Source organism: Kutzneria viridogrisea DSM 43870 (assembly GCF_000525635.1).
In the GTDB taxonomy this organism is placed as follows: Bacteria; Actinomycetota; Actinomycetes; order Mycobacteriales; family Pseudonocardiaceae; genus Kutzneria; species Kutzneria viridogrisea.
The window spans coordinates 4,814,686-4,927,526 of sequence record NZ_CP007155.1 but is presented as its reverse complement, the minus strand read 5'-3'; the positions used below and the strand labels follow the sequence as shown (position 1 = coordinate 4,927,526).

The 112,841-nt window shown below is 71.2% G+C and carries 108 protein-coding genes and 3 pseudogenes (2 of these 111 only partly in view); 57 read left to right on the top strand and 54 right to left on the bottom strand.

All coding sequences use genetic code 11. The features are described 5' to 3' along the window. Window positions 1-734, top strand: the 3' portion of a protein-coding gene (locus KALB_RS21665; protein ID WP_042220646.1) for a chitosanase. Its footprint begins 145 nt before the window's first position; the window shows 734 of its 879 coding nt (coding positions 146-879); the start codon falls outside the window, past its left edge; the stop codon is at window positions 732-734. 57 nt (window positions 735-791) lie between these two features. On the opposite strand, the gene KALB_RS21660 is transcribed toward KALB_RS21665, so the two are convergent. Beyond that, window positions 792-1,220: a VOC family protein gene (locus KALB_RS21660; protein ID WP_025357810.1), complete on the bottom strand. Its 429-nt coding sequence runs from the start codon at window positions 1,218-1,220 to the stop codon at window positions 792-794. A 71-nt stretch (window positions 1,221-1,291) separates the two neighbouring features. On the opposite strand from KALB_RS21660, the gene KALB_RS21655 reads away from it, so the two are divergent. The 5 genes from KALB_RS21655 to KALB_RS21635 all read left to right on the top strand — a co-directional run bounded on the left by KALB_RS21655 (window position 1,292) and on the right by KALB_RS21635 (window position 6,645). Next, window positions 1,292-2,191, top strand: coding sequence for a LysR family transcriptional regulator (locus KALB_RS21655; protein ID WP_025357809.1), 900 nt, complete (start codon window positions 1,292-1,294; stop codon window positions 2,189-2,191). A 93-nt stretch (window positions 2,192-2,284) separates the two neighbouring features. Beyond that, complete coding sequence (locus KALB_RS21650; RefSeq protein ID WP_148309563.1) at window positions 2,285-3,316, top strand: hypothetical protein; 1,032 nt, start codon at window positions 2,285-2,287, stop codon at window positions 3,314-3,316. 148 nt (window positions 3,317-3,464) lie between these two features. After that, entirely contained in the window at window positions 3,465-4,274 is an 810-nt protein-coding gene (locus tag KALB_RS21645) for a DUF3097 domain-containing protein (protein WP_025357807.1), read from the top strand. 447 nt (window positions 4,275-4,721) lie between these two features. Continuing rightward, window positions 4,722-5,939 (top strand): FAD-dependent oxidoreductase, encoded by a 1,218-nt coding sequence (locus tag KALB_RS21640; protein WP_025357806.1) that lies wholly within the window; start codon window positions 4,722-4,724, stop codon window positions 5,937-5,939. Window positions 5,940-6,000: 61 nt separating this feature from the next. After that, window positions 6,001-6,645, top strand: coding sequence for a TetR/AcrR family transcriptional regulator (locus KALB_RS21635; protein WP_158510782.1), 645 nt, complete (start codon window positions 6,001-6,003; stop codon window positions 6,643-6,645). A 121-nt stretch (window positions 6,646-6,766) separates the two neighbouring features. Here the strand turns inward: KALB_RS21635 and KALB_RS21630 are convergent, their stop codons facing one another. Beyond that, window positions 6,767-7,897 carry an FAD-dependent oxidoreductase gene (locus KALB_RS21630; RefSeq protein ID WP_025357804.1) on the bottom strand — a complete coding sequence of 377 codons (1,131 nt, stop codon included), beginning with the start codon at window positions 7,895-7,897 and terminating at the stop codon, window positions 6,767-6,769. A gap of 87 nt (window positions 7,898-7,984) precedes the next feature. Between KALB_RS21630 and KALB_RS21625 the strand changes: the two genes are divergently transcribed. After that, window positions 7,985-8,659, top strand: a complete 675-nt coding sequence (locus tag KALB_RS21625) for a TetR/AcrR family transcriptional regulator (protein WP_030108020.1) — start codon at window positions 7,985-7,987, stop codon at window positions 8,657-8,659. A gap of 64 nt (window positions 8,660-8,723) precedes the next feature. Here the strand turns inward: KALB_RS21625 and KALB_RS21620 are convergent, their stop codons facing one another. Then, entirely contained in the window at window positions 8,724-9,245 is a 522-nt protein-coding gene (locus KALB_RS21620; RefSeq protein WP_042222339.1) for a TetR/AcrR family transcriptional regulator, read from the bottom strand. 158 nt (window positions 9,246-9,403) lie between these two features. Between KALB_RS21620 and KALB_RS21615 the strand changes: the two genes are divergently transcribed. The 3 genes from KALB_RS21615 (at window position 9,404) to KALB_RS21605 (ending at window position 12,062) form a co-directional block, all read left to right on the top strand. After that, a complete protein-coding gene (locus KALB_RS21615; protein WP_025357801.1) occupies window positions 9,404-10,348 on the top strand; it encodes an aldo/keto reductase in 945 nt (314 codons plus the stop codon). A gap of 98 nt (window positions 10,349-10,446) precedes the next feature. Continuing rightward, window positions 10,447-10,878, top strand: coding sequence for an NfeD family protein (locus tag KALB_RS21610; protein ID WP_025357800.1), 432 nt, complete (start codon window positions 10,447-10,449; stop codon window positions 10,876-10,878). Further along, on the top strand, window positions 10,878-12,062 hold the full coding sequence (locus tag KALB_RS21605) for an SPFH domain-containing protein (RefSeq protein ID WP_030108021.1): 1,185 nt from the start codon (window positions 10,878-10,880) through the stop codon (window positions 12,060-12,062). Before KALB_RS21610 ends, KALB_RS21605 begins: the two co-directional genes overlap by 1 nt. A 122-nt stretch (window positions 12,063-12,184) precedes the next feature. Here the strand turns inward: KALB_RS21605 and KALB_RS21600 are convergent, their stop codons facing one another. Further along, window positions 12,185-12,961 (bottom strand): class I SAM-dependent methyltransferase, encoded by a 777-nt coding sequence (locus KALB_RS21600; RefSeq protein ID WP_025357798.1) that lies wholly within the window; start codon window positions 12,959-12,961, stop codon window positions 12,185-12,187. A gap of 352 nt (window positions 12,962-13,313) precedes the next feature. Between KALB_RS21600 and KALB_RS44080 the strand changes: the two genes are divergently transcribed. From KALB_RS44080 to KALB_RS21575, 5 genes are all read left to right on the top strand, one after another. Then, on the top strand, window positions 13,314-14,564 hold the full coding sequence (locus KALB_RS44080; RefSeq protein ID WP_025357797.1) for a hypothetical protein: 1,251 nt from the start codon (window positions 13,314-13,316) through the stop codon (window positions 14,562-14,564). 61 nt (window positions 14,565-14,625) lie between these two features. Continuing rightward, entirely contained in the window at window positions 14,626-15,051 is a 426-nt protein-coding gene (locus KALB_RS21590; protein ID WP_025357796.1) for an OsmC family protein, read from the top strand. Window positions 15,052-15,104: 53 nt separating this feature from the next. Further along, entirely contained in the window at window positions 15,105-16,517 is a 1,413-nt protein-coding gene (locus tag KALB_RS21585) for an amidase (protein WP_042220641.1), read from the top strand. 52 nt (window positions 16,518-16,569) lie between these two features. Beyond that, window positions 16,570-17,250: a YoaK family protein gene (locus KALB_RS21580; protein ID WP_025357794.1), complete on the top strand. Its 681-nt coding sequence runs from the start codon at window positions 16,570-16,572 to the stop codon at window positions 17,248-17,250. Window positions 17,251-17,337: 87 nt separating this feature from the next. Next, complete coding sequence (locus tag KALB_RS21575) at window positions 17,338-18,027, top strand: GTP pyrophosphokinase (RefSeq protein ID WP_025357793.1); 690 nt, start codon at window positions 17,338-17,340, stop codon at window positions 18,025-18,027. Between the two features lie 8 nt (window positions 18,028-18,035). Here KALB_RS21575 and KALB_RS21570 read toward each other — a convergent pair whose 3' ends face one another. Next, entirely contained in the window at window positions 18,036-18,773 is a 738-nt protein-coding gene (locus KALB_RS21570) for a CPBP family intramembrane glutamic endopeptidase (protein ID WP_025357792.1), read from the bottom strand. Window positions 18,774-18,874: 101 nt separating this feature from the next. On the opposite strand from KALB_RS21570, the gene KALB_RS21565 reads away from it, so the two are divergent. Further along, entirely contained in the window at window positions 18,875-19,915 is a 1,041-nt protein-coding gene (locus KALB_RS21565; protein WP_025357791.1) for an NAD(P)/FAD-dependent oxidoreductase, read from the top strand. Here KALB_RS21565 and KALB_RS21560 read toward each other — a convergent pair. Then, on the bottom strand, window positions 19,891-20,385 hold the full coding sequence (locus KALB_RS21560; RefSeq protein WP_025357790.1) for a CGNR zinc finger domain-containing protein: 495 nt from the start codon (window positions 20,383-20,385) through the stop codon (window positions 19,891-19,893). The two genes, KALB_RS21565 and KALB_RS21560, sit on opposite strands and share 25 nt — an antisense overlap. 109 nt (window positions 20,386-20,494) lie before the next feature. On the opposite strand from KALB_RS21560, the gene KALB_RS21555 reads away from it, so the two are divergent. Both KALB_RS21555 and KALB_RS21550 read left to right on the top strand, forming a co-directional pair. Then, on the top strand, window positions 20,495-21,088 hold the full coding sequence (locus KALB_RS21555; protein WP_236650307.1) for a TetR/AcrR family transcriptional regulator: 594 nt from the start codon (window positions 20,495-20,497) through the stop codon (window positions 21,086-21,088). Between the two features lie 66 nt (window positions 21,089-21,154). After that, the gene (locus KALB_RS21550) at window positions 21,155-22,195 is read left to right on the top strand and encodes a cytochrome P450 family protein (protein WP_025357788.1); all 1,041 of its coding nucleotides are present in this window, start codon (window positions 21,155-21,157) and stop codon (window positions 22,193-22,195) included. On the opposite strand, the gene KALB_RS21545 is transcribed toward KALB_RS21550, so the two are convergent. Beyond that, window positions 22,179-22,988, bottom strand: a complete 810-nt coding sequence (locus KALB_RS21545) for a class I SAM-dependent methyltransferase (protein ID WP_025357787.1) — start codon at window positions 22,986-22,988, stop codon at window positions 22,179-22,181. The two genes, KALB_RS21550 and KALB_RS21545, sit on opposite strands and share 17 nt — an antisense overlap. Before the next feature lie 37 nt (window positions 22,989-23,025). Further along, the gene (locus tag KALB_RS21540; RefSeq protein ID WP_025357786.1) at window positions 23,026-23,646 is read right to left on the bottom strand and encodes a TetR/AcrR family transcriptional regulator; all 621 of its coding nucleotides are present in this window, start codon (window positions 23,644-23,646) and stop codon (window positions 23,026-23,028) included. A gap of 67 nt (window positions 23,647-23,713) precedes the next feature. On the opposite strand from KALB_RS21540, the gene KALB_RS21535 reads away from it, so the two are divergent. Then, window positions 23,714-25,102, top strand: coding sequence for an FAD-dependent monooxygenase (locus KALB_RS21535; RefSeq protein WP_025357785.1), 1,389 nt, complete (start codon window positions 23,714-23,716; stop codon window positions 25,100-25,102). Window positions 25,103-25,164: 62 nt separating this feature from the next. Further along, window positions 25,165-25,455 (top strand): hypothetical protein, encoded by a 291-nt coding sequence (locus tag KALB_RS21530; protein WP_025357784.1) that lies wholly within the window; start codon window positions 25,165-25,167, stop codon window positions 25,453-25,455. Here the strand turns inward: KALB_RS21530 and KALB_RS21525 are convergent, their stop codons facing one another. Both KALB_RS21525 and KALB_RS21520 read right to left on the bottom strand, forming a co-directional pair. Then, on the bottom strand, window positions 25,456-26,340 hold the full coding sequence (locus KALB_RS21525) for a ferredoxin family protein (protein ID WP_025357783.1): 885 nt from the start codon (window positions 26,338-26,340) through the stop codon (window positions 25,456-25,458). A gap of 112 nt (window positions 26,341-26,452) precedes the next feature. Beyond that, on the bottom strand, window positions 26,453-27,649 hold the full coding sequence (locus KALB_RS21520; protein WP_025357782.1) for a cysteine desulfurase-like protein: 1,197 nt from the start codon (window positions 27,647-27,649) through the stop codon (window positions 26,453-26,455). A 17-nt stretch (window positions 27,650-27,666) separates the two neighbouring features. On the opposite strand from KALB_RS21520, the gene KALB_RS21515 reads away from it, so the two are divergent. The 3 genes from KALB_RS21515 (at window position 27,667) to KALB_RS21505 (ending at window position 33,653) form a co-directional block, all read left to right on the top strand. After that, the gene (locus KALB_RS21515) at window positions 27,667-29,223 is read left to right on the top strand and encodes an acyl-CoA carboxylase subunit beta (protein WP_025357781.1); all 1,557 of its coding nucleotides are present in this window, start codon (window positions 27,667-27,669) and stop codon (window positions 29,221-29,223) included. Between the two features lie 15 nt (window positions 29,224-29,238). Further along, window positions 29,239-32,250, top strand: a complete 3,012-nt coding sequence (locus KALB_RS21510) for a UvrD-helicase domain-containing protein (protein WP_025357780.1) — start codon at window positions 29,239-29,241, stop codon at window positions 32,248-32,250. Window positions 32,251-32,570: 320 nt separating this feature from the next. After that, window positions 32,571-33,653 carry an IS110 family RNA-guided transposase gene (locus KALB_RS21505; RefSeq protein ID WP_025354812.1) on the top strand — a complete coding sequence of 361 codons (1,083 nt, stop codon included), beginning with the start codon at window positions 32,571-32,573 and terminating at the stop codon, window positions 33,651-33,653. A gap of 103 nt (window positions 33,654-33,756) precedes the next feature. Here the strand turns inward: KALB_RS21505 and KALB_RS21500 are convergent, their stop codons facing one another. Beyond that, window positions 33,757-34,569, bottom strand: a complete 813-nt coding sequence (locus tag KALB_RS21500) for a putative protein N(5)-glutamine methyltransferase (RefSeq protein WP_025357779.1) — start codon at window positions 34,567-34,569, stop codon at window positions 33,757-33,759. Window positions 34,570-34,724: 155 nt separating this feature from the next. Here KALB_RS21500 and KALB_RS21495 point away from each other — a divergent pair, with 155 nt between their 5' ends. From KALB_RS21495 to KALB_RS21480, 4 genes are read left to right on the top strand one after another with little or no spacing between them, the layout of a single operon-like run. Next, window positions 34,725-35,864 carry a glycosyltransferase gene (locus KALB_RS21495; RefSeq protein ID WP_025357778.1) on the top strand — a complete coding sequence of 380 codons (1,140 nt, stop codon included), beginning with the start codon at window positions 34,725-34,727 and terminating at the stop codon, window positions 35,862-35,864. Next, window positions 35,861-36,349 carry a GNAT family N-acetyltransferase gene (locus KALB_RS21490; RefSeq protein ID WP_025357777.1) on the top strand — a complete coding sequence of 163 codons (489 nt, stop codon included), beginning with the start codon at window positions 35,861-35,863 and terminating at the stop codon, window positions 36,347-36,349. Before KALB_RS21495 ends, KALB_RS21490 begins: the two co-directional genes overlap by 4 nt. Continuing rightward, entirely contained in the window at window positions 36,346-37,272 is a 927-nt protein-coding gene (locus KALB_RS21485) for a phosphotransferase family protein (RefSeq protein WP_025357776.1), read from the top strand. The genes KALB_RS21490 and KALB_RS21485 overlap by 4 nt, the downstream gene beginning before the upstream one ends. A 32-nt stretch (window positions 37,273-37,304) precedes the next feature. Then, complete coding sequence (locus tag KALB_RS21480) at window positions 37,305-38,654, top strand: protein kinase domain-containing protein (protein ID WP_025357775.1); 1,350 nt, start codon at window positions 37,305-37,307, stop codon at window positions 38,652-38,654. A gap of 42 nt (window positions 38,655-38,696) precedes the next feature. On the opposite strand, the gene KALB_RS21475 is transcribed toward KALB_RS21480, so the two are convergent. From KALB_RS21475 to KALB_RS21465, 3 genes are all read right to left on the bottom strand, one after another. Continuing rightward, window positions 38,697-39,779: an IS110 family RNA-guided transposase gene (locus tag KALB_RS21475; protein ID WP_025354812.1), complete on the bottom strand. Its 1,083-nt coding sequence runs from the start codon at window positions 39,777-39,779 to the stop codon at window positions 38,697-38,699. A 477-nt stretch (window positions 39,780-40,256) separates the two neighbouring features. Beyond that, window positions 40,257-42,854, bottom strand: coding sequence for a M56 family metallopeptidase (locus tag KALB_RS21470; protein WP_025357774.1), 2,598 nt, complete (start codon window positions 42,852-42,854; stop codon window positions 40,257-40,259). Window positions 42,855-42,858: 4 nt separating this feature from the next. Beyond that, on the bottom strand, window positions 42,859-43,323 hold the full coding sequence (locus KALB_RS21465) for a hypothetical protein (RefSeq protein ID WP_025357773.1): 465 nt from the start codon (window positions 43,321-43,323) through the stop codon (window positions 42,859-42,861). Between the two features lie 101 nt (window positions 43,324-43,424). Between KALB_RS21465 and KALB_RS21460 the strand changes: the two genes are divergently transcribed. Beyond that, the gene (locus tag KALB_RS21460) at window positions 43,425-44,819 is read left to right on the top strand and encodes an amidase (protein WP_025357772.1); all 1,395 of its coding nucleotides are present in this window, start codon (window positions 43,425-43,427) and stop codon (window positions 44,817-44,819) included. A gap of 12 nt (window positions 44,820-44,831) precedes the next feature. After that, a complete protein-coding gene (locus KALB_RS21455) occupies window positions 44,832-45,830 on the top strand; it encodes a tyrosine-type recombinase/integrase (protein ID WP_025357771.1) in 999 nt (332 codons plus the stop codon). Here the strand turns inward: KALB_RS21455 and KALB_RS21450 are convergent, their stop codons facing one another. The 3 genes from KALB_RS21450 to KALB_RS21440 all read right to left on the bottom strand — a co-directional run bounded on the left by KALB_RS21450 (window position 45,831) and on the right by KALB_RS21440 (window position 47,930). Further along, complete coding sequence (locus KALB_RS21450; RefSeq protein ID WP_025357770.1) at window positions 45,831-46,700, bottom strand: DMT family transporter; 870 nt, start codon at window positions 46,698-46,700, stop codon at window positions 45,831-45,833. Between the two features lie 154 nt (window positions 46,701-46,854). Beyond that, window positions 46,855-47,331 carry a GNAT family N-acetyltransferase gene (locus KALB_RS21445; protein ID WP_025357769.1) on the bottom strand — a complete coding sequence of 159 codons (477 nt, stop codon included), beginning with the start codon at window positions 47,329-47,331 and terminating at the stop codon, window positions 46,855-46,857. Then, window positions 47,328-47,930: a TetR/AcrR family transcriptional regulator gene (locus tag KALB_RS21440; protein ID WP_025357768.1), complete on the bottom strand. Its 603-nt coding sequence runs from the start codon at window positions 47,928-47,930 to the stop codon at window positions 47,328-47,330. Before KALB_RS21440 ends, KALB_RS21445 begins: the two co-directional genes overlap by 4 nt. A gap of 44 nt (window positions 47,931-47,974) precedes the next feature. On the opposite strand from KALB_RS21440, the gene KALB_RS21435 reads away from it, so the two are divergent. Further along, complete coding sequence (locus KALB_RS21435; RefSeq protein ID WP_025357767.1) at window positions 47,975-48,604, top strand: class I SAM-dependent methyltransferase; 630 nt, start codon at window positions 47,975-47,977, stop codon at window positions 48,602-48,604. Between the two features lie 47 nt (window positions 48,605-48,651). On the opposite strand, the gene KALB_RS21430 is transcribed toward KALB_RS21435, so the two are convergent. Next, window positions 48,652-49,434, bottom strand: coding sequence for an alpha/beta fold hydrolase (locus KALB_RS21430; RefSeq protein WP_025357766.1), 783 nt, complete (start codon window positions 49,432-49,434; stop codon window positions 48,652-48,654). A 72-nt stretch (window positions 49,435-49,506) separates the two neighbouring features. Here KALB_RS21430 and KALB_RS21425 point away from each other — a divergent pair, with 72 nt between their 5' ends. Continuing rightward, window positions 49,507-49,965: a PPOX class F420-dependent oxidoreductase gene (locus KALB_RS21425; protein ID WP_025357765.1), complete on the top strand. Its 459-nt coding sequence runs from the start codon at window positions 49,507-49,509 to the stop codon at window positions 49,963-49,965. 6 nt (window positions 49,966-49,971) lie between these two features. Here the strand turns inward: KALB_RS21425 and KALB_RS21420 are convergent, their stop codons facing one another. The 3 genes from KALB_RS21420 to KALB_RS21410 form a co-directional block, all read right to left on the bottom strand. Beyond that, window positions 49,972-50,661, bottom strand: a complete 690-nt coding sequence (locus tag KALB_RS21420; protein ID WP_052360476.1) for a VOC family protein — start codon at window positions 50,659-50,661, stop codon at window positions 49,972-49,974. Window positions 50,662-50,739: 78 nt separating this feature from the next. Next, window positions 50,740-52,770: a putative bifunctional diguanylate cyclase/phosphodiesterase gene (locus KALB_RS21415; RefSeq protein ID WP_236650306.1), complete on the bottom strand. Its 2,031-nt coding sequence runs from the start codon at window positions 52,768-52,770 to the stop codon at window positions 50,740-50,742. Window positions 52,771-52,836: 66 nt separating this feature from the next. Further along, window positions 52,837-53,184 carry a hypothetical protein gene (locus tag KALB_RS21410; protein WP_025357762.1) on the bottom strand — a complete coding sequence of 116 codons (348 nt, stop codon included), beginning with the start codon at window positions 53,182-53,184 and terminating at the stop codon, window positions 52,837-52,839. A gap of 67 nt (window positions 53,185-53,251) precedes the next feature. Between KALB_RS21410 and KALB_RS21405 the strand changes: the two genes are divergently transcribed. Genes KALB_RS21405 through KALB_RS21395 form a run of 3 tightly spaced genes read left to right on the top strand, consistent with a single transcriptional unit; the run spans window position 53,252 to window position 55,315 of the window. Then, window positions 53,252-54,031 carry a glycerophosphodiester phosphodiesterase family protein gene (locus KALB_RS21405; RefSeq protein ID WP_025357761.1) on the top strand — a complete coding sequence of 260 codons (780 nt, stop codon included), beginning with the start codon at window positions 53,252-53,254 and terminating at the stop codon, window positions 54,029-54,031. Window positions 54,032-54,074: 43 nt separating this feature from the next. Then, window positions 54,075-54,407, top strand: coding sequence for a PadR family transcriptional regulator (locus KALB_RS21400; protein ID WP_236650305.1), 333 nt, complete (start codon window positions 54,075-54,077; stop codon window positions 54,405-54,407). Continuing rightward, window positions 54,404-55,315, top strand: coding sequence for a hypothetical protein (locus KALB_RS21395; RefSeq protein WP_025357759.1), 912 nt, complete (start codon window positions 54,404-54,406; stop codon window positions 55,313-55,315). Before KALB_RS21400 ends, KALB_RS21395 begins: the two co-directional genes overlap by 4 nt. Here KALB_RS21395 and KALB_RS21390 read toward each other — a convergent pair whose 3' ends face one another. Continuing rightward, a complete protein-coding gene (locus KALB_RS21390) occupies window positions 55,316-56,158 on the bottom strand; it encodes a class I SAM-dependent methyltransferase (protein WP_025357758.1) in 843 nt (280 codons plus the stop codon). Window positions 56,159-56,307: 149 nt separating this feature from the next. On the opposite strand from KALB_RS21390, the gene KALB_RS21385 reads away from it, so the two are divergent. Continuing rightward, window positions 56,308-56,817: a hypothetical protein gene (locus KALB_RS21385; protein WP_025357757.1), complete on the top strand. Its 510-nt coding sequence runs from the start codon at window positions 56,308-56,310 to the stop codon at window positions 56,815-56,817. 13 nt (window positions 56,818-56,830) lie between these two features. Here the strand turns inward: KALB_RS21385 and KALB_RS21380 are convergent, their stop codons facing one another. Further along, entirely contained in the window at window positions 56,831-57,454 is a 624-nt protein-coding gene (locus tag KALB_RS21380) for a TetR/AcrR family transcriptional regulator (protein WP_025357756.1), read from the bottom strand. Window positions 57,455-57,524: 70 nt separating this feature from the next. On the opposite strand from KALB_RS21380, the gene KALB_RS21375 reads away from it, so the two are divergent. Together KALB_RS21375 and KALB_RS21370 are read left to right on the top strand one after the other, a co-directional pair. Continuing rightward, window positions 57,525-58,163 (top strand): MSMEG_1061 family FMN-dependent PPOX-type flavoprotein, encoded by a 639-nt coding sequence (locus KALB_RS21375; protein WP_030109042.1) that lies wholly within the window; start codon window positions 57,525-57,527, stop codon window positions 58,161-58,163. Between the two features lie 10 nt (window positions 58,164-58,173). Further along, a complete protein-coding gene (locus KALB_RS21370; RefSeq protein WP_030109041.1) occupies window positions 58,174-59,091 on the top strand; it encodes a PDR/VanB family oxidoreductase in 918 nt (305 codons plus the stop codon). A gap of 21 nt (window positions 59,092-59,112) precedes the next feature. Here the strand turns inward: KALB_RS21370 and KALB_RS21365 are convergent, their stop codons facing one another. After that, on the bottom strand, window positions 59,113-60,324 hold the full coding sequence (locus KALB_RS21365; RefSeq protein WP_025357753.1) for an erythromycin esterase family protein: 1,212 nt from the start codon (window positions 60,322-60,324) through the stop codon (window positions 59,113-59,115). Window positions 60,325-60,386: 62 nt separating this feature from the next. Between KALB_RS21365 and KALB_RS21360 the strand changes: the two genes are divergently transcribed. After that, entirely contained in the window at window positions 60,387-61,352 is a 966-nt protein-coding gene (locus tag KALB_RS21360; protein WP_025357752.1) for a helix-turn-helix transcriptional regulator, read from the top strand. Window positions 61,353-61,684: 332 nt separating this feature from the next. Here KALB_RS21360 and KALB_RS21350 read toward each other — a convergent pair whose 3' ends face one another. Further along, window positions 61,685-63,136 carry an amidase gene (locus KALB_RS21350; protein WP_025357751.1) on the bottom strand — a complete coding sequence of 484 codons (1,452 nt, stop codon included), beginning with the start codon at window positions 63,134-63,136 and terminating at the stop codon, window positions 61,685-61,687. A gap of 371 nt (window positions 63,137-63,507) precedes the next feature. Here KALB_RS21350 and KALB_RS49280 point away from each other — a divergent pair. Next, a pseudogene (locus KALB_RS49280) lies at window positions 63,508-63,912 on the top strand (zinc finger domain-containing protein); the annotation flags it as partial. A gap of 153 nt (window positions 63,913-64,065) precedes the next feature. On the opposite strand, the pseudogene KALB_RS49275 reads toward KALB_RS49280, so the two are convergent. The 5 genes and pseudogenes from KALB_RS49275 to KALB_RS21320 all read right to left on the bottom strand — a co-directional run. Continuing rightward, window positions 64,066-64,218: pseudogene (locus tag KALB_RS49275) on the bottom strand (hypothetical protein); the annotation flags it as partial. Between the two features lie 540 nt (window positions 64,219-64,758). After that, a pseudogene (locus KALB_RS50210) lies at window positions 64,759-66,494 on the bottom strand (dipeptide ABC transporter ATP-binding protein); the annotation flags it as partial. Window positions 66,495-66,570: 76 nt separating this feature from the next. After that, window positions 66,571-67,467 carry an ABC transporter permease gene (locus KALB_RS21330; RefSeq protein WP_025357747.1) on the bottom strand — a complete coding sequence of 299 codons (897 nt, stop codon included), beginning with the start codon at window positions 67,465-67,467 and terminating at the stop codon, window positions 66,571-66,573. After that, window positions 67,464-68,477 (bottom strand): ABC transporter permease, encoded by a 1,014-nt coding sequence (locus tag KALB_RS21325; protein ID WP_025357746.1) that lies wholly within the window; start codon window positions 68,475-68,477, stop codon window positions 67,464-67,466. The genes KALB_RS21330 and KALB_RS21325 overlap by 4 nt, the downstream gene beginning before the upstream one ends. A 7-nt stretch (window positions 68,478-68,484) precedes the next feature. Continuing rightward, the gene (locus KALB_RS21320; protein WP_030111412.1) at window positions 68,485-70,284 is read right to left on the bottom strand and encodes an ABC transporter substrate-binding protein; all 1,800 of its coding nucleotides are present in this window, start codon (window positions 70,282-70,284) and stop codon (window positions 68,485-68,487) included. Between the two features lie 100 nt (window positions 70,285-70,384). Between KALB_RS21320 and KALB_RS21315 the strand changes: the two genes are divergently transcribed. The 3 genes from KALB_RS21315 to KALB_RS21305 all read left to right on the top strand — a co-directional run bounded on the left by KALB_RS21315 (window position 70,385) and on the right by KALB_RS21305 (window position 73,810). After that, window positions 70,385-71,212, top strand: a complete 828-nt coding sequence (locus tag KALB_RS21315; protein ID WP_025357744.1) for a M55 family metallopeptidase — start codon at window positions 70,385-70,387, stop codon at window positions 71,210-71,212. Further along, a complete protein-coding gene (locus KALB_RS21310; RefSeq protein ID WP_025357743.1) occupies window positions 71,209-72,495 on the top strand; it encodes a M20/M25/M40 family metallo-hydrolase in 1,287 nt (428 codons plus the stop codon). The genes KALB_RS21315 and KALB_RS21310 overlap by 4 nt, the downstream gene beginning before the upstream one ends. A 289-nt stretch (window positions 72,496-72,784) precedes the next feature. Then, a complete protein-coding gene (locus tag KALB_RS21305; RefSeq protein WP_025357742.1) occupies window positions 72,785-73,810 on the top strand; it encodes a cobalamin B12-binding domain-containing protein in 1,026 nt (341 codons plus the stop codon). Between the two features lie 82 nt (window positions 73,811-73,892). Here the strand turns inward: KALB_RS21305 and KALB_RS21300 are convergent, their stop codons facing one another. The 15 genes from KALB_RS21300 to KALB_RS21230 form a co-directional block, all read right to left on the bottom strand. After that, entirely contained in the window at window positions 73,893-74,366 is a 474-nt protein-coding gene (locus KALB_RS21300) for a nitroreductase family deazaflavin-dependent oxidoreductase (RefSeq protein ID WP_025357741.1), read from the bottom strand. 166 nt (window positions 74,367-74,532) lie between these two features. After that, window positions 74,533-75,945 carry a serine hydrolase gene (locus KALB_RS21295; protein ID WP_025357740.1) on the bottom strand — a complete coding sequence of 471 codons (1,413 nt, stop codon included), beginning with the start codon at window positions 75,943-75,945 and terminating at the stop codon, window positions 74,533-74,535. Window positions 75,946-76,015: 70 nt separating this feature from the next. Further along, a complete protein-coding gene (locus tag KALB_RS21290) occupies window positions 76,016-77,350 on the bottom strand; it encodes an MATE family efflux transporter (RefSeq protein ID WP_025357739.1) in 1,335 nt (444 codons plus the stop codon). Beyond that, on the bottom strand, window positions 77,347-78,060 hold the full coding sequence (locus KALB_RS21285; RefSeq protein WP_025357738.1) for a thioesterase II family protein: 714 nt from the start codon (window positions 78,058-78,060) through the stop codon (window positions 77,347-77,349). The genes KALB_RS21290 and KALB_RS21285 overlap by 4 nt, the downstream gene beginning before the upstream one ends. Next, complete coding sequence (locus KALB_RS21280; protein ID WP_025357737.1) at window positions 78,057-79,475, bottom strand: class I tRNA ligase family protein; 1,419 nt, start codon at window positions 79,473-79,475, stop codon at window positions 78,057-78,059. Before KALB_RS21280 ends, KALB_RS21285 begins: the two co-directional genes overlap by 4 nt. Beyond that, window positions 79,472-79,828 (bottom strand): cupin domain-containing protein, encoded by a 357-nt coding sequence (locus KALB_RS21275; RefSeq protein WP_025357736.1) that lies wholly within the window; start codon window positions 79,826-79,828, stop codon window positions 79,472-79,474. The genes KALB_RS21280 and KALB_RS21275 overlap by 4 nt, the downstream gene beginning before the upstream one ends. Further along, on the bottom strand, window positions 79,825-81,159 hold the full coding sequence (locus KALB_RS21270) for a lysine N(6)-hydroxylase/L-ornithine N(5)-oxygenase family protein (RefSeq protein WP_025357735.1): 1,335 nt from the start codon (window positions 81,157-81,159) through the stop codon (window positions 79,825-79,827). Before KALB_RS21270 ends, KALB_RS21275 begins: the two co-directional genes overlap by 4 nt. A gap of 5 nt (window positions 81,160-81,164) precedes the next feature. Further along, the gene (locus KALB_RS21265) at window positions 81,165-84,596 is read right to left on the bottom strand and encodes a non-ribosomal peptide synthetase (RefSeq protein WP_025357734.1); all 3,432 of its coding nucleotides are present in this window, start codon (window positions 84,594-84,596) and stop codon (window positions 81,165-81,167) included. Between the two features lie 269 nt (window positions 84,597-84,865). Beyond that, on the bottom strand, window positions 84,866-85,432 hold the full coding sequence (locus tag KALB_RS21260; protein ID WP_025357733.1) for a L,D-transpeptidase family protein: 567 nt from the start codon (window positions 85,430-85,432) through the stop codon (window positions 84,866-84,868). Window positions 85,433-85,441: 9 nt separating this feature from the next. Continuing rightward, window positions 85,442-86,089 carry a response regulator gene (locus KALB_RS21255; RefSeq protein WP_030109538.1) on the bottom strand — a complete coding sequence of 216 codons (648 nt, stop codon included), beginning with the start codon at window positions 86,087-86,089 and terminating at the stop codon, window positions 85,442-85,444. Then, on the bottom strand, window positions 86,086-87,327 hold the full coding sequence (locus KALB_RS21250) for a sensor histidine kinase (protein WP_052360475.1): 1,242 nt from the start codon (window positions 87,325-87,327) through the stop codon (window positions 86,086-86,088). Before KALB_RS21250 ends, KALB_RS21255 begins: the two co-directional genes overlap by 4 nt. 175 nt (window positions 87,328-87,502) lie before the next feature. Further along, complete coding sequence (locus tag KALB_RS21245; protein WP_025357730.1) at window positions 87,503-88,087, bottom strand: LOG family protein; 585 nt, start codon at window positions 88,085-88,087, stop codon at window positions 87,503-87,505. Between the two features lie 80 nt (window positions 88,088-88,167). Beyond that, entirely contained in the window at window positions 88,168-88,920 is a 753-nt protein-coding gene (locus KALB_RS21240; protein WP_025357729.1) for a phytanoyl-CoA dioxygenase family protein, read from the bottom strand. A 36-nt stretch (window positions 88,921-88,956) separates the two neighbouring features. Next, complete coding sequence (locus KALB_RS21235; protein WP_025357728.1) at window positions 88,957-90,153, bottom strand: TrmH family RNA methyltransferase; 1,197 nt, start codon at window positions 90,151-90,153, stop codon at window positions 88,957-88,959. Between the two features lie 71 nt (window positions 90,154-90,224). Then, window positions 90,225-91,004: an SDR family NAD(P)-dependent oxidoreductase gene (locus tag KALB_RS21230; protein ID WP_025357727.1), complete on the bottom strand. Its 780-nt coding sequence runs from the start codon at window positions 91,002-91,004 to the stop codon at window positions 90,225-90,227. Window positions 91,005-91,091: 87 nt separating this feature from the next. Here KALB_RS21230 and KALB_RS21225 point away from each other — a divergent pair, with 87 nt between their 5' ends. Next, window positions 91,092-91,943, top strand: a complete 852-nt coding sequence (locus tag KALB_RS21225) for a helix-turn-helix transcriptional regulator (RefSeq protein WP_025357726.1) — start codon at window positions 91,092-91,094, stop codon at window positions 91,941-91,943. On the opposite strand, the gene KALB_RS21220 is transcribed toward KALB_RS21225, so the two are convergent. From KALB_RS21220 to KALB_RS21210, 3 genes are read right to left on the bottom strand one after another with little or no spacing between them, the layout of a single operon-like run. Further along, complete coding sequence (locus KALB_RS21220; protein ID WP_025357725.1) at window positions 91,875-93,065, bottom strand: aminotransferase class I/II-fold pyridoxal phosphate-dependent enzyme; 1,191 nt, start codon at window positions 93,063-93,065, stop codon at window positions 91,875-91,877. The genes KALB_RS21225 and KALB_RS21220 overlap by 69 nt on opposite strands. After that, the gene (locus KALB_RS21215; protein ID WP_035970468.1) at window positions 93,062-93,655 is read right to left on the bottom strand and encodes a helix-turn-helix transcriptional regulator; all 594 of its coding nucleotides are present in this window, start codon (window positions 93,653-93,655) and stop codon (window positions 93,062-93,064) included. Before KALB_RS21215 ends, KALB_RS21220 begins: the two co-directional genes overlap by 4 nt. A 52-nt stretch (window positions 93,656-93,707) precedes the next feature. Next, complete coding sequence (locus KALB_RS21210) at window positions 93,708-94,496, bottom strand: TrmH family RNA methyltransferase (RefSeq protein ID WP_236650304.1); 789 nt, start codon at window positions 94,494-94,496, stop codon at window positions 93,708-93,710. Between the two features lie 92 nt (window positions 94,497-94,588). On the opposite strand from KALB_RS21210, the gene KALB_RS21205 reads away from it, so the two are divergent. Both KALB_RS21205 and KALB_RS21200 read left to right on the top strand, forming a co-directional pair. After that, complete coding sequence (locus KALB_RS21205) at window positions 94,589-95,053, top strand: MarR family winged helix-turn-helix transcriptional regulator (RefSeq protein WP_025357722.1); 465 nt, start codon at window positions 94,589-94,591, stop codon at window positions 95,051-95,053. Between the two features lie 56 nt (window positions 95,054-95,109). Then, window positions 95,110-96,609, top strand: coding sequence for an FAD-dependent monooxygenase (locus KALB_RS21200; protein ID WP_025357721.1), 1,500 nt, complete (start codon window positions 95,110-95,112; stop codon window positions 96,607-96,609). On the opposite strand, the gene KALB_RS21195 is transcribed toward KALB_RS21200, so the two are convergent. Both KALB_RS21195 and KALB_RS21190 read right to left on the bottom strand, forming a co-directional pair. After that, window positions 96,591-97,202 (bottom strand): TetR/AcrR family transcriptional regulator, encoded by a 612-nt coding sequence (locus KALB_RS21195; protein ID WP_025357720.1) that lies wholly within the window; start codon window positions 97,200-97,202, stop codon window positions 96,591-96,593. The two genes, KALB_RS21200 and KALB_RS21195, sit on opposite strands and share 19 nt — an antisense overlap. Before the next feature lie 64 nt (window positions 97,203-97,266). Further along, window positions 97,267-97,647, bottom strand: coding sequence for a winged helix-turn-helix transcriptional regulator (locus tag KALB_RS21190; protein ID WP_025357719.1), 381 nt, complete (start codon window positions 97,645-97,647; stop codon window positions 97,267-97,269). Between the two features lie 108 nt (window positions 97,648-97,755). Here KALB_RS21190 and KALB_RS21185 point away from each other — a divergent pair, with 108 nt between their 5' ends. From KALB_RS21185 to KALB_RS21175, 3 genes are all read left to right on the top strand, one after another. Further along, the gene (locus KALB_RS21185) at window positions 97,756-98,163 is read left to right on the top strand and encodes a RidA family protein (RefSeq protein WP_025357718.1); all 408 of its coding nucleotides are present in this window, start codon (window positions 97,756-97,758) and stop codon (window positions 98,161-98,163) included. Between the two features lie 150 nt (window positions 98,164-98,313). Further along, window positions 98,314-99,822, top strand: a complete 1,509-nt coding sequence (locus KALB_RS21180) for a hypothetical protein (RefSeq protein ID WP_025357717.1) — start codon at window positions 98,314-98,316, stop codon at window positions 99,820-99,822. Between the two features lie 125 nt (window positions 99,823-99,947). Next, a complete protein-coding gene (locus tag KALB_RS21175) occupies window positions 99,948-100,637 on the top strand; it encodes a DUF4328 domain-containing protein (protein WP_030108602.1) in 690 nt (229 codons plus the stop codon). Window positions 100,638-100,693: 56 nt separating this feature from the next. On the opposite strand, the gene KALB_RS21170 is transcribed toward KALB_RS21175, so the two are convergent. Continuing rightward, window positions 100,694-101,203 (bottom strand): RipA family octameric membrane protein, encoded by a 510-nt coding sequence (locus KALB_RS21170; protein ID WP_025357715.1) that lies wholly within the window; start codon window positions 101,201-101,203, stop codon window positions 100,694-100,696. A gap of 258 nt (window positions 101,204-101,461) precedes the next feature. Then, complete coding sequence (locus KALB_RS21165) at window positions 101,462-102,601, bottom strand: coiled-coil domain-containing protein (protein WP_025357714.1); 1,140 nt, start codon at window positions 102,599-102,601, stop codon at window positions 101,462-101,464. 488 nt (window positions 102,602-103,089) lie between these two features. Here KALB_RS21165 and KALB_RS21160 point away from each other — a divergent pair, with 488 nt between their 5' ends. From KALB_RS21160 to KALB_RS21150, 3 genes are all read left to right on the top strand, one after another. Continuing rightward, window positions 103,090-103,689, top strand: coding sequence for a CatB-related O-acetyltransferase (locus KALB_RS21160; RefSeq protein ID WP_042222331.1), 600 nt, complete (start codon window positions 103,090-103,092; stop codon window positions 103,687-103,689). Between the two features lie 53 nt (window positions 103,690-103,742). Further along, a complete protein-coding gene (locus tag KALB_RS21155) occupies window positions 103,743-104,345 on the top strand; it encodes a TetR/AcrR family transcriptional regulator (RefSeq protein ID WP_025357712.1) in 603 nt (200 codons plus the stop codon). A 71-nt stretch (window positions 104,346-104,416) separates the two neighbouring features. Further along, entirely contained in the window at window positions 104,417-105,967 is a 1,551-nt protein-coding gene (locus KALB_RS21150) for an FAD-dependent monooxygenase (protein ID WP_030111559.1), read from the top strand. On the opposite strand, the gene KALB_RS21145 is transcribed toward KALB_RS21150, so the two are convergent. Continuing rightward, window positions 105,941-107,188: an amidohydrolase family protein gene (locus KALB_RS21145; RefSeq protein ID WP_025357710.1), complete on the bottom strand. Its 1,248-nt coding sequence runs from the start codon at window positions 107,186-107,188 to the stop codon at window positions 105,941-105,943. The two genes, KALB_RS21150 and KALB_RS21145, sit on opposite strands and share 27 nt — an antisense overlap. Window positions 107,189-107,246: 58 nt before the next feature. Here KALB_RS21145 and KALB_RS21140 point away from each other — a divergent pair, with 58 nt between their 5' ends. The 6 genes from KALB_RS21140 to KALB_RS48565 all read left to right on the top strand — a co-directional run bounded on the left by KALB_RS21140 (window position 107,247) and on the right by KALB_RS48565 (window position 112,578). Further along, the gene (locus KALB_RS21140) at window positions 107,247-107,759 is read left to right on the top strand and encodes a MarR family winged helix-turn-helix transcriptional regulator (protein ID WP_025357709.1); all 513 of its coding nucleotides are present in this window, start codon (window positions 107,247-107,249) and stop codon (window positions 107,757-107,759) included. Next, on the top strand, window positions 107,756-108,979 hold the full coding sequence (locus KALB_RS21135; RefSeq protein ID WP_025357708.1) for an RNA polymerase sigma factor: 1,224 nt from the start codon (window positions 107,756-107,758) through the stop codon (window positions 108,977-108,979). Before KALB_RS21140 ends, KALB_RS21135 begins: the two co-directional genes overlap by 4 nt. Window positions 108,980-109,048: 69 nt before the next feature. After that, on the top strand, window positions 109,049-110,236 hold the full coding sequence (locus KALB_RS21130; RefSeq protein WP_420811830.1) for a site-specific integrase: 1,188 nt from the start codon (window positions 109,049-109,051) through the stop codon (window positions 110,234-110,236). Between the two features lie 127 nt (window positions 110,237-110,363). Then, window positions 110,364-111,239, top strand: coding sequence for a helix-turn-helix transcriptional regulator (locus tag KALB_RS21125; RefSeq protein ID WP_025357706.1), 876 nt, complete (start codon window positions 110,364-110,366; stop codon window positions 111,237-111,239). A gap of 112 nt (window positions 111,240-111,351) precedes the next feature. Further along, window positions 111,352-112,206, top strand: a complete 855-nt coding sequence (locus KALB_RS21120) for an oxidoreductase (protein ID WP_025357705.1) — start codon at window positions 111,352-111,354, stop codon at window positions 112,204-112,206. Between the two features lie 27 nt (window positions 112,207-112,233). Next, window positions 112,234-112,578 carry a DUF4158 domain-containing protein gene (locus tag KALB_RS48565; protein WP_025357704.1) on the top strand — a complete coding sequence of 115 codons (345 nt, stop codon included), beginning with the start codon at window positions 112,234-112,236 and terminating at the stop codon, window positions 112,576-112,578. Here KALB_RS48565 and KALB_RS21110 read toward each other — a convergent pair. Beyond that, window positions 112,530-112,841, bottom strand: the 3' end of a protein-coding gene (locus KALB_RS21110; RefSeq protein WP_025357703.1) for a GNAT family N-acetyltransferase. Its footprint extends 600 nt past the window's final position; 312 of the gene's 912 nt are visible here — the last part of the coding sequence; its start codon lies beyond the right edge, outside the window — the gene reads right to left on this strand; the stop codon is at window positions 112,530-112,532. The genes KALB_RS48565 and KALB_RS21110 overlap by 49 nt on opposite strands.

Here is a 112,841-nt window from a genome sequence, read left to right as displayed (position 1 = left end):
TGGTCGCGGCACCCGCGGCCTCCGGTGGGGACCTCACGGATCCCGCCAAGAAGGAAATCGCGATGGAGCTGGTCTCCAGCGCGGAGAACTCCTCGCTGAACTGGAAGGCCCAGTACAGCTACATCGAGGACATCGGTGACGGCCGCGGCTACACCGCGGGCATCATCGGGTTCTGCTCCGGCACCGGGGACATGCTCGACCTGGTGGAGCGCTACACCAACGCCAAGCCGGGCAACGTGCTGGCCAAGTACCTGCCCGCGCTGCGCAAGGTCAACGGGTCGGACTCGCACGCGGGACTGGGCAACGCCTTCGTCTCCGACTGGAAGAAGGCGGCCACCGACAGCGCGTTCCGCAGCGCGCAGGACGGTGAGCGCGACCGGGTGTACTTCAACCCGGCCGTCAACCAGGCGAAGTCCGACAAGCTCGGCGCGCTCGGCCAGTTCATCTACTACGACGCCGTCGTCATGCACGGCCCCGGAACCGATGGCGACAGCTTCGGCGGAATCCGGGCCGCGGCAATGAAGAAGGCGAAGACGCCCGCTCAGGGCGGTAATGAGACCGCTTATCTCAACGCGTTCCTGGACGCGCGCAAGGTGGTCATGAAGAAGGAGGAAGCGCACGCGGACACCTCGCGTGTCGACACCGAACAGCGCGTTTTCCTCAACGCCGGGAACCTGGACCTGCACACCCCGCTGAAGTGGAAGGTGTACGGGGACTCCTACGAAATCAACTGATCTGCGACTGTGCCCTCCGGCAGGGCCGGAGGGCACAGTCATCCGGCTTGGGTGCGGTCAGCGGGAGCGGTCCCGCGCCGAGGCCCGATGCTCGACGTGCTCGACCACCGAGCCGTCCGGGTGGCGGGCGAACAGCGCCCGGCCGACCGGGGCCGGGTCGGGGCCGCGGAGCAGGTCCGCGCCTGCGGCAAGCAGGCGGCCGGGCACCGGGTCCAGGTCGGGATGCAGCACGACGGCCCGCACGGCACTGACCTCGGCGAGCACCTCGGGTGGCCCGGTGAGCAGGCAGAACCCGCCGACCGTCGCCACGGTGAGCCCGGTCTCCAGCGGCAGGTTCGCGGACTGTCGAACGCCCTGGACCCGCTCGTAGAACGCGATGGTCGCGGCGAACTCCTCCGGGGCGACCGGGACCGTGGTGTAGCAGTGCGGGGCGGTCAGGTACGAGGAGTCGGGGCGCTCACGCCACCAGCTGTCGTGGTTGGTCACCAGCCCAGCCTCGGTCTGCCGAGCGTTCACAGCAATGCCAGTCTCTGCCGTGCTGCCTTAAGCTCTGCTTCATGCTTGATCCGCGCAGGCTGCTGGTCCTGGACGCCGTGGTGCGCGCCGGGTCGATGACCGCGGCCGCCCAGGAGCTGGGGTTCTCGCCCGCCGCGGTCTCGCAGGCGATCGCCGCGCTGGAACGCCAGGCGGGCACGCGGCTGCTGCGGCGGCACGCCCGCGGGGTGCGACCGACCGCCGCCGGTGAGCTGATCGCCGGGCACGCCGCCGTGGTCGCCGACCGGGTCCAGCGCGCCGGTGAGGACCTGACCGCGCTCGCCCGCGCAGAGGCCGGGACCGTGCGGATCGGCTCGTTCTCCTCGGCCACCGCCTCGATCCTGCCCGCGGCGGCCCGCGCACTGGGCCGCGCCCACCCCGGGCTGCGCCTGCACGTGGCGGACCAGGACGCCGAGCAGGCCGTCGAGTCCGTGCGGCGCGGGGAGCGGGACCTCGTCCTGGTGGCCGCGTTGTTCGGCGCCGCCTCGTTGGACCTGACCGGGCTGGCCGTCACCGAACTCGGCGAGGAGGTGGTCCGGCTCTGCCTGCCGGTCGGCCACCGGCTGCACGGCCCCGGCCCCGTCGCACTGGACGAGGCCGCCGCCGAACCGTGGATCCTCAACGAGGACGCGGTGTGCGCCGCCACGCTCGCGCGGATCGCCACGGACGGTTCGGCGCGGCCGAGGGTGAGCATGCGCACCAGGGACCACGCCAGCACCCTCGGGCTGGTCGCCGCCGGTCTCGGCGTGGCGCTCGTGCCCGGCCTGCTCCGCCCCCGAGACGGCGACGGGGTGGTGGTCCGCGAGCTGCACCCATGCCCGCGCCACCCGGTACTGCTGCTCGCGGGCGAGGAGGACTCGCCCACCGTCACCGCGGTGGCCAAGGCGCTCACCGAGGCGGGCCGCGCAGCCCTGGGCCGATAGTGAACGGATAAAGGATCTTCCTAATGTCCACGCAGGGCCGGGGGAGGGCCCCGGCTGACGCATGGGGGAGGAATCTTGGGACGCACTCAACGCGTGGCTGGTGCTGTGCTGTCCGCTTCGCTCGCGCTGACGGTGGCCACGGGGCTGGCGCCCACGGCCATGGCCGCGCCCGCGGCGTGCACGTGGCAGCAGACGATCCTGCCGCTGCCCAGCGGGGCGCCCACTGGTGAGGTGTGGGCGAGCGACAACAACGGCGGCTACGCGGGCACGGTCTCCTTCGGCGCGGACTCCGCGAATGGCGAGCCCGCGGTGCTGTGGAAGAACGGCAAGATCACCAACCTCGGACTGCTTGCCGGGCACCAGAAGTACGTGTCGGTGACCGGGGTCAACCAGGCCGGGACCGTGGTCGGTTCGGCCCCGAAGAACACCGGGTTCGGCGAGCCCACCGCGTTCCGGTCCCGCAACGGCAAGCTGGCGGCGCTGCCCGAGCTGCCCAAGGCCATCGGGTCCACCGCACAGGCCGTCAACGAGCGCGGTGACATCGTCGGCGGCGTGCTCACCGAGGACCAGATCTGGCAGCCGGTGATCTGGCCCGCCGACAAGCCGGGCACCGTGGTCAGGCTGACCGGGCTGCCCACCGGCGGGAACTCGATCGTGGAGGGCATCGACAAGGACGGCACCCTGCTCGTCTCGTACGACCACCCGACCAGGAGCAGGGTCGGCTACCTGTGGAAGGACGGCACGGCGCACGAGCTCGCCATGCCCGAGGACGCCTACGACGTGGTGCTGCGCGGTATCTCCAACGGCAGGGTCATCGGCCAGGTGAGCTACGGCAAGGGCGGTGACGGCCCGCTGCTGTGGGACCGCGACGGCAAGCCCTCGGTGCCGCCGCGTGCCGCTGACCTTCAGGGCATCAACCGCGACGGCCAGCTCGTGGGCCGCACCGACGACCCGAGCAGGCACGAGTTCGGCGTCTGGAAGGCGGGCAAGCTGGACTCCACGATCAGCTACACCGCCGACCACGGGCTGGAGCTGCACGTCTCCAGCGACGACGGCAGCATCGCGGGCCGCAGCTGGAAGTTCCCCGGCGGCTTCGACCAGCCGACCGTGTGGAGGTGCGGCTGACCACGCCGCGGTAGGGCTCGACGGCCACGTGCGAGGCACGACCTCATGCACCGCACGTGGCCGCCGACCCTTACCGACCGGCCGACCGCGCGCTGCCGTGGGACCTGGCGGTCGGCGACAGCAAGATCCTCAGCTAGGGTCGGCGACCATGCGCTCCCACGACTACGGCCGTGACGTGCTCGCCGGCGGGCAACGTCGCAAGCAGGTCCCCGAGGTGGCCGCCGAGCCCGGGCTGGTCGCCGAGGACCCGGCCACGGGTTTTTGCGGGGCCGTGGTCCGGATCGAGTCGGGCACCGTCGTGCTGGAGGACCGGCACGGCCGCCACCGCGTGTTCCCGCTCGTGCCCGCCGGGTTCCTGATCGACGGCAAGCCGGTGACCCTGGTGCGCCCGCGGGCCACCGGTACGCCCGCGCGGACCCGGTCGGCCTCCGGCTCGGTACGGGTGGCCGACGTGCGCGCGCAGGTCGCCAAGGACAGCCGGATCTGGGTGGAGGGCCTGCACGACGCCGAACTGGTGGAGCGGGTCTGGGGTCACGACCTGCGCGTGGAGGGCGTGGTCGTCGAGCCGCTCGACGGGGTGGACGTGCTCGCCGAGCGCATCACCGAGTTCGGCACCGGCCCCGGCAGGCGGCTGGGCGTGCTGGTGGACCACCTGGTCACCGGCAGCAAGGAGTCCCGGCTGGTCTCGGCGATCCGTGACGAGCACGTGCTGGTCACCGGCCACCCGTACGTGGACATCTGGCAGGCGGTCAAGCCCGCCTCGGTGGGGATCCGGCAGTGGCCGGTCGTGCCGCGCGGCGTGCCGTGGAAGGAGGGCATCTGCCAGGCCCTGGGCTGGGGCGAGCCCGCGGCGGGCTGGCGCCGCGTGCTCTCCGGCGTGCGGTCCTTCCGCGACCTGGAGACCCCGCTGATCGGTGCCGTCGAACGACTGATCGACTTCGTCACCGACCCGTCCTGACTCGCGTTTCGCGATCACGCCGCGACATCCGACTGATAGTGAAGCTCACTGGCAGTGTGGTCGGTGGTGCCCGAGCATCGTGGCGATCACAGACGCCGGGGCTTGCGGTACGAGCCGCCACGCGCAGAGTGCTGTGCGGCCTCGTTGCGGAGACCGGACCCGCGCAACGTGTCAGCTTGATCCGAATCGATCGTTCTGGTTAGCTTGCCGTTGGTGGCCGCGCCAGGGGGCGGGTCATCCGTAGCTCGGCAATTGCGGGCTCGTCACCGCCTCAGTAGTAGAGGCGCCGGCATGAAGGACGTCCTCTCGTCGTCGTGAACCGCCCGCGCACGCCCCCTGGGGTTCTCGGCTTCTCCGGAGACTCGTGGTCTGCCTTGGGGGGAGAGAGTGATGGCACCTCCACGCCGCGACGAACCTGTGATTGATATCCTCGGAACTGGAGTACGAATGCGTGTCATCATCGTTGGCGCGGGACTCGGCGGCCTTGCGCTTGCCCGATTTCTGCGCCGCGCGGATATCGACGTATCCGTCCATGAGCGTGACGAGGCCTTTGAGCAACGGCCGCAGGGGGCGCGAATCCACCTCGACGAGCGTGGGATCGGCGCGCTGCACGCCTGCCTTACCGCATCCGAAAGCAGATTCCTTGACGCCACCCTGGGGCAGCCCGACGAGTACGTCACCATCCTCGATGAATCCGATCTCGCGATCGTGAAGCGCCGGAAGTCCATCGGCCGGGAGGGGAATCCCAACGCGATACGACCCGGCGCGTCGGCGAGTCGTCGTATCGTGCGACGGCTTCTCGCCCATGGCGTGCACGACACGATCCGATTCGGTTCGGCGTTGACCGGTTACACTGAGCACACGGCAGGAGTCACCGTCCGATTCGCCGACGGGACGGTGGACGAAGCCGATTTTCTCGTCGGGGCGGATGGCATCGGATCCGCTGTGCGCCAGCTACGGCTACCCGGGGCCACGGTCAGCGACAGCGGATTGCGACTGTTGCAGGCGAAAACGCCGATCACGCCCGAGCTGATCGCCACCGGTGTGATCGACCGGATCGAAGGCAGCTTCACCCTGACCGCGATCGGCGACGTGCAGGCGATCATTGGCGCGGTCCGCTTCGGAGAACAACCCGCTGCCGCCGCGGAACGGCTCATACCTGGTTTCGATCCGGGTGACCTGCATGACTATGTCATGTGGGGGCTCCTGTTGCGACGGCACCAGCTCGGGGACCTCGACCGCGACTTCACCCGCCGATCACCCGCCGGCTTGTCCGACCATCTGCGGAGCGTCACCGCGACGGCCCACCCTGTGTTCAAGCTCCTGTTCGACCAGGCATTTCCCGACCAGTTCCACGGCCTGGCAATGGGAACTTCCCGCGAAGTCCCCGCGTGGACACCGGGCCGGGTCACCCTGCTCGGAGACGCCATCCACGCGATGTTGCCCACCAGGGCCTCAGGGGCCAACTCCGCCCTGCAGGACGCGCGCCGGCTGGCCGACGCGATCCTGTCCGTGCACGCCGGCGCCCAGGCATGGGAACACGCGATCGGCGGCTACGAGAACCTGCTCCGACGTGACGGTTTCCAGGCGGTACGGGCTTCGTTGAACGGTGTCCGCGAGCTCGATGAGGATCTCACAACCGCCGCGGCGTCAGTCGACTCGTAGAACGTCGAGCACATCCCAGCGCGCGTCCGCGTCGCCACCTCATGATTGGTAGGCTGAAATGATGACACTCCGGGAACGGCCACGTCGAGGCCCTGTCCGCAGAGAACAGATCGCGGCCGCGGCCTTGGCCGTTCTTCTCGATCGCGGCTACGCGGGCACGTCGATCCGAGCCATCGCCGAGCAGGCCGGCTGCTCCCTGGAAACGCTGTACCGGCACTTCGAAAACAAGGAAGCCCTGTTCCTTGAACTGGTCAATTCTTTCCGGAAACGTATAGTTGAACCCTTGCATAAAGCGGCCGCCGCACCCGCCACCGACCGCGATCTCAAAGAGGCGCTCACGCGCGCTGGCACACTACTCTTCGACGTTCTCACCAGCGACGAAGGCCTGAAAATGCAACGCCTGACCTTCGCTGAATCGGGTCGGTTTCCCCAGCTGGGGCGGCTCGTCTACGACGAGGGGATCAAACCCTTCGACAACGCTGTTGCCGCTATCCTCAGCGCCGCCGCCGCGCGCGGGCTCCTGCAGTGCTCGGACCCGCTTGAGGCGGCACGCATGTTCAGCGGCATGATCTTGTTCGACCCACGGGAACGACTGCTCCTGGGAATTGAACAACCAAAATCGCTCGACAGCCGTTCCGATTACATAGAACGCGTCGTCACGCTTTTCCTCACAGGGGCTCGCGGCCCCGCCGGAACTCGACGGTAATTCGTATCAGGAATTGGTGGCCTCGCGGAATCAACTGCCACGTGTTCTCTGGCGGGCGTCGCGGTTGGTGGCGGTGGTGAGGTTGAGTCGCCGGTCCAGGTGCTGGCGCATGTGCCGCGGGTCATGAAGCCTGCTCGGCTCCGGTCAGCATGGCGACCATGCTGTGGGGTGCGTCCTCACCGAACATGACCTTGTAGATGTCATCGTCTTCCGCTTGAGCGGCTGCGCGCGTGAACATGATCTGCTCGTGCTCGGCGAGGGCGGCTGCCACGTCGTCAGGGTGTGTGAGGATGGCCTGACCGAGTTCGGCGCCGTCCTGCATGGCCAGGTTGGCACCTTCACCGTTGGGCGGCATGAGGTGAGCGGCGTCGCCAAGCAGGGTCACTCCCGGTACTCGGTCCCAGCGGTGTCCGGTCGGCAGTGTGCACAGGCGGCGCAGGACCGGTGGGGTGTCGCTGTCGGTGATCAGGGCGGTGAGCTCGGGGGCCCAGCCGTCGAATTCCTCGGCGACCCGCGCGGTCACGGTTGCGGCATCGGTGATGTCGATATCGGCGAGCCAGTCCTGTGGCTTCATCAGCTGTGCGTAGGTGTGTAGGGTCCCGCCGCGCTCCCGGTGAGCCAGGAGTCCCTTGCCCGGCGCGAGCGCGAACAGCGATCCGGCGCCGACCGCCGCTGCGGTGTCGGGATGGCGGGTGTCGCCGTCGAACAGGAAAGTCTCGATGACCGCGACGCCGATGTACTCGGGGGTGGCGTCGGAGAGCAACGGGCGAACCCGCGACCACGCACCGTCTGCGCCGACGAGCAGGCTCGTGACGACAGGGCTGGCGTCGGCGAAGCTCACCTCATGGCGGCCCTCATCGAGGGCCCGTACGCCGGTGACCTTGTGCCCCCATCGGACGGTGCCGCGCGGAAGCGAGTCGAGCAGCAACTGCCGCAACTCGCCGCGCGGCACCTCGGGACGCTCGCCGGTGCCGTCGTCGGGTCGGTCGAGCAGAACGGTGCCCTTCCGGTCGAGGACCCGGTAGGACTCGCGGCCGGCCAGGATGAGCTTGCGAAACCCCTCGGTCAGGCCGGCCGCTTCGAGCGCCGGTTGGCCGTTCCACGGGTGGATGTCGAGCAGCCCGCCCTGGCGGCGCGCGGTCGGCGAGGGTTCCGCCTCGTAGACCGTGACCGGGGTGCCGTGCTTGTGCAGGACGCGGGCCAGCACAAGGCCGCCGAGGCCAGCTCCGATGATCGTGACCGGTGTCGTCATGGTGCCTCCCAGAGACTCGTTGGATCGTCGCTCCAATACGCTACCACCGATTTGGATCGTCGCTCCACAGGTGCGAGACTGGGACCCATGGCGGCCAAGGCCCAACGGACCCCGCGGCGCACGGACGCGCTCTCCAAGGAGCGCATCATCGAGGCCGCGACCGAGATCCTCGACACCGACGGCGAGAACGCGCTGACCCTGCGGGTGCTCACCACTCGCCTGAACACCGGCTACGGGGCGATCTACCACCACGTGGCGAACAAGAGCGACGTACTCGCGGCGGCCACCGACGAGGTCATCGCCCGCGTGATGACCGGCGTGGTCATCGACGCGCCGCCGCGGGAAGCACTGCGTGCCCTCGCGCTCGGCCTGTTCGACGCCATCGACGCACACCCCTGGGTCGGCGCCCAACTCTCCCGCGAACCGTGGCGCCCCGCGCTCCTGGAGATCTACGAGAGCATCGGCAGACTGCTCGACGCACTCCACGTGCCCGAGCGAGCGCTCTTCGATGCGGCGGGCGCGCTGGTGAACTATGTCCTCGGCGTCGCCGGGCAGAACGCCGCGAACGCCCGGGCCCTCGCCCACGGCGAGGCGGACCGATCGGTCTTCCTGGCCACCGCCGCCGCACACTGGTCGCAGCTCGACCCCGACAAGTACCCGTTCGTGCACAAGGCGGCGACGCAGCTGCGCGAGCACGACGACCGCGAACAATTCCTTGCCGGCGTCGACATCTTCCTGGCCGGTATCGCAACCCTCCGATAGACGACCAGTACCCCTGGCGCCGGTTACCAGAGGGTTCTTGCATCCACCCAGGCCGACCAGACCCTCAGGGGATCGGCTCCCGCAGTGCGTCCATGACGAGGTCGAGCAGTCGTTCGGTCTGCTCGGGCGTCTCGGCCGCCGCGGTGCTGAGGAAGATCCCCAGCAGCAGCGCGGTGACGTCGTCCGGGGCGACGTCACCACGAAGCGAGCGGGCCTGGGCCCCGCTGGCCAGGATCGTGGCGATCGCGGCGGTGATGCGTTCCCGGGTACTCGGGGTGGCGATCCGCCCCGAGGCCCAGCCGGCGCGAAGCGTCTCGGCCATGCCGCGCTTCGTCGCGACGAAGGCGGCGTAGCGCCCCATCCAGGCACGCAGCGCCGCGTCCGGCGGGAGTTCCGCGAGCAGGGTGGCAACGCAACCGGTGACCTCGTCGAGCTCGGCGGCGTACACGGCCTCCACCAGGGCCTCACGGGTGGGGAAGTGGCGGTACAGCGTGCCGATGCCGACCCCGGCCTCCCGGGCGATGCCCTCGAGCGAGACGGTGTCGGTGGCGGCCGCGAACGCGGCCCGCGCGACCTGGATGAGCATGTCGCGGTTGCGCAGGGCGTCGGCGCGCGGGGCGCGGACGCCACGTGCCTTCTTCCCGGTGTCGGAGCTCAAAGCGGAGGCACCTCCGTTAAAGTGTTACAGTCAGTGGAGCGGAGGCCACTCCGTTTATCGTATCGTTTCATGTTGAAGGACTCCCCATGACCACGAACAGCACGTCCTCCGCTGAGCTCACCACCACCGGGGTTCCGCGCGCCGGGGGAGCCGGGACGATCGCCGGTCACACGGTTTCCCGCATCGGATTCGGCGCGATGCAGCTGGAGCGCCTGCGCGCCGACCGCAACGCCGCTATCGCCCTGCTGCGCCGCGTGGTGGAGCTGGGCATCGATCACGTCGACACCGCCCAGTTCTACGGCGACGGCTTCGTCAACGGGCTCATCCGCGACGCGTTGCGCCCCGAGGACGGCGTCGTGGTCGTCAGCAAGGTCGGCGCCGACCCCGACCCCGGCGGTGCCATCCCGCTGCGTCCCGCCCAGCGGCCCGAACAGCTGAGGGCCAGTGTCGAGGACAACCTCACATCCCTTGGCCTCGACCAGATCCCGGTGGTGAACCTGCGCCGCCTGGACACCCGGCCGGGTCTGCGCGCCGAGGGCGACCAGGTCGTCGACCTCGACGACCAGCTCGCGGTGATGACCGCGCTGCGGGACGAGGGCAAGATCGGTGCGATCGGTCTGAGCGCGGTCACCCTGGACGGACTGCGCCGGGCCCTTCCCGCGGGGATCGTCTGCGTCCAGAACTCCTACAGCCTGGTCGCGCGCGGTGACGAGGAGATGCTCCGGCTCTGCACCGCCGAGCAGATCGCCTGGGTCCCGTTCTTCCCGCTCGGCGGCGCCTTCCCCGGCATGCCGAAGGTGACCGAGGACCCGGCCGTCGCCGCGGTCGCGCGGTCCCTGGGCCGCACCCCCGAACAGGTCGGCCTCGCCTGGCTGCTGCGCCACGCGCCCAACGTGCTACTCATCCCCGGCACCGCGAACACCGGCCACCTCGAGGCCAACGTCGCCGCCGCAACGATCGCCCTGGACGAGGCCGCCCTGTCCGAGCTGGACGCGGTCCGGTCGCGCTCCACCGACGTCCCGCTCGGCTGAGCCGCAGCCCAGTCGCAGCCCCGAGTTCGCAGGTCACGTCAAGATCACGCCGGGGGCGTCACCCATCGGTGGTCGGCACCATCTGACACGATGGGGCCATGGCCGCTGTGCTGTGGCTCCTGCTCGGAGTGGCGCTGATCATCGCCGAGGTCCTCTCCGGGGACTTCGTGCTGGTGATGCTCGGTGTGGCCGGTCTGTCCGCCTCGATCACCGAGGCGCTGACCGGCAACCTGGTCGCCGACCTCGTGGTGTTCGCCGTGGTGGCGGTCGGCCTGGTGCTGGGCGTGCGCCCGGTGCTGCGGCGCAGGCTCGGCGCGGACACCCCTGAGAGCAGGACCAACGTGGCGGCGCTCAAGGGGGCCAAGGCCATCGTGCTGTCCACTGTGGACGAACATGGCGGGCAGGTGCGGATCGGCGGCGAGGTCTGGTCCGCGCGGTCCTACGAGGCAACGCACACCTTCGAACCGGGCAGGCAGGTCATCGTCATGGACATCTCGGGAGCGACCGCCGTCGTGTGGGCGGAGAACTGATGGAGGCCGCAGCTGTGACCACGGTCATCGTCGTCATCGTCATCATCCTGGTGCTGTTGACGATCCTGGTGAAGTCGGTGCTGGTGATCCCGCAGGCCACCGCCGCGGTGATCGAGCGGCTGGGCCGCTACCGCGCCACGGCCGCGCCGGGCCTGAACATGCTGGTGCCCTTCTTCGACCGGGTGCGCGCCCGCATCGACCTGCGCGAGCAGGTGGTCTCCTTCCCGCCGCAGCCGGTGATCACCCAGGACAACCTGACGGTGTCCATCGACACGGTGGTCTACTTCCAGGTCACCGACCCGCGCTCGGCGGTCTACGAGATCTCCAACTACATCGTCGGCGTGGAGCAGTTGACCACCACGACCCTGCGCAACCTGGTCGGCGGCATGAGCCTGGAGGAGACGCTGACCTCCCGCGACCAGATCAACGGGCAACTGCGCGGGGTGCTGGACGAGGCCACCGGCCGCTGGGGCATCCGCGTGGCCCGGGTGGAGCTCAAGGCGATCGACCCGCCGCCCTCCATCCAGGACTCGATGGAGAAGCAGATGCGCGCCGACCGCGAGAAGCGCGCGATGATCCTCACCGCCGAGGGCCAGCGGGAGTCGGCGATCAAGACCGCGGAGGGGCAGAAGCAGGGGCAGATCCTGGCCGCGGAGGGCGCCAAGCAGGCCGCGATCCTCGCCGCGGAGGCCGACCGGCAGTCCCGGATCCTGCGCGCGCAGGGTGAGCGGGCCGCCCGCTACCTGCAGGCGCAGGGCCAGGCCAAGGCCATCGAGAAGGTCTTCGCCGCGATCAAGGCGGGACGGCCGACGCCCGAGGTGCTCGCCTACCAGTACCTGCAGACCCTGCCGCAGATGGCGCAGGGCGACGCGAACAAGGTGTGGCTGGTGCCCAGCGACTACGGCAAGGCCCTGGAGGGCTTCGCCAGGATGCTCGGCGCACCCGGCGAGGACGGCGTGTTCCGCTACGAGCCCCCGGCCGACACCGGCCCGGCCAAGGCGCCCGAGGAGGACGACGCGTCGATCGCGGACTGGTTCGACACCGCACCCGACCCGGAGGTGGCCAAGGCGGTGCGGGCCGCCGAGCAGGTCGCGGCCACCCCGGTGCCCGGCCCGCTCGACCCCGCGCACCCGGTGACCCCGCCGGCCGGTAACACTGAGTTGTCGGACGGTCAGGGCAGCTGACCACCCATGGCGGTGGCCCCGACCTGGCGGTCGAGGCCACCGCCATGTTCGGCGTATTCCGCCAACCGTGTCGGAAAATGTTGTTTCTATTCTGTGAACACGCACCCTGGGTGCGTGTGCGGCTACCGCCCGGTGCGCTCCAGCACCAGCAGGTCAGCCGTTTGGATTACTGGAACCGGGGGTGTACCCGCCGCCTGTTCGGCCGCCTCGCGCATCGCCGCCATGCCCTCGGCGATCTCCTGCTCGCTCATCAGCTGCAGAGTGGAAAACGAGCGGTGGCGGAATCGTTCGTAATAGGCGGGCAGACTGGGCGCCACGAGCTGGTCCACCGAGTCCATGGCGATCCTGGCCAACCCCGCCTCGGCGAACTGCTCCACCACCTCCGCCAGTTCGGGGAACACCGAGTCGTCCACCTCCCGGCCGCGCGGGAAGAAGCGGTACCACAGGTGGTCGTGCATCTGACCAGAGAATCCGCTGTGGACCATCAGCCGGGCGCCCGGTCGCAGCACCCTGGTGAGCTCCTTGACCGCCAGCGCCCGGTTGTCCACGTGGTGCAGGACCAGGAACATCACGGCCAGGTCGCAGCTGGCGTCGGGCAGCGGCACCGACTCCGCCCTGCCGTCCAGGTAGCTGACCGCCGGGTGGGGGTGGGACAGCTCGGCCTGGGCGCGCATCCGCGCCGAGGGCTCGACCCCGTAGACCGGGCCGCTGAAGGTCTCGGCGATGGCGTCGCTGAACCGGCCCGTGCCCGAGCCGAGGTCGAGCACGGTCAGCGGGCGTCGCGCGGGGGCGTTGCGGGTCAGGGCGGCCATCCACGTGGCGACGGTCTCGGGCGGCAGAACCCGCCCACGTTCGTACACGGCATGCAGCCGCTCGTCGTAATCAACGTGGATATGCATGCGCCAACCTTAGAGATCGGATTATGTGCCCGCACTGCTCCGGAAGGGTGACGGGCGTATTCTCACGTTTACCCATGAACGGAACGGTGTTTTGTTAAACGTTCTTTTACCTTACCAGTTGAGAGGTGTTTGCGGAAAGTTTTCCGCCCTGCTCCACACATGCAATTCACTGTCACATCAGGCACGCGTCCGCAATCGATGCGTGACTGACTATGAACCCAGGTGGCGCACGGCATTCGCGGTCACGCAGGGGCGTCACTGTGCGCGCCGTACTGCATCCTCGCGGTGACCGCGTTGCTCCGAATGGTTCTTGTCCGTGCACCTGCGGTGTGAAATAGGGTTTGATGATCTGATGATCGGCGGCCAACCCGGTGCGACGGATGGGGATCTGGCTCGTACGCGCGGTGCGATCGAGGCGGCGCTGACCAGTGGTGACACAGCGTGGCAGGCGCTGGCCGAGGTGGTGGCCGCGCTGGAGGGCATCGTGCGCGCCGCCCGTGCCGCGCAGGGCGTTGAGCTGTCGGAGTACGTGGTGGAGGCCCTGGCCGGCGCACTGGTGCGGCTGAGCGATCGCGACGCCCGCCTGCGCGAACTGGCCCAGCGCGCGCTGGCCGCCCACGCCGTGGCCTGCCGACTGCACCAGGGCGACCCGGAGCGGCTCGCGCAGTGGCTGGTGCGGTTGCAGCTGGAGCACCCGGAGGGCCCCGAGGTGCGGCTGACCGACTACGCGGGCGCGCTGGGCTCGCCGGGACTGGCCCACTACCGGGCGCTGGTCGAGACGATGTGCGCCGAGCTGGACGTGGTGGAGTTCGGCCGGACCCCCTGGTTCGACCGGTACCGGTGGGCGGTGCTGCGGGTCACCGAGGACCTCGCCGAACACCTGGGCGATGTGGACCTGCACGTGCTCGCGCTGGGCAAGGACCTGTCCTCGGGCTGGCACTACCTGCGCATCGCCACCCTGTTGCAGGAGGCGGGCCGCTCCGAGCAGGTGCTGGAGTGGGTCGGGCGGGGCCTGGCCGCCAGCGGCTGGCGCGGCGCCGCCGCCCGGCTGGTCGACGTGGCCGTGGACGAGTGCGTGCGGATGGGCTGGTTCGACCGCGCCGTCTCGCTGCGCATGCGGATCTTCACCAGCCAGCCCGGCATGGACAGCTACCTGCGGCTGCGCGCGGTCGCCGAGCACGGCGGGCACTGGCCCGACCACCGCGAGACCGTGCTGCGCAGACTGCGCGAGGGCGCCACCGACGTGGAGGTCAACTCGCTGCTGGTGCGCGTGCTCATCCAGGACGGGCAGGACGACGCCGCCTGGCAGGCCGCCATGGACAACGGCTGCACCGACGCGGTGTGGGCCGAGCTGGCGCGGATCCGCTCGGCCAGCCACCCGCGCGACGCCATCGCGGTCTACCGGGGGCTGGTCGAACAGGAACTGGTCAAGGATGACCACCGGCACAACGAGGAACTCGTGGTGGAGCTGCTCGCCCAGCTGCGCACCCTGTTCACCCGCACCGGGCGGCAGGACGCGTTCAACTCCTACCTGGAGGGCGTGAAGTCCCGGCACGTGGCCGACCGGCAACTGCTCGACGAGCTGACCAAACGCGGCCTGTGAGCGCTGCCGCCAGTACTGTTCGGGCGGTAGTGATCCACTCACGAGTGCGAGGAGTTCCGCTGTGGCCACGAACCGCGTCGCGACCACCGTCTGGGAGGGCGAGCTGCTCAAGGGCAGCGGCGTCGTCACCCTCGAGTCCTCGGGCATCGGCCAGTACCCGGTGTCCTGGCCCTCCCGCGCCGAGCAGGCCAACGGCAAGACCAGCCCGGAGGAGCTCATCGCGGCGGCGCACTCCAGCTGCTTCTCGATGGCGCTCTCGCACGGGCTGACCGGTGCGGGCACCCCGCCCACCCGGCTGGAGACCAAGGCCGAGGTGACCTTCCAGCCCGGTGAGGGCATCACCGGCATCCACCTGACCGTCCGCGGTGAGGTCCCCGGCCTGGACGCCGAGGGCTTCGTCAGCGCCGCGGAGAACGCGAAGAAGAACTGCCCGGTCAGCCAGGCGCTGGCCGGTACCACGATCACGCTCAGCGCCGAGCTCGCCTGAGACCCGTGCGGGGACCTCACCCGAGGTCCCCGCACGGGCCCTAGGGTCGGGGCATGGACCTGGTCGAGGTGTGCTTCGCCGGAGCGGCCGCACAGGCCGAACTGCTGCGTTCGGGCGAGCTGTCCGCCCGCGAACTGACCGATGCGCTGCTGGCCCGCATCGAACGGCACGACCGCGAGCTCAACGCCTACCGACTGGTGTTCGCCGACCAGGCCCGGCAGGCGGCCAGCGAGGCCGACGAGCGCCGCGCGCACGGCGAGGACGCCCCACTGCTGGGCGTGCCGATCGCGGTCAAGGAGGACCTGGCGCTGGCCGGGCTGCCGACGACCACGGGCACCGACTCGGTGCGCACGGTGGAGGCCGCCGACTCGGAGGTGGTCCGCAGGCTGCGCGCGGCGGGAGCGGTGATCATCGGCCGCACGCGCATGCCGGAACTGGGGCTGTGGCCGTTCACCGAGTCGGCCTCCGCCGGGGCCACGCGCAACCCGTGGTCGACGGGGCACACCCCGGGCGGTTCCAGCGGTGGGTCGGCGGCAGCGGTGGCGGCGGGCCTGGCCGGTGCCGCGATCGGTACGGACGGGGCGGGGTCCATCCGCATCCCGGCGGCCTGCACGGGCCTGTTCGGGCTCAAGCCGCAGCGCGGGCGGGTGTCGCTGCACCCGCTGGGCGAGGAGTGGACCGGCATGGTGGCCGCCGGGCCGATCACCCGGCACGTGCGGGACTGGGCGCTGGTGGCCGACCAGATCCGCGGCAGCCTGCCCAGCGACCCGGTGGCCGCGATCCCGCCGAGGACCAGCTTCGTCACCGCCGCCGACACCCCACCGCCGAGGCTGCGCATCGCCCTGTCGCTCAAGCCGTGGGGCGTGGGCGTGCCGGTGGACCCGGTGGTGCGCCAGGCAGTGGTCGACACCGCGCGGCTGCTCACCGAGCTCGGCCACGAGGTGGTGCCGCGCGACCCGGAGTACCTGGACCCGACCAGCCTGTTCGGCCTGGCGCCGCGCTACCTGGGCAGCGCCGCCGAGGGCGTGGCCGCACTCGACCGGCCCGAGTCGCTGGAACGGCGCACCCGGCAGGTCGCCGCGCTGGGCCGCCTGCTGCCTCGGGGCCTGGTGGCCCGCTCGCGGCGGTTCGGCGAACGGCTGTCGGCCACCGCCAACCGGGTCTTCGACCACGCCGAGGTGCTGCTCACCCCCACGCTGACCCGGTTGCCGCTGCGGGTGGGCGAGTGGCAGGACAAGCCGACACCGCTGGCCCTCGTCCTGGCCAACCAGTACACCGGGTTCCTGCCGCTGTGGAACATCGCGGGCAACCCGGCGGCCTCGGTGCCCGCCGGGTTCAGCCCCGAGGGCCTGCCGCTGGCGGTGCAGCTGGTCGGCCGCCCGCACGACGAGTGCACCCTGCTGTCGCTGGCGGCCCAGGTCGAGCAGGCCCGGCCGTGGGCGGACCAGCGCCCGGCGATGTCGTGACGGCGGTTCCTCCACTCGGCGGTTTGTTGATCTTATCCAGTAGGGTCGCGCCATGCTTCGACGTTTCGACAGCGAAACAACCCTGTCCTGGGTGCTGTCCGGACTTGCCGGGATGACGGGTGCGACCGCGTTCACCCACAGTTCTGGATATTTTGTCACGTTCATGACAGGAAACACGGAGCGTGCCGTTCTGGGGTACTTCACCGAAGCGCCCCAGCTGGCCCTGGCCTCGCTGTCGCTGATCGCGGCATTCCTCGTCGGCGTCGTGGTCGCCTCGCTGCTGCGCCGTCACCTGTGGAAACGCCATCCGCACGGGGCCAGCGTGCTGACCACCGCGGCACTGGTGCTCTCGACCATGATCGATCTGGAGGTGAACGGCTGGACCGGGCGTGAGGTCACGTTCACCCCGATCCTGCTGATCTCCTTCGGTATGGGAGCGCTCAACGTCTCGTTCGTGCGAAACGGCGAGGTGTCCATCCCGCTCAGTTACGTCACGGGCACCTTGGTGAAACTCGGTCAGGGCATCGAGCGGCACATCAGCGGTGGCGGTGTCTTCGAGTGGCTCGGTTACGCCCTCGTCTATCTCTCGTTCCTCGTCGGAGCGGTGGTGGGCGGGATTCTCGCCGTGGTGACCAGTGGCGCCCAACTCCTGCTGGCCACCACTGTCGTGTGCGCACTCGTCAGTACGTACACGTACTTCCACATCGACAGGGCACAGGCAGAGGTCGGCTGAAACCCACGACGAATTGGGGCTGGGCATTCGCACCTGGGCCAACGGGTACTGTTGGTGTTCGGCTGGAGTGGAGGGCAACGAAGCGCGATGAGTGGCGAGGTGTTGGAGCACGAGGGCTTGGCGGACCTGGTCCGGCAGCGTCCCGGGTTCCTGATGCTGTACAAGTTCGCCATCGAGGAGCTCATGACCAAGCTCCGGATCCTGAGTGAGGAATTCGACCTCGCCCACCGGCACGACCCGATCGAGCACATCACCAGCCGGGTCAAGCGTCCCGAGGCGATCGAGGTGAAGGCACGTCGGCGCGGGCTGGCCCCGGACCTGGCGGCGATTGCCGAGGGCCTCGACGACGTGGCCGGGGTGCGGGTGGTGTGCCCGTTCGTCTCCGACGTCTACAGCGTCGCGGAGATGCTCACCCGGCAGGATGACGTCGAACTGTTGCGCCGCAAGGACTACATCGCTACGCCGAAGGACAACGGATACCGCAGCCTGCACCTGATCGTGCGCATTCCGGTGTTCCTCTCCGATCGCGTCGAACGGGTCAAGGTCGAGGTGCAGTTGCGCACCATCGCAATGGATTTCTGGGCAACCCTGGAACACAAGCTCTTCTACAAGTACGAGAGCCAGGTGCCGACCGATTTCGCCACCGAACTGGCGAACGCGGCCGGGCTCGCCGCCCACCTCGATTCCCGGATGGAGGACCTCCACCAGCGCCTTCGCGGCCCGGTGGACGAATTGGGGGATCCGGTGAACCCGGCCGTGCTGGGGCAGGGCGGCTGACCGCGCGGTCACGCGCCGCTCCTCGTCCGCCCGCGCCAGCCACCTCGGATCGACACCAACACCGCGAGCGCGGTCGCGGCCACCCCGGACACCACCGGGTTGAACTGCTCGGGGAAGACCAGGCTGGTCATGTTCACCATCAGGTGGAACAGCACCGCGGGCAGCACGCTGCGGCCACCCCGCTCGCACAGCCACACGATGAGCACCCGCGAGGCGATCGTGTTCAGCGCCATCCCGGCTGCCCAGGTCAGGCTGTGCCCGGTCTGCACGGTCCAGCCCAGCGAGTGCAGCAGCGCGGAGAACGTGCCGATCAGCAACGCCGCCCGCACCGGCCCGAACCGCTCGCGCAGCGGTGCCAGCAGGTAGCCGGTGTACCCGGTCTCCTCACCGACAGCCGAGGCGAAGAACAGCACCGCGAGCAGCAGCAGGACCGGGGAGAGCGCGGGTGTCGGCGCGGGCGGGGAGAACACCCAGGACACCGCGAGCAGCAGCACCGGCAGCAGTAGCGCCACCAGTAGCCAGCGACGTGGGCGCACCACGCGGGGATCCACACAGCGCAGCAGGAACGCGCCCACCGGGGAGTGTTCCCGCCCCAGTAGCAGCAACGCGACCGTCGCGGGTACGAACGCCGCGAGCGAGGCGACCGGCACGTTCACGTCGATCGGCAGTGGAGCACCGCCGAGCAGCACGACCGGCACGGTCAGTGCTGCGGTGAGCAGGATGAACGCCAGTGGGGCTCGCCGCACAACAGCCTCCCGCGGGTGGTCAGCGGACACCACCAACGGTAAGGGGTCTGATGTAGTAGGTACTGACACGCCGGGCACGGTGGTCCGGGCAGGCTGGTGGCATGCGTGTACTGGTGATTGGCGCGGGCATTGTCGGCGCGAGCGTGGCGTACCACCTGGCGGTGCGCGGAGTGGACGTGGAGGTGGCCGACCGCGGTGATCGCGGGCAGGCCACGTCGGCGGGAGCGGGCATAGTGGGCCCGTGGCTGTCGGCGAACGAGGACCCGGACTGGTACCGGTTCGCCTCGGCGGGTGCGCGGTACTACCCGGAGCTGGCCGCGGTGCTGGCCGAGGACGGAGAACCGGATCTGGGCTTCACGCGGGTCGGCGGCATGGTGGTCGAGCAGGACCCCGCGGTGCTGGACGCGGTGGCGGACCGCCTGGCGCGCCGGGCGGCGGCCGACCCTGTCGGTGAGGTGAGCAGGCTCGGACCGGGCGAGGCGCGGGCGCTGTTCCCGGCGCTGCACGAGCGGTGGGCCGCCGTGCACGCCACCGGAGTGTCCCGTGTGGACGGCCGCAGGGTGCGGGACGTGCTGCTGCGCGCGGCGGTGCGGCACGGGGCACGGCGCCGCGAGGGCCTGGCACGGCTGGGCGAGCCGGTGGACGTGACGGTGGTGGCCGCCGGTGCGTGGAGCGCCGAGCTGGTACCCGCGCTGCCGGTCTCCCCGCAGCGCGGGCAGATCAGCCACCTGCGACTGTCCGGTGTGGACACCGACCGGTGGCCGGTGGTGCAGGCGCCACGGCACCACTACCTGCTGGCGTTCCCCGACTCGCGGGTGGTGGCCGGTGCCACGCGGGAGACCGGGGCGGGCTTCGAGCACCGGGTCACGGTCGCGGGCCAGGCCCAGGTGCTGACCGAGGCGCTGCACGTGGCGCCGGGACTGGCCGCTGCCGAACTGCTGGAGACCCGCGTCGGGTTCCGGCCCGCCAGCGACACCGGACTGCCAGTGCTGGGCCGGATCGGTGACGTGGTGGTGGCCACCGGCATGGGCGCGACCGGGCTGACGGTCGGGCCGTACGCGGGGGAGTTGGCCGCGCGGCTCGCGGTGGGCGAGGACCCGGGCCTGGACCTGGCGGCCTACTCCCCGGACCTGGCGCGGTAGGCGGCCACGTAGACCCGGTTCGCGCAGCGGGTGGTGCAGAACCGGCGCAGGCCGTTGCGGGAGGTGTCCACGAACACCTCGGCGCAGCCGGCCCGCCCGCACGCGCCCAGCCGCCCGGCGTCCTCGCACACCACGTGGGCCAGGCCCGCCGCGGTGAACCCGCGGATCCGGGTCACCAGGTCGTCGGTCTCCTGGGCGTAGTGCAGGTGCGGTGGTTTGCCGTCGTGGCAGGAGATGTAGGGGCGGCACGCGGACTCGGCCAGCAGCGCGTTGACCAGCTCCACCCTGTCGGGCCCGGTGAACACCTCGCGCAGCCGCTGCGCCCAGCGGGCCAGCTGCCAGACCTCGGCGTGGGTCAGCTCGTGCGCGGGGTAGTGCGCGTCGACCACCGCGTCGAGCCGTTCCGGGGTGGCGTTGGCCAGCTCGGCGGCCAGCCGCGCGCCCACACCGCCGTAAGGGGAGAAGTCCACTCACCCATGACAGCACAAGATCGACCCCGAGTCACCACAGGCGTGGTACCACAGCTAGGGTGAACCCGTGGTTGAAGATCAACGGTCTCGGGGCTCGCGACGTGCGGTTTTGGGTGACGCGGCCATCGCGGTGCTGGCCAGGGAGGGCGGCCGGGGGCTGACCCACCGGGCGGTGGACCGCGAGGCCGAGGTGCCCATGGGGACCACGAAGAACTACTTCCCCAGCCGCGACTCCCTGCTGGAGGCCGCCGCGCGCCGCATGGCCGAGCAACACCGGGCCGCGGTGGAACGGCTGCGGCTGACCACCCCGTCCTCGGTGACCGCGGGACAGGTCAGCGAGCTGTACCCGGCGCTGCTGCACCGTGCGGTGGACGACCCCACGCAGATGCTGGCCATGGCGGAGCTGTACCTGGAGGCGGTGCGGCGGCCGGGGGTACGCACGGCGCTGGGCGAGATGGCCCTGGCCAACGCCGAGTCCGCCGCCGACCTGCACCAGGTGGCCGGGCTGCCCTCCACCGGGCGGGACGTGGGTGTGCTCGACGCCTACCTGCTGGGGCTCTCGCTCTCCCTGCTGGCCCTGCCGCCGCAGGTGCTGCGCCAGATCGGGCTGGACGATCCGTACGCGCTGGGCCTGGGTGTGTTCGCCGCCGCCGTGCCCAAGCGCGCGGCCGAGGACGAGGCCCCGCGCAGCCGCGAAGGATAACGAGATCATCACGAGACGATCTCGGAACGCTACTACTGCACCTGCCTGCGGCCTGACACTGCGGGCATGTCCACTCCTCGCGGTCTGACCCAGCCCCGTCCCGCCGGCCCCGTCGTGTGCGTCGACGGTCCGGTGTGGATCGTCACCGAACCGTCCCTCGCTCGGCAGGTGCTGATCGATCCGCGCATCGTCAAGGACCCGGCATACGCGCCGCCGCACTGGGATCCGCGCGAGGTCGGCCTCGAACCGACCGCGGCCGAGCACCTCTCACTGACCACTGTGGACGGTCCGGAGCACGTGCTCCTGCGCCGCGCGCACGCCCCGCTGTTCAGTGCCCGCCGGGTGCGGGCGCACGCCGACCGGATCACCGAGATCGCCCGCGAGCTGCTCACCGGGCTCGGTACCGGCACGGTGGACCTGGTCGCCGACTTCACCAGCCGTTACCCGCTCACCGTGCTGCTCGAACTGCTCGGCGTGCCACTGGACCGGCTCGACCAGGCCACCGCCGCCAGCCAGCTCCTGGTCGGCGGCGATCCCGGCCAGCGCGGCGCCGCCATCGCCTCGTACCTGGAACTGGCCGCCGCCGCGGGCGGTGCCGGGCTGGCCGCCGAGCTGCGTGAGCGGCTGCCGGAGCGGATCACCGACCCGCAGCTGCACTACCTGCTGTTCGGGCTGATCTTCGCCGGGCAGGTCACCACCGAGGCCGCGCTGGGCTACCTGCTCGCGCACGCCCTGCACGGTCGGATCGGCGAGGAGGACCTCGTCGGGCAGACCCTGCGACAGCACCCGCCCGCCCCGTTCACGCTGTGGCGGTTCACCAGCACCGAGGTCGAACTCGCCGGTGTGCCGCTGCCCGCACGCGCCGCGGTGCTGATCGACATCGCGGGCCTCAACGCCGAGGGCCACGACCTGACCTTCGGCGGCGGCCAGCACTACTGCGTCGGCGCCCAGCTCGCGCTGGCCGAACTGGGCGCCGTGCTGCACGTGCTGCGCACCGAGTTCCCGCGGGCCCGCCTCGCCGTGCCGTTCGAGGACCTGCGCGAGGTCCACCTGGGCGGGATCCAGGGCAGTCGGCTCACCGCGCTGCCGGTCACGCTGACGGGGTGAGGGTCTCAGCTGCCGGACGGCGTCCGACCGTGGTCAGCAGCAGGTAGGACCTGGCGACCAACCTGGGGTCCAGCAGGAGCGGACGCAGGGCCGTGAGCTCGTCCTGGGTGATCTCGCCGACCGCCACCAGCTGATCGCCCAGCTGGTGGCTGTTGGTGAAGTTGAGCAGCATGGCCGGGCTACCGCCCGCCACGTCCTCCCGGTACTCGCTGACCTCGACCCGTTCGAGCCCGGCCTCCCGCATGGCCTCGGGCACCCTGGCGGCCCAGGACCAGTCGCAGCCAGCCGCGGTGACCAGCACGCGCATCGCCGCGTTGAACTTGCGGACCAACCGCGCCGAGCGCTCGTCGGGCGCCTGCCGGACGAGGTCGTCGCTGGGGCACAGGAACTCCCCGAGGACCAGTGTGCCGCCGGGCTTGAGCGCACCGGTGAGCGCGCGCAGCACCGCCTCGCGCTCGGGCAGGTGCATCAGCACCAACCGGGCGTGGATGAGGTCGAACTCGGCAACGGGGATCGGGTCCTCGCGGACGTTGTGCTGCCGGATCTCGAAGTCACCGGTCACGTGCTGGGGCTTGATGTCGGTGGCCAGCACCTCGGCACCCCGGGCCGCCAGCCACCGTGAGATCGACCCACCGCCCGCGCCGATGTCCCAGCACCGCCAGCCCTGGCCGACACCGGTACCGGCCAGGGCGGAGGTGGTGTGCGCGTCGAGCATCTCGCTGAGCACCCGGTGCTGGTTGACCGACTCGGCCGAGTTGTTGTCGAACCCCAGTGCCGCCGTGTTCTCGTACATCGGTTCACGTCCCCTGTCAGGTAGTGCCGTCAGTCGGTCAGTTGAGGGCCCGGGCCAGTGTGTCGAAGGCCGACTCGGCGGCGGGCACGATCACCGCGCGGATCTGCTCGCTGTCCTGGCCCGCCAGCAGCAGGCGGCGGATCTCGCCGTGCAGCACGCCGAGCACGGCGCCGATCTGGGCGGCGGCGAGCCGGTCGGCCAGGGTGCCGCCCAGTGCCTCGGCCACGACCTCCACCATCTGCTCGGCGGACTCGCGTTCGCGGGCGCGCAGGGCGGGGCTGTTCTGCACGGTCCGCCAGAAGTGCACGGTGTCGGGATGCAGCACGCTGTTGCGGCGCACGCCCTCGGCCAGGTCGTGCGGTTCGAGCGAGGCGAGGAAGTCCTGCCGGAAGGTCTCCACCACCGACTGCCCCCGCGGCCGGTCGCGGACCAGTTGGGCGACCCGCCTGGCCACCAGCGGCAGGTCGTCGAAGATCAGGTCCTCCTTGCTGGAGAAGTAGTTGAACACGGTCATCTTCGACACCTCGGCGGCGGCGGCCACCTCGGCCACGGTGACCGCCTCGAAGCCGTGCTGCACGAACAGCCGCGTGGCCACGTCGGAGATGTGCTTGCGGGTCTGGAGCTTCTTGCGCTCGCGCAGCGGCAGGTCGGGGTCCACCGGTTCATCTTAGGTCGGGTCAACGCATGTACTTGTCATAAATTTGTACTCAGTCTAAGTTTGGCTCATGACAGTGGACGTGGTGGTGGCCGGGGGTGGACCGGTCGGCCTGATGCTGGCCTGCGAGCTGGCGCTGAACGGGGTCGCGGTGACGGTGGTGGAGCGCGAGCCCGCCCCGGTGGAGCAGCTCAAGGCGGGGTCGATCACCCTGCGCACGATGCAGGTGCTGACCATGCGAGGGCTGCTGCACCGGGTCGAGGGCGTGATCCCGCTGCCGCCCGGGGTGGCCGGGCACTTCGCGGGCATCACGAAGCTGGAGGTGCCCGAGCGCGGCGAGCCCGGCGCGGTGATCGTCATGCAGGTGCAGATCGAGCGCATGTTGCAGGCCCGCGCACTGGAGCTGGGGGTGGACCTGCGGCGCGAGCAGGAGGTCACCGGTCTGGACCAGGACGAGCAGGGCGTGCGGGTGCACACCTCCGGCGGCACGATCCGCGCGCGGTATCTGGTCGGCTGCGACGGTGGGCGGAGCGCGGTGCGCAAGCTCGCGGGGTTCGAGTTCCCCGGCACCGACCCGACGGTGACCTGCCGCCAGGGCATCGTCACGCTGGAGGGCGCGGAGTCGCTGCCCAAGAGCTGGAACCACACCCCGCGCGGGGTGTTCGTCAACGGGCCTGGCCCGCGGTTGCTGACCGTGGAGTTCGACGGCCCGCCCACCGACCGGGACGCCCCGGTCACCGCGGGCGAGTTGGAGGACAGCCTGGAGCGGGTCACCGGGGTGCGTGCCCGCATCACCGAGGGCAAGTGGCTCTCGCGCTACACCGACAACACCCGCCAGGTGCCCGGCTACCGGCGTGGCCGCGTGCTGCTGGCCGGGGACGCCGCGCACGTGCACGCCCCCTGGGGCGGCCAGGGGCTGAACCTGGGCATCCACGACGCGGTCAACCTCGGGTGGAAGCTGGCCGCCACGGTGCACGGCTGGGCGCCCGCCGAGCTGCTGGACACCTACACCAGCGAGCAGCACCCCGTCGGCGCCCGCGTGCTGAGCAACACCCGCGCGCAGTTGGCCATGATGAACCCCGATCCGCACCACCTCGCCATGCGCGAACTGATGTCGGAGCTGATGGACCTGCCCGAGGTGTGTGTGAAACTCGGTTCGATGCTCGCCTTCGCCGACATCCGGCACGACCCGCGAGTCCCCGATTCGCACGAACTCGCCGGGCGATTCGCTCCCGTGTGCGGGGATCTCAGTGCGGGCAAGGCGGTACTGGTGGGTCCGGCGGAACTCGGTGAACACCTCGCCGGGTGGTCCGATCGTGTCGAGTTGCGGGTCGATTCCGCGGTGGAGACCGCAGTGCTCATCCGCCCGGATGGCTACGTGGCCTGGGCGGGAACAGGGGAGTGGGTGGGCCTGGAAAAGGCGTTGTTCACCTGGTTCGGGGACCCAGTCGTCAATTGACTCACCGCATTTCACCCATTCGGGCGAGAGATTTCGGTGTGTCCTGTGCGATCCTCGAAACTATGGTCGACGACCAGGTGCCGAGCACGTCCGTGCTGGTGGACGTGGTCTACGTGCTCGGAGGCGATGTCGTGTGCACAAACGCGGCACTGGCCCCCGAGGTGGCCGAGCGGCTGACCGCCGCCGCGGCTCTGCTGGGTGTCGCACAGCAGATTATGCATGAAATCGTGGAGTCCGCCATCGAACTCGGAGCACCACCCGAACAGGTTCTTCGGCTGGTCACCGACGTGCGCGACGCCGCCGGGTTGATTTCCGGTGACGGAGACGGAACCGAATGGTTGCGAGCCGGTTAGCTAGTCGATCCGCTCGATCGCCTCGACCTCGAATGCCACCGGCACCGCGGCCGATTTGCCACAACTGGTCGACCGCGCCGGGGTGAGTTCGCGCGAGCTGATGTGCACCCGCCAATGCCGTCCGTCCACGTGCCGCACCACCGTGCCGGAATCCACGTCCAGCGCCTCGGGATTGCGTTCACCGACAAGTGCGCGCACCGCGAGTTCGGCGACCTGCCCCGCACGGGAGAAGGCCGACCGGCCACGGCAGTCGGCCAGTTCCACCACGCCCTGGGCCGCCGAGACCAGCAACCGCCGACCGGCGGCCTGGTCGAGGCGGCCGTAGGCGTAGCCGGTGGGCAGCAGCACCCCGGTCGGCGCGAACCGGTGACCGCCGGTGTGCGTGGTCTCCCAGACCTGGCCGGGAAACTCCCCGGCCAGGTCACGGGCCACCGGCCGCCCGCGCACCGCGCAGCACACGTCCCGGCGCCCGTTGGTGCACACCAGCAGCACCGGCTCCGCGCAGCGCTGCCCGAAACCAACCGGCTCCCCGTTGCCCGCGGCCTCGAAGTCCAGGTCCAGCAGCTGCTTGGGCTCGGACAGCTCCACCCGCTCCAGCCAACTCGCCCCGGGCAGCGTGCAGGCCAGCAGCACCTGCCGCACGTCCTCACGCTCGCCACGGCCACCAGGGCGGCGGATCAGCGCGATGCGCACCCCGGTGCCCTTGGCGCGGGCGGCCAACTCGGCCGCCAGCCCCGAGTCCAACCGGCTCTCGTGCAACGCCTCGGCGCCCCACGGCCCAGGCTGCTCCAGGCACAGCCAGGTACTGGCCACCGCGGCCGTGCCCGCCTGCGGCTCGCCCAGCGTCTGGGACAGCGCCGAACACGTGCCGGTCAGTTCACCCATCCTGCGGAGGGTACCGCCGAGCGAGTGACGGACACCGACAAGTCCGCGGGGACCCTGTCATGAAAGTGCCGTTCGAGACATCAGATGTCCGAAACGGCACTTTCATGACAGGTCACAGCTCACCCAGGGCCTCGATCAGCCGGTCCACCTCCGACCGGTCGTTGTAGTGGACCAACCCGGCCCGCACCGCGCTGCCCGCCTCGCGGATGCCCAGCGCCCCGGTCGTCTCCCACGCGTAGTTGTGGCCATGCCACACATTGATCCGCCGCCGCGCCAACTCCCGCGCGACCTGCCCCGGGGTGCGGCCCGCCACGGTGAAGTACAGGGTCGCGGTGCGCGAGGCCGCCGACCCGTACACCCGGACCCGGTCCATGCCCGACACCGCCTCGAGCAGCATCGCGAACAGCCCCTGCTCGTACCGCTCCACCTCGGCCATCGAGGCCAGGACCCGCTCACGGCGCGACCCGGTGGCCTCGGTCAGCGCCGCGAGGTGCTCCACCGCCGCGGTGACCCCGGCCAGGTCGGCGAACGCAGTGGTACCCCACTCGAACCGGCCTGGCACCTCCTCGGCGGAACTGGCCAGCTTGTCCGGGTGCAGGCCCGCCAGCAGTTCCGGGTCGGCGACGACCGCGCCCACGTGCGGCCCAGCCCACTTGTAGGCACTGGTGGCGTAGAAGTCCGCGCCCAACTCGGCCACGTCCACCGGCGCGTGCGGGGTCGCGTGCACCCCGTCCACGTAGCTGAGCGCACCCACCGCCGCCGCCCGCGCCGTGATCGCCGCGACCTGAGGCCGCGTGCCCAACACGTTGCTGGCCGCCGTCACCGCCACCAGCCGGGTCCGCTCGCCGACCAGGTCGGCGTACTGCTCCACCGGCAGCTCACCGGTCACCGGGTCGATCCGCGCCCAGCGCACCACCGCACCCGCCCGCGCCGCCGCCTGCACCCACGGCCGCACGTTGGCGTCGTGGTCCAACTGGGACAGCACCACCTCGTCCCCGGGCGCCCAGCCCGCCGCCAGCGTGTTGGCCAACCGGTAGGTCAGCGTGGTCATGTTCGGCCCCAGCACCACCCCCTCAGGCCGCCCACCGACCAGATCGGCCACCGCCGCACGGCAGTCCGCCACGATCCGGTCTGCCCGCCCACTGGCCGGGAACACGCCGCCCACATTGCCCAGACCTGCCCGGTAGGCCCCCGCGATCGCCTCGATCACCGACCCAGGCAGCTGCGTGCCCGCCGCCCCGTCCAGGTACGCGTGGCCGTCGGCCAGCGCCGGATATCCCGCACGAACCTTGCTCACGTCATAGGTCACCAAGCGAAACTAACGGCGTGACCGAGGACTGGACATCCGCCGTCGAGGAGATCGAGCGCCGCCGCGCACTGGCCGCCCAGCTCGGCGGACCCGACAAGATCGCCCGCCAGCACAGCAGCGGACGCCGCACCGTGCGCGAACGCATCGACCGGCTCGCCGACCCCGGCAGCTTCCAGGAGATCGGCGCCCTCACCGGGTTCGGCACCTACGGCGAGGACGGCAGCCTGGACACCATCCAGCCCGCCAACTTCGTTACCGGCACCGCCCGCGTGCACGGCCGCAAGGTGGTGCTGGGCGCCGACGACTTCACCGTCCGCGGCGGCTCCGGCGACGCCATGATCTACGCCAAGCAGATCTACTCCGAACAGCTCGCCGGCCAGTACCGGCTGCCGCTGATCCGCCTGCTCGACGGGGCCAGCGGCGGGGGCAGCGTCAAGATGGCCGCCCAGTCCGGCTTCACCTACGTCCCGGTCAACCCCGGCTGGGACCACGTCGTGCACAACCTGTCCACCGTGCCCGTGGTCGCGGCCTGCCTCGGCCCCGTCGTGGGGCTGGGCGCCGCCCGCGCGGTCATGTCCCACCTGTGCGTCTTCGTGGACGGCCTGGCCCAGCTCTTCGTCGCCGGACCACCCGTGGTGCGCGGCGGCACAGGGGAGCAGGTCAGCAAGGACGAACTCGGCGGCACCGACATCCACCGCCGCAACGGCTCGGTGGAACGCGTCGTGACCAGCGAGGACGAGGCCTTCACCGTCATCGGCCAGTTCCTGTCCTACCTGCCCGACAGCGTGCACGCCCTGCCGCCGGCCACCGCGGGCGCCGACCCCGCCGACCGCCGCGAGGAGTCACTGCTCTCCGCCGTGCCCCGCGACCCCCGCCGCCCCTACCGGATCCAGCCGATCCTGGACGCCGTGTTCGACACCGGCTCGGTGTTCCGCTACGCCGAGTACGGCGGCGCCACCGTCACCGCACTGGCCCGGCTGGACGGCCACCCCGTCGGCGTGCTCGCCACCGACCCCTACCGCGGCGGCACCCTCTCGGCCACCGGCGCCCAGGCCCTCACCCGGCTCGTGGAGCTCTGCGAGACCTTCCACCTGCCCATCGTCAGCCTCACCGACCAGGCGGGCATGACCATCGGCCCGGCCGCCGAACGCGCGGGCACCCTGCGCGCCGGGGCCCGCGCCATCGCCACCGTCTACCAGGCCCGCGTGCCCCAGGCCGAGGTCATCCTGCGCCGCGTCTACGGGGTCGGCGGCGCGGGCATCGTCAACCGCCACCGCGTCCACCGCGGCTGGGCCTGGCCCTCCGGGGACTGGGGCTCACTGCCCGCCAAGGGCGGCATCGAGGCCGCCTTCCGCGCCGAACTGGCCACCAGCCCCGACCCCGCCGCCGAGCTCGACCGCATCCACGCCCAGCTCAGCGCCATCGCCTCCCCGTTCCGCACCGCCGAGCACTTCGGCGTGCAGGACCTCATCGACCCCCGCGACACCCGCGCCCTGCTCTGCGACTGGGTACACGACGCCTACCGGCTGCTACCCGAACTGCTGGGGCCGCCAGCATGGGGGAGCAGGCCGTAGTGCACTATCGGACCGGTGCGCTTCTACGCCGACCTGCACATCCACAGCAAGTACTCCAGGGCCTGCAGCCGGGACTGCGACCTGGAGCACCTCACCTGGTGGGCCCAGCGCAAGGGCATCAGCCTGGTCGGCACCGGGGACTTCACCCACCCAGCCTGGTACGACCACCTGACCGAAACCCTGGAACCGGCCGAGCCCGGCCTGTTCCGGCTACGCCCCGAGCTGGACCGCGACATCGCCCGCACCCTGCCGCCCAGCTGCGTGGCCGACGTGCGCTTCATGCTGTCGGTGGAGATCTCCACCATCTACAAGCGCGACGACCGCACCCGCAAGGTGCACCACCTGATCTACATGCCCGACTTCGCCGCCGCGGCCGAGTTCAACCGCAGACTCGGCAAGATCGGCAACCTGGGCAGCGACGGCCGCCCCATCCTCGGACTGGACTCCCGCGACCTGCTGGAGATCACCCTGGAGAGCGGGGACGGCGCCTACCTCGTACCCGCCCACGTGTGGACCCCGTGGTTCGCCGTGCTCGGCTCCAAGTCCGGCTTCGACGCCATCGCCGACTGCTACGCCGACCTCGCCGACCACGTCTTCGCCGCCGAGACCGGCCTGTCCAGCGACCCCGCCATGAACTGGCGCGTCTCCAGCCTGGACAAGTACACCCTGGTCAGCAACTCCGACGCGCACTCACCGCCCATGCTCGGCCGCGAGGCCACCGTGTTCGACACCGACCTGGACTACTACGCCGTGCGCCGCGCGTTGGAGACCCGCCAGGGCTTCGGCGGCACCGTCGAGTTCTTCCCCGAAGAGGGCAAGTACCACTCCGACGGCCACCGCAAGTGCGAGGTCCGGTTCGACCCCACCGAGACCATCGCCCACCGCGGACTGTGCCCCGAGTGCGGCAAGCCGCTGACCGTCGGCGTGCTCAGCCGCATCCAGGAACTCGCCGACCGCCCCGCCGACCACCGGCCCGCCCAGGCCACCGCCTACTCCAGCCTCGTGCCCCTGCCGGAGATCATGAGCGAACTGCTCGGCGTCGGCCCCAAGAGCAAGAAGGTACTCGGCCAGGTCGCCGACCTCACCGCCGTGCACGGCCCCGAACTGGCCATCCTCGAATCGGTCCCCACCGAGGACCTCGCCGCCAGCAACCCGCTGCTCGGCGAGGCCATCACCCGGCTACGCCAGGGCAAGGTCATCCGCGACGCCGGCTACGACGGGGAGTACGGGGTCATCCGCCTGTTCGAACCCGGCGAGATCGGCAAGGCCAGCGGCACCGCCTGCCTGTTCGACGACACCTTGTTCGGCACGCCCGAACCCGCCCCGAAACCCCAGCGCGTCGCCCCGGTCGCCGTGGAGCCCGAGGAACCCACACCGCTCCCGGCACCGGCCCCCGAGCCCACCGGCACCCTGCTCGACGGCCTGGACCCCGACCAGCGCGCCGCCGCGGCCGTGCCCGGCGGACCTCTGCTGATCATCGCCGGGCCCGGCACCGGCAAGACCCGCACCCTCACCCACCGCATCGCCCACCTGGTCACCGAACGCGGCGTGCCCGCCAACCAGTGCCTGGCCATCACCTTCACCCGCCGCGCCGCCGAGGAGATGACCGAACGCCTGGCCACACTGGTGGGGGAGCAGGCCCGCGACCTGACCGTGGCCACCTTCCACGCACTGGGCGTACGCATCCTGCGCGAGCACCACGCCAAGGCCGGACTCACCGCCGAGTTCGCCATCGCCGACGAACAACAGTGCGAGCAACTACGCGCCGAACACGGCGAGCTGTACAAGAAGCACCTGCACGAACAGGACCTGGTCGACTTCGACGACCTGGTCGAACTACCCGTGCACCTGCTCAGCGCCGACCCCGAACTGGTCGAGCACTACCGCCGCCGCTGGCAGTGGATCTCCGTCGACGAATACCAGGACGTGGACGAGACCCAGTACCAGCTACTGCGCCTGCTCAGCCCCGCACACGGCAACCTCACCGCCATCGGCGACCCCGACCAGGCCATCTACCGATTCCGCGGCGCCGACGTCGGCTTCTTCCTGCGCTTCACCGAGGACTACCCGGCCGCCCACCGCGTACAGCTCACCCGCAACTACCGCTCCGGCAAGCACATCCTCGCCGCCGCCGTGCAGGCCATCACCCCGACCACCCTCGTCGCCGACCGCGCACTACACCCCGCGGGCAGCCACCCCGAACACGCCCTGATCGGCCTGCACCACGCCGTCGACGAACAAGCCGAGGCCGCCTTCGTCGCCCGCACCATCGACCAACTGCTCGGCGGCTCCTCCTTCCACTCCCTGGACACCGGCCGCGTGGACAGCGACGGCACCCAGGGCCTGTCCTTCGACGACTTCGCCGTGCTCTACCGCACCAGCGCCCAGGCCCGCGCCCTCACCGAGGCCCTCACCCGCGCGGGCATCCCCGTGCAGAAGCGCTCCCACGACCGGCTCACCGACCGCTCCGGCGTACGCCGCCTCCTACGCGAACTCGACCTGGTCGGCACCACCGGCACCGTCCGCGACCGGGTACGCCAAGCAGCCAAGGCCATCGCCGACACCGACGAGGACGCCTACACCGCACTCGAACTGCTCATGCCCCTGGCCGAACGCTGCGGCGAGGACCTCGACCAGTTCCGCACCGAACTGTCCCTCGGCGCCGAGGTCGACACCTGGGACCCCCGCGCCGACCGGGTCTCCCTGCTGACCCTGCACGCCTCCAAGGGCCTGGAGTTCCCCGTGGTCTTCCTCGTCGGCTGCGAGGACGGACTGCTGCCCATGCGCTGGCCGGGGGAGCAGCCCGAGCCCGAACAGGTCAACGAGGAACGCCGCCTGTTCTTTGTCGGCATGACCCGCGCCCAGCGCCACCTCTACCTCAGTCACGCCGCCGAACGCAGCCGCCACGGCGCCACCCGCAAGGCAGCACCCTCACCCTTCCTCACCGACGTGGGCGCCGAACACTGCGAACGCCTCGGCGAGGCCGTACCTCGCCGCCGCAAGCCCAAACAGGAGAGGTTGTTCTAACGAGCCCACGGGGCAGCGCCACCCCGCCGTGAAGGTGGCTTTCACTGCGCTCAACGCAGCGAAAGCCACAGTGATGATGTGTGTGGATGGCGAGCGTGGGGAGTCTGTCCCGGAAAGCCACTGACGCCGGCCCCCTGCGGGGGTGGGCTGTCTTGTGAGGGATCCGCCGACCCCCGTGCTCGCCCTCCACGCACGTCACCAGACCAGGGGATGTGACCTGATAGGAGCCTGTGCCAGCAGGACACCCATCACTGTGCCGTCCACCCCACCGGCCCGGTGCGTGCCACCCCGAACCCCACACAGGGATGGCAGAGACCAGAATGACCGACCAGCACACCCCCGTCGACACCAGCCACACAGACCTGGTGACCGGCGGAGTCGACACCCACAAAGACACCCACACCGCCGCCGCGCTCAACGCCCTGGGCCAACTCCTGGGCACCCAGACCTTCCCCGCCACCCACACCGGCTACACCGCCCTGACACGCTGGCTGACCGGCTTCGGCACCCTGGAAGCGGTCGGGGTGGAAGGCACCCATTCCTACGGCACCGGGCTCACCAGCCACCTCACCGACCACGGCATCCAGGTGATCGAGGTCAACCAGCCCGACCGGCACACCCGCCGCCGCAAGGGCAAGACCGATACCCAGGACGCGATCAACGCCGCCCACGCGGTCCAGTCCGGCAGGGCCACCACCACCCCCAAAACCAGCACCGGCCCCGCCACCAGCACCGCCGTCCTGCGCACCGTGCTCACCAGCGCGGTCAAAGCCCGCACCGCCGCGCTCAACCAGCTCGACAGCCTGATCGTCACCGCCCCCACCACGCTGCGCGAACACCTGACCGGCCTGCCCCGGCGGGCACTGATCACCACCTGCGCCCGGCTCCGCCCCACCCACGACCTGACCTGCCCCACCGCGGCCACCAAGACCGCGCTGCGCCGCCTGGCTCACCGGATCCACCGGCTGACCACCGAGATCGACCAGGCCAAGGCCGAACTCACCGCCGTGCTCGACCGGGTCCTGCCCCGCACCACCGCCCTGCCCGGAGTCGGCCCCGACACCGCGGCACAACTGCTGATCACCGCCGGGGACAACCCCCACCGCATCACCACCGACGCCGCCTTCGCCCACCTGTGCGGCACCGCCCCCATCCCGGCCAGCAGCGGCCGCCGCGACCGTCACCGCCTCAACCGGGGCGGTGACCGCCAAGCCAACGCCGCGCTCTACCGCGTGGTCATCGTCCGCCTGCGCCACTGCCCCCGCACCCGCGCCTACCTCGCCCGACGCACCGCCGAGGGCCTGCCCAAACGGCACATCATCCGGTGCCTCAAACGCTACGTCACCCGCGAGGTCTTCCACGCCCTGACCACAGACATGACCCACCTCGCAACCACCACTTGACTTCTATAGGAGCATCCTTCACGCCACGCCGGACAAGCCCTGAACAGGCCCTCTCGCAGGCACGTTCTCCCAGGTACCCGAATGACCGATAATCTACATTATGTTAAGTAGTGCGTTTCCGGCCCAGCACGACGGTGCCCCCCAGCTCCTCGGAGACGGCCACGCTCGGCGCCAGTCCACAGTCGGCGAAGATGCGCACGGACTGCGGAGCCTGCTGCACGCTGGTCTCCACGAGCAGGTGCCCGCCCGGGGCCAACCAGGACACGGCCTCGACAGCCACCCGCCGTTGCACGTCCAACCCGTCCGCGCCGCCGTCCAACGCCACCAGCGGCTCGTGCTCCCGGGCCTCCGGCGGCAACAGCCCGATCGCACCAGTCGGCACGTATGGCGCGTTGGCGACCAGCACGTCGATCCGACCACGCAGCGAACTCGGCAACGGCTCGTACAGGTCTCCGTCGTACACCTGGTGGCCTTGCAGGTTGCGGCGCGCGCACCGCACCGCCACGGGATCGATGTCCACGGCATGCAACTCGACCCGGCTCAGGGCCGCCACCAGCGCGGCGCCCACGGCCCCGGAGCCGCAGCACAGGTCCACCACAACGGGTGATGACACTGCACTCGCTCGCTGAACTGCTTGTCTGACAAGGAATTCAGTGCGTCGACGAGGCACGAAGACCCCTGGGTCGACGGCGACGCGCAAGCCGCAGAACTCCGCCCAGCCCAGGACGTGTTCCAGCGGCAGACCGGAGATCCGCTGGTCGACCATGGCGGCGAGGTTCTCCGGGGTCCGCGCGGCCCCGGCGAGCAACTGCGCCTCGTCCTCGGCGAAGACACAGCCGACGGCACGAAGCCTCGCGATGATCGTGGCGATGATGGGAGCGCCTTTCCGAATGCCTTCGGGCGCTCTCGTGCTCACCTGGATCGGAACACTCGAGGCGAGAGCACCCTGCCTGCACGAGCAGTAATGGGTCTCACCTCCTGAGGTAGATCCGTTCTCGCTGGCAACACTACCCCACCGCCGGGCGGGAATTGGGGTGAACCGCTCCCCCGTGTCCGGCTAGGTTCTGGCCGGTGCGCATCCTTTTCACCTTTGTCGGCGGCAACGGGCACTACCAACCCCTGGTACCGATCGCGCGGGCCGCTCGGGCGGCTGGCCACACCGTGGCGTTCACCGGCGAGCCCTGGTTCACCGGTGCCGTGACCGAGTTCCCCGTGCACGGCATCGGTGTCGGCGGTTCGCACAAGCCGCAGCGCACACCGTTGGTGGCATTGGATGTGGCGCACGAGGAGCGGGTGCTCACGGAGAACTTCGCGCGGCGCCGCGCCGGGTTGCGGGCTGCCGGTCTGCTGGAGTTGTGCGCCCAGTGGCGGCCGGACCTGCTCGTGATCGAGGAGGTGGACTTCGGCAGCGTGATCGCCGCGGAGCGGCTGGGGCTGCCCTATGCCCGCGTCGAGGTGACGGCCTCCGGGGCGTTCTGCCGCACGGAGTTGTTGGTTGAGCCGCTGAACGAGCTGCGCGCCGTGCACGGGTTGCCGCCCGATCCCGAGCTGAGGATGCTGCACCGGAACCTCGTGCTCGCCCCGTTCCCGCCCAGTTTCCGGCATCCGGCGCATCCCGCTCCGTCCACAGTGCACGCTGTTCGACCGGAGTTGGCGGTGGACGAAGGGGCGGCCGCTCCCCCGTGGCTGGTCGGGCTGCCGGACCAGCCCACGGTGTACTTCACCCTGGGGACGATCTTCAACCTGGAGTGCGGTGACCTGTACGAGCGGGTGCTCGCGGGGTTGGCGGAGCTGCCGGTGAACGTGATCGCCACGGTCGGGTCGGGGTTCGACCCCGCGGAGTTGGGGCCGCAGCCGCCCAATGTGCGGGTGGAGCGGTACGTGCCGCAGGGCCTGGTGCTGCCCCGCTGCGACGCGGTGGTGTCGCATGGCGGTTCGGGCAGTGTGATCGGGGCGCTGGCGCACGGGCTGCCGATGGTGCTGGTGCCGATGGGCGCGGATCAGCCGCACAACGCGGACCGGTGTGCCGACCTGGGTGTCGGGGTCGTGTTGGACGCGCTGCTGGCTTCGTCGGCGGAGGTCGGTGCGGCCGTGTCGGCGGTGCTGTCGGAGCCGGGCTACCGGTTCGCTGCGGAGCGGCTGCGGGTGGAGATCGACGGGTTGCCGGGTGTGGAGCACGCACTGCGGCTGCTGGAGGGGGTTCGGTCGTGAGCTGGTCGGTGCGGGTGGTGCCGGTGGGTGATCCGGTGGCGGCGGGACTCCTGCGGGAGTACTTCACTGACATCATCGGGCGCTACTTCGGCCGTCCGGCCACAGAGGCGGAGGTCGATCACCAACTGGCGGTGGATCCCAGTGAGGGTCTGCCGGTGTTCCTGGTGGGCTGGTTCGAGGGCCGTGCGGCGGGCTGTGTCGGGTTGCGGCCGCACTCCCCCGAGGTCGCCGAGGTGACTCGGATGTTCGTGCGGCCGTTCGCGCGTGGGACCGGTGGTGGTGCGGCCCTGTTGGACGAGGTGGAGGCGCAGGCTTTGCGGCTCGGGGTGAGCGCGGTGCGGTTGGACACCCGCAAGGACCTGGTGGAGGCGCGTGCGTTGTACGCGCGGCAGGGCTACGTGGAGGTGGAGCCGTTCGCCTCGGAGCCGTACCGGGACCACTTCTTCGTGAAGCACCTGAGGGTAGGCAGGTCGGAGTGCGCATGAGTGGGTTTCCGCTGGCGGACACCGAGGCGCGGTTCCGTGTCGTGGCCAGGGACGAGGTGGCGCTACGGCCGGTGGTCGGGGCGGTGTGTGCCCAGGCCGGGCTATCGGGTGCGGTGCAGCGGTTCGAGTCGGGGTCGCTGCCGGTGTACGCCGTGGGCGAGGACCTGGTGCTGAAGCTGTACCCGCCGGTGTTCGCCGGTGAGGCCGGGGTGGAGAGCCGGGTGCTGGGTGCGGTGGCGGGGAGGTTGCCGGTCCCGACGCCGGGGGTCGTCGCGGTGGGCGAGGTGGCCGGGTGGGCCTACGTGGTGATGCGCAGGCTGCGGGGTGTGGCGTTGTCGGCGGTGTGGTCCTCGCTGGGGGTTGCCGAGCGGGCCTCGGTTGCGGCGCAGGTCGGTGAGTCGCTGGCGGCGTTGCACGAGGTGCCCGTTGTGGACGGTCTGGGGCCCGCGGACTGGTCGGGGTGGTTGGCGGAGCAGCGGGCGGGGTGTGTGGCGCGGCAGCGGGCGCTGGGCGCGGACGAGCGGTTGTTGTCGGGGGTACCTGCTTTCCTGGAGCAGGTGGTGGTGCCGGGTGGGGCGCCGGTGCTGCTGCACACCGAGGTGATGGGCGATCACCTGCTGGTGTCGCCGGAGGACTGGCGGTTGTCGGGGTTGTTCGATTTCGAGCCTGCGATGGGAGGTGGTCGGGAGTACGAGTTCGTGGCGGTGGGGTTGTTCGTGACGCGGGGTGACGCGGCGGCGTTGCGGTGCCTGTTGTCGGCGTACGGCTACTCCCCTGGCGAGCTGGGTCCTGAGCTGTCGCGCCGGTTGCTGGCCTGGACGCTGGTGCACCGGTACTGCGATCTTGCCTGGTTCCTGCGTGAGGTGCCGGTGCCCGCGGGTGCTGGTCTGGAGCAGCTCGCGCAGTGCTGGTTCGGGGTCTGAGCCGGACGGGCGTGGCGTGCGTATGCACAGTCGTGAGCGAATGCGGTGAGCTGATCGGGGGCAGGTACCGGCTGACGGAGGTGCTCGGCAGTGGCGCCATGGGTGTGGTGTGGCGGGCGCGGGACGAGCGGCTGAACCGGGTCGTCGCGATCAAGTTGCTGACCGAGGGCAGTTCGCCGGAGGCCAGTCGGGAGGCGTCGGCGCGGGCGGTGCGCGAGGCGCGGCTCACCGCGCGGTTGCGGCACCCGCACGTGATCGCGGTGCATGACGTGACCGAGCACGGGGGCAGGCCGTGCCTGGTGATGGAGTACCTGCCCGCGCGCAGCCTGTCCGAGGTGGTGGAGGCGGAGGGGGTGTTGTCTCCTCGGCGGGCGGCGGCGATCGGTGCTCAGGTGGCCGCGGGCTTGGCCGCCGCGCATGAGGCCGGGGTGCTGCACCGGGATGTGAAGCCGGACAACGTGTTGCTCACCGAGGACGGTACGGCGAAGATCGCGGACTTCGGTATCGCGCGGGTGCCGGGCGACAGTTCGGTGACGGCGGTGGGCATCCTGGTCGGCACGCCCGCGTACCTGGCGCCGGAGGTGGCCAAGGGCGGTCAGGGCGGGTTCGCGGCGGACGTGTTCTCGCTGGGGTCGACCCTGTACGCGGCGTTGGAGGGGCGTCCGCCGTTCGGTATGGCGGACAACGCGATCGCGTTGTTGCACGTGGTGGCGGCGTGTGAGGTGGCGCCGCCGCGGCGGGCGGGCTTCCTGGGGCCGTTGCTGATGGAGATGCTGCGGGCCGATCCGCTGGCGCGGCCGTCGATGGCGGAGGTGGCCCGGCGGTTGGAGTTGTCGCTGCCCGCGGACACTCAGCCGATGCCGGCTCCGGAGCCCGCGCGGATCCCGCGGCAGCGGCGTGCGTCGATGCGGGTGGCGGCGGCTATTGGTGGTCTGGTGGTGGCGGCGGGTGTGGTGGTGGCGGCGCGGTCGCTGGTTCGGGTGCAGGTCTCGGCGGTGTCGGGCGCGCCGCCCTCGGTGGTGACCTTGCCCGCTGCGGCGAGCGCGACCACGACCTCGGTGGCGCGGCCGGTGTCGGCGGGGTGTGAGGCGCGGTATGTGCAGGAGAGCTCGTGGTCGACCGGCTACCAGGTGGCGGTGGTCGTGACGAACCGGGGCGCGCAGCAGTTGTCGGGCTGGGAGGTGAGCTGGACCTTGCCGGGTGGGCACCGGATCAGCTCGCTGTGGAACGGTCAGGTGGTGCAGCGCGGGTCGGTGGTGACGGTGCGCAACGCGAGTTGGAACGCGGTGCTGGCCGCGCACGGGTCGACGAGTTTCGGGTTGGTGGGTTCGGCCCTGGGTGACGACCCGGAGTTGCCGCCGCTGCGGTGCACTTCGCGGTGAGCCGACTGGGTGCGGGTGCCGTGAAGGATGCTCCTATAGAAGTCAAGTGGTGGTTGCGAGGTGGGTCATGTCTGTGGTCAGGGCGTGGAAGACCTCGCGGGTGACGTAGCGTTTGAGGCACCGGATGATGTGCCGTTTGGGCAGGCCCTCGGCGGTGCGTCGGGCGAGGTAGGCGCGGGTGCGGGGGCAGTGGCGCAGGCGGACGATGACCACGCGGTAGAGCGCGGCGTTGGCTTGGCGGTCACCGCCCCGGTTGAGGCGGTGACGGTCGCGGCGGCCGCTGCTGGCCGGGATGGGGGCGGTGCCGCACAGGTGGGCGAAGGCGGCGTCGGTGGTGATGCGGTGGGGGTTGTCCCCGGCGGTGATCAGCAGTTGTGCCGCGGTGTCGGGGCCGACTCCGGGCAGGGCGGTGGTGCGGGGCAGGACCCGGTCGAGCACGGCGGTGAGTTCGGCCTTGGCCTGGTCGATCTCGGTGGTCAGCCGGTGGATCCGGTGAGCCAGGCGGCGCAGCGCGGTCTTGGTGGCCGCGGTGGGGCAGGTCAGGTCGTGGGTGGGGCGGAGCCGGGCGCAGGTGGTGATCAGTGCCCGCCGGGGCAGGCCGGTCAGGTGTTCGCGCAGCGTGGTGGGGGCGGTGACGATCAGGCTGTCGAGCTGGTTGAGCGCGGCGGTGCGGGCTTTGACCGCGCTGGTGAGCACGGTGCGCAGGACGGCGGTGCTGGTGGCGGGGCCGGTGCTGGTTTTGGGGGTGGTGGTGGCCCTGCCGGACTGGACCGCGTGGGCGGCGTTGATCGCGTCCTGGGTATCGGTCTTGCCCTTGCGGCGGCGGGTGTGCCGGTCGGGCTGGTTGACCTCGATCACCTGGATGCCGTGGTCGGTGAGGTGGCTGGTGAGCCCGGTGCCGTAGGAATGGGTGCCTTCCACCCCGACCGCTTCCAGGGTGCCGAAGCCGGTCAGCCAGCGTGTCAGGGCGGTGTAGCCGGTGTGGGTGGCGGGGAAGGTCTGGGTGCCCAGGAGTTGGCCCAGGGCGTTGAGCGCGGCGGCGGTGTGGGTGTCTTTGTGGGTGTCGACTCCGCCGGTCACCAGGTCTGTGTGGCTGGTGTCGACGGGGGTGTGCTGGTCGGTCATTCTGGTCTCTGCCATCCCTGTGTGGGGTTCGGGGTGGCACGCACCGGGCCGGTGGGGTGGACGGCACAGTGATGGGTGTCCTGCTGGCACAGGCTCCTATCAGGTCACATCCCCTGGTCTGGTGACGTGCGTGGAGGGCGAGCACGGGGGTCGGCGGATCCCTCACAAGACAGCCCACCCCCGCAGGGGGCCGGCGTCAGTGGCTTTCCGGGACAGACTCCCCACGCTCGCCATCCACACACATCATCACTGTGGCTTTCACTGCACTCAACGGAGCGAAAGCCACCTTCACGGCGTCCCTGGGCGGGCTGGCCGGCTCGCGATGGCGCCGTTTGGGACGGTTCAACGCCCTGAACGGCACCTTCATGGCATCGGGTGGCCCCCGGCGGCGGCTTCACGTGAGGTATCGCCGCAGGTCAGCCCCCAGCTGTCCGGACATTTCATGGATAATCGCCATTATGCATCGAACCGGACAAATCACCCGGCCGCGTGCTCGGTTGCCTGCTTGATCTGCGCTAGCGTCTCGCCCAGGTGCGCCACCCCGTCACGGAAGCTGCTCGTCATCAGCGCGGAGTTCCCCGTCTGGTCGCGGTAGACCTTGACGCACTCCCCTGCCGCGGTGGTCAACTCCGTCAGCGCCGAGGTCCAACTCCCCCGTAACCGCGCTACGGGCGGCTTCGGGAACTCCTCCGCCCTGCGCAGCACGGGTTGCAGGTCGGCGCAGCCCGAGACGATCCGTTCCAGGTTCTCGGTGCTGAAGTTCTGCAAGGCCGTGTTGTTCGCCGTGCCCACCGCGGTGAACGTGTCCATGCCGCCGCCGTAGATCCAGATGTTGACGGCCTCGGTCTCGTTCATGGCCAGGCTGGTCGGTTCCGGCGGCAGCAGCGGTGCGGCCCCGTTCGCGGTCGGCCACCAGATCACCGCGAAGGCCGACACCGCCACGACCCCGGCCAGGACCAGCCGTCCCGGGCGAGCCGCCCGCACCGGGCGGTCCCGGCGCGGTCGTACCAGCGCTACGGCCAGTACGGTCACGGCCGTACCGGCGAACGGCAGCACCTGTAGCGGGCGGGCCGCCACGATGCTGTCGACCTGGCCGCCAGCGGTCCAGTGCAGGGCCCAGATCCCCAGGCAGGCGAGAACCCCGAGCGTCCACGTTGCCAGCGCGGCCGTGCTCCAGTCGGCGCGTCGCAGCACGAGCAGGGCCAGCACGAACTGAACGACCACGGCCGCGGCGATCTCCCAGGCCGTCAGGACGAGGGCGAATTCGGCGCCGCCCCGGCCCGTGGCGGCCAGGCGCAGCACCGCTACCAGCACGGCCCAGGACAGGGTGCCGACGCCTGCCGCGAGCAGGCCCAGTCGCACCCGGCGGCCGGGGTCCGACGCCAGCAGCAGCGGCACGAGCCAGAGGGCGGCCAGCGCGGCGGCGGTGAGGATCCGGTCCTCGTTGAGCAGGAACGGCACCACCACGGTGTCGATGACCTGTGCGTCGAGCAGGGACCAGGCCGTGCCATGCGCGTAGCCCTCCAACAGGGCGACCGCGGGCTGCACGTAGGACTGCCACAGGACGTCCCCGGCCTGGGCGACGCGGATCCAGCCGAGGCAGCTCACGCAGACGAGCAGCACAGCCGCCGCGGCGGCCAGGCCGCGCCAGGTGCGCACTCCCTCGCCGAGCAGGCGTGCGCAGTGGCCTGCCCACACGCAGACCAGCGCTGACACACCGATCAGCACCGCGGAGACCGCCAGCTTGAGCAGGGAGGGCTGTAGGACGTACTCCCCCGCTTCCTGTAGTTGCAGGTACATGCCCAGCGCGAGGCCCAGGCCCATGGCGGCGCCGGGCAGGGCGAACACCCCGCGTGCGGTACCGCCTGCGCGGAGGTGGGCGGCGCCGCGCCAGGCGATGACGCAGACCAGGGCGCCGACGGCGATGCCCCAGACGTAGCGCATGACGGTGAAGGACTCGTTGCCGCTGTGGTACCAGCTGACGGAGCTCAGCCCGGACACGAGGTGCGCCCAGGCGAGCTGGATGGCCAGGCCGCTGGCGAGCACCTCCCAGAAGCCGGGGCGCAGCAGGGACTTCGGGTCGCGCATGGCGGCCTCGCGGGCGGCCCGGCTGGGGTGGGTGGCGATCCAGCTGAGCACCCGGCGGCGGCGTGGTTGTTCGGCCAGCGCGCGGTACGGGTCGGTGGTGCCGGTCCAGGTGGCCACGAGCGCGTCGGCGTAGCGCTCGCGGGAGCGGAGCACGGCGGTGCGGGCGAGGTAGACCAGTAGGACCAGTGCGGCCAGGCGGACGGCCAGTCCGAGGGTGACGGGTCCGGTCAGCGGCAGCAGGGTGGGCGGGTGCCAGGGGTCGGCGGAGAGCAGGAACGGGTCGATCGTGACGAGCAGGTACGGGAGGAGGCCGATGATCAGGAAGGCGCGCCAGGTGGCGAGCGTGGCGTAGGTGGTGGCGATGTCGTTGTTGCGGACGTGCGCCAGTTCGTGCAGGACGACGGCCTCGAAGGTGGGGCGGTCGTGGTCGAGCAGGGCGACCAGTCCGGCGTCCAGGCAGACCCGTGGGCGGCGGCGGTGTCCGAAGGCGACTCCCCCGGCGCGCAGGCTGCTGGCGTCGAGCAGGAACTCGGGAGGTTTGGCCAGTCCGGCGGTGGCGACGAGTTCGGTGAGCGGTTCGCGGAGTTTGTCCCACAGTGCGGGGAGCTGGTCGATGCGTTGGAGGCGGGAGCGGCGCACGCGCCAGGCTGGGCGGGCGTAGTAGATCGCGACGGCGGCCAGTGCGAGCAGCAGTAGTCCGGTGAACAGCCAGCCGAGCCTGGGGAGGAACAGTGCGGACATGCACTCGCGGTAGGTGTTCCACTTGGACTCGTCGGGGTCGGGGGTGGCCCCGCTGGTGAGGTACAGGTTGGCGCGGACCTGGCAGTGCGCGTCCTCGGTGAAGGTGGCGACGGGCCAGATCGTGGCGAAGACCCCGTAGATGTGCAGGGTGGAGGCGAGGGTCAGTACGACGAGTGTGGCGAAGCGCTGGGTGGTGCCGGAGGGCACGCGTAGGATCGCCGTGGCCGCGGGTCTGTCCGCCGCCACGGGCTCAGCGCCCCTGGTCGAGCAGGATGCGCACGACCTCGGCGACCTTGCCTGCCAGTGCCGGGTCCTTGGTGAGTTTCTCGACAGCCTGCCGGGCCTGTTCGCTGGCCTCCTCGCACAGTTCGGGGGTCAGTTCGGGGACGGGCTGGTCTTCGGTCTTCTTGCGGCGCAGGCGTTTGAGCAGGCCGCCCGCCTTGGTGACGGCGAGTTCGCCCGCCTTGTCGACGAGGTGCTCGTAGATCGAGGTGGCTACGGCCAGTGCTACTGGTGAGAGCACCAGTACGGCGGTGTCGATGCCTGATCCGAGCACGGCGCCGGGTCGGCCGCGGTCGGCGAGGACCTTGCGCGGGTCGTGCAGGTATGCCTGGCTGATCGGCTCGAACAGGGCCAGTTCCTCGGGGGCCAGTTCGGTGACGATGCCTCGGCCGAGGGTGAGCACGAACTGTTCGGATGCGGATGATTCGGTCATCTACTCCCCCTGTGTGCGACAGGCTGATCGTCGCGCGCGGCAATGGGGTTGTTACTCGGCCGTTCGGGGTTGACTGGATCTTCTGACTTACAGTGCCCGATGTGACATCCGAGCGAGTACATGCGTTCACCGGTGACGTGCTGGGTGATCTTGATGCGGTGGGGGTCGCCGAGCTGGTGCGGTCCGGTGAGGTCAGTGCGGCTGAGGTGGCCGGGGCCGCGGTGGCGCGTGCCGAGCTGGTCGACCCCAAGCTGCGGGCGGTGGCGTTCCCTGCCTATGACCGGGTTTCGGCGGCTGGCGGGTTGCTGGCTGGGGTGCCGACGTTCGTGAAGGACAACACCGATGTACGCGGGCTGCCTTCGGGGCATGGTTCGGCGGCGCTGCGGCCCGGGCCTGCGAAGCGGGACGCCGGTTTCGCGCGGCAGTACCTGAGTTCGGGTGTGACGGTGCTGGGCAAGAGCCGGTTGCCGGAGTTCGGGTTCAACGCGTCGACGGAGTTCGCTGGTGCTGAGCCGACTCGCAATCCGTGGCACACGGCGTACTCCGCGGGGGCGTCCTCGGGTGGTGCCGCGGCTTTGGTGGCTGCCGGGGTGGTGCCGATCGCGCACGCCAACGACGGTGGTGGGTCGATCCGCATTCCGGCGGCGTGTTGCGGGTTGGTGGGGTTGAAGCCGACTCGGGGCCGGTTGGTGGCCAACGAGCAGGGCAGGTCGTTGCCGATCGACCTGGTGTCGGACGGGGTGGTGTCGCGGTCGGTGCGGGACCAGGCGGCGTTCTACGCGGCTGCGGAGCGGTACTGGCGCAATCCGCGGTTGCCGGAGTTGGGGTTGGTGGAGGGGCCTGGGCGGCGGCGGTTGCGGATCGGGTTGGTGGTCGACTCCCCCGCTGGTGTGCGGGCTTGTCCTCGGACGGCTGAGGTGGTGGCGGAGACCGTTTCGGTGTTGGAGGGGTTGGGGCACCGGGTGGAGCCGGTGGTGGTCCCGATCGACGGGCGGTTCGTGGCGGACTTCACGGCGTACTGGGGCATGTTGTCGTTCCTGGTGTCGGTGACGGGCAAGGTGGTGCTGGATCGGTCCTTCCAGGCGAGCCGGATGGACGGGTTGAGCCAGGGGCTGCGCGGGCTGTTCCGGTCCAGGTTGTTGGCGGCGCCGGGCATGCTGTACCGGTTGTCGCGGGTGCGGCGGGACTACGCGCGGATGTTCGAGCGGGTGGACCTGGTGCTGTCGCCGGTGCTGGCGCACGTGACTCCGTTGCTGGGGCACCTGAGTCCGACTGTGCCGTTCGAGGAGTTGTTGACGCGGTTGCAGTCCTATGTGGCCTACACGCCGTTGAACAACGTGTCGGGCGGTCCGGCGATCTCGGTGCCGATGGGTGCGACGGCGGAGGGACTACCCGTTGGGGTGCAGTTCTCGGCGGTGCACGGGGCGGAGCGCACCCTGTTGGAGCTGGCCTTCGAGCTGGAGGCGGCACGTCCTTGGCGGCGTATCCAGGACTGACTTGTCAGGGGTGTGCGGTACAAGATCCACATGAAGGTTGTGGATGCCCAGCTGGAGTTCTTCGCGGCCCGCCGTCCGCGTAAGGACTCGCCGCACACGACGGCCGCGTACCGGCGTGACCTGGCGGTGATCACCGAGTTGCTGGTGGCCGAGACCGGGGTGCCGGTCGAGGAGTTGGTTGTCGAGCAGTTGACGGCCCCCGCGCTGCGTGCGGTGTTCGGGGTGTTCGCGGACAGTCATGCGAAGAGTTCGGTGCTGCGGGCGTGGTCGACCTGGAACCAGTTCCTGACCTTCTGTGTGGCCGACGAGTTGCTGGCGGGCAACCCGATGGGTGCGGTGGCGCGGCCGAAGACCCCGCCGTTGGTGCCCAAGCCGTTGCGGGGTGAGGACACGCCGGAGCGGTTGCTGGCCTCGGCGGCGGCCGGTGAGCGCAAGGCGCGGGACCCGTGGCCGGAGCGGGACGTGCTGGTGCTGGCGTTGGGGCTGGTGGCGGGGTTGCGGTCGGCGGAGATGCGGCGGTTGTCGGCGTCCTCGCTGGTGGGGCGGTCCGGGGAGATGCGGTTGCACGTGCACGGCAAGGGCAGCCGGGACCGGTCGATCCCGGTGCAGCCCGCGATGGAGCGGCTCATCGAGGGGTACCTGGACTCGTGTCGTCGCCGGTTCCCGCGTGAGCGGTTCGGGCGTAGTTCCCCGTTGTTGCGGGACCGGTCGGGTGAGCCGATCGGTCGTGGGGCCTTGGACTACCTGGTGAAGTCCTGTTACCGGTGGGCGGGGTTGAACGACCGGGTGCCGGTGGGGGCGAACCTGCACGCGTTGCGGCACACCTTCGCCACGCGGTTGGCCGAGGACGGGGCGAGTGCCTCGGAGATCATGGCGTTGCTGGGGCACGCGAGCCTGGCGACGAGCCAGAACTACATCGAGGCCACGGGCAGGGAGCAGCGGGCCGCCGCGGCCAGCAACCGGACGTACCGGGTGCTGGACGAGGTGGCCGACCGCTCCCCTGGGCCGTGATCAGTCGAAGGCGAGTACCAGGATGCCCGCGCCGAGCACGGCCAGCCCGGTCCAGGACAGGGCTGGCAGGTGTTCGCCGGTGACGAGGATGCCGAGCACGGTGGCGACGGCGGGTTCGAGCAGGGTGAGGGTGGCGGCCACGGCGGCTGTGGTGTGGCGCAGGCCGTGGCCGAACAGCAGGTAGGCGAGGAAGGTGGTGATCAGGGCGAGGTGCGCGGCCACGGCGGCGCCTCGGGGGGTGGTGAGCCAGACGGGCTGGGACAGCAGCACGACGGGCAGGGTGAGCAGGGCGGCTCCGCCGAACATGGAGCCGACCGCGCCCCGGGCGTCGGCGCCCTGGTCGATCAGGTGTGCGCCGATGACGGTGTAGGCGGCGTAGGCCAGTCCGGCGAGCAGTGCGAGCAGGATGCCGGTGGGGTTCAGGTGTGTGCTGCCCTCGGCGCCGATGACCAGCACCGCGCAGCCGAGCACGGCGGCAGTGGTAGCCAGTGCCCAGTGTCCGGTGAGCCGGTGGCCGTGCAGGACGCGGGCGAGCAGGCCGGTGAAGACGGGGCCGCTGCCGAGGGTGAGCACGGTGGCCACGGCGACTCCGGTGCTGGCCACGGCCGGGTAGAAGCTGAGCGGGTAGGTGGCGACGGCTGCGGCGCCGAGCAGGACGAGTGGCTGGCGGGTGAGTAGCAGGCGCAGGCCTGCTCGGGAGGTGAGCAGCAGTAGGGCGCCGCCGAGGGTGAGCCCGGCCGCGCCGACGATCAGGGCTGGGGCTCCGGCGGGTGCCAGTGAGCTGGCGGTTCCGGTGGTGCCCCACAGCACCGAGGCGATGAGGATCGCGGCGGTCGCGGACGGGCGTGACTGTGACGACTGGGTGGACACGGGTGTGCGCTCCAGGGGCGAATCGACTCCGAACGGGGATTCGTCTCCGGGCGCGCGAGGGTGTGCCGCGAGTGCGGCTGGTCAGCGAGTGCTGTGGTGCCTGCTCGTGCGCCCGGTCAGGCGGCGAGAGGCGGGGTGACAGCGCGCCAGTACGTCATGGCTGTGAGGTTAGCAGTCGGTGCCGCCACAGCAGTTCGGTTCCGTGCTGGCCGAGTGGTTGGAAGCCGAGGCGGGCGGCGAGCGCGGCGCTGCGGGTGTTGTCGGGATGGTGGCGGAGGTCGACGTGCGGTGCGCCGATGCGGCGGGCTTGGTCGAGCAGTGCGCGGGTGGCGCGGGTGGCGATGCCCCGGCCGGTGTGGTCGGGGTGCAGCCAGTAGGCCAGTTCGGTGGCGTTCTCGGTGGTGATCAGGCAGGCGTTGCCGATGGGGGTCGGGTGTCCCGTGGTGAGGATCGCGTAGTTGTAGGACTTGCCGGTGGCCCAGTTGCGCAGTGCGCGGTCGAGGAAGGCGGTGGGCTGCCAGGTCATCCACGGGCCGAGGCGGCCGGCGACGGCTTCGAGTGCGGGCAGGTCGGTGGGCTGCCAGGGGCGCAGGGTGAGCTCGTCGAGGTGCAGTGGGTGTTCGGGGCTCATGGGCGGGTGGCCAGGGTGAAGGTGTCGGCGAGTTGGCGGCCGTACTCCTCGGCGTCCAGGGTGGGGTCGGCGCAGAGCCGGTTCACGGTGGCGTCGATGGCGCCGACGGCGGCCAGGGCCATGGCGTGTGGGTTGAACTTGCCGAACTCCCCCGCGGCCTGTCCGGCGCGCAGGTGCTTGGTGAACTCCTCGAGCCGGTCGTCGATCTCGCTGGGGGTGGCGATCGTGCGGGCGTTGCCCAGCACCTGCACCAGGGCGCGGACGTGCTCGGGGTGGGCGCGGACCAGGTCCATGTTGCAGGCCAGGCGGACGCGCATGATCTCGACGTAGCCCTTGGCGGCCTCCATGCGGGGGCTCATGTACCGGTCGGCCACGGCGATCGCCTCGGCGACGACCTCGCGCATCAGGTCGTCCTTGCCCTTGAAGTGGTAGGAGATCATGCCGGTGCTGCTCAGCCCGGCGTGCTCGGCGATGCGGGCGAACGTCGCCGCGGCGTAGCCCTGTTCGGCGATCACCTCGATGGCGGAGCGCACGATCTGCGCGCGCCGGGCGCTCTCGGTGAAGGTCCGCCCGTCCTTCGCCCCGTCCTTTGCTCGCATGAGCAATGTCTAGCACGGGCGTTCTGCCCGACTAGGATGCGCCGGTGGATCCGGCCGAGCAGTTCCTGCGCGCCAACACCGAGTTGACGCCGACCCCGCTGGTGCCGGAGGTCTCGCTGCACCTCGCCGTGGACATCGAGGCCCTGTGGCAGCTCACCGGCGGGGACGAGCCGCCGTTCTGGGCGTTCGCGTGGGCTGGGGGCCAGGGGGTGGCCCGGTACCTGCTGGACTCGCCCTCGGCGGTGGCCGGGCGGTCGGTGTTCGACCTCGCGTGCGGGTCGGGGCTGGTAGGTATCGCGGCGAGCGTGGCTGGGGCCGAGTCGGTGGTCTGTTGCGACGTGGATCCGCTGGCGGGGGTCGCGGCGCGGGTCAACGCCGCGGCGAACGGGGTCGCGGTGGGTGTGCAGGTCGCCGATGTGTTGGACGGGCCGGTGGACGCCCAGGTCGTGGTGGCCGGTGACGTGTTCTACGACCGCGACATGGCTGAGCGCGTGTGGCCGTTCCTGGCGCGGGTCGCTGCTGGCGGCGCTGCGGTGCTGGTCGGTGACCCGAGCAATCGTCCGTACCTGCCTCGGCGGCGGTGTGTGGCGGTCGCGGAGTACGTGGTGCCGGTGACTCGTGAGCTCGAGGGTGTGCGTGAGCTGGTGACGACGGTGTGGCGGGTGGTGGGGTGAGTGGCGGCCAGCCCCGACCGGCAACAGGACGAGGAAGCCGCCCCCGATCAGGCGAAGAACTCGGCAAGCAGTGGGGCCAGCACGGCGGGGTCGACCTGGTGGCTCTGACCGTCGAGCACCTGGTGGCGGGCGTGTGGAACGGCCTGGGCCACGGCGAGGCTGCCCGCGTGCAGCTCGGGTGAGGTGTCGGCACCGGTGAGGACGAGGGTGGGCACTGTGATGCGGGCGGCGCGTTCGCGGGGCACGCGGGCGTCGCCGACGATGGCCATGTCGTAGGCGAGGGTGGGGGCGATGGCCTCGAACTGGGGCCAGGCCGGGGAACGCCGCATCCCGGCGATGGCGACGGCGGGCACGCCGACCCGGGTCATGAACAGTTCGACGGCGTCTGCTCTGCGGTCGGCGGCCAGCAGTGCGTCGAGGTCGCGGTTGAACTTCGCGGCGGCGGCGAGGTCGCCGTCCGGTTCGTTGGTGAACGGTGGCTCGTACAGGGCGAGCTTGGTCACCGGCAGGCCGCTGGCGACGGCCTCCATGGCCAGGATGGCGCCGGAGGACATGCCGTACAGGTGTGCGGAGCCACCGGCCTCGGTGATCAGCGCGGCGATGTCCTCGACCTCGCGCCGCACGGCGTAGGGCGCGGTGTCCCCGCTCTGGCCTCGGCCACGCCGGTCGTAGGCGTACACGGTGAACTGCGGTGCGAGTAGTTCGGCTAGCGGCAGCATGCCGCCGAACGCGCGGTGGCAGTTGGCGCCGTCGACCGCGATCAGCGCGGGACCGTGCCCGTGCGTCTCGTAGGCGATCTTCGTGCCGTCCGCTGAGGTGATCGTGCCCATGTGTGTTCCCTTCCGTCGGTGTGCAGACCACGCGGCGCGCTGGAACTCATCGGTGGCCGTAGGGTTTGGTGCATGCCCACCATCGCCACGAGCACCGAGGTCGACCGGCAGGCCCTGCTGGAGTTCCTGCGGGTGCGCCACCGCGCCATTCTCATCACGACCAGGGCGGACGGCAGCCCGCAGTCCTCGCCGGTGTCCTGCGGGGTCGACGGGCAGGGCCGCATCGTGGTGTCGACCTACCCGGAGCGGGCCAAGGCCGCGAACGTGCGCCGTGACGAGCGGGTGTCGGTCTGCGTGCTGTCGGAGGACTGGAACGGCCCGTACGTGCACGTGGACGGGCGCGGTGAGGTGCTGGAGCTGCCGGAGGCCATGGAGCCGCTGGTGGACTACTACCGCGGCATCGCGGGCGAGCACCCGGACTGGGACGAGTACCGGGCGGCCATGCGGCGCCAGGGCAAGTGCCTGATCCGGGTGGAGCCGCTGCGCTGGGGCCCGATCGCGACCGGTGGCTTCCCCGCGCGGCTGGCCTGACCCGGGTCAGCTGGCCCAGGCCCCGCCCCAGCCGATCGGGTCCTGCAACAGGGTGCTGACCGTGCCGAACGGGTCGGCGATGGCCGCCAGCAGGCCGGTCTCCACCTCGCGGGGCTCGATCAGCACGGTGCCGCCCGCGAGTACGGCGGCGTCGGTGGCCGCCTCGATGTCGCTCACCGCGAAGTAGGTCATCCAGGTGGTGCCGACCCCGGCGGCGGTGGCGGCGTCGATGAGCAGCCTGCCCGCGATGGCCCGCTCACCGGGTGTGTCCTCGTCGCTGGCGACGGTGTGCAGTGCGAACGGCTTGATGTCGCGGGCCTGCCCGGCGGCGCGGGTGGCCCAGCCCAGTTCGCGGTTCCAGTAGTCGTCGGTGGCCGTGGCGGTCATCAGCTCGATCCAGCAGGGCTCACCGTGGCGGGGCGGCGGCGCGAACGGTCCGTGCCGCACCCGGCCGGGGTCGAGGGTGGCGGAGATCCCGGCCGGATCGGTGAGCAGGGCGCTGGGGCGCCCGCCGAACACCGCGTGCCAGCCGGTGGTCTCCCAGCTGGTGGGCGGGCGGACCAGCACGGCGAGCCGGTCACCGACCCAGCAGCGCAGTGTGCCGTCCTCGGCGGTCATCACGATCCAGCCGAACAGCTGCCGGTAGTGCTCGGCGGCCGAGGCCGGGTCGGTGGCCCGCAGTTCGATGCGGCGCAAGCCCCTGATTGGTCCGTCCTCGGCCACTGCGGTCGGGTCCCCCTGCGATCGCGCGCGGCGGCGGGCCGCGCTGGAGTGCTACTGGAAGCGCCGACCATCCTCTGCCGTCACGGTGTGCCCGGACAATGCTCCATCCGGTCCATCCGTCGCGGGCAGCACGTTGCGCAGCGGTCGCGGCTTGCCGAGATGGAAGCCCTGGCCCACGCTGACCCCCAGCTTGGCCAGCATCTCCACCTGCGCGGGCCGCTCGACCCACTCGGCGACCACCGACAGCCCGAAGCCGCGGGCGATCTCCAGGATGCCCGAGACGAGCACCGCGTCCCGGCCGCCGGTGTCGATGCCGCGCACGAACTCGCCGTCGATCTTCAGGCCGGTGATCGGCAGGTGCTTGAGGTGCACGAAGGAACCGAAGCCGGCGCCGAAGTCGTCCAGGGCGATGCGGCAGCCGGTGGCGCGGACCTGGTTGGCCAGGTTGCGGGCGGCGTCCAGGTTGGTCACCGCGGCGGTCTCGGTGATCTCGAAGCCGAGCCTGCCCGGTGCGACCCCGGAGGAGGCCAGCCGGTCCAGCACGAAGTCGGCGAAGTCCTCGTCCTCCAGGGTGCGGCCGGAGACGTTGACGTCGAAGCGCAGGTTCGGGTCGGGGTGGGCGACCAGCGCGTCGATGGCCTTGCCGAACACCCAGCGGTCGATCTCCAGTACGAGGTCGCTCTTCTCGGCCGCGGGCAGGAAGTCCGCGGGGCCCAGCAGGGGTAGCTGTCCGTCCTCCAGGCGCAGCAACAGCTCGTAGCCCAGGGTGCGGCCGGAGTCCAGCGCCACGATGGGCATCGCGTGCAGCGCGAGGTTGCCGCGGTCCAGTGCCTTGCGCAGCCGGTCCTGCACCGACACGCGTTTGGCGGTGTCGGCGTAGTGCGCGGGGTCGTAGACGGTGACCCGGTTGCGCCCGGCCGCCTTGGACGCGTACAGGGCCAGGTCGGCGTTGGCCAGCACGGCCTCCCAGCCCTCGCCGGAGGAGAACCCGGCCACGCCGGTGCTGACCGTCATGCGGGTGGTGGTGCCCCCGGCGACCAGCGGCAGCCCGGCCACCGCGTCCCGCAGGCGTGCTGCCACGTGGGCGGCCTCGCTCTCGGGGCAGCCGGGCAGCACCACGGCGAACTCGTCCCCGCCGAGCCGTCCCAGCAGTTGCCCCTCGTGCAGGCGCTCGCGCAGTGCGGAGGCCATCGTGCGCATGACCCGGTCGCCGACGGCGTGTCCGCGCAGGTCGTTGACGTCCTTGAAGTTGTCCAGGTCCAGCAGCAGCAGTGAGCCGGTGCCGCCGGTGGCCAGGTGCCGCTCCAGCTCACGGGTCAGCGCGCGCCGGTTGGGCAGCCCGGTGAGCGGGTCCTCCTCGGCGAGCTGGCGCAGTTCGTCCTGGAGCCTGCGGTCCTGGGTGACGTCGTGGCAGGTGCCCATCATGCGCACTGGCTGGTCCCGGTCGTCGCAGATGACCTCGCCGAAGCACTCGAAGACCCGTTCCGCGCCGCCGACGAGCATGCGGTGGGTGTAGGCGAACCGGTCCCCGCTCTCCCCCGCGACGCCCAGTGCGTGCTCGATCATGCCCCGGTCGTCGGGGTGGATCAGCTGGATGTAGCCGGCGTAGTCCAGTTCGGTGCCCGGTTCCAGGCCGAACAGCTCCAGCAGGCCGTCCGACCAGAGCACCCGGTCGGTGGCCATGTCCCACTCCCAGTTGCCCATCCGGCCGAGCACCTGGGCCCTGCGCAGGGCGTTAGCCTGCTGGGTGGCCTCCAGCTCGCGGTCCCGCCACGCGGTGACGTCCATGATCCGGTAGAGCAGTTCCCCGCCCGGGGGCAGCGGGGTGCAGTTGATCTCCAGCCAGCGGTGCGGCGCGCCGTCCTCGGTGGTGGTCTGCAGCACCAGCCCGGTCTGCGGGGTCTCCGGGGCGCCGGGGAGCAGGGCGGTCAGCGAGCGGCCGATCGCCTGGTCCGCGGGCACGCCGACGAGAGTGCCCAGCGCTGGGTTCGCCCAGTGCAGTCTTCCGTGCAGGTCCGTGACACCGAATCCGACGTCCGCGCAGTGCAGGACGTGGTTGTGCACGGCGCCGTGGTCCACCACGTGCTCCTCCTCGCCACCCGGCGCCATCGTTGTCGGTTCACCGGCCACTGGGCAAGCCCGAGTAGGTCACCGCAGACGTTCCAACCCGTTCGCGGTGCCCGCCAGTTCGCTGGCCATGGCGTGCAACTCGGCCGGGGAGGCGCCGTCGGCGGCCGCCGTGGCGATGTCCTCGGCGGCGCAGCGCAGCAGGTAGAGGCGGTCCTGGAGGTCGGCGATCTCGGTGGCCGAGAGCACCACGGCGTCCTCGGGCAGGCCGCCGCGCTGCACGGCCGAACGCCGTTCGTAGGCGCGCTGCCTACAGGTCTGCGCGCAGTACTGCCTTCTGCGACCGTACTGCCCGTCCTCGGGCAGGGTGCGTCCGCACCACGCGCAGTGGCGTACGGAGTTGCGCCGCCTGGCGCTTGTGACCTCCATGGGCGGCGAGGTTATCCGGCTACCGGCTGGTCATCACAACGCCACGCCGCTGGTGCAGACTCAGCGCGTGCGAGATCAGCATCCTTACCTGTCCGGGCCGAGTCCGCGCGCGTTCGCCCACCGCGGCTGGCACCTCGACGAGCTGCACGGCATGGAGAACTCGCTCAGCGCGTTCCGGCGCGCGGCTGACGAGGGGTTCCGCTACGTGGAGACCGACGTGCAGGCCACCTCGGACGGGGTGGTCGTGGTGCAGCACGACGAGGTGCTGGACCGGACCACCGACCGCACCGGGCGGATCCCCGACCTGCCCTGGGCGCAGGTGGGAGCGGCGAAGGTGGGGGGCAGGGAGGAGATCCCCCGGCTGGAGGCGGCGCTGGAGGAGCTGCCCGGGCTGATGTTCAACATCGATGTCAAGGCGGACAACGCCGTGTGGCCGGTGCTGGAGGTGCTCCAGCGGACCAACGCCTGGGACCGCGTGTGCCTGGCCTCGTTCTCCGACAAGAGGCTGGCGACCCTGCGCAGGCACGCCGGGGAGAAGTTGATCACATCCATGGGGCCGCTGACGGTGGCCGCGCTGTGGTCCAGCGGCTGGGCGTCGTGGCTGGGCACCGGCCGGTTCGTGCAGGGCGCGATGGCCCAGGTGCCGGTGCGGCAGGGGCCGCTGCGCGTGGTGGACGAGCGGTTCGTGCGCACGGCCGTGGCGCGCGGGCTGGAGGTGCACGTGTGGACCGTGGACGAGCAGGCGCAGATGCGTGAGCTGCTCGACCTGGGTGTGCACGGCTTGGTCACCGACCGGCCCGACCTGTTGCGCGAGGTGCTGCGCTCGCGGGGGCAGTGGCCCGAGTAGTTCACTCGACCCGATGTATCGCGGCGCGATATATACTCGGGTCATGAGTGTGCGGGGCATGTCGGAGCAGACCTTGCTGGTGCTGACCGCGCTGGCCGAACAGCCGCTGCACGGCTACGCCATCGTCAAGGCCGTGCATGAGCTGTCCGGGGGACGGCTGGAGCTGCGGGTCGGCACGCTCTACGGGGTGCTGGACCGGCTGGTCGCCGACGGCTGGGCCGAGCGTGACCGGGAAGAGGTGCACCAGGGCCGTCTGCGGCGCTACTACCGGCTCACCGGGGACGGCCTGCGGGCACTGGCCGCCGAGGTGACTCGGCTGGAGGCCACCGTGCGGGCGGCCAGCACCGTGCTGCGAGCTGTCGGGGGGTTGGCATGACCAGCAGGCTGGAGAACCGCTACCGGGTGCTGCTGCGGGCGCTGCCCGAGTGGTACCGCGCCGAACGCGAGCAGGAGATGCTCGCGGTCTGGCTGGCCGAGCGCACCGACGAGCTGGACCTGGAGTACGGCTGGCCGGGCTGGGCGGAGACCCGGTCGCTGCTCGGGCTCGCGCTGCGCACCCGCCTGTCGGGCCCGCCCCGCTCGGCGGCGCTGGGCGACGCGGTGCGACTGGTGGCGTTGATCGGCCTGCTGGTCCAGGTGGGGCTGGGCACGGCCTACGCGGTGAACATCGTCCTGTCCCCCGTCGCCGACCTCCTGGCGCTGGTGCTCGACCTGCTCCTGGCGGTCGGCTCGGTCGGGGCCCTGGCCTCGCTGGCCACCGGCAGGCGCGTGCAGGGGCTCGTGCTCGGCCTGGTCGCGCTGGTGCCCTCACTGCTGGGCCTGGCCTCGCACCCGGCGCTGTGGGCGATCGCCAACGCCTTGCCCGAGTGGGCGACCGCGCTGTGCCTGGTGCTGGGCTACCACCGCGAGGCGCCCCTGCCGAAGGCCCGGCCCTGGTTGACGGCCACGGCGCTGGCCAGCGGGCTCGGCGCCGCGTGGTGGGGTGCCCTGTCGCTGCTGCCCAGGGACGGCTCGGCGCTGTGGGTGCAGGTCGACCTGGGTGTGGCGCCCGGCTGGGCGTTGTCGCTTGCCGGGCTCGTGCTGCTGGTGCGCCCGCGTCCGGCCGCGCGCCTGGCGGTGGCGGCGAGCCTGCTCCTGCTGTTGCCGGAACGACTCGTGCTGCTGTCCCAGTTCTCGGTGGTGCTGCCCCAGGCCGTCACGATGGCGGTGCTGGCCGTGGCCCTGGGCGTGGCGGGCCTGCGCGACCTGCGTCGGCTGCCCGGCACGCCACCGGCCCTGGCCTGATCAGTCCTTGCGGGCGGCGTACACCGTGCGGGCCGCCAGCAGGAACACGTCGGGGCGCCGCATCAGCCCGGCCGGGTCCTCGGGGTCGAGCAGCCGCGCGACCACTGCCTGGTCCTCCTCGTCGAGCAGGCCGTCGGCGATCTTGTGGTGCACCCGGTCCAGCCAGTCGCGCAGGTGCTCACGGACCTTGGTGTCGACCGGGGCGGGCAGGTCCACCAGGAAGCTGCGGGTGGCGCCGGAGCCCAGTCCGGCGGCGGCCAGCATGCCCTGCCAGTCCTCCACCTCGGCGCTGTGGCTCGGCAACTCCACCCGCATCCGCGTGAACCACAGGTCGGTGGCCGCGGCGATGCGGGTCAGCAGCCCGGGACGGCCGATGCCGATGTCGCGCGGCAGGTAGCGCGCGGGCAGCCCGCCCTCGGCCACCGCCAGCACCCCGCCGGGCCGCAGCAGCTTGGCCAGCGCCGTGAGTGCGCCCTGCTGGTCGCCGAGGTGGTGCATGGCCTGGCTGGTCCAGATCAGGTCCGCCTCGCCCAGTTCCGTGAAGCCCTCGGGCAGCTCGGCGTGGAGCGTGCCGATCGTGACGCCGAGCCGGTCGGCCCGGGTCCGGGCGCGCTCCAGCAGCGCGGCGGAGCCGTCCACGGCGACCACCTCCGCCTCGGGGAAGACCTCGGCCCACACGCAGGTCGCCACACCGGGGCCGCTGCCCACGTCCAGCACCCGGCGCACCGGCACCTCGCGTTCGGCCAGCCACTGCGCGGCCTGCCGCACCGCGCTCTCGTACACCTCGCCCTCGCGCTCGATCATGACGGCCATCTGATCCCAGTTGAACTTGGTGTCGGTCATGCGGCGAGCGTGCACCCCACAGGCCGTCACTGACAAACTTCGTTGCCGAAACCGCAAAAAACTGGCGGTAACGAGTTGGTTCCAGCCGAGGGCGGTCCGGTTGGCACACTGGCATGGTGCACTGGTCGTCACACAGAGCTGGAGAACTGATGACTTACCCCGGTGGGCAGTACGGCGAGCAGCCGCTGTTCGGCAACGAGCAGACCCAGTACCTGCCGGTGGAGCCGCCGCAGCCCAAGCGCACCGGCATGATCGTGATGGTGATCGTCGTGGCCCTGGTGCTGGTCGGCGGGGTGGGCGTCGGACTGCTCTACGTCAACGAGACCCAGCGCACCGCCCAGCTCACCGCCCAGCTGGCCGAGAAGGACCGCTCCACCGCGGACAAGGACAAGGCCATCGCCACGGCGAACAAGGCCGCCGAGGACGCCAAGACCCAGGCGCAGTCCGCCCTCACCCAGATCCAGGAGGCCAAGGCCCAGGCCCAGGACGCGCAGTCGAAGTTGCAGGCCGCCCTGGACGCCAAGGCCGCCGCCGAGGCCAAGGTCAGCGCGCTGACCGGCTGCGCCCAGGCGGGCAAGGACCTGGTCGCGGCCACCGACAGCCACGACGACTCCCGGCTCGGCGACCTCGGCAACGCCCTGCTCGCCGCCTGCCGCTGACCGGCGCCCCGCCTCAGTCCGTCGGCGGTGCCAGGTACCGGGTGAGCATGGCCACCAGCTCCTCCTCGAACTGCCCCAGGTCCACCGGCTCGTGTCCGGCGATCACCTTGTGCACGACCAGTTCCACCGTGTTCACCACGATCCGCGCCGCGACCTGCGGGTTGCCAACGCGGACCTCGGGGTACCGCTCGAACAGGGCGCTCACGTAGGCCACGCGTTCCCGCTCGTACTCCCCGATCTTCCTGACCAGCTCGGGCGAGTTCGGCGTCTCCTCGATCATCACCCGCAACAGCTGGGGTGCGTCCAGGTGGTTCTGGACGGCCACGTGCACGAACACGCGCAGCACGCCCTCGATGGTGTCCGGCAGCTCGCCGGCCTGGTGGCGGCGCAGCTCGGCCTCGCCCGTGTCGAGGTGGCGCGAGACCAGCTCGACGAGGATGGCGTCCTTGTTCGGGTAGTACTGGTACAGCGATCCGATCGACACCCGGGCCCGCTCGGCGATGCGGTTGGTGGTGCCCGCGGCGTAGCCGTGCTCGGCGAAAACCTGAGCAGCCGCGGCGAGGATGCGCTGCCGGGTCAGCTCGCCCCGGACCTGCTTGGGCTGTTTGCGCGGGTCCAGCGCCCGTCGTCCGGTCATCGTGGACCTCCCTGTCCCGGCCGTGAAAAGCGAGTAGCCCACGAAGCGAGCTATTGCTCATAATAACCCTGTGACCAGCACCAATACTCTCACCCGTCGGCCGAGAAGGCTGTCGGCCGCCCAGGTCCGGCAGCGGCTGGGCGAGCCCGAGCCGATGGTCGCGAACAAGATCATCGACCACGTGGACGAGTACGTCCGCCTCTTCATCGCGCACGCGCCGTTCCTGGCCATGGCCACCGCCGACGCCCACGGCCGCGCCGACTGCTCCCCGCGCGGTGACTACCCCGGGTTCGTGAAGGTCCTCGACGAGTACACCCTCGCGATCCCGGACCGGCCCGGCAACAAGATCGCCGACTCCTTCCGCAACCTCGCCGAGAACGACGGCGTCGGCCTGCTGTTCCTCATCCCCGGCCTGCGCGAGACCCTGCGGGTCAACGGCCGCGGCTACGCCACCGACGAGCCCGAGGTGCTCGCGCGGATGCAGACCGAGGCGAGCGAACCCGAGCTGGCGATCGTGGTGGAGGTGGCGGAGGCCTACTTCCACTGCGGGCGGGCACTGGTCCGCTCCCGGCTGTGGGACCCGGCCAGCCAGGCACTGGCCCAGGAACTGCCGCCCGCCGGGGAGATCGCCGCCGCGCAGATGAAGGTGGACATCGCCCCGGAGTTGCTCGGACAGAGCCTCGAAGAGGCTTACCGCAAGCTGTACTGATCGGATCGCCATGACGCTGACCCAACGGATCGTCCTGGAACACCTCGACCGGGTCGCCGAGGACGTGCTCTCGCTGACCCTGCGCGGGGCGCGCGGCCCGCTGGCCCGCTGGGAACCGGGTGCCCACATCGACCTGTCCTTGCCGAACTGGCTCACCCGCCAGTACTCGCTGTGCGGGGACCCGGCCGACCGCGAGCACTACCGCATCGCCGTGCGCCACGAGCGGCTCAGCCGTGGCGGCTCGGACTACATCCACCGCTATCTCAAGGCGGGGCGGGAACTGGACATCTCGTTGCCGCGCAACAACTTCCCCCTGGTTCCCGCCCGGGAGTACCTCTTCCTGGCCGGGGGCATCGGCATCACCGCCGTCGTGCCGATGCTGCGTGCCGCCCACGAGCGCGGCACGCCCGCGCGACTGGTCTACGTCGGGCGGTCCACCGCCACCATGCCCTTCGTCGAGCAACTGCGCTCCAGCTACGGGGATTCGGTGACCATCGTGGACACCGAGCGCGAGCAGCGCCCGGACCTGGGCCTGCTCAGCGCCGGTCTCGGGCCGTCGGCAGTGGTCTACTGCTGCGGTCCGGCGAGCATGATCGCCGCGGCCGAGTCCGTCTTCGACCCCGGTCAGCTGCACACCGAGCGGTTCCGGCCCGCGAGGAGGACCTTCGCGCCCAACACGGCCTTCACCGCCGTCTGCGCCCGCTCGGGGCGGGAGGTGCAGGTGCCCGTGGACGAGTCGCTGCTGGACGCGCTGAACCACGCCGGCCTCCCGGTGCCCTCCGGCTGCCGGGAAGGGGTGTGCGGCAGCTGCGTCCTCACCGTCCTGGAGGGCGAGCCCGAACACCGCGACGAGATCGGTGCCGACCGGAGCCAGGTGGCCGCCTGCGTGTCCCGCTCCCGGTCGCCCCGGCTCGTCCTCGATCTGTGAACGCGACGGTGGAACTGCTGCTCACAGCGTGACGGTCGGCTCCACCGTCGCCGTGGGCACGGTCAGCACGGCGTCGAAGGCCTCGCGCAGCGGGGTCCGCACGGTGCCGCGCTGCGCGCGGATCCGGTCCAGTACGAGGTCCTCGGGTTGGTGGCGCAGGTCGGACAGGCTCAGCCCCAGTCCAGCCGCCAGGGCAGCGGCCTCCACGCTGCCGGGTTCGGGCGCCGCGGCGGGCACGACCTCGACCCGGAAGCCGACCGGTGAGTCGGGGTCCAACTCCATGTCGGGCACCTGCTCGGCGGTGCTGGTGACCGCGATGGCCCGGTAGTCGGACCCGTACCGGCGGGCCAGGTGCTGGCCCAGTGGCAGGGTCGCCAGCGCCCCGCCGTAGTGCACGGGGGTTTTCTGGATGTGCACGTTGTGCGCGAACAGCACGACCCGGGCGCCGGGCTCGGCGTGCGCGAGGTGCCAGTCCAGCGAGTCGGCCAGGTAGACCTCGCGGGCGGAGGTGTCGGCTGTCAACCCGGCGCCGCCACGCACCTCGGAGATGGCGCGGAACATGTAGTCGGTCTGCCGTGCGCCGAGCACGTGGTGCACGGCCTGGTCGAACCGGTACTGGCCGCCGCGCTCCACGAGCAGCGGCTCCACGGCGAGCAGGCGCTGGTGCAGCCGCCCCAGCCTGGCTGACAGGTCGTCCCGCACCGCCTTGTCCAGCTTGAGCCACGCGGGACCGGCCGCCGCCGCGGAGCCGCTGGCGAACTCGCGGGCGGTCCGCAATGCGCCCTCGACCATCGGCACGGCCTGCGGATCGACCTCGCGCAGGTAGTCGGCGACCGGTTCGAGCGCGGGCAGCAGGGTGCCACCGGCCGCGGGCAGATCCAGTCCGGCGAACCGCACACCCAGGTCGCGATCGCGCAGCCAGTGCATCAGCTCGCCCGCGCCCCACTTCACGGCCGTCTCGTCCAGTTCCGGTTCCTCGCCGCGCAGCCAGCGGTCCACGGCGAAGCCTTCGCTGAAGCCGTACTCGTAGGCCAGCACGGAAAACCCGCAGCGCTGTACGAGGAAGCGCAGCAGGCGCTGCCTGGCGTGGTTGAACTCCCGCACGAAGTGGGCGCTCTCACCGACGGCCACGACGCGGGCGGTGTCGATCAGCTCACGCAGCGGTTCCAGGTCGTCCAGCGGGGCGTCGGGGTCCATGGTGGTCAGGCGGGTCGCGTTCAGCTGGGGTGCCACCCGACCGACCGTAACAGGGTCCAGGACCGGAACTGTCCTGAATTACTGACACACTGGCGCCCGTGTTGGAGACCTCCGCGAGGCTGCTGCGACTGCTGTCGCTGTTGCAGGCACGCCTGGACTGGACCGGCCCGGAACTGGCCGAGCGGCTGGAGGTGGACGTGCGCACGATCCGCCGCGACGTGGACCGGCTGCGCTCCCTGGGCTACCCGGTGCACGCCGAGCCGGGGGTCGCGGGCGGCTACCGGCTCGGCGCGGGCGCGGCGCTGCCCCCGCTGCTGCTGGACGACGAGGAGGCCGTGGCGGTCGCGGTGGGGCTGCGCACGGCGGCGGTGGGCGGGGTCTCGGGCATCGAGGAGACCTCGATCCGGGCCCTGGCCAAGCTGGAGCACGTGCTGCCCTCGCGGCTGCGGCACCGGGTCGCGGCCCTGCAGTCCGCGGTGGTGCCGGTGACCGGTTACGGGCCGAAGGTGGACGCCGCCGCGCTGGCGCTGGTGGCCGGGGCCTGCCGGGACCACCAGCGCCTGCGCTTCGACTACCGCTCACACGAGGGGCAGGCCAGCCGTCGGCTGGTGGAGCCGCACAGCCTGGTGCACACCGGCCGCCGCTGGTACCTGCTCGCCTGGGACACCGAGCGCGCCGACTGGCGCACCTTCCGCATGGACCGGGTCGAGCCGCGCACGCCCACCGGCCCGCGGTTCAGCCCGCGCACCCCGCCCGAGGACGTGGCCACGCACGTCTCGCGCGGGGTCAGCCAGGGCGTCTACCGGTACCAGGGCCGGTTCCTGGTGCACGCCCCGCTGGAGCGGGTGGCGGAGAAGGTCACGCCCACCTCGGGCATGCTGGAGCCGGTGGACGAGAACACCTGCCTGCTGCACGCGGGCGGCAACTCGCTGGACGGGCTGACCGTCTACATCGGACTGCTCGGCTTCGGCTTCGAGGTGCTCGACCCGCCGGAGCTGGTGGCGCACATGCGCGCCTTCGCCGAGCGGATCACCAGGGCCAGCGGCACACCACCGGTCGCGTGAAGGTGGCTTTCACTGCGCCCAGCGCAGTGAAAGCCACCTTCACGCGACGTCAGTTGAAGTCCACGTGGCTCAGCCACAGGTCCAGCAGGGGTGGGAACCGAATACGCCAGAAAGGGGCTGTGGCGAAAGACAACATCCTTATCCTTGGTGGACCTTCGGTGTTGGCATCAGACGCGAAGGCTTCGCGTCTGATGCCAACACGATCCGGCTGTCGAGGCGACTGGACAGCCGGCATGTCCGGTCCCGCGTGCCAGGCCGCGGGCGTCAGGGCCAGGCCCCGGCCCTCGCTCGTGATCCGCACCTCGTCCTCGACGGACATCCGGTAGTACGCCCTACCTCGGTGCCTGGAAGCCGCCGATCTTCTGCTCGAGCAGTTCGGCCAGCCGCAGCGGGGTGCGGTCCTCGAACATCGGGCCGATGAGCTGCACCCCCACCGGCAGGCCCTCAGGGGACCGGCCCGCTGGTATGGCGGTGGCGGGCAGGCCGGGCATGGTGGCCAGACCGGCCCAGACGAGCTGGTCGAAGTACGGGTACTCGACGCCGTCGATGTCGATCCGGCGTTCCAGCGGATTGGGGTTGTGGTCGTGCGGGAACGCGGGAGTCGGCGTGATCGGACACACCACGGCATCGAACTCGGCGAACAGCTGCCGCCAGCCGTGGCGGTGGAGTTCGCGGCGGTTGTTCGCCTCGATCCAGTCGCGGTGGCTGAACACCATGGCGCGCAGCCGCGCCGCGTCGAGACTCTGGTCGTCCGCGCTCAGTCCGGCGGCGCGGGTCACCAGCTGCTCGTAGGAGTCGACGGGAAAACGTGCGACGGAGCCCGAAAACTGCAACTGCGTGTAAAGCATGGCGGCTTCGGTCAGGTCGGGCAGCAGCGGAGTGTGTCGTTCGACGCGGGCGCCGCCGTCGGCAAGCGCGTCGGCCACCCGGTTCACGCCCGCCCGCACAGCGGACCCGGTCGGAATGAGCGGATGCTCGTTGAGGACCAGGACCCGGAAGTCGCCGAGCCGCTCGTGGCGCGCGGGCGGCAGCGCCACGTTGTGCGCCTTGCCGAGCGTCAGTGGGTCCGGTCCGGCCATGACGTCGAGCAGGAGCGTGAGGTCGCGGGCGGTGCGCGCCATCGGACCGACGACGGCGAGGTCGAGGTCGACCGGCAATGCCGGCGCGGGAGGCGCGACCATGCCGCGGGTTGCCGCCAGTCCGAGTGTCGGCTTGTGCGCATAGATGCCGCAGAAATGCGCGGGGGTGCGCAGCGAACCGGCGAGGTCGGAGCCGATGGACAGCGCGCCGAATCCGGACGCCAGGGCCGCCGCTGATCCACCGGAGGATCCACCCGGCGTGCGATCGTGCTCCCACGGATTGTTGGTGGTGCCGTAGATCTCGTTGAAGCTCTGGATATCTTGCAGCCCCAAGGGCACATTGGTCTTGCCCAGCACCACCGCGCCCGCGGCCTTGAGCCGCGACACCTGTACCGCGTCCTCGGCCGGCACATAGTCCCGGTGTTGCGGCATGCCCCAGGTCGTGGGCAGCCCAGCCATGTTGTAGGACTCCTTGACCGTCACCGGAATACCGAGCAGCGGCCGGACCTCGCCACGGGCGCGCGCCTGGTCGGCACCGCGCGCGGCGGCCCGCGCACGGTCGAAGTCCGGCACACAGATCGCGTTGATCACCTTGTCGTCGCGCTCGATACGGGCAATCGCCTCATCGGTCAGTTCCGCCGAGGTCACGTCACCGGCACGCAACGCGGCCGCCAACTCTTCGGCCGTCTGAAAACTCCACTCCATGAATCCGACCCTAGAGGCCTCTGAAGCAGGTCATAAAATGCCGCTTCGCGCAACGGGATAGACGTCTCAACTCATCATGTTGCTCTCCGGCCACAGACAATTCGCCCGACCGCTGGCCGTGGCGACGCGCGGCGGCCTGGCACACCTACGGAGATGGTCACGACGGAGGCGCCCCAGCGCCCCGATCGATGGCGATATGACACGGGCACCCACCCCAACCAACGATTGCCGCGCACCGTGATTCTCATAAATGACCAGTTGTGACAGTTCTGCGAACCGCTTGATCCGGGCCGAGGATCCCCAGGTCGCGATTCGCACAACACCTCTCACTACTTCCCCTGGTTTTGACAGAGTTCTGAGAGACTGGAGGTATGCGACTCGGACCCAAGGATGCCGCGGCCGCGGTCGAACGCCACCCCTGCCCGCAATGCGACGTCCCTGTCGGCAGCGCTTGCCGCACCCGCGCCGGGAAAACCGCCGCGAAGTACCACACCGCCCGCTTCATCCTCGTACCCGCGCTACGCGACGAGCTCACCGTGCCCGTCCCGGCCGATCGCGCGCCGGGCAAGAAGGGGGCGCAGGGAGCGGAGGTCGCCGCAGCAGCACCGGAGACGACCGGGGCGCCGATCCGGATCGGCTACGCCCGCTGCTCGACGGCCACCCAGGAGTTGCAGAGCCAGCTCGACGCGTTGGCGGCGGCGAAGCGCACGCGGGTGTTCTCCGAGAAGATCAGCACCCGCATCAAGTTCCGCCCTGAGCTGGAGAAGGCGCTCACGCTCGCCCACGAGATCAAGACCGCCGCACCGGACCAGCCGGTCATCCTCACCGTGCACGAGATGACCGGAGTTGACCTCCGTGCGGATCGCCGACTCGGCGACCGCCCGCACCTTCGCCGCCTCGTACTTCACGCCCAGGTGCTCACGCACGAACTGCCGATGCCGCTTCGCGGTCCGATCCGCGTCAGTCTCCGCCGCCACCTCGTCCGGCAGCCCCAACACGCTGCGGACCTGGTCGACGACCACAGCGGGCACGTCCGTCAGCTTCGGGAAGTAGCCGAGCCGCTGATACGACTTCAGCCGCACCACCAGACTGATCGTCCTGAGTCTTGCCGCGTGCCCCCGCCGTCAGGCTGAACGCCTCGACCAGCTCCCGCCCGGACACCATCCGCTTGAACCGCGGGTAGGCAGTCCGATCGATCGACGCCACACCCGCCACCCCAGCAAGATCACAACCCGGACAGCAAGACCTTAGCCACCCCCGCCGCCCTCACCACAGACCGGCCCTGACCAGCACCGGAACCTCGCCGCGGCCCCTTTCTGGCGTAGTCGGTTCCCACCCCCAGCAGGGCCTGGTCCCCGTCGACCTCCAGGCTGCGCGCGTCCCTGACGTGCGCGAGGAGCAGCTCGGTCTGGGTGAGGATCTCGGTGCAGCGCCGGGCGAGTCCATGCCGCCTAACCTGTCACGGCGTGGCAGGCCACCGCAGGCGTTCGGCCGCCACCGAGCACCGCGAGGTCCACCGAGGAACAGCGGTGGCCGATCTGCTCGTCCAGGCCGGCGGCCAGCAGCGGGCAGCGCGGATGGAAGCGGCAGCCCGAGGGCACCCGAGAGGGGTCGGGCGTCTCCCCCGCCAGCACCATGGGCTCGCGCTCGGACTCGGGCAGCACCGACAGCAGGGCCTGGGTGTACGGGTGGCGCGGCGCGGTGAGCACCTGCTCCACCGGCCCGGTCTCCACGATCCGCCCCAGGTACATCACCGCGACCCGGTCGGCGATGTTCCACGCCAGCCCCAGGTCGTGCGTGACGACCAGCGCCGCCAGGCCCAGTTCCTCGCGCAGGCGCAACAACAGGGCCAGGATCTCCCCGCGCACCGAGGCGTCCAGCGAGGCCACCGGCTCGTCGGCGATCAGCACGCCGGGGTCCAGCGCGAGCGCGCCCGCGATCACCACGCGCTGGCGCTGCCCGCCGGACAGCTCGTGCGGCACCTTGTCGAAGAACCGCTCCGGCGGGCGCATCCCGGCCTGGGACAGCGCGCGGGCCACCAGCTCCCGCTCGTCCCCGGGCACCTTGTGGATGCGCAGGCCCTCGGCCACCGACTCGTACACGCTGTGCCGGGGGTTGAGCGCCCCGGTCGGGTCCTGCAGCACCAGCTGCGCGCGACGGCGGTAGGCGCGCAGCCCACGGGTGCCCGACGGCAGCGGCTCGCCCTCGAACAGCACCCGGCCCGCGGTGGGCCGTTGCAGGCCGAGCAGGGTCCTGGCCAGGGTGGTCTTGCCGCAGCCGGACTCGCCGACCAGCGCGATGATCTCGCCAGCGGCGATGTCCAGGTCCACCCCGTCCACCGCGCGCGCCGAGCCGTAGCTCACCGACACGCCCTCGGCCCGCAGCAACGCCGTCACGCCTCCACCTCCAGCACACAGGCCACCGACCGGTCGCCGACCGCCCGCAGCCGCACGTCGGTGTCCGAACAGGTCTCCAGCGCGGACGGGCAGCGCGGGTGGAACGGGCAGCCGCCCGGCAGCTGCGCGGGGTCGGGCGGATCACCGGGCAGCCCGCGCGGGGCCAGCCGCGAGGCCGGGTCCCCGATCGTCGGGAACGCCGCGGCCAGCGCCTTGGTGTACGGGTGCGCGGGGTGGCGCAGCACCTGCTCGGACGGGCCCAGTTCCACGATGCGGCCCGCGTACATCACCGCCAGCCGGGCACAGGTGGAGCCGAGCACCGACAGGTCGTGGCTGATCATCAGCAGCCCGATGTCCAGCTCGTCCACCAGTCGCGACAGCAGGGTCAGCACCTGGGCCTGCACCATGACGTCCAGCGCGGTGGTCGGCTCGTCGGCGATCACCAGCCCCGGCTCGCAGGCCAGCGCCATCGCGATCATCACCCGCTGACGCTGCCCGCCGGACAGCTCGTGCGGGTAGGCCGAGGCCCGCCGCGCGGGCAGCCCGACCTGCTCCAGCAGTTCGCCCACCCGTGCGGAGACCTTGTTGTCGGGCCGGGAGGAGTGCAGGCGGATCGGTTCGGCGATCTGTTCGCCCACCCGCTGCACGGGGTTGAGCGCGTGCATGGCGCCCTGGAACACCACGGAGGCCTGCGCCCAGCGCACCGCCCGCAGCCTGCCCCAGCTCATCGCCCGCACGTCCTCGCCCGCGAGCAGCACCTGGCCGCCCAGTTCGGCGTTGCGCGGCAGCAGCCGCAGCACCGCCATCGCCAGCGTGGACTTGCCGCAGCCCGACTCCCCGGCAAGGCCCAGGGTCTGCCCGGCCTCCAGCCGCAGGTCCACCCCGCGCACCGCGGGCACCAGGCCCTGCGCGGTCCGGTAGGAGACCGTGGCCTCGCGCAGTTCCAGCAAGGGGTCGTTCAACGCCACACCTCGCTAGCGCTCGGCGCAGCGCTGCGCGCCGGCCCTGTGTTGAATGGTTCGCTCGCAAGCTCGCTCACTAGCGCTCCCTGAGCCTCGGGTTGAGCACGCTCTCCAGGGCACGCCCGCACACCATGAACGCCAGCACGATCACCGCGATGGCCAGGCCCGGCGGCAGCAGGTACCACCAGGCCCCGAAGGTCACCGCCCCGCTGAGCATCGCGCTGTTGAGCATCGTTCCCCAGGAGGCGGCGCTCGGGTCGCCAAGGCCGAGGAAGGACAGGGTGGACTCGGCGATGATCGAGCTGGCCACGGTCAGCGTGGTGTTGGCGAACACCAGCGGCAGCACCGCGGGCAGCACGTGCCGCCCGATCACGTGCAGGTGCCCGGCGCCCAGTGCCCAGGCCCGCTCGATGTAGGGCCGCGACTCCACGCTCAGCGTCTGCGCGCGGACCAGCCGGGCCGTGGTGGGCCAGGAGGTCACGCCGATGGCCAGCACGATGGCGAAGATCCCGCGATCGAGCACTGTGGACAGTGCGATGGCCAGCACCAGTGAGGGCAGCACCAGGAAGAAGTCGGTGGCCCGGGTCAACACGGCGGCCACCCAGCCGCCGAAGTGGGCGGTGGCCACGCCGAACAGGGTGCCGATGCCCACCGACACCAGGGTGGCCAGCACGCCCACGAGCAGGGAGATCCGCGCACCCCACCACAGCTGTAGTAGTACCGACCGGCCGAGTTCGTCGGTGCCCAGCAGGTAGGTGCCGCTGGGTGGCTGCAACCGGCCGCCGGTGGCCTGGGTCGGGTCCAGGCCCGCGGCGTCGGTCAGCACCGGGGCCAGCAGGGCCAGCCCGATGATCAGCACCAGCACCACGAGGCCGACGACCCCGCCGCGGTCGCGCAGGAACTGCCGCCACACCGTGGCGGCGGCCGCACGGCGCCGCCGCCAGGTGATGGCGGCCGGAGTAGTACTGGTCATGCGGCACGCACCCTCGGATCGATCACCCGGTACAGCAGGTCGGCGACCAGGTTCATCACCAGCACCGCACCGGCCAGCACGATGAACGTGCCCTGCAACAGCGGCAGGTCACGGGAGTTGATCGCCTTGAAGGTCAGCTGGCCCAGACCGGGCCAGGAGAACACCGTCTCCACGGTGACCGCCCCGGAGACCACCATGCCCAGGTTGAGGAAGATCAGCGTGACCGTGGGCAGCAGCGCGTTGGGCACCGCGTGGCGGCGGCGCACCAGGTCGTCACGCAGGCCCTTGGCGCGGGCGGTGGTCAGGTAGTCGGCGTTCATCTCCTCCAGCAGGGAGGAGCGCATCACCAGCAGGTACTGCGCGTAGATGACGGCGACCAGGGTCAGGCAGGGCAGGGCCAGGTGGTGCAGCAGGTCCAGCGCCTGCGGCAACAGCCCCGGCGGGGTGGCCGGGTCGATGATGCCCTGGCTGGGGAACAGCGTGCCGGTGACGGTCAGCAGCACCATGCCCAGCCAGAACGTGGGCGCCGACCACAGCAGCAGGGCGATACCGGTGGAGGCGCGGTCGAACCGGCTGCCGCGCCGCCACCCGCCCCGCACGCCCAGCCACAGGCCGAGCGCCGCGGCGATCACCGTCGCGGTGCCGACCAGCAGCAGGGTGGGGCCGACCCGGTCCAGGATCAGGTCCAGCACCGGCTGGCGGTAGTTGTAGGACTGGCCGAGGTCCCCGCGCAGCAACCCGCCGAGGTAGCGCAGGAACTGCACCGGCAGCGGGTCGTCCAGGCCGAGCTGCGCGCGCAGCTCGGCCAGCCGGGCGGGGTCCACCGGGGCGTCCCTGGTGATGGTCTTGACCGGGTCGCCGGGCAGCACGCGGAACAGGAAGAAGCCCAGCACCACGACCAGCACCAGGCTGACCAGCGCGCCACCGACCTTGGTGGCCACGTAGCGCAGCGTGCCGCGACCGGCGCCCCGGGTCGGTTCCACGACCTCGGGGCTGAGCGCGTTGGTCATCGCCGGATCATTCCCTCTCGTCGGCGGTGCTCTTGCGGCGGCGGCTGACCACCAGCAGCACCACGCCCGCCACGACCACGACGGCCACCACGATGCCGATCACCAGCCCGGTCGGGGTGACGCCGGAGCTGGTGCCGGCCGCCGCGGGCACGGCCTTGTAGTAGCCCCAGTAGCCGTTCTGGCCGGTGATCACGCCGCCGGGGTTGGGCTGCACGGCGAAGGAGCTGAACCGGTCGGAGCGGTAGGCCTCCAGCTGGTCGGGGTAGGCGAAGGTCACCGAGGTGGCCAGCTCGGCGAGCCGCTGCTGGGCCTGCTTGACCTCCTGCACCCGCTTGCCCTCGTCCAGTTCGGACAGCTGGGCCTTGTAGAGCTGGTCGTACTGCTCGTCGCAGGTGAAGGTCTCGGTGGTGCCGCTCTTGCCCTCGGCGTCGGGCAGGGCCGCGCAGGTCTGCAGGGTCAGCACCGCGTCCGGATCGGGGTTGACCCCCCAGGTGCTGAAGGACAGGTCGTAGTTGCCCGCGGTGGTGACGTCACCGAGCTTGTCCCCGGACACCAGCTGCACGTCCACCGGGATGCCCAGCTGACCCAGCCAGCTCTTGAGGTACTGGCCGTTGGGGTTGTCGGTGGGCTGGCCGCTGTCGCCGATCAGGCGCAGGGTCAGCGGCTTGCCCTCCTTGTCCAGCCGCTTGCCGTCCGGGCCCTTGCGGTACCCGGCCTCGTCCAGGGTGCGGTTGGCCGCGGCCAGGTCGAAGGTGCGCTGCTGGTTGGTGGACCACTTGCTGAACACCGGCGGGATGTAGCTGGACCCGGGCTCGGCGTAGCCCCCGTAGGACTTGTCCACCAGGGTCTTGGCGTCGATGGCCTGCGCGATGGCCTGGCGCAGTTTGACGTCACGCAGCGCCGGGTTGCCGTCCCCGATGGGCTGGCGGGTGTTGGTCTGCGCGCCCGGGTTGATGATCAGGTCGTTGAAGCGGCGGCCCACCGCCTTGTTGGTGGTGATGCCGTCCTTGCCCTTGAGCGTGTCGAACTGGGCGGCGGTGAGCTTGCTGACCAGGTCCACGTCGCCCTTGATCAGGGCCTGCGCGGCGGCGTCGGTGTTGTCGTAGTGGTAGAAGTCCACCTCGTCCACGGTGGCCTTGCCGCGCCAGAAGTTCGGGTTGGCCTTCAACTTGACGTACTGGTCCTGCTTGTAGTCGACCAGCGTGAACGGGCCGCTGCCCACCACCGGGAAGTCCAGGTTGGTGTAGTCGACGAGCTTGTCCACCTTGGATGCCCACACGTGCTCGGGCACGATCGGCACGTCCAGCGCCAGCATGGTGGCCTGGGGCTGCTTGGTCCTGACCACCAGCGTCGTGTCGTCTGGTGCGGTCACGGTGTCGAAGTTGCTGACGAAGTTGCCGTTGGCGGTGCGGGCCACGGCGTTGGTCAGCATCAGGTTGTAGGTGAAGGCGACGTCCTTGGCCGTGATCGGCTTGTCGTCGGACCACTTCATGCCCTGGCGGATCTTGAACGTCCAGGTGAGCTTGTCCGTGCCGACCTGCCAGCTCTCCGCCAGGCCCGGGACGGGGTGCTGGTCGGTCTGGTCGTAGGCGGTGAGGAACTCGTACATCATGCGGCCGATCTCGGTGTCGGCCTGGTGGTAGGCGAGGAACGGGTTGAGCGAGGCGACGGCGGTGGTCACCGCCACCCGGAGCACCTTGCTGTCCGCCGCGTGCGCCTGAGGCGCACCCACCCCCGTGACCACCGGCGTGCCGAGTGCCGCGCAGGCAGCCACGGCAAGGCATACTCCGATTCTCCTCATGCGCATCGCGCACTCCCCTTCCCCATGGTTGGCAAGAAGTAACCACCAGTCACGGCAGTGTGTCAACAATTGTCGACAACTCGTACCAACCCGTAACGTACCGAGGGTGCGAATCCTGATCTCAGCGGACATGGAAGGTGCCACCGGAGTCACGTGGCCCGCCGACGTGGAACCGGGAACCGAGCAGTGGCAGCGGTTCCGCCGGATGTTCACCGGGGACGTCAACGCCTGCGTGCGGGGCCTGTGCCAGGGCGGCGCCACCGAGGTGCTGGTCAACGAGGCCCACGACACCCAGCGCAACCTGCTGCTGGAGGACCTGGACGGCCGGGCCGCCATGCTCACCGGCAAGCACAAGCCGCTGTCGATGATGCAGGGCGTGAACTCCGGTGTGGACGGTGTGGTGTTCCTCGGCTACCACACCGCGGCGGGCACGCAGGGCGTGCTGTCGCACACCTATCTGGGCAACTCCATCACCGGGGTCTGGCTGGACGGGGTGCTGGCCAGCGAGGGCAGGCTCAACGCCGCCATGGCCGCCGAGCACGGCGTACCGGTGCTCCTGGTGACCGGGGACGACCTGACCTGCGCCGACGCCGCCGACTACGCGCCGGGAGCCCGGCAGGCCGCGGTCAAGGAGTGCGTCAGCCGGTACTCGGCGATCTGCCTGCCGCCCCAGCGCACCGCCGAACTGATCGAGCGGGAGGCCGCCGCCGCCATGGCAGGGGCCGGGCGGGTGCCCGGCACGCCGGGGCCGCACCGCATCGAGGTGGAGTTCGACGCCGCGCACCTGGCCGCGGCCGCGGCGATCGTGCCCACCGTGGAGCAGGTCTCCCTGCTGCGCGTGGGATTCGACGCGGTGTCCATGACCGAGGCGATGAAGGCGTTCAAGGTGGTCACGGCAATCGCCTCCGGCGCGGTGGAAAAGGTGTACGGATGATCCCGGTCGAACAGCTCTGCTCGGAACTGATCCGCTTCGACACGACCAACCGGGGCCGTGGCGACAGCGAGGGTGAGCGCGAGGCCGCGGAGTACGTGGCCGCGCACCTGGCCGCGGCCGGGCTGGAGCCCACCCTGCTGGAGCTCAAGCCCCGGCGCACCAACGTGATCGCCAGGGTCAGCGGGTCCGAGCCCGGCCTCGAGCCGCTGCTGGTGCACGCCCACCTGGACGTGGTGCCCGCCGAGCCCGCGGACTGGGCCGTGCACCCGTTCTCCGGGGAGGTCCGGGACGGCTACGTCTGGGGCCGCGGCGCGGTGGACATGAAGGACATGGTCGCCATGCTGCTGCACGTGCTGGCCGACTGGCACGCGCAGGGCCGGGGTCCGCGCCGGGACGTCGTGCTGGCCTTCGTCGCCGACGAGGAGGACAACGGGGACTACGGCGCGCACTGGCTGGTCGCCGAGCACCCCGAGCTGTTCGCGGACTGCGGGGCGGCGATCAGCGAGTCCGGGGGCTACACCTACCACGTCGGCGGCGTGCACCTGTACCCCGTGGGCACGGCCGAGCGGGGGACCTCGCACGTGCGGCTGACCGCGCGCGGGCGTGCCGGGCACGGCTCACGGCGCAACGAGGACAACGCCGTCACCAAACTCGCCGGGGCCGTGCAGCGCATCGCCGAGCACCGCTGGCCGATCCGGCTCACCCCGGCCGTGCGGGCCTTCCTGGAGCGCTCCGGTGCCGCGCTGGGCGTCGAGGTCGACCTGTCCGATGTGGACGGTACCGTGGCCAGGCTGGGCAAGGCGGGCCCGCTGGTGGAATCCACTGTGCGCAACAGCACCACGCCCACCGTGCTGCGCGCCGGGTACAAGACCAACGTCATCCCCAGCACCGCCGAGGCCGAGATCGACGTGCGGGTGCTGCCGGGCACCGAGGAGGAGCTGTTCGCCGAGCTGCGCAGGCTGGCCGGTCCCGGGGTCGAGGTGGCGGCGATCAGCCCGCAGGGGCCCGTGCAGGCGCCGATCGACTCGCCCTGGTTCGAGGCGATGGCCGCCGCGCTGCGCTCCCAGGACCCGCAGGCGGTGGTCGTGCCCTACTGCCTTGGCGGCGGCACCGACGCCAAGGCGTTCGACAAGCTCGGCATCCTCGGTTACGGCTTCGCCCCGCTGTGGCTGCCCGAGGGCTTCGACTACCGCGGCATGGCGCACGGGGTGGACGAGCGGGTTCCGGTGGAGGGCCTGCACTTCGGCGCTCGCGTGCTCGACCACCTGCTGACGAACTGCTGAGAGGAGCTCGCATACTGAGCAGCATGTCCACCTCTGGTCACTGACGATGACCTGCCGGTGGCGGGGAAAAGCAGCGTCTTCGGGGTTTTCCCTTGCCTGGAGCCAAGTTCGGTCGCGGACTTGGGTGCCGCGTGCACTGAGGACGCAGTGGTAGCTTGCGGTTGCGGCGAGGAGCGTGAGTCGGCAAACGGCTTCGTCACAAGCACAACGCCGCGGTTCCCGACGTGGTGAACCCGTGTCGCGATGTCCTCCTCGCTGACGACGGACCGTCCTCAGAAGGGGTGACCCCATGCTTGCGCTACTCGCTGCCCGCAGCAGACTGCTCGCCGCCCTGCGCACCGCCGACGAGCACCGGGCGCTGTCGGAGGCCCGGCGGCTGATCGACGGGGGGATGAGCCTGTCCGCGCTGCTGCTCGACGTCATCGCACCGGTGCAGGACGACATCGGCAAGCTGTGGCAGGAGGCCAGGCTGAGCATCGCCGAGGAGCACGTCGCCACGCTGATCAGCGAACGCGTCATCGCCCTCGCCTCGATCCCGGCCGACTCCACCACCGCCAGTCCGAGCCGGGGCTACGTGGTGGTGGCGTGTGTGGAGGGTGAGTTCCACACCATGCCTGCCCGCATCCTCACCGAGGTCCTGCGGGTGCACGGCTGGCACACGACCTTCCTGGGCGCCAGCATGCCCACCGACTACCTCGTCACCTACGTGGAGCAGAACCGCCCGTCCGCGGTCGGCCTGAGCTGCACCCTGTCCAGCAACCTGCCGCGCGCCCACAAGGCGATCACCGCCTGCGGCGAGCTGGGCATGGCCGTGTTCGTGGGCGGTCGCGGTTTCGGCTCACAAGGTCAGTGGGCCCGCTCGTTGGAGGTCACGACCTGGGCGGCCGACGCGCTCAACGCACTGGGCGTCATCGACCAGATCCACGCGGACTGGTCCCCCTCCCCCAGCAGCGCCCGAGGCGCGGACACCGAGTACGCGAGCCTGCGCGCGATGCGCAGCGAGCTGTTCTCCACCGCGCTCTCGGCGCTCGACGCCTACTTCCCGCTGACCAGCGACGACGACCCGCGCTACGACACGGCGGTCGACGACCTCAGCCACACCCTCGACTTCCTCGCCGCGGCGGTCTACCTCGACGAGCCCGGCCTGTTCACCGAGTTCCTGGCGTGGACCGCGGAGGTCCGCCTGAGCCGCGAGATCAGCCTGCGCACCATTCCCCACGCCCTCGGCGCCCTGGAGCCCGCGCTCGACAACTGCCCGCGGACCGCCGCCATCGTGGACGAGGGCCAGCGCCTCTACGCGCAACTGAACCACTAGCCTCGATCTTGCGCGAGGGTCCGGCAGCTTTGTCGGACCCTGTTGCGCAGCAGGTCGTGCGCCGCGCGGATCAGGTCCTCGTTCACGACGGTGGGGCGTCTGCCGTCCCTGCCGCGGACGCGGGCTCCAGGACGAAGACGGGGATCACACGGTCGGTCTTCTCCTGGTATTCGGCGTACGGCGGATACGCGGCGACCGCGCGCTCCCACCACTCGGCCCTCTCGTCTCCGGTGATCTCACGGGCCGTCATGTCCTGGCGTACGGGTCCGTCCTGGAGCTCCACTTGCGGGTCGGACTTGACGTTGAAGTACCAGACCGGGTGACGCGGGAAGCCGGCCTTCGAGGCCACGGCCGCGTACCGCCCCTCGTGCTCCACGCGCATCAGCGGGATCTTGCGGATCTTGCCGCTCATCGCGCCCCGCGTCGTGAGAATGACGACGGGCAGGCCCGTGTCCCAGAGCGTCGTCCCCTGCCTGCCGCCCGAACTCTCATACAGCTCGACCTGGTCGCGCACCCACTGCGCTGGGCTCGGCTCGTACTCGCCCTCAAGAGGCATCGTGGTCACCCTGTCCTCGCGTACGGATCATGTTGCGCAGTTCTTCACAGGCGCCGCGCGGATTCATCCTGGTGATGATGTCGGTCCAGGGCCAGTGTCCCAGCTCAGGAGCACTTTTCGCATTCCTGATCAAGCGCTGGACGGCCCGCCTCAGGAAAGCCCGAGGCTAGTGCCTGCCGGTGACGATCCTGTCGATGGCCAGCCCGAGTCGGCCGTACTTCTCGGTGTAGAACACGGGGATGACGCCCGGCGGGTCGGCGGGCCGGTCGACGTCCACGTAGTCGGTGCCCAGGTTGCAGAACACGGCGACCACGTAGTGGCGTCCGGGCTTGCCGGGCAGGGAGTGCACGATGCCCGCATCGCTGCCGGTGGTGTCGGTCCAGCCCGTCTTGTGTGCGAAGCTCACTTCCGCGGCGGCATCGCAGGGCCGGGTGTCCTGGCCGTACACGGCGTCGCCCACGGTCATGGTGCCGTCGGCGGGGTTGACCCAGCGCTGCGGGGTCAGCTGCGGGATGCCCGGCGCGGGGTAGCCGCGGCCGCACCAGTTCGTGGTGGACAGCATCTCGTTGTGGCCCTGCTCGCCGAGGGTCTTCAGGAGGAACTTCCGTGAGCTCGCGCTGAGCACCTCACGGGTGACCGCCTTGCCCGCCGGGGTGGTCCACAGGGTGCCGGGCCCGCCGTTGACGGCCAGCAACAGCTTGGCGGTGTCGATGGCGCTCATGTTCGCGCCGATCCAGTGCGCCCCGGTGACCGGGTCGGTGCCGGTGAGCATCAGCGTGGGCAGGCCCAGGTCCACGAAGCCCTTGTTCATGGCGTCCACGGCCTTGAGGTCGTGCAGCATCTTGATCAGAGCGCAGGAGGACTCGTTCTTCGACATGGTGATCATCTCGTCGAGGAACTGCCGTACCGGCTTGGTCTCCGGCCCGCCGCAGGTCTCGCTGACGGTGCTGGGCCGGTACGCGTAGTCGGCGTCCAGGTCGACCTTGCCCTGGTCCACCAGGCGCAGCACGCCGAAGCCGACCATCAGCTTGAGCACCGAGGCCGGGAACGGGGAGGAGAAGTCGATCGGGGCCCGCTCCCGGCCGGGCAGCACGTCGCGGGTGCCCTTGCCGCCGTTGGTGTCCCACTCGGTGTCGTCCCACCACCGGTACCGGACCTGGTCGGTGGACAGGCTCTTCGCGTTGAGCGGCACCACGACCCCGTGCGGGTACTGCGGGCTGAGCAGTACGTCGGCCATGGCCACCGGGCGTCCCGCCTGGTCCAGCTCGATCACCGCGGCGTCCATGTTCGGCGTCTGGTGCAGCGGCTTGGGCTCGGCGGCCAGGCCGCGCCGCCGAGCCAGCTCCGCGGGGGCCGGGTCGTACTTGTCCCGCGCACCGGATCGGGCCAGTGCCGAGGAGGACCCGGGCGGGGTGGTGTCCAGCACGTTCTTGAAGTCCTGGGCGTCGATCGCGGCACGCAGCGCCTCGGCCAGCCCCGCGCTCGGTACCGGCGCTCCTGCCTGCGCGAGGGCGGTGCTCCCGGTGACCGCCGCGGCGGTGAGCAGGGCGGTGCAGGTCAGCAGCCGGCGGTGGCTCATCCGGTGGAACCTCCCCAAGTGGTGGAAGGTTCATCTTCTCCGTTGGAGCCGAGCCCCGCTCACCCGGGGGTCAGCGCACCGCGCCGGTGACCAACCAGGTCGTGCCCCGCGCGCGCCACACCAGCGCCACCAGGCGGGCGAGCACCCACACACCGATGGCCAGCCACAGGGTGACCAGCCCGCCGCCCAGCAGGTACACCACCAGGGCCGCGGGCAGGAACACCACGGTGGTGACGACCCCGGCCAGGGCCAGGTAGCGCATGTCCCCCGCGCCGATCAGCACCCCGTCCAGCACGAACACCGGACCGGCCAGCGGTTGCAGCAGCGCCACGACGATCAGGGCGTCCAGCAGCAGCGACCGCACGGCCGGGTCGGTGGTGAACAGGGCGGGCAGCAGGCCGCGGGTGGCCAGCAGCAGCACCGCGAACAGCACACCGCAGGCCAGGCCCCACTGGGTCATCCGCCAGGTGGCCGACCGGGTGCCCACCACGTCGCCCGCGCCAAGGAACCGGCCGGTGATCGCCTGCCCGGCCACGGCGATGGCGTCCAGGGCCAGCGCCAGCAGCCACCACACCTGGAAGCTCACCTGGTACGCGGCGATGTCGGCGTCACCCATCCGCGTGGCCACGACGGTGCCCACGATCAGCACCACGCGCAGCGACAGCGTGCGGATCACCAGGTTGAAACCCGCCTTCGCGCTGGCGCGCAGCCCGGCGGCGTCCGGCCACACCGGCACCCCGTGCCGCCGCGCCCCGCGCAGCACCGCGAGCACGTACACCAGCCCGCCCACGCTCTGCGCCAGCACCGTGCCCAGCGCTGACCCGGCGATGCCCCAGCCGAAGCCGAACACGAACGCGGCGTTGAGCGCGGCGTTGGCGGCGAACATGCCCACCGAGACCACCAGCGGGGTGCGGGTGTCCTGCAAGCCGCGCAGCACCCCGGTGCCCGCCAGCGTGACCAGCATGCCGGGCACGCCGAACAGGCTGATCCGCAGGTAGATCTCCGCCTGCGGGGCGACCGCCGCCGAGGCGCCGAACGCCTCCACGATCCACGGGGTCAGTGGCCAGCCCACCGCGATCACCGCAAGGCCGATGCCCACCGCCAGCCAGACCCCGTCCACGCCCTGGCGGATCGCCGCGGCCAGGTTGCCCGCACCGACCTGCCTGGCCACCGCCGCGGTCGTGCCGTAGGCGAGGAACACGCAGACGTTGATCAGCGTGCCCAGCGCCTGGCTGGCCACGCCCAGACCACCCAGCGGGGCGGTGCCCAGGTGGCCCACGATGGCCGAGTCGGTGAGCAGGAACAGCGGTTCGGCGACCAGCGCGCCGAACGCGGGCAGCGCCAGCCGCAGGATCTCCCTGTCGTGCGCCCTGTGCTGCTTTCCGGTGGCCGGTGGCCGGGTCATCGCTGCCCCTCAGGTGTGCGGTGCGCGCGCAGCGCGGTGCTGATCACGTCCAGGAACCGTGCCCGCGCGGTACGCGGGAAGAAGTGGTCGCCGGGCAGCTGGTGCGCGACGAACGGGCCGATCGTGCACTCCCGCCAGGCCAGCACCGAGGGCCAGGACACCGCCGTGTCCCCGCTGCCGCCGAACGCGGTGATCGGGCAGCGCAGCACCGGACCCGGCCGGTAGCTGTAGTGGTCGGACATGCCGAAGTCCGCGCGCAGCACCGGCAGCAGCAACTCCATGAGCTCCTCGCTGGCCAGCACGGCCTGCGGTGTGCCGCCCATGCCGTACAGCCTGGCGCGGAACTGCGCCTCGTCCTGCTCCGAGCCGGGCGGCAGCTTCGGCGGGCGCATCGCCCCGCGCGCGGACACCGTGACCAGGTGCCGCACCGTGCGGCCGTGCCGCTGTTCCAGGCGCAGTGCCACCTCGAAAGCCAGGAACGCGCCGAAGCTGTAGCCCAGCAGGGCCACCGGCTCCTCGGCCTGAGCGAGCACGGTCTCGGTGAGCTCGTCGGCCAGCGCGGGCAGGTCGGTGGCGGGCGCCTCGCGGTAGCGCCCGCCCCGACCCGGCAGCTCCAGCGGGTGCACGCGGATCTGCTCCGGCAGGTCGGCCTGCCAGTCGTCGAAGATCCGCGCGGAACCGCCCGCGTAGGGCACGCAGAACAGCCTCATGTCGCGTACCTGGTGCGCAGGCGCTCGGTCAGGCCCGGCAGCAGCGGCCCGGCCAGTACCGCGATGGCCCGCAGCCCGTGCCAGGCCAGGTCCGGGTCGGTGGCCGCCCGGGCCGCCAGCAGGGCCAGCAGGTTCGCGGTGGACTGCGCGGCCTGGCGCAGGCTGAAGGTCTCCAGCGCGTAGGCACGTCGCATCCGATGACGATAGCGGCGCAGCAGGGCCGGTTCGGGTCCGTCGACCGGGTGGTGCCCGGCCAGCGCGGCCTCCACCCGCGCCAGCGGCTCGCGCAGTCCGGCGTCCACGGCCTTGACGAACTCCGCCTCGGTGAAGTTGGCGGTCTGCTGCTCGGGGTTGTGCAGCGCCAGGTAGAACCGGGCGCTGTCGGCCCCGTGCTTGACCAGCAGGTCCCGCGCCCAGATCAGGTGCCGCCTGCTCGTGGAGAACTTCGACCCGTCCAGGTGGTAGAACTCGTTGGTGATGATCGCGGTGGGCGTGAGCAGCCCGCCGTGCGCGAGCGCCAGCCCCAGGTGCGCCAGCGAGAAGTAGAACGTGTTGTCGTAGCCGAGGAACTGCACCAGCTCGTACCCGGAGCCGGCCTGCCAGTCGGCGCCCGCGATCCCGGCCATGTGGGTCAGGCCCGGCAGCATCTCCGCCCACACGTTGAACACCTGCCCGCCGAAGCCCGCCAACGGCACGGACACGCCCCAGTCGGCGGGGTAGGTCACCGGGAAGTCCGGCAGCGGACGGGACAGCATCTCCCGCACGAAACCCAGCACGCGCGGGCGCATCGTGTCCCGGTGCTCGGCGTAGAACCGCACGAACTGCTCGCGGTAGTCCTCCAGCGGCAGCACCAGGATCGGCACCTCGCGCTGCTCCACCTCGGCCGCGGCGCGCACCCCGGTGCTCTGCCCGTACAGCAGCGAGTCCACGTCGTTGGGGTGCCCGCAGGTCTCGCAGATCGCCCCGCAGGTGGCCGCGAAGCACTCCGGGCAGTACCCGGTTACGAACGCCTCCAGCAGGTACCGCCCGGTCCGCTGGCAGTAGGGGAAGCGCCAGGTGCGCCGCACGAGCTTGCCCCGCTGGTACAGCTCGGTGAAGAAGCCGCGCACATGCCGCAGGTAGGCCCGGTCGGGGCTGGTGAACGCGTCCAGCTCGATCTCCGCCAGGCGCAGCGTCTCGCGGATCTGCTCGGTGCAGCGCGCCGCCAGCACCTCCGGCGCCTGCTCCACGGCCTGCGCGGTGGTGACCACGTAGGTCTGGTGGTCGTCTCCGCCGCTGACGTAGCGCGCCTGGTTGCCCAACAGCCGCTGCGCCCGGCAGAACACGTCGGCGCCCAGGTAGGGCCCGGACAGGTGGCCGACGTGCAGGTCCCCGTTGGTGGTCGGCGGGGTCGCGGTCACCAGGAACCGCCTCACGAGGCCTCCCCGAGCGGGCCCATCGACCACACCGACACCAGCTCCCACTCCTCGGTGGGCGAGCCGTTCTCGAAGTAGTGCACCTGCCCGGACCCGACCACCAGCGCGTCCCCGGGCCCCAGGTCCACCACCTGCCCGTCCACGTGTGCCACCCCGCTGCCGCGCACCACGTAGAACTGCTCGTGGTCCACGTGCGAGTGCGGGGTGGACACCGAGCCGGGTGCCACGACGCACACACCCATGCCGGTGTCCGAGGGCTCGGAACTGCCCCAGGGCAGGATCCGGCGGAACGCGCAGCCGTACACGTCTTGGAACTGCGACTCGGCGCGGCGCTGGACCTTGAACTCACTCATGCGTCGGCTCCTTCCAGGTGTGCGGGAACGGGGGTGAGCGCCCCGGCGCCGAAGGTGGCGTCGAGGATGTCCACGGCGCGGTGCGCGAGCAGGGACAGCAGGGTGCTGGTCAGCCCGTGGCTGTGCTCGGCGGCGCCGTGCAGGAACACCTTGGGCCGGAACCCGTCCGTGGTCTGCACCGAGTAGTCCCGGCGCACCCTGGGCGTGCCGTCGGCCTCGCGCACCAGGTGCGGATCCAGGTCGGTGAGCAGGTCCCGGGCCTCGCGGAAGTCGTAGCCGGTGGCCAGCACCACCCCGTCGTAGCGGTCGTGCGCGGTGTGGCCGGTGAGCAGGTCGCGCGCGGCCACACAGACCAGTGTGTCGTCCACGCTGGCGCTGAGCAGTTCGGTGAACCTGCTCAACCGCAGCCGCAGCCCGCCGTGCACCCGCTGGTCGTAGAGCAACCGGGCGATGGCCTGGATGTCCTCCTCGTCCACGGCGCCGTAGTTGGTGATCCGCAGCTGGTCCAGGATCGCCCGGCGCTGCTCGGGGCCCGCGCCGTGGAACAGGTCCACCGACTCCGGGTTGAAGATCTCGTTGGCCAGCGGGCTGCTGTTGGCGGGCATCAGCGCGAACCCGCGGTGCGCCAGGGTGACCTGTGCCGCGGGGAACTCGGCCACCAGGTACTGGAAGATCTCCGCGGCGCTCTGCCCGGCGCCGACCACCAGGAACCGGTAGGGCAGTGCGGTGCCGCGCCCGCGGTACGGCTCGATGCCGCGCAGGAACCGGCTGCTGTGCCACACCGCCCCGGACTCCAGCGCGGCGGGCGCCACCCCGGGTGGGATGGCGGGCCGCCCGCCCGGTGCCAGGGACAGGTGCTCGGCGGACACCGTGCGCGGGCGGCCCGCCGGGTCGAGCAGGTCCACCTCCAGGTGGCCGACGGACCCGTCCTGGCCGAGGACCGGGCGGATCGCCTGGGCCGTGCAGTTGTAGGAGACGTACGGGGACAGTTGGGCGGCGACCCAGCGGAAGTAGTCGGCGTACTCCCGCCGGGTCGGGTGCAGCGTGCCCAGGTTGAGGAACTGCTCCAGCCGCCCCTTGCGGACCAGGTAGTTGGTGAAGGTGTACGGGCTGGTCGGGTCGTGCGGGGTGACCAGGTCCTTGAGGAAGGCCACCTGCATGCGCGCACCGTCCAGCAGCATGTCCGGGTGCCAGGCGAACTCCGGCCTGGACTCCAGGCAGTGCACCCTGGTCCGCACCGAGGACGGCCGGGTGGAGTCGCACACCGCGCTCAGCGACAGGTGGGACGGGCCGAAGCCGATGCCGAGCAGGCCGTAGCGCCGTGTGCCCATGTCCGCTACCTGGTCGCCAGCTGACGGACCGTGCCGTCCTCGGTGAACAGTTCCCGCAGGGTGAAGGCGAAGCCCCGCTCCTGGGCCAGCGCCACCAGCTTCAGCGCCGCCAGCGAACTGCCGCCCAGCTCCAGGAACGGGGCCTGGGCGTCGACCTGCGCCACGCCGAGCACCTCCGACCACAGCGCGGCCAGTTCGACCTCGCGCGGGGTCTGCGGCGCCACGGGCTCACCGGCCTGGCGGGCCGGAACCGGTTGCGGCGCGGGCACTTCCCGGCCGGGCACGGCCTCGGCGACCAGCCCGGTGAGCTTGCCGACCGAGTCCGTGCCGCCGCTGGCGATGGCCGCCAGCACCTCGCGCAGCGCGCCCATCACGGCGTCCACCGAGGCGGCGTCGAAGTAGGCCGTGTCGTACTCCACCTGGAAGGACAGCTGACCCTCCGCGGTGACGCCGACGGTGAACGGGTAGTTGGTCCAGCCGAAGTTCTCCTCGTGCCGCACCGCGACCCCGGCGTGGGCCTCCCAGCCGATGCCGTGCGGGATGTTCTCGAAGATCAGCAGCGACTCGAACAGCGGGCGCCCGCTGGGCAGGTCGGGGTGCTGCTGGATCAGCGGCAGCGGGTAGTGGTCGTTGGCGCGGGCGTCGACCTGGGTGCGCTGCACCTGGCGCAGCCACGCGCCCAGCGACTGCTCGGGGTCCAGCGGCAGGCGCATCGGCAGGATGTTGACGAAGATGCCGACCATCTCCTCCACCCCGGGCAGGGCCACCGGCCGGTGCGTGATCGTCATGCCGAAGCAGACGTCCTGCCGCCCGCTGATGCCGCCGATGACGGCCGCCCACGCGGCCTGCACCAGGGAGTTCAGCGTCAGCTGGTTGGCCCGCCCGTACGCGGTGAGCTGCTCGGTGAGCTGCTCGCCCATCGGGTACCTGGCCGCGGCGTGCATGTCCTGCCTGCTCGCGGACAGGCCCTGCGGCACCGCGCTGCCGATCGAGGTCGGGCCCTGGAACCCGGCCAGATGGGCCAGCCAGTAGTCGCGGGCCGAGTCGGTGTCCTGCTGGCCCACGTAGGACACGTAGTCGCTGAACGGCCGGGTGGTGGGCAGTTCGGCGGACACGCCGTCCCGCTCGGCCCGGTAGTTCTCCAGCGAGTCGCGCAGCATGAGGAACAGCGACCACACGTCCAGGATCAGGTGGTGGTAGCTCATCACCAGCTGGCAGCGCGCCGGTCCGGTGCGGATCACGGTGAGCCGGAACAGCGGGGCGTGCTCGTAGGTGTAGCCGCGCGCCCGGTCCTCAGCCAGGTGCGCCACCAGGCGGGCGCGCAGTTCGGCCGGGTCCTCGGTGTCGGTCCAGTCCAGCACCACCCACTCCAGCTCGGCCTGCCGCTGCACGACCTGCACCGGGTTGGCCAGCCCTCGGGTGGCGATCCAGATGCGCAGGATCTCGTGCCGGTCCACGACCTGCTGCCAGGCCCGCCGGTACACCTCCAGGTCCAGCTCCCCGGTCAGCGTGTACAGGAACTGCTCCACGTAGACCCCGGAGTCGGGGTCGAGCAGCGAGTGGAACAGCATGCCCTTCTGCATCTCGGTGAGCGGGTAGACCTTCTCGATGCCCGCCGGGTCCTCGGCCAGGCGCAGCATGGCCTCGTGGTCCTCGTGCGTGGTGGCGAAGCCCGTCGGGGTGAAGTCCGTGCCCTGGGCCCCGCTGCGCCGGGCGCCCTCGATGTGCGCGGCCATCTCCGCGACGGTGGGCGTGGCGAACACCTGGGTCGCGGTCAGGCCCAGCCCCTCGCGGTTGGCCCGCGCACTGATCATGAAGCCCTGGATGGAGTCCCCGCCCAGCGCGAGGAAGTTGTCGTGCACGCCGACCCTGGGCACCGACAGCACCTCGGCCCACAACTGGCACAGGCTGGTCTCCAGCTCGGTGCGCGGGGCGGTGTAGTCCTCCACCAGCTCCAGCCGCGAACCCTCCAGTTCGGACAGTGCCTGCCGGTCCACCTTGCCGTTGTGGGTCAGCGGCAGCGCGTCGAGCACCAGGAAGCTCGCGGGCACCATGTACTCCGGCAACCGCCCGGCCAGGTGCTCGCGCAGCCGCGCCGCCGTCGGCGGGGTGCCCGCACAGGTCAGGTGGGCCACCAGCCGCTGGTGGCCGCCGACCCCGCGGCGCCCCGAGGCCACCGCCCCGGTGACCCCGGGCACCTCCTTGAGCCGGGCCTCCACCTCGCCCAGCTCCACCCGGTACCCGGCGATCTTGACCTGGTCGTCCAGCCTGCCCAGCAGCTCGATCCGCCCGTCCGAGGCGATCCGGCTCAGGTCCCCGGTGCGGAAGACCCTGCCCTGCGCGGTGTCGGTGAACTTCGCCGCGGTCAGCTCGGGCAGCCGGTCGTAGCCCTCGGCGATGCCCACCCCGGACAGGCACAGCTCCCCGGTCTGCCCCTGCGGCACCTCACGCAACTGCTCGTCGAGCACGCGCGGGGTCAGCTCGGCCGGGAAACCCACCGGGACGAATCCCTCGTACGCCGTTCCGGGTAAACATTCCCAGTAGGCGCCGTAGAGCGCCTCGGTGAGCCCATACACGTTGAAAAGCCTCGCCGGAAGACCGGTCGCGAAATACTTCTCCGGAAGGTCGCCCGGCATGCCGTCACTGCTGCAGAAGACGTATTTGAGCGAGGTGTTAGCCGTGAATTCGGCACTGTCCAGCATGCCCGACAACAACGCCGGTACCACCATCAACGTGGTCACCCGGCCGCTGTTGACCAGGCTCACCAACCGGTCCGGGTCCTTGTGCTCACCCGGCGGGACGATCACCGCGGTTCCGCCGGACAGCACCGGCCAGAACACCTCGCGGACCAGGTTGGTGATGCTCAGCGTGGTGCGCAGCAGGTGCCGGTCGCCCGGCTCCAGCGGGAACGTGGACTGCAACCAGCGCTGGCCGCTGAGCAACGCGCGGTGGCTGAGCACCACGCCCTTGGGCGTCCCGGTGGAACCGGAGGTGTAGAAGACGAACGCCAGCGCGTCCTCCGGGAGGTCCACCCGGACGAAGCCGGTCGTGGCCTCGGCAAGGTCCTCCACGGCCACGGTGCGCACCCCGGCCGGGTAGCGGGCGCCGAGCAGGGCGCGCTCGGTCAGCACCACCTGGGCCTGCGAGAACTCCAGGATCGCCGAACGCCGCTCGTCGGGGTCCTCGGGGTCGACCGGCACGCAGACCGCGCCGCAGCGCAGCAGCCCGAACAGCGCGGGCAGCAGGTCCAGTGAGCGCGACAGGTGCAGGCCGACCCGGTCACCGGGGCGCACCCCGTGCCCGGCCAGCCCGGCTGCCACCCGGTCGGCGGCGGCGTCCACCTCGCCGTAGGCGGTGCTCGCCTCACCCAGCACGGCGGCGGTCGCCTGTGGTGTGCCCTGGGCCTGTGCGGTCAGCAGATCGTGCAGGAACGGCATGCGGGAAACACCAGCTTCCGGATCGTCGTCACTGACAGGCGCGGACGTGCGAATACAAACGCGAGTCGTACCGAGGACGGAAACTATTGTGACTCCCCAGTCATACCTCGGCTCATATGACGGTACCGGTAACGGGGATCCGCGCAATGCGCCCTTCGGGTGTAGGTCAAACGGCACGACGCCCATTGTTGCCCTACTGGATGCCCATCGGTACCTCGTGGTGGGCGGGCATGTTGTGGCAGGATTCGCGAAACGCGTGCTCGGTCCGGTCAGCGCACCGCTATGTCGATGACCGGGTGCTCTGACGGGTCCAACCAGTCCAGCAGTGTCCTGAGTTCGGCCACCGGTATCGCCACACAGCCCGCCGTCGGCCCGCCGCCCGTGACGTGCAGGAAGAAGGCCGAGCCCGCACCGGGCACGACCGGGCTCCGGTTGTAGTCGATCACGACGGCGTGGTCGTACACGGCACCCGACCTGCCCAGCGCCTCACCGGCCGACTCGTCGAACGGGCACCCGCCCGCCTGGCAGCGCTGGTAGGTGTTGTAGAGCGGGGAAGCCGGATCGGACACCCACCAGTCGGCGGCGTCGATCTCCCGATAGGGCAGCCGGGTTCGCACGGGCAGGTGGCCGAAGCCCTCGGTCAGCGGCCACACCCCGGCCGGGGTACGGGCACTGGACTCGCTCGCGCGGCCGATGCCCTGGCTGCCGACGAAGGCCCGCACCGGGTCCAGCACACGCCGCCAACAGCCCGCGCCGCGCTGCCAGGCGGTCAACACCGCTGTGGTGGCCCGCTCGTGCTCGGCGCGCACGGTGATCACCTGCCCGGCGCGGCCCATGGCGGCAGCCTAGCCCGGGGTGATGAAGCCCGATTCGTAGGCGGTGATCACGGCTTGGGTGCGGTCGCGCGCACCCAGCTTGGTCAGCACGTTGCCCACATGCGTCTTGACCGTCTCCACGCTGACCACGAACTGCTCGGCGATCTCCGCGTTGGACATGCCCTTGGCGATCAGCCGCAGCACCTCGGCCTCGCGGTCGGTCAGCTGCACCCCGCGCAGCGCCGTGTCCCGGTGCGGCGTCCGGTGCGCGGCCAGCCCCCGGATCGCGGCCGGGAACAGCAGCGAGTCCCCGTTGGCCACCGTCCGCACCGCCTGCACGATCTCCGCGGGCCGCGCGCGTTTGAGCAGGAAGCCACTGGCCCCGGCGCGCAGCGCGTCGTAGACGTAGTCGTCGTTCTCGAAGGTCGTCACCACCAGCACCTTCGGCGGTGACTGCATGGTGGACACCAGGTGCTGGGTCGCCTGGATTCCGTCCACCGCGGACATCCGCACGTCCATCAGCACCACGTCCGGCCGCAGCCTGGCCACCACGGCCGCCACCTCGGCCCCGTCGGTGCACTCACCGACCACGCACAGGTCCGGCTCAGCGTCGATGATCGCCCGCAGCCCGGTGCGGATCAGGTCCTCGTCGTCGACCAGGACGACCGTGGTCGTCATGCCCCGGCCCGCAGCGGCAGCCGCACGCAGACCCGCCACTGCCCGTCCTCGGCGCCCGCGCTGAACCGCCCGCGCAGCACGGTGACCCGCTCCCGCATGCCCGCCAACCCCCTGCCGCCGCCGTCCCGGTCCGCGCCGCCCGCGGTGCCGAGCGGGTTGACCAGTTCCAGTTCCAGGTTGCCCAGCAGCACCGCGATGCGCAGCGTCACCGGGACCTTACCGGCATGGCGCAGCGCGTTGGTCAGCCCCTCCTGCACGATCCGGTACGCCTCCCTGGACACCGCGAGCGGAACCGAGGACAGCTCACCGGCCAGCTCCTCGTGCACCGTGACGCCCGCGGACCTCGTGGTGGCCAACAGCTGTGGCAGTTCGTCCAATGTGGGCTGTGGCGCGGTGCTCGTGCTGGCCTCCCGCAGCAGTCCCAGCACGTGGTCCAGGTCCGCCAGCGCCGCGCGGCCCGCCTCCTCGATCGCCAGCAGCGCGCGGTCGGCGAACTCCGGGTCGGTGGCCAGCACCCGGCGGGCCGCACCGGCCTGGATCGTGGTGATCGTCAGCGCGTGGCCCACCGAGTCGTGCAGCTCCCTGGCGAGTCGGTTGCGCTCGGCGAGCAGCGTGGCCTGGCGCTCCAACTCGGCGACGCGCTCACTGGGCGTGGGCCCGAGCAGCGCGGGCACGGCGCGCATGAGCACCACGCCAAGGCCCGCGCCGAGGTAGATCGCGGACACGATCAGCGTGACGCCCAGCAGCGGGATCCAGGCGCTGGACCAGCCGTGCTGGAGGGTCCAGCGGGCCACGCCCACGTCCAGCACCGGCACGTCGGCCAGCGGGGTGAGCAGGAACCCGATGCCGATCGGCACGGCGAACAGCGCCGCCGCGGCCGCCACGCCACCCAGTAGCAGGTGCAGCACGTACCAGGTGGCGGTGCGCCAGCGAACCTCCCAGCTGTAGCCCCCGCCCGTGGGCACCGTGAACGACAAGCCGAGCAGGGCCCGCACCGCGGCGGCCTCGACGATGCGCACGGCGGACAGGAACGCGGTCAGCACCGGGGGCAGCACGAACAGCAACGGGGTGACGATCAGGTACGGCAGCCCGGGCAACTGCTGGTGCAGCACGGTGTTCACGGTCAACTCGATGGCCAGGTAGAAAAACAGCAGGGCGGCGCCCAGCAGCAGGTACACCCAGCGACGGTAGGTGGAGCCGCTGACCAGTGGTCCGAACACCACCCCGAGCCGTGACACCCCGCAATCCTGCCACGCCCCACCACGAGTCCCGCTCACACGCACACGAGTCCCGCTGACCGGCGCGCGAGTCCCGTCCTGGGGCGGCCGAGTCCCGCTCACCGCGGCGGTACCGCCCCCGGCTGGACGGGACTCGGTGTCGGCTGAGCGGGACTCGCGCGCCGGAGGGCGGGACTCAGCTGGTGGTCTTGAGCCACTTGCGGTCGGGGGCGTGCCAGTCGCGCAGCGCGGGCAGCAACTCGGTGACCTCGTCGACCACCAGCAGCGCCTCGCGGAACCCGGCACGGATGAACCCCGTGTCCACCATGTGGTCCACCGCCTTCACCAGCGGCTGCCAGAAGCCCGCCACGTCCAGCAGGGCCACCGGCTTGCCGTGCAGGCCGAGCTGCTGCCAGGTCCAGACCTCGAACAGCTCCTCCAGCGTGCCCGCACCACCGGGCAGCGCCACGAAGGCGTCGGCGGCCTCGGCCATCGCCGCCTTGCGCTCGTGCATGGAGCCGACGACCTCCAGGCGAGTCAGCCCCGAGTGGCCCACCTCCAGGTCGACCAGCGACTGCGGGATGACCCCGTGCACCTCGCCGCCCGCGGCCAGCGCCGCGTCGGCCACCACACCCATCAGCCCGACCCGCGCCCCGCCGTAGACCAGGCCCAGGCCCTCGGTGGCCAGCAGTGTGCCCAGGTCCTCGGCGGCCTGGGCGTACGTCGGGGAGTTGCCCGTTGAGGAGCCGACGAAGACTGCGACGCGCGACAGGGATCCCATGATCGCACCTTAGCGGGCAGCGCGACCAGGACGTGCCATGAAAGTGCCGTTTGAGGCGTTGAACGCCAGGAAGGGCACTTTCATGACGCCTGCCCTGTGAGGGTGGTGCGGATGGCGAGTTCGACCGGGGACGAGCCGTGTGCGATGTCGAACGGGCCCGCGGGCTGCAACGGGGGCTGGGCCATGAACCTGGGGCGGGTGCCGTGGTGCGGCTGGGCGGCGTGCACCAGGAAGGGATGGCACAGGTACACGTCGCCAGGGGAGCCGGTGGCGAGCACGGTGGGCCGGTGGGCGGAGACCTGGTCGACCTCGGCGGCGATGGTGAACGGGGAGGCGCCGGTCTCGCCGAAGCGGGCGAGCACCGGCGGCACGTCCAGGTGCGAGCCGACGCGGATCCTGGTGGGGGCCTCCTGCGGGCCGACCTCGCTGAACAGGAACAGCATCAGCAGCGCCCGCTCGCGCGAGGACACGTTGGCGTGGTACTGCGTGGCGCCCTCGGGCAGGAAGCTGGCCTCGATGTGCCAGCCCGCGTCGTCGGGTTCCTCCTCGTGCGGGAAGCGCAGCGGGAAGGACCCGAGCGAGCGGCGTGGCAGCCACCGGCCGGGCCCGACCAACTCGTCGAACGCGGCGTGCAGCGCCGGGGTGTTGGCCGCCTCGATGAACGGGGGTTCGGTGCGGTCGAACACCCAGTGCACCGGCTTGGTCCACGTGCCGGGGTCCTGGGGATCGCAGCCGGTCTGCCGCCAGAGGATCTCGGCGCAGGCCGACGCGGTGTCCACCGGGAAGGCGCCTTCGACCTTGACGAAGCCGTCCGCGAGGAACTGATCACGCATCGGGCCATGGTGCACGGTGAAACCGGCTGGCGCAGCTCAGTTTTTCGCCGTGACGATCCGCTGGGCGTTGTCCTGGACCCGGCGCAGCAGCGCGTGCAGCATGTCCTTCTCCTGGGCGGAGAACCCGGCCAGCAGGTCCTCCTCGACCCGCTCCTGCACGGCCCACAGCGCCGCGATGGCCTGCTCCCCGTGCCCGGTGATCACCGCCTGTTCCTCGTCGGAGCTCAGGTAGCCCAGTTCGGCCATCGGCGACAGCGCGGCGGCCAACTCCCCCGCGTCCACCCCGAGGTCGCGGCGCAGCTGCGCCAGCGGGGTGGACCGCTCGCAGGCCAGCACCATCAGCAGCACGACCTGGCTGCTGTCCAGGTCGCCGACCTCGCGCAGCCGGGTGTCCAGCGCCTGCCGCACCAGGGCCCCGGCCACGTTGATCTCGCGGCCCAGGGTGTCGCGGATCCGGTCGGTCAACATGGCCAGCACCATCCTCATGCGCAGCTCGTAGATGCTGATGCCGGTCGCCACCCCGACGTTGAGCGATTCCACCGCCCCCGCCATGGGGATCTGCACCACCAGGTCGGCGGCGTCCACAGTGGCCTGATCAACACCCGCGGTCTCGTTGCCCACGACCAGCGCCACCCGGCCGCCCCGCAGCGGCGCCAGCGACTGCAACCGGGTGCCGCGCGGGCTCGTCACCACCACCTGGAACCCCTTGGCCTGCAACGACTTCACCGCCGCCACCGGGCTGTCGAACCGGCGCACCGCGGCACCGAGCACGGCGCCACGCGAGGCGTCGAGCACCCGCCGCGAGCCCAGGTCGGTCTCGTCGTCGGTCAGCACCACGTCGCGCACGCCCAGGGCGCGGGCCGTGCGCACGATCGTGCCGAGGTTGCCCGGGTCGGCGACCCGGTCGCACACCACGGCGAAGTCCCCGTACGGCTCGTCGGCGCCGAGTTCGACGGGCAGCCGCACCACGGCGAGCCAGCTCACCGGCTTGGCGCTGCCAGTGACCTTGCGCAGCAGGCCGTCACGGACCTGGTGCGCGGCGACGCCGGCGGCCAGCAGGTCGGCCGGTGGTGGCTCGGCGCACAGCACGTGGTCCACCTCCGCGCCCGCGGCCAGCACCTGGCGGATCAGGCTCGGACCCTCCACCAGGCAGCGGCCCGCCGCGAGCCGCCCGGCCCTGGTCGTCAGCGCGCGGGCGGCGGCGATCCGCTCGTCCTTGATCGACTCGATCACGCGCCGATCGTGCCATGAAAGTGCCGTTGCTGGCATTCAGCGCCAGCAACGGCACTTTCATGGCATCGCGCTCACGCCTGCAAGCCGCCGTCCACGCGCAGGACGGTGCCGGTGACGTAGGAGGACCTGTCGCTGAGCAGCCAGGCGGCGGCCTGGGCGATCTCCTCGGGGGCGGCCGCACGGCGCAGCGGGGTCCGCGCCGCGATCTGTTCGACGACACCGGGCGAGTGCGACTCCCAGGTTTGGATCATCTCGGTGAGCGTGCTGCCGGGGGCGATCGCGTTGACGCGGATGCCTTCGGGCCCGTAGGTGACGGCGGCGGACTCGGTGAGGCTGTTGACGGCCCGCTTCATCGCGCCGTACGCGGGCAGTTCGGGGTTGCCCATCAGGCTGCCGACGCTGGAGTTGTTGACGATGGCCCCGGTACCCGCGGTGGCGCGGATGGCGGCGACCTCGGCGACCATGGCCAGCCACGGGCCCTTGAGGTTCACGGCGTAGAGGCGGTCGAAGTCGGCCTCCAGCGCCTGGTCCATGGGGCCGGGCGGCGCGATCGTCGCGCCGTTGTTGAAGGCCACGTCGAGGCGGCCGTACAGCAGCACGGCCTGGTCGACGGCGGCGCGCACGCTGTTGGCCTCGGCAAGGTCGCACACGATGTAGTCGGCGGTCCCTCCTGCCGCCCGGATCTCCTCGGTCACGGTCCTGAGCTGGTCCTCGGTCCGGGCCGCGAGCAGCACGCGGGCGCCTTCACGGGCGAACAGCCGCGCCGCGGCGGCGCCGATGCCACGCCCCGCGCCGGTGATGAAAGCGACCTTGTCGGTCAGCAGGCCGAGGCTGTTCACGGTGTTGTTCATGACCTCAACCCTCGAGCGGGCTGGTGGGTGCTAGCCAGGTACCGGTCGTACCTGGCTAGCACCCACCTGTGCTTTCACAATGGGGATGTGGACAGGCAAGAGCTGGCTGCTTTCCTGCGCAGCAGGCGCGAGCGGATCGCCCCCTCCGACGTGGGGTTGCCCGCCGGGCAGCGCAGACGCACGCCAGGGCTGCGCCGTGACGAGGTGGCGCAGCTGGCGTTCATCTCGACCGAGTACTACACGCGGTTGGAGCAGGCCCGCGGTCCGCGCCCCTCGCGGGAGGTGCTGGCCGGTCTTGCCAGGGCGCTGCGCCTGACCGACGCCGAGCGCGCCCACGCCCACCACCTGGCCGGTGTCCCGCCGGGTCCACTGCCCGGGCCCTCACGCCAGGTGCGCCAGAGCATCCTCGACCTGATCAGCCGGTTGCCGCAGGCCGCGGCCATGGTGCTGTCCGCGACGCACGAGGTGATCGCCTGGAACGACCTGGCCGCCGCGCTCATGGAGGACTTCTCGGCGCTGCCCCGGCGCGACCGCAACCTCGTGCGCCGTGTGTTCCTCGGGCCGCGCACAGGGGATCAGCGGATGTACGGGGTGTCCGACGTCGAGGAGTTCGCCCGCACCTCGGCCCAGAGCCTGCGCGCCACCGCGGCCCGCTACCCCGAGGACCCCGAGATCACCGAACTGGTGGACGACCTGCTCGCCGGGAGCGAGGAGTTCCGCCAGCTGTGGGAGTCCCACGACGTGAGCGCCGAGCCCACCCTGTGCAAGACCTTCCAGCACCCGCTGGTCGGAGCGATCACCGTGAACTGCGACGTCCTGCACATCACCGACCGGGACCAGCACCTCGTGATCTACACCACCGCCCCCGGCTCATCCTCCGAGCAGGCGTTGCGACTGCTCTCCGTCGTCGGCACGCAGCGCTTGGACGTTCCTGGTTGACCTGATCCATCCCCGCAGCGCGTCCAGTGCGGGCTCGGGATCGCGCCGACCCACGCCGATCCGGAACCGGTCGGCGGGCACCGGGGTCAGGCGGGAGGCGAACACCTCACCGGGGACCAGCAGTACGCCGACCTCTTCCACGGCGCGGCGGCAGAACTCCGTGGCGCCCTCGGTGCCGAGGTAGCGCGGGAAGCACACGCAGCCGCCCTCGGGCGGGGCGAACTCGAACAGCTCGGCGAACTCCGCGAAGAAGTCCTGGAACACCGGCAGGTTCGCGGCGATCAGCGCGCGGTTCTCGGTGAGGATCCGCTCGCGGGCCTTGATCGCGATCCGGGCGAGCACCTCACTGGGCCCGGCGTTGCAGATCGTCGTGTAGTGCTTGGCACGCTCCAAAGTGGACAGCAACTCCCTGTCCTGGCAGGCGATCCAGCCCACGCGCAGCCCGGGCAGCCCCAGGGACTTGGAGGTCACGCCGACCGAGAGCGCGCGCGGGGAGAGCTCGGCGGCCTGCGGCAGCGTCCTGGCGGGGTCCAGTTCCAGGCCGCGGTACACCTCGTCGCTGAACACGCGCACCCCGCGGGCGTCGCACTCGGCGACCAGGCGCCGGAACTCGGCGGGCTCGACCAGGGCGCCGGTCGGGTTGTTGGGGAAGTTGACGGCGACCAGCACGGTGTTGGGGCGCACCGCGTCCAGGACGGCGTCGACGTCCAACGCCCAGTTCCGCTCGGGGTCCAGCGCCACGCCGGTGACCTCGCAGCGCGACAGCGGCACGGTTTCGGCCGACTGGTAGCCGGGCGTCACCACCACCGCGTGGTCGCCGGGGCCGAGCAGTGCGGTCAACGCCAGGTAGATGGCCTCTTCGGCCCCGGCGAAGCACAGCACCTCGCCCGCGTCCAACCCGGTGTAGCCGCTGGCGATGGCCTCGCGCAGCAGCGGGTCGCCCCAGGTCTCGCGGTAGCCCAGGTCCAGGTCGCGCCACGCGGCCAGGTCCTGTTCGTCGGCCAGGGCCAACAGGTCGGTGACGGTGCGGGTCTGCGCGTCGGAGGCGGTGAGGTGGTGGCGGGCGGTGAACTCCCAGCGGGCGAAGTAGGTCTCCAGCCGGAACTCGGGCAGCACGGTCATGCGGGCGCACCTCCGGAGCGCAACTCGGCGAGCAGGGCGTACAGGGTGGACCGGGACACGTGCAGCGCGCGGGCCACCACGGGCACGGCCTTGCGCACGGTGAACACCCCGGCGTGGTCGAGTTCGGCCAGCACCGCCACGCGGTCGGCGCGGTCCCACTGGTCCACCGGCCTGCCGCGCTCGCGCACGGCGGCGCCGACGGCGAGGTTGATCCGCTCGACCCAGTCGTGTTCGAACAGGGACTCGGGGCGGGCCGTGACCGGTGCGGCGAACGCGCTGAGCAGGGCCACGGCCTGGTCCAGTGGGGTGCGGTCCAGGTTCACGCAGAGCACGGCGGTGGGTCGGCCCGACTCGTCGCGGAGCACGGCGCTGACCGAGGACAGCCGCCTGCCGTCGGGCAGCAGCTTCTCGTACGGCCCGAGCACGTCCTCGCCCTCGGGCAGCTCGCCCAGCAGCGAACGGTCGCCGACGACCCGGCCGGACACCGGGTTCCAGATGCCGGTGATCCGGTCCGTCACGGGGTCGTGCAGCACCACCTCGGCGTGCGGGCCGAGCAGCCGTGCGATCGCCTCGCACACCGTTGACCACATGGCTTGGACACTACGTCCAGACTGGACTGTTTGTCCAACAACTGTCCAACGTCTATCCGCGCTGACGGGCCGCCTCGTAGAGCACCACGCTGCCCGCGGTGGCGGCGTTGAGCGAGCTGGCCGCCCCGCCGATCGGGATCGACACCACGGTGTCGCACGCCTCGCGCCAGGCCGCGCTCATGCCCGCGGTCTCGTTGCCCACCACCAGCAGGGTCGGGCCGGTCAGGTCGTGCCGGTCGACCCGCACGGTGCCGTGCTCGTCGGTGCCGACCACCTGCACCGCCACGTCCTGCGCGCGGACCCAGCCCAGCACCGCGGCGGCCGACTCGGCGCGGACCACCGGCAGGGCGAACAGCGAGCCGGTACTGGCCCGCACCGCCTTGGGGTCGTACACGTCGGCGGCGTGCCCGGACACGATCACGCAGTGCGCGCCGAACGCGTCGGCCGAACGCACGAGCGTGCCCACGTTGCCCGGGCTGGTCGGCCGGTCGAAGACCACGCCCAGGAAGTCCGACGCCACCACGACATCGCCCAGGTCCTCGGCGGGCAGCGCCACCACGGCGATCAGCTCGGGCGCCTGCTCGACCTTGTCCCCCAGTTCCCGCAACAGCTCCGGGTCCATCTCCACGCGTTGGGCGGCCACCCGGTCGAGCAGGTCCCCCGCCCAGCGGGACAGCTTGCGCCCGGACGGGTACAACCAGGCGCGCACGGTCCAACCCTGTTCCACCGCAAGGGTGATCGGCCGGACGCCCTGCACGAGGAACTCCCCGTTGCGCTGCCGCTTGGTGCGGTTGAGTAGCAGGGACTCCCACTGTTGAAAACGCGCGTTGCGGGTACTCACCCTGAGTGCTGACACGGGATGAGCCTTTCAGACGTTTGGGGACGAACATCCACGACCCCCACCAGGGTCTTCGGTCACTAGAATCGGCACCCGTGCCGAGCGACAGCGACCTGCCCGATGCTGGTTTCCGGGCGTGGGTCGCGGTGTTCCAGGCCCAGGCGGCGATGGCCAGGACGCTGGACCGCGACCTCAAGCAGTCGGTGGGCGCGGGCCTGACCTCCTGCGAGGTGCTGTCCACCCTGGGCGCCGCCCCGCAGGGCCGGCTGCGCATGCAGGACCTGGGCAGGCAGGTCTTCCTGTCCCGCAGCGGGATCAGCCAGGCCGTGAACCAACTCGTCAGCCAGGGCCTGGTGGAGCGCCAGTGCGATCCCGACGACCTGCGCTCGATCTTCGCCGTGCTCACCGACAAGGGCCGTGAGGTGCTCAGCCGCTGCGCGCCCGCACTGCATGGTGAGGTGCGCGGCCGGTTCTCCGAGCACCTCACCGAGGCCGAGGCGCGCACGGTGACCGAGGCGATGGGCAAGGTGCTGCGCGCGCTGGGTGAACAGCCCGGCTGAAAACTTTCTCAGCAAGAAAAGTTTCGTGGCGCGCAAGTTTGGCTAGAGTGGGCCGCATGACGGACGTGGACGTGGTGATCGTCGGCGGCGGCCCGAACGGCCTCATGCTGGCGTGTGAACTGCTGCTGGCCGGGCTCGACCCGGTGCTGCTGGAGCGGCTGCCCGAGCGCAGCCGGGAACCCAAGGCCAACGGGCTGGTCGGCCAGGTCGTGCAACTGCTGGACCACCGGGACCTGTGCGGTGCGACCGATCCGCGACCGGTGCCGTTCTACATGTTCGGCGGCCTGCCGCTGGACCTGCGCGAACTGGACCCGAACCCCCTCTACGTGCTGCCCGTGCCGCAGCGCGAACTGGAGGCGGCGCTGGAGGAGCGCGCGCTCTCGCTGGGCGCCCGCATCCGCCGCGGCCACTCGGTCCGCGAGCTGACCCAGGACGCGGACGGGGTGAGCCTCCAGGTCAGCGGCCCGGACGGGGAGTACGAACTGCGTGCGCGGTACGCAGTGGGCTGCGACGGCGGACGCAGCACGGTGCGCAAGGCCGCGGGCATCGGGTTCCCCGGCGTGAGCGGCGCGGAGTCCACCTCGCGCAGCGCCAACGTGCTGCTGCCGCTGGAGCCCGACGGCTCGCTGGAGGTCCCCGGCCACGGCAGGCTCGCGCCGTTCACCTTCCACCGCTTGGACAACGGGGTGTTCATCCACGCCGCGTTCCGGCCGGACGTGCACCTGGTGACGACCATCGAGTGGGGGCCCGAGCCCGAGGACGAGGTGCCGATGACCCTGGCGGAGATGGGCGAGAGCGTGCGGCGCGTGCTTGGCGCGCACGTCCCGATGAACCCCGTGCCGGACATGGACACCCCGCCATTGCTGCGCAGGCTGACCGGGCACAACACCCGGCAGGCCGACCGGTACCGCGAGGGCCGGGTGCTGCTGGCCGGGGACGCCGCGCACGTGCACGCCGGGGTCGGCGGCCCTGGCCTGAACCTCGGTATGCAGGACGTGGTGAACCTCGGCTGGAAGCTCGCCGCCACGGTGCGCGGCTGGGCGCCCGAGGGCCTGCTCGACACCTACCACCGCGAGCGGTACCCGTTGGGTGAGCGGGTCATGATGCACAGCCAGGTGCAGGGCCTGCTGCTCTCCCCGGGCAGTGAGGTCACCGCGCTGCGCACCCTGTTCGGCGAACTGCTCGGCAAGCACAGCACCGTGCGGCACGTCGCCGACCTGATGTCCGGGGCGGAGATCCGCTACGAGATGGGCGGACCCGCACACGAGTTGCTGGGCCGCTGGGCGCCCGCGCTCAAGCTGGACACCGACCGGGGCTCCGTGCGGCTACCCGAACTGATGCGCGGGGCGCGCCCGCTGCTGGTCGACCTGAACGGCTCGCTCGGTGAGATCGCGGCGCCGTGGCGGGACCGGGTCGACGTGGTCGGCGCGCGCTGCGCCGGGCAGGACGCCTCGGTGCTGGTGCGTCCGGACGGCTACGTGTGCTGGGCGGGCACGACCGAGGAGGGGCTGCGGGAGGCGCTGACCCGGTGGTTCGGTCAGCCGGGCGGCTGCTGAAGACCGGCGCCGAACTGGGCCATCGCCTCGCGCAGCAGCGGAACCAGGGGCACCGGTGGGTCGGCGTGCACCCACCTGTCCTGTGCCACCTGGCTCGCGGCCCCGATCGCCGCGGCCACCAGTGCGGGGTACAGGTCGCGCCGCACATCGGTGCCGGTGCGCTCGGCGATCACCTCGGCGAACTCGCGCGAGGCCACCGCCACCGCGCGCAGGACAGCGCCCTGCAACCCGGGATCGGACATCATGACCTTCACCCCGGCCGTCCACTGTGGATCGGGGCTGACGTCCTCCTCGCCGGAGTGGGCCAGCACCGCCTCGGTGGCCGACTGCCACACCGGTTCGTCAGCGGGGCGTTCCCGCAGCGTGGCCAGGATCTGCCGCATCCGGTTGAGGTGCCGCCAGGTGATCGCGTCTGCCTTGCTGGCGAAGTAGTTGTTGAACGTCCGCGAGGACACGCCCACCTCGTTGGCGATGTCCTCCACCAGCACGTTGTCCAGACCGCGCTGCACGGTGAGCCGGACCGCGGCCCAGCTCAGCGCCTCGCGGGTGGCGGCCTTCTTGCGCTCCCGCAGGCCCGGTCCCGACTCCTCCATGGCACTACCGTACGTGGACGGTCACGACCACGGCATGCTGGCTCACTCAACGCTCCGGTACTGGTCAGGCGTCGAAGCGGCTGCGGGAGGCCTCGATGTGACCGAGGTACTGGTGGGTCCAGCCGCACATTCCATCCACCGTTGCCCGCAGGGCCTGACCCGGCTCGGTGAGGGTGTACTCGACCCGCGGCGGCACGGTGGGGTGCACCTTTCGCTCGACCAGGCCGTTGCGCTCCAGCATGCGCAGGTTCTGGGTGAGCATCTTGTGACTGATGCCCTCGACCTCGTTCCGCAACTCGCTGAAGCGCAGGGTGCGCTCGCCGAGAGTCTCGATGATCAGGAACGCCCACTTGTTGGCCACGTCCGAGAAGATCTCCCGCGCCAGGGAGTCCGCGCGCCTCAGGTCCGCTTCCTCGGGTGAGCCCCTGAACTGCTTGATCACCATCAGGTTCCCCAGTCACTGAAAAGTGCGTTCTTCCACGTCAGCAAACACTCTCCTACGGTTCCTGAGTAACCACAAGAGACCACGACGGTCTGGTAGGGAGCAGGAACCATGGCCATCACCCTGGTGAACCCCAACGGATTGCCCACGATCGATGTCTACCGGCAGGTGTCGATCGCCTCAGGGTCGAAGCTGGTCTTCATCGCCGGGCAGGTCGCCTGGGACGCCGAGGGGAGCACGGTCGGCGAAGGCGACCTCGCCGCACAGGTCGAGCAGTGCTACCTCAACATCGGTACCGCCCTGGCCGAGGTCGGCGGTTCCTTCGAGGACGTGGCGAAACTGACCTGTTACGTCGTCGACTGGACTCCCGACAAGATGCCCTCGCTCCTGGCGGGGATCTCCGCGGCGGCCGCGAAGCTGGGCAGCACTCCGGTCCCACCGGCCACGCTGCTGGGTGTTGCGGCACTGGACGTCCCCGAGCATCTGGTCGAGATCGAGGCCACCGCGATCCTCGACTGAACAGTTGCACATCAGGGCCCGGGCACTCGCGGTGTGGTCCGGTTGGGGGCTGTGGCCGGAAACTGGCCACAGCCTGTGGGGCGGGATGGTAAGGCGGGAGGAGGTCTGTGCCTGACGGTGGTGCACCAGCGAGGTGAGGGGTGGGGCGAGGTGTCCCCTGGCTTACGGGCGTTCGCTCGGCTGGTCACGGCGATCGCGGTCGTCACGGCCTACGTCGCACTACAGTTGGCGGTCACCGCTGGCGTGGACCTACGGGCCCGCGACCGCTTCCGCGACGCCCCGACGCGGGCCGCCGCCTTCGTCACCGCGCTGGACCGCTACGCCGACGGGGACGTGTCCGCGCGGGCTGGGATCCGCGAGGGTGACGCGTGGTTCGAGGACAACGCCCCGTCGGGGGAAAGCCGGTCCACGGTCTCCTCCGCCGCCGGCGACGCCCAGGAGGGCAGGATCTCCCTCGCTCACGGGCGTGTCGCCGGGCTGGCGGCACAGGTCGAGCAGGATCAGGCGGCGCTTGACCGGGACCTCGGTTCGTCAGGCATGGTCGCGCTGTGGTGGGCGGTGGCCGCTGGGGTGCTCGTCGTGCCGGCGCTGTGGCTGCGGCATCGGCGCCGGTCGGGTGCGGCGGAGATCGTCGACCTGGTCAGCCGGTTCACCCCGCGTCGGCCATGGTGGCGGCGGCCGGTGTTCCTGGCGGCAAGCGGAGCCGGGTACGGGCTGTTCGCGGCGGGTTTCTTCGCGGTCACCATGGCTCAACGACAGGGCTACAAGCTGCCGGTGGCCACGCAGGTGCTCCTCCTGCCTTGCGGGCTGGCCGCGTTGGGGGCCGGGTTCCTGGTCCTGCGCTACTCCCGGCCGCGTTCGGCGCGCGGCGCGGCCCAGGCCCTGCTGGCCGACGGCCGGGAACCCGTGCTCTACCTGCGTAGCTTCGCCGACGACGACTCCGCGGCCCGGGTCGAGGACGGGGCGCCGGTCAACCTGCATTCGCGGGAGGAGCAGCTCGCGGGGGCGTTGGGCGCGGTCGGCCCCGTGATCGCGGTGGGCAGGCCTGGAGAACCCTTGGCGCACTTGGGGGCGGCGCGGTTCTACCTGCCGCGCGATGACTGGCAGCCCGTGGTGCTGCGGCTGATGGAGCTGTCCCAGCTCATCGTGTTACGCCTGGGGTTGGGCGAGGGGCTGTGGTGGGAGGTCGAGCAGGCCCGCGCATGCCAGCCCGCGCGCAAGCTGGTCCTGCTGGCGCCGGGCGGGCAGCCGGGCGTGGCCGAGCGGCTGAACAGGCTCCTGCCGGTGCCGTCCCAACTGGACCAGGCGACCGCGGGTGATCCCTGGGTCTCCGCGGTCATCGTCTTCGATCCTGAGTGGACGCCCCAAGTACAGCAGGTGGGGGCCAGCACCAAAATCCGGCGAGGTGCGCTCGCGCGCCTCGTGGCTCGCGCCAACGCGCTCGCTCTGACTTCCATGAGTGTGCACACCTCCGCGTACAACGTGGCCCGCGCGATGAAGGCCGCTTTGGCGTCGGTGGGGGTTCGGAAACGGACGATGGCCGTGCGGGCCAACATGGTCTTGCAGGTGTCGTTGTGGAAAGGCCTCATGCTGATCACGGCCCTGGGCCTGCTGGGCTGGCTTGTGTTCCGTGCACTGCAACTGTTCGGCCTCGGATAGCGCCACTCCGACCGCCCGGGCGGGAACAGACCAGCCGAACGGCCGCTATCCCGCCGCCGGGAACAGTCACTTCTCTTACGTGACTGGCCGCTACGCCGAGCAGCCCGCGACGACTGGGAGGAATCATGGACGGTCCACAGCAGGACACGCCGACGGACACGAGCCCAGCCAGCGCGCCACCGCACAGGCCGGTGACCGGCGCGGCCACCGCCGCGACAGTACTGATCTTGTTGGAGCTCGTGCGTGAGGTACTGGTCTCGGTGGGCAACTGGCGCGACTACTTCGTCGTCCACGCCTACCTGGCCGGAACGGCGACGGACGCGGACCTCGATGCCGCCGACTCCGATGTCCTCACGGCGGTGGGGTCGTTGCCGACGCTGCTGGTGTGGATCGGGGGCGGCGTGGCGTTCCTCGTCTGGCTGTGGCGGGCACGGATCAACGCCGAGCTGATGGGCGGTGCCGCCGCGCACCGCCGGTCCCGGGGCTGGGTGGTCGGCGCCTGGATCATGCCGGTGGCCAACCTGTGGTACCCGTACCAGGTCGTGTCGGACATCTGGCAGGCCAGCGCCCCGCAACGGCCCGCCCCCGTCACCCTGGTCAACGCCTGGTGGGCGCTGTTCGTGGCCGGCATGCTCGTCAAGCCGATCCAATGGCGAATGGCCATGCAGGAGGCCACCGAGCAGGACGTGCTGGCCAACGCGAACATGTCCACCGTGCTCACGGTGCTCTACCTGGTGGCCGGCGCGCTGATCATCCTCATCATGAGGCGAATCACCACGTGGCAGACCCACGGGTCTGTCCAGAACGCGGTGTGAGGAATGGGGAGCCCGCACCGCTGTGAACGCGGCAGCCAGGCGCCCCGTGGTCCTGCTCAGCTGATCAGCGCGACGAACCCGGTGACGTAGGCCGCCGCGAAGATGGCGGGCACCCACTGCTCGATGTGGGTGAGCGGGAGGTAGCGTCGCCAGTCGCGGCCCTCGCCCAGTTCCCCCCACTCCGCGCGGGAGTAGGCGAAGGCTGGCAGCCTCTCCTCGAACGCCCCGATCACCGCGTACTTGGCGGAGTTGAGCAGCCGGTACGAGCGCACGATGACGAACCACGCGGCGCACTGGGCGAGCAGGATCACCAGGCCGGCGGCCAGGACCCACACCGAGGTCCCGGCCAGCCTGCCGCCGGCGACGGTGACCAGGACCGCGGCCAGGACGCTGTTGATCGACAGGAAATAGGTGTTGGTGGCGTTGCGGCGGGCGCTGACCCGGTCGGCCATCTCCACGCACAGCTTGTACTGCTCCAACACCGTCGCGCGGTACCGCTCACCGGGCCCAGCGAAGTCGTCGTCGCCGACAGTGGTGTTCCATAACTGGTCTCCGAGGTCGCTCATACCACCATTCTCGTCACAGGCCCGGTCCTGGGCCTCGGCATTGGTCCAACCGAGCCGGGCGGCGGCCAGTCTGAAAAGGGCTCAGCGAACGGGGATGATGACCAGACGCAGCGGCTCTGGGTGGCCGCTGACTCGGCAATGACCGGGGCTGGTGGTCTGGCTGCGAGACGTGGACTTCGCGAACGCGGAGGTCCACGGGATCGACCCGGGCACCGCGACCTGACTGGTCGGCGGCGCCCCGGCTCGACCGGGCGGGTGCTACGGCGTTTCCGGCTTCGGCGCAGCCTGGCGCAGCCGATCGAGCTCGGCCAGCACCCGGTCGAGCTGCGCCTCGGCACGTTCGGCGCGGGCCAGGGTCTGCGCCCTCGCCTCGTTGACGGCGGCGACCCGCTCGCCCGCGATCTGCCGCGCCTCCTCGACGGCCAGGGTCGCCTCGGCCCGCACCGCCGCCAGTTCGGTCCGCGCCCGTGCCTGCTGCTCACCGGCCTGCACCCGGACCGCCGACAGCTCCTCCCGGGCCCGGCCCAGCTCACCCCGTGAGTCCTCGGCCGACTGTTCGGCCCGTTCTGCGGCCACCTCGGCCCGTTCCGCCCGCGCCCGCAGGTCCTCCCGTTCGGCCGCGACCGCCGCGAGCTGCCGTGCGCACTCCGCGCGGATCCGGTCCACCTCGGCCGCCGCGTCCTTGCGCACCCGATCGAGCTCGTCGGCAGCACGCTGTCGCACCTGTTCGGCCTGTTCAGCGGCCTCGGCCCGGACCCGGTCGACCTGTTCGGCGCCTTCCCGTCGCACGGAGTCGATCTCCGCTGCGGCGTGCTCGCGCATGACGGACAGTTCGGTCTCGGCGCGTTCGACCGTGCGGGTCAGCGCCTCCTCGGCCGCCAACCGGGCCTGTTCCGCCTCCCCGGCACGCTGTTCCGCCAGCTCCGCCGCCTCTGCCGCGTCCTCAGCGGCGGCCTCCGCCTGCTGGCCCGCCCGCTCCGCCTCGCGCTGGCCCCGTTCCGCCGCCAGCGTCGCCTGCTCCGCCTCGGCCACCCGGCGAGCCGCCTCCGCCTGCGCGGCCTGCACCTGTGCCTCCGCCACGCTCGGGTCCGACAGGGTGGCCAGTTCGCCCACCGCCTGGCGCAGGGTCTGCGTCAGCTGCTCGGACAGCCCGCGGAACTGGCCGAGCAGTTCGTCAGCCTTGATCCGCGCGGAGGTCGTCGGGCCAGGCTGATTCGTCACGGTGACGATCGCGGCCCCCTGATCGCCCTCCTGGTTGAGCCGCTGCCGCTCGCGCCACGCTCGCCAGCGCACGTGACCAGGCAGATCGCAGTACTCCGACGGCCGTCCCGGGCCCTTGCGGGCCAGTACCGGCCGAGCACAGCCCGGGTAGTTGCAGGTGGCTTCCGTGGTGGTCACGAGCAATATCGTAGCAGTATTAACGTCATTAGTAACGTTACCAACGCTACTCAATCAGATGGTGCTGACTTCCGATAAGTGAACATTATCGGAAGTCAGAATCTGGCCGTGAACGGTCCGGAGAGCCGCCATCGACCACCGAGGACCGCCCACCCCAACCGCCGAAAAACTGGGTACCCCTGACGCGGCCGCCCGGTCCCCCGAGCGCCATGAAGGTGCCGTTGCGGACGTCTAACGCCGCGAACGGCACCTTCCTGACGGCGCCGCGCCTCGTGCTGCCGTGCCCCGCCCCCCGTGCCACGAAGGTGCCCTTGCTGACGCTCAACGTCCTGAACGGCACCTTCATGACGCTCGGCCCGCCGCACGGAAGGGCGGAGCGGGGAAATCGGCGCGACGGGGCCGCTGGGGCGGTGTGATCATGGGCGGGTCGCCGACGAGAGGGTGCCGCCGTGAGTCCTGTGCCAGCCGATGCCACGGTGCTGCACCCGATGCCGGGCCAGGACCGGCTCGTCCTGCTCAAGCCGTTGATCACCAGTGAGCTGATCGAGGTCGGCGAGTACTCCTACTACGACGACCCGGAGCACGCGACGGAGTTCGAGACCCGCAACGTGCTCTACCACTACGGCCCGGACAAGCTCCGCATCGGCCGGTTCTGCGCGCTGGGTGCGGGCACGCGCTTCATCATGAACGGCGCGAACCACCGGATGGACGGGCCGTCCACCTTCCCGTTCCCGATCATGGGCGGTTCCTGGGCGGAGCACTTCGACCTGATCACGGGCCTGCCGGGCCGCGGGGACACGGTGGTGGGCAACGACGTGTGGTTCGGCAACAGCGTGACGGTCATGCCGGGTGTGCGCATCGGCAACGGGGCGATCATCGCCACCGGCTCGGTGGTGGTGCAGGACGTGCCGGACTACGCGATCGTGGGCGGCAACCCGGCGAAGGTGGTGCGCAGCCGGTACCCGGAGGCCGAGGTGGCCAGGCTGCTGGAGCTGGCGTGGTGGGACTGGCCAGCCGAGCACATCACCGAACACGTGCGGACGATCATGTCTGGCACGGTGGACGAACTGGCGGCGATAGCCCCCTGAACTTGCCGCACCGGCAACATTGCACTTTTGGCAAGTTTTGCTACGGTGGTGCCATGACAGAGGGCCTCGGGCTGCGTGAACGCAAGAAGCGGGAGACGCGCGCGGCGCTGAGCCTGGCGGCGATCCGCCTGGGGCTGCAACGCGGCTGGGAGAACGTCTCGGTGGAGGACATCGCCGAGGCGGCGAACGTCTCGGTGCGGACCTTCCGCAACTACTTCGCGAACAAGGCCGAGGCGGTCGCGGCGACGCACTTCGACCGCATGCTGCGCATCGGTGAGGACCTGTGCGCACGCCCGGCCGAGGAGCCACTGTGGGAGGCGATCACCAACGCGGTGCTCCCCCAGTTCGAGCTCGGGCAGGCGCCGCCCGACCCGGACCGGCACGCCGCGGTGTGGCGGCTGCTCAGCGAACCGGCCGTGCAGGGTGAGGCGCTGAAGGCGAACGCGGCGGCTCAGGTGGAACTGGCCAAGGCCATCGCCGAGCGAACCGGCACCGACCTGGAGCGCGAGCTCTACCCGAAGCTGCTGGCCGCGGCGGTGACCGGCGCGATCGCGGCGGCCACGGAGCACAGCCTGCGGGCGGAGTCGCCGATGCCGATCGGGCCGGTGCTGCGCGAGGCCTTCGGCCAGCTCAGGGCCGGATTCCCGGCCAGGTAAGGACATCTGCGGACGATCGCCCGGCGTGGGTCGGGCTGATTCGTCTTGCCCGAACGAGGGGGACAACAACGATGATCGCTGACGTGGTGATCGCCGGGGCCGGGCCGAACGGCCTGGCGCTGGCCTGCGAGTTGGCGCTGGCCGGGGTCCGGCCGATCGTGCTGGAACGGCTGCCGGAGCCCAGTGACGAGCCCAAGGCCAACGGCATGATCGGCCAGGTCGTGCGCATGGTGGACCGGCGCGGGCTGTACGAACGGCTCAGTGGCAGCGTCGAGCCGCCGCGGCCGAACTCCGGGTACTTCATGTTCGGAGCGTTGTTCCTGGACCTGAGCCTGCTCGACCAGAGCCCGCTCTACGTCCTGCCCGCCGCCCAACAGCACTTGGTGCGCGTGCTCGCCGAGCGGGCACTCGAACTCGGTGCGGAGATCCGCAGCGGGCACGAGCTCACCGGCCTGGCCCAGGACGAGGACGGGGTCACGCTGGAGGTCACCGGTCCGGATGGGCCGTACCGGCTGCAGACGCGCTACCACGTGGGTGCGGAGGGGGCGCGCAGCGTCACGCGCAAGCAGGCGGGCATCGGGTTCCCGGGCGTCAGCTACGACCGGACCACTCTGCGCACCGCGCACGCCACCGTGCCCGCGGAGTGGATCAACCCCGCGACCGGCGCGCTGGAGGTGCCCGGGCACGGCACGGTGCTGCCGTTCCTGAGCCACCGCACCGAGCGCGGCGGGTTCGCCTACGCACCGCTGCCCGGCCAGTCCCCCACCATCGCGACCACCGAGTGGGACCAGCCCGAGTCGGACGAACCGATGAGCCTGGACGAACTGCGGGCCAGTGTCCGGCGCGTGCTCGGCGTGGACGTCCCGCTGGGCCCGCCCGAGGGGGACGGGCCACACCTGTTGCGTCGCAGGAACAAGGGCAACACGCGGGTGGCCGACCGGTTCCGGAGCGGCCGCGTGTTCCTGGTCGGCGATGCCGCGCACATCTACGTCGCGGGCGGCGCGGGGCTCAACCTCGGGATGCAGGACGCGGTCAACCTGGGCTGGAAGCTGGCCGCCGTGCTGCGCGGCACCGCCCCGGACGGGTTGCTGGACACCTACGAGTCGGAGCGCCGCCAGGCCGCCGAGCGCACGATCGTCTTCGCGGGCGCCCAGCAGGCACTGGTGGCGCCGGGGGACGACGTCACCGCGCTGCGCCAGCTGTTCACGGAACTGTTGGGAGACAAGCAGAGCGTGCAGCGCATCGCCGACCTCATGTCCGGCACCGACATCCGCTACGACATGGGCCTGCCGGATCCGCACCCGCTGGTGGGCTGGTTCGCGCCGGACCTGGACCTGCACACCGCGGACGGACCGGTCCGGTTGACCGAGCTGTGCCGGACCGGCCGTCCGCTGTTGCTGGACCTCACCGGCGGGGATGCCGTGCCGGGGCTGGATGAGCAGGTCGACGTGGTCAGCGCGCGGTCGCTCACCCCGATCGACGCGACAGCGCTGCTGATCCGCCCGGACAGCTACGTGGCCTGGGCCTGCTCGGCGCCTCGATTGGACCTCGCCGAGCTGACCGAGGCGGCGAGCCGGTGGTTCGGCTCCCCCACGCTACACCGCGGCCAGGCGGGCGGCTGACTCGCGCACGGCCAGCACCAGCTCGTCGGGGACCGAGGTCCGCACCGGACGGCCCCCGACGAGCACGGTGTCGATGTTGCCGGGGTGCGCTGCCGTGACCACCGTGCCGACCGGGTCGTGCAGTCCACCGAGCAGGTTGACGTCGTTGGCGCGCAACAGAACCAGGTCGGCCTGCTTGCCCAGGGCCAGCGAGCCCACCCGGTCGGCGAGCCCGACCGCCGCCGCACCGTCCACAGTGGCCAGCCGGAGCACGTCGGCGGGGGTGGGCCGCATGCCCGCGCCGAACTGGCCGGTCAGCAGCGCGGCGCGCATGAGCGAGAACATGTCCCCGGCCACCGAGGTCACCACGTCCACGCCGAGGCCGGTGCTGATGCCGTGCCGGAGCAACCGGCCGATCATCGGGGCGCCGTGCCCCATCCGCGCCTCCACGGCGGGGGTGATGGCCACGGCCGCGCCTGCTCGCGCGATCAGGTCCAGTTCCTCGTCCGGCAGCGAGTTGGCGTGCACGAAGGTGATGTCGGCACCGAGCAGTCCGGCGTCCCGCAACGCGTGCACGGGACGCTCGGCGACCGGGCCGCTGCCGGTGTGCACGAACATGCGCAGCCCCAGCTCCCTGGCCAGCTGCCAGTCTCGGCGGGCCAGATCCATTGGGGCGTAAGAAGGTCCTGTCGGTGCGAGGGCCATCGTGACCAGGTCCTCCCCGGAGGCGAAGTGCTCGCGGTGCACGCGGCGGACCTCCTCGGCACCGAGGTCGGGGCCGAACACGGGCTTGCCGTGCGCGAACACGGCGCGGATGCCGGAGGCCCGCAGCGCGGACACGGCGGCGTCGGCGTGCTCCGGGCTGAACTGGATGTGCGCGAAGTCCTGGAGGGTGGTGATGCCGGAGGCCAGCGCCTCCAGCGCGCCGGCCAGGGTGCTGGTGTGCACCTCGGCGGGCCGGTGGTGCGGCGCGAACCGCTTGGCGACCAGGTCCAGGTAGCCGCCCAGGTCCAGGTCGGTGGCGACCCCGCGCAGGGCGGTCTGCCAGGTGTGCCGGTGGGCGTCCACGAAACCGGGTAGCACGATCCGGTCGGTGGCGTCGAGGACCTCGGCCCCCTCGGCGGTCAGCCCCGGCCCGACCGCGGCGATGCGGCCGTCCGTCACGAGCAGGTCGTGACCCGCCAAGACCCTGATCGGGTCGGTGTCGATGAGCAGGCCGTTGCGGATGAGTAGATGGCGCACGGATCCCCCTTCAGAAAGCTTTCGGAAAAGCTATCACGCTGTGCAATACCCTGGCGCCGTGACCGACAGGGTTGAGCAGCTGATCGCGGCCTGGCAGTCGGAGCTGCCCGAGGTGCTCGGGCCGGGCACCGAGCTGGTCAAGCGGGTGCTGGTGCTCGCCGCCGACCTGGACGCGGCCACCCGGCGCGAACTGCCCGCCTTCGACCTGACCCCGGCCGAGTACGAGGTGCTGGTCGGTCTGCGCAGGTCAGGACCGCCGTACCGGCTCAAGCCCGGTGAGCTGGGGCGCGCGCTGCTGCTGTCCAGCGGGGGCACGAGCAACATCGTCAACCGGCTGACCGCGCGCGGGCTGGTCACCCGCGAGAGCGACCCGGACGACGGCCGCGGCACGCTGATCTGCCTCACCGAGCAGGGCGGGCGGCTGGCCGAGGCCGCGGTCAAGGCCAGTTCCGCAGCGCACGAGGAGGTGTTCGCGGACCTGCCTCCGGAGGTCCTGCGCACCGCGACCGAGGCGCTGCGCGAGGTCTTCGCCGTGCTGGACCGGCCACGACGCGGCGTCTGGTCGGCATGAGCCCGCCGGAGGACCTGCTGCGCCAACTCGCCCCGCAGGTGCTCGGCGCGGTGGTCCGCCGGTACGGGCACTTCGACTCCGCCGAGGACGCGGTGCAGGAGGCGCTGCTCGCCGCCGCCATGCAGTGGCCGGAGCAGGGCGTGCCCGCCGACCCCAAGGCGTGGCTGATCACCGTCGCCGCGCGGCGGCTCACCGACCAGCTGCGCAGCGATTCGGCACGGCAGCGCCGCGAGGACTCCGTGGCCGCCATGTCCCCGGCCGAGCAGTACGCGGAGCCGGTCGCCGAGGACGACACGCTCACCCTGTTGTTGCTGTGCTGCCACCCCGCGCTGTCCGCCCCGTCCCAGGTGGCGCTGACCCTGCGCGCGGTGGGCGGGCTGGGCACCAAGGAGATCGCCCGCGCCTTCCTCGTCCCGGAATCGACCATGGCGCAGCGCATCAGCCGGGCCAAGTCGGCGATCAAGGCGGCCGGTGCCCGCTTCGCGCCGCCTCCGGAGCAGGAGCGCGGCCAACGGCTGGTCGCCGTGCTGCACGTGCTGTACCTGATCTTCAACGAGGGCTACACCGCGAGCTCCGGCCCGCAGTTGCAGCGCACCGACCTGACCGGTGAGGCGATCCGGCTCACCCGCGAGCTGCACCGGCTGCTGCCCAAGGACGGGGAGGTCACCGGCCTGCTCGCGCTGATGCTGCTCACCGACTCGCGTCGCGCCGCGCGGACCCGCCCCGACGGCGGGCTGGTGCCGCTGGACGAGCAGGACCGCACGCTGTGGAACCGCCCGCTGATCGAGGAGGGCGTCGCGCTGATCACCGAGGCGCTCACCGGCAGCGCACTCGGGCCGTACCAGGTGCAGGCGGCCATCAGTGCGGTGCACGCCGAGGCCGTGCGGGCGCAGGACACCGACTGGCCGCAGATCCTCGCCCTGTACCGGTTGCTGGAGCGCATGGCGCCCAACCCGGTGGTGACGCTCAACCTGGCCGTGGCACTGGCCATGGTGGACGGTCCGCGGGCAGGACTGGACCTGTTGGCGGGCTTGGACTCCGACCGCCGGACCGCCGCGCACCACCGGCTCGCCGCCGTGCGGGCACACCTGCTGGAGCTGGCCGGGGAACACGCCGACGCGCGCGAGGCCTACCTGCTCGCCGCGAGCCGGACCACGAGCGGGCCCGAGCAGCGCTACCTGGCGGAACGGGCCGCCCGGCTGGCGACCAGAACGCCGTGAAGGTGGCTTTCACTGCGCCCAGTGCAGTGAAAGCCACCTTCACGCCACACCCCGCCTAGGATGATCACCGTGGAGGTCGCACTGCCGGAGCCGGTTCGGGCCGCGCTGAGCCGGGGCACCAAGAGCGTGCTGGTGGACAGCGCCGCACTGGCCGCCGTCCGGGACCGGTTCGACGGGGCCCAGGCCGAGTCGCTGGCGCACTACCTGAGCGAGTCCCAGTCGGCGAACACGCTGCGCGCCTACCGCACCGACTGGCTGGCCTGGTCGGCGTGGTGTGCGGGCGAGGGGCGGCAAGCCCTGCCCGCGGAACCCCTGGACCTGGCGGTGTACCTGGCCGCGGCGGCCGACGCGACGCGGATCGCGGCGGACGGCGGCACGAAGTGGGCGTTCAGCCCGGCGACCCTGGACCGCAAGGCGGCGGCGATCGCCGCGGTGCACGCCGCGAACGGTCTGCCCTCCCCCACCCGCGCCGACGTGGTTCGCCTGACGCTGCGCGGGATCCGGCGGGTCCGCAAGGCCCAGCCCACGCGCAAGCGGCCCGTACTGCTCGGCACGCTGGAGGCCCTGCTCGCGGAGTTGCCCGCGGACGGCTGGCCGCAGGGCATCGCCCGCCGACGGGACGCCCTGTTGCTGCTGATGGGTTTCGCGGGCGCCTTGCGGCGCAGCGAGTTGGCGGGCCTGCACCTGGACTCGGTGCAGGTCGACACCGACGCGCGCACCGGCGAGCCGCTGCTGATCGTGGACCTGGGCGTGACGAAGACGGATCCGACCGGCGTGCACCACCAGCGGGTCGTGCTGCCCCGTGGGCAACGGCCGCACACCTGCGCGGTGTGTGCCTTCGCCGAGTGGGCGGACCTGCTGGCCGCGCACGCCGGGGGCTCGCTCGCCCAGTGGCTGTCCGAACGGGAGGAACCGGCCCGTCAGGTGCACCGCTGCCACAGCTACCGCACGGGGCCGACCTGGCCGCAGCCGCTGTTCCCCTCGGTGAGCAGGCACGGCCACCTGGGCGACCGGCCGATGACCGGTCGTGCCGTGGCCGACCTGGTGAAGCGCTACGCGGAACGGGCTGGGCTGGACCCTGACCTGTTCTCCGGGCACTCGCTGCGCGCGGGCTTCGCCACGCAGGCCGCCCTGGGCGGTGCCACCGACCGCGAGATCATGCGGCAGGGCCGGTGGACCAACCCGCGCACCGTGCACCGCTACATCCGCACGGCCAACCCGTTGGACGACAACGCGGTCACCAAGCTCGGGCTCTGATCCGCTCAACCCAGGCGAGGAGCTTGGTCTCCGCAGTCAAGCTCCCGGCCTGCGGATCTGCTTGGGGGGTCCGCGCAGGGCCACCTACCCCATTGGCGGGTGATCACAGCGAGTTCAGACTTGAGGCATGGCCAACAAGGAACTGGGCGACTTCCTCCGCGCCCGCCGCACCGGACTCACACCGGAGGAGATCGGTCTCCCGGTCGAGCTCGGTGTCGGTCGCCGCGTCACCGGCTTGCGACGCGCCGAGGTCGCCCGGTTGGCCGGGGTGAGCGCCGAGTACTACACCCGGCTTGAACAAGGTCGCGCCGGACAGGCCTCCGAGCAGGTGCTGCTTGCCCTGTCCGATGCCCTACGGCTGGACGACGTCGAGCGGCGGCACCTGTTCACCCTCGCCGGCACCGCATCCAGGGCGCGGGACCGCGGCGAGCACTCGGCGCGACTGCGGCCGGCCATGCGACAGGTGCTGGAGTCGATGGACTTGTGCCCTGCCTACGTCCGTGACGGCAATCTCGAGATCGTCGCCGGCAACGCGCTGTGGGCACTGGTGTTCCCCGATATCGCCACCTTGCCTCGCCGGGAACGCAACATGGTCCGCTGGACGCTGCTGGACCCCCGCGCGCGCCTGGTGTGGTGCGACTGGGAGCGCGTGGCCCGCGACTACGTCCACGTGCTGCGGCTGGCCGCCGCGGACCAGCCCCGCAACCAGCGCATCACCAACCTGATCGGCGAGCTGATGGTGCGGTCACCGGAGTTCCCAGCGTGGTGGTCCGAGCACCGCGTTCACGAACGCAGCACCGGCAGGAAACGGATCCACCACCACATCGTCGGCGACCTCGAACTGCAATTCGAGATCTTCACCCCGGTCGCCGACCCCAGTCTGTCGATGCTGGTCTACTCCGCCCCGACCGGCTCCCCCAGTGAGGAGCGCCTGCGGCTGCTCGCCAGCTGGGGAAGCGAGCACACAGCCACGGCACCCCGGGGCGCCGACGCCGACTCCTGACAGCCCCCAGCGGCATTCGGCCACCTCCATCACCCAGACACGACTGCGCCGCGCACGCGCCAGCCGGCGCTCGATCGCGGCCTCGATGGCCGTCACTGAAAGGAAATCCTTGATGAGCAAGACGTTCCTGGTCACCGGTGTCAGCACCGGGCTCGGACTGGCGATCGCCCGGCGGGCGCTGGCGGCCGGGCACCGGGTGGCCGGCACGGTGCGCACCGAGCAGCACGCGGCCGCCTTCCAGGCCCTGGACGCCGAACGCGCCCGGGCCTTCCTCCTCGACCTGACCGACGAGGACCGGATCGAGCCGACCGTGCGCGCCGCCGAAGTCGCGTTGGGGCCGATCGAGGTGCTCGTGGCCAACGCCGGCTACGGCGTCGAGGGCACCTTCGAGGAGTCCCCGATGGCCGACCTGCGCCGCCAGTTCGAGGTCAACGTGTTCGGCACGGTGGCGACCATGAAGGCCGTGCTGCCCGGTATGCGCGAACGGCGCGGCGGTCACATCTTCGTGATCACCTCGATGGGCGGGATGACCACGTTCCCCGGCCTGTCGTTCTACGAGGGCAGCAAGCACGCGATGGAGGGCATCACCGAGGGACTCGCACAAGAGGTCGCGCAGTTCGGGGTGCGGGTGACCGCGGTGGCCCCCGGCGCGTTCGCGACCGACTGGGCGGGCCGGTCGCTGGCCCGCGCGCCACGAGGCATCCCCGACTACGACGAGCTGTTCGATCCGATCCGCGCCCGCCGCCAGGCCCTGGCCGGTCAGGGGATTGGTGACCCCGATCGCGCCGGCCAGGCCATCCTCACCGTGCTCGACGCCGAGACCGCTCCCGTGCACCTGCTGCTCGGCTCGGACGCGCTGCGCCTGGTCGCGGCCGGTCGCCAGCGGGTCCAGGACGACATCGACACCTGGCAGGACCTCAGCCTGTCCACCGACTCCCCCAAGGGCGGAGTCACCGTCTCCTCCTGACACAGCGGTCGCTGGTGCGATGAGCGCGTGGTCGACCAGTCGTCGAACGAGGAGGAGTTGGACCGGCTGCGCCGGTTTCCCGAGATCAGCCGGGACGAGCTGATGCGGTTCTTCACGCTCACCGACGCCGACGAGCTGTTCGCCCGCTCCCACCGGGGCCCGGCGAACGTGCTGGGCGTGGCCGTGCAGCTGTGCACGCTGCCCTGGCTGGGGTTCGTGCCCGACGAGGTGCACGCGGTGCCCCTGGCGGTGGCCCCCTGCAGGCCGCTGTCCGAGCCCGCTGATCCGACCGCCCGGGGCGCGCCAACCCAGCCTGACCGCGGTCAGCTACGGGGTGGGCCGAAGACGGTGTGCTGCTCGGTCATCTGGTAACCGGCCCGGCGGAAGGCTGCGGCCATCGGCTTGTTCGGCACGTCGGTGGTCGCGGTGATCCGGTCCGCGCCGTCGGCCGCGTGCACCCGGGTGACCTCCGCCAGGAGATCGTCCACGTAGCCCCGGCCGCGCAGTTCCGGCAGCACGCCCAGGTATCCGACATTCCGGGAATGCGGGGTCGCCGATGGGATCGCGAATCCGACGAGCGAGCCGTCTGAAGTCTCGGCGATCCGCCACCACGAACGCTCACCCGGGCAGGACAG

Coding starts and splice junctions, on each gene's coding strand:
- KALB_RS21655 (WP_025357809.1), top strand. CDS start 1,292: ATGCTTGATCCGCGCAGGCTGCTGGTCCTGGACGCCGTGGTGCGCGCC.
- KALB_RS21645 (WP_025357807.1), top strand. CDS start 3,465: ATGCGCTCCCACGACTACGGCCGTGACGTGCTCGCCGGCGGGCAACGT.
- KALB_RS21640 (WP_025357806.1), top strand. CDS start 4,722: ATGCGTGTCATCATCGTTGGCGCGGGACTCGGCGGCCTTGCGCTTGCC.
- KALB_RS21635 (WP_158510782.1), top strand. CDS start 6,001: ATGACACTCCGGGAACGGCCACGTCGAGGCCCTGTCCGCAGAGAACAG.
- KALB_RS21630 (WP_025357804.1), bottom strand. CDS start 7,897: ATGACGACACCGGTCACGATCATCGGAGCTGGCCTCGGCGGCCTTGTG.
- KALB_RS21625 (WP_030108020.1), top strand. CDS start 7,985: ATGGCGGCCAAGGCCCAACGGACCCCGCGGCGCACGGACGCGCTCTCC.
- KALB_RS21620 (WP_042222339.1), bottom strand. CDS start 9,245: ATGCTCATCCAGGTCGCGCGGGCCGCGTTCGCGGCCGCCACCGACACC.
- KALB_RS21615 (WP_025357801.1), top strand. CDS start 9,404: ATGACCACGAACAGCACGTCCTCCGCTGAGCTCACCACCACCGGGGTT.
- KALB_RS21610 (WP_025357800.1), top strand. CDS start 10,447: ATGGCCGCTGTGCTGTGGCTCCTGCTCGGAGTGGCGCTGATCATCGCC.
- KALB_RS21605 (WP_030108021.1), top strand. CDS start 10,878: ATGGAGGCCGCAGCTGTGACCACGGTCATCGTCGTCATCGTCATCATC.
- KALB_RS21600 (WP_025357798.1), bottom strand. CDS start 12,961: ATGCATATCCACGTTGATTACGACGAGCGGCTGCATGCCGTGTACGAA.
- KALB_RS44080 (WP_025357797.1), top strand. CDS start 13,314: ATGATCGGCGGCCAACCCGGTGCGACGGATGGGGATCTGGCTCGTACG.
- KALB_RS21585 (WP_042220641.1), top strand. CDS start 15,105: ATGGACCTGGTCGAGGTGTGCTTCGCCGGAGCGGCCGCACAGGCCGAA.
- KALB_RS21580 (WP_025357794.1), top strand. CDS start 16,570: ATGCTTCGACGTTTCGACAGCGAAACAACCCTGTCCTGGGTGCTGTCC.
- KALB_RS21575 (WP_025357793.1), top strand. CDS start 17,338: ATGAGTGGCGAGGTGTTGGAGCACGAGGGCTTGGCGGACCTGGTCCGG.
- KALB_RS21565 (WP_025357791.1), top strand. CDS start 18,875: ATGCGTGTACTGGTGATTGGCGCGGGCATTGTCGGCGCGAGCGTGGCG.
- KALB_RS21550 (WP_025357788.1), top strand. CDS start 21,155: ATGTCCACTCCTCGCGGTCTGACCCAGCCCCGTCCCGCCGGCCCCGTC.
- KALB_RS21545 (WP_025357787.1), bottom strand. CDS start 22,988: ATGTACGAGAACACGGCGGCACTGGGGTTCGACAACAACTCGGCCGAG.
- KALB_RS21535 (WP_025357785.1), top strand. CDS start 23,714: ATGACAGTGGACGTGGTGGTGGCCGGGGGTGGACCGGTCGGCCTGATG.
- KALB_RS21530 (WP_025357784.1), top strand. CDS start 25,165: ATGGTCGACGACCAGGTGCCGAGCACGTCCGTGCTGGTGGACGTGGTC.
- KALB_RS21525 (WP_025357783.1), bottom strand. CDS start 26,340: ATGGGTGAACTGACCGGCACGTGTTCGGCGCTGTCCCAGACGCTGGGC.
- KALB_RS21505 (WP_025354812.1), top strand. CDS start 32,571: ATGACCGACCAGCACACCCCCGTCGACACCAGCCACACAGACCTGGTG.
- KALB_RS21485 (WP_025357776.1), top strand. CDS start 36,346: ATGAGTGGGTTTCCGCTGGCGGACACCGAGGCGCGGTTCCGTGTCGTG.
- KALB_RS21475 (WP_025354812.1), bottom strand. CDS start 39,779: ATGACCGACCAGCACACCCCCGTCGACACCAGCCACACAGACCTGGTG.
- KALB_RS21465 (WP_025357773.1), bottom strand. CDS start 43,323: ATGACCGAATCATCCGCATCCGAACAGTTCGTGCTCACCCTCGGCCGA.
- KALB_RS21445 (WP_025357769.1), bottom strand. CDS start 47,331: ATGAGCCCCGAACACCCACTGCACCTCGACGAGCTCACCCTGCGCCCC.
- KALB_RS21440 (WP_025357768.1), bottom strand. CDS start 47,930: ATGCGAGCAAAGGACGGGGCGAAGGACGGGCGGACCTTCACCGAGAGC.
- KALB_RS21430 (WP_025357766.1), bottom strand. CDS start 49,434: ATGGGCACGATCACCTCAGCGGACGGCACGAAGATCGCCTACGAGACG.
- KALB_RS21425 (WP_025357765.1), top strand. CDS start 49,507: ATGCCCACCATCGCCACGAGCACCGAGGTCGACCGGCAGGCCCTGCTG.
- KALB_RS21410 (WP_025357762.1), bottom strand. CDS start 53,184: ATGGAGGTCACAAGCGCCAGGCGGCGCAACTCCGTACGCCACTGCGCG.
- KALB_RS21400 (WP_236650305.1), top strand. CDS start 54,075: ATGAGTGTGCGGGGCATGTCGGAGCAGACCTTGCTGGTGCTGACCGCG.
- KALB_RS21395 (WP_025357759.1), top strand. CDS start 54,404: ATGACCAGCAGGCTGGAGAACCGCTACCGGGTGCTGCTGCGGGCGCTG.
- KALB_RS21390 (WP_025357758.1), bottom strand. CDS start 56,158: ATGACCGACACCAAGTTCAACTGGGATCAGATGGCCGTCATGATCGAG.
- KALB_RS21385 (WP_025357757.1), top strand. CDS start 56,308: ATGACTTACCCCGGTGGGCAGTACGGCGAGCAGCCGCTGTTCGGCAAC.
- KALB_RS21380 (WP_025357756.1), bottom strand. CDS start 57,454: ATGACCGGACGACGGGCGCTGGACCCGCGCAAACAGCCCAAGCAGGTC.
- KALB_RS21370 (WP_030109041.1), top strand. CDS start 58,174: ATGACGCTGACCCAACGGATCGTCCTGGAACACCTCGACCGGGTCGCC.
- KALB_RS21350 (WP_025357751.1), bottom strand. CDS start 63,136: ATGGAGTGGAGTTTTCAGACGGCCGAAGAGTTGGCGGCCGCGTTGCGT.
- KALB_RS21330 (WP_025357747.1), bottom strand. CDS start 67,467: ATGACCAGTACTACTCCGGCCGCCATCACCTGGCGGCGGCGCCGTGCG.
- KALB_RS21325 (WP_025357746.1), bottom strand. CDS start 68,477: ATGACCAACGCGCTCAGCCCCGAGGTCGTGGAACCGACCCGGGGCGCC.
- KALB_RS21320 (WP_030111412.1), bottom strand. CDS start 70,284: ATGCGCATGAGGAGAATCGGAGTATGCCTTGCCGTGGCTGCCTGCGCG.
- KALB_RS21310 (WP_025357743.1), top strand. CDS start 71,209: ATGATCCCGGTCGAACAGCTCTGCTCGGAACTGATCCGCTTCGACACG.
- KALB_RS21305 (WP_025357742.1), top strand. CDS start 72,785: ATGCTTGCGCTACTCGCTGCCCGCAGCAGACTGCTCGCCGCCCTGCGC.
- KALB_RS21300 (WP_025357741.1), bottom strand. CDS start 74,366: ATGCCTCTTGAGGGCGAGTACGAGCCGAGCCCAGCGCAGTGGGTGCGC.
- KALB_RS21295 (WP_025357740.1), bottom strand. CDS start 75,945: ATGAGCCACCGCCGGCTGCTGACCTGCACCGCCCTGCTCACCGCCGCG.
- KALB_RS21290 (WP_025357739.1), bottom strand. CDS start 77,350: ATGACCCGGCCACCGGCCACCGGAAAGCAGCACAGGGCGCACGACAGG.
- KALB_RS21285 (WP_025357738.1), bottom strand. CDS start 78,060: ATGAGGCTGTTCTGCGTGCCCTACGCGGGCGGTTCCGCGCGGATCTTC.
- KALB_RS21275 (WP_025357736.1), bottom strand. CDS start 79,828: ATGAGTGAGTTCAAGGTCCAGCGCCGCGCCGAGTCGCAGTTCCAAGAC.
- KALB_RS21270 (WP_025357735.1), bottom strand. CDS start 81,159: ATGGGCACACGGCGCTACGGCCTGCTCGGCATCGGCTTCGGCCCGTCC.
- KALB_RS21265 (WP_025357734.1), bottom strand. CDS start 84,596: ATGCCGTTCCTGCACGATCTGCTGACCGCACAGGCCCAGGGCACACCA.
- KALB_RS21260 (WP_025357733.1), bottom strand. CDS start 85,432: ATGGGCCGCGCCGGGCAGGTGATCACCGTGCGCGCCGAGCACGAGCGG.
- KALB_RS21255 (WP_030109538.1), bottom strand. CDS start 86,089: ATGACGACCACGGTCGTCCTGGTCGACGACGAGGACCTGATCCGCACC.
- KALB_RS21245 (WP_025357730.1), bottom strand. CDS start 88,087: ATGGGATCCCTGTCGCGCGTCGCAGTCTTCGTCGGCTCCTCAACGGGC.
- KALB_RS21240 (WP_025357729.1), bottom strand. CDS start 88,920: ATGCGTGATCAGTTCCTCGCGGACGGCTTCGTCAAGGTCGAAGGCGCC.
- KALB_RS21230 (WP_025357727.1), bottom strand. CDS start 91,004: ATGAACAACACCGTGAACAGCCTCGGCCTGCTGACCGACAAGGTCGCT.
- KALB_RS21220 (WP_025357725.1), bottom strand. CDS start 93,065: ATGACCGTGCTGCCCGAGTTCCGGCTGGAGACCTACTTCGCCCGCTGG.
- KALB_RS21215 (WP_035970468.1), bottom strand. CDS start 93,655: ATGTGGTCAACGGTGTGCGAGGCGATCGCACGGCTGCTCGGCCCGCAC.
- KALB_RS21200 (WP_025357721.1), top strand. CDS start 95,110: ATGACGGACGTGGACGTGGTGATCGTCGGCGGCGGCCCGAACGGCCTC.
- KALB_RS21195 (WP_025357720.1), bottom strand. CDS start 97,202: ATGGAGGAGTCGGGACCGGGCCTGCGGGAGCGCAAGAAGGCCGCCACC.
- KALB_RS21190 (WP_025357719.1), bottom strand. CDS start 97,647: ATGGTGATCAAGCAGTTCAGGGGCTCACCCGAGGAAGCGGACCTGAGG.
- KALB_RS21185 (WP_025357718.1), top strand. CDS start 97,756: ATGGCCATCACCCTGGTGAACCCCAACGGATTGCCCACGATCGATGTC.
- KALB_RS21175 (WP_030108602.1), top strand. CDS start 99,948: ATGGACGGTCCACAGCAGGACACGCCGACGGACACGAGCCCAGCCAGC.
- KALB_RS21170 (WP_025357715.1), bottom strand. CDS start 101,203: ATGAGCGACCTCGGAGACCAGTTATGGAACACCACTGTCGGCGACGAC.
- KALB_RS21160 (WP_042222331.1), top strand. CDS start 103,090: ATGCCGGGCCAGGACCGGCTCGTCCTGCTCAAGCCGTTGATCACCAGT.
- KALB_RS21155 (WP_025357712.1), top strand. CDS start 103,743: ATGACAGAGGGCCTCGGGCTGCGTGAACGCAAGAAGCGGGAGACGCGC.
- KALB_RS21150 (WP_030111559.1), top strand. CDS start 104,417: ATGATCGCTGACGTGGTGATCGCCGGGGCCGGGCCGAACGGCCTGGCG.
- KALB_RS21135 (WP_025357708.1), top strand. CDS start 107,756: ATGAGCCCGCCGGAGGACCTGCTGCGCCAACTCGCCCCGCAGGTGCTC.
- KALB_RS21125 (WP_025357706.1), top strand. CDS start 110,364: ATGGCCAACAAGGAACTGGGCGACTTCCTCCGCGCCCGCCGCACCGGA.
- KALB_RS21120 (WP_025357705.1), top strand. CDS start 111,352: ATGAGCAAGACGTTCCTGGTCACCGGTGTCAGCACCGGGCTCGGACTG.